This window comes from Bacillus sp. LR--39, assembly GCF_053613335.1.
Genome location: NZ_JBSIOT010000004.1, coordinates 57,672 through 173,014, shown reverse-complemented (window position 1 = coordinate 173,014; position 115,343 = coordinate 57,672). Strand labels below are relative to the sequence as shown.

The 115,343-nt window shown below is 47.8% G+C and carries 104 protein-coding genes and 1 pseudogene (2 of these 105 cut by a window edge); 31 read left to right on the top strand and 74 right to left on the bottom strand.

Translation table 11 applies throughout. The features are described from left to right. The 4 genes from ACWHAR_RS17775 to treP form a co-directional block, all read right to left on the bottom strand. Positions 1-635: the 5' portion of an NAD(P)H-dependent oxidoreductase gene (locus tag ACWHAR_RS17775; protein WP_029974056.1), read on the bottom strand. Its footprint begins 31 nt before the window's first position; the window shows 635 of its 666 coding nt (coding positions 1-635); its start codon is at positions 633-635; the stop codon falls past the left edge of the window. Positions 636-768: 133 nt separating this feature from the next. After that, positions 769-1,485: a trehalose operon repressor gene (gene treR / locus ACWHAR_RS17770; RefSeq protein WP_032872305.1), complete on the bottom strand. Its 717-nt coding sequence runs from the start codon at positions 1,483-1,485 to the stop codon at positions 769-771. A gap of 21 nt (positions 1,486-1,506) precedes the next feature. Then, positions 1,507-3,192 carry an alpha,alpha-phosphotrehalase gene (treC, locus tag ACWHAR_RS17765; protein ID WP_032872303.1) on the bottom strand — a complete coding sequence of 562 codons (1,686 nt, stop codon included), beginning with the start codon at positions 3,190-3,192 and terminating at the stop codon, positions 1,507-1,509. Between the two features lie 75 nt (positions 3,193-3,267). Beyond that, complete coding sequence (gene treP, locus ACWHAR_RS17760) at positions 3,268-4,683, bottom strand: PTS system trehalose-specific EIIBC component (protein ID WP_032872301.1); 1,416 nt, start codon at positions 4,681-4,683, stop codon at positions 3,268-3,270. A 270-nt stretch (positions 4,684-4,953) separates the two neighbouring features. Between treP and ACWHAR_RS17755 the strand changes: the two genes are divergently transcribed. Genes ACWHAR_RS17755 through ACWHAR_RS17745 form a run of 3 tightly spaced genes read left to right on the top strand, consistent with a single transcriptional unit; the run spans position 4,954 to position 5,918 of the window. Further along, positions 4,954-5,214 carry a spore germination protein gene (locus ACWHAR_RS17755; RefSeq protein ID WP_032872298.1) on the top strand — a complete coding sequence of 87 codons (261 nt, stop codon included), beginning with the start codon at positions 4,954-4,956 and terminating at the stop codon, positions 5,212-5,214. A gap of 14 nt (positions 5,215-5,228) precedes the next feature. Continuing rightward, positions 5,229-5,471, top strand: a complete 243-nt coding sequence (locus tag ACWHAR_RS17750; RefSeq protein WP_013351373.1) for a spore germination protein — start codon at positions 5,229-5,231, stop codon at positions 5,469-5,471. Between the two features lie 15 nt (positions 5,472-5,486). Continuing rightward, on the top strand, positions 5,487-5,918 hold the full coding sequence (locus ACWHAR_RS17745; protein WP_032872295.1) for an Hsp20/alpha crystallin family protein: 432 nt from the start codon (positions 5,487-5,489) through the stop codon (positions 5,916-5,918). A 9-nt stretch (positions 5,919-5,927) separates the two neighbouring features. Here the strand turns inward: ACWHAR_RS17745 and ACWHAR_RS17740 are convergent, their stop codons facing one another. Beyond that, positions 5,928-6,305 carry a DnaJ family domain-containing protein gene (locus ACWHAR_RS17740; protein ID WP_007610033.1) on the bottom strand — a complete coding sequence of 126 codons (378 nt, stop codon included), beginning with the start codon at positions 6,303-6,305 and terminating at the stop codon, positions 5,928-5,930. 246 nt (positions 6,306-6,551) lie between these two features. Between ACWHAR_RS17740 and ACWHAR_RS17735 the strand changes: the two genes are divergently transcribed. Next, positions 6,552-8,489, top strand: a complete 1,938-nt coding sequence (locus ACWHAR_RS17735) for an LTA synthase family protein (protein ID WP_032872293.1) — start codon at positions 6,552-6,554, stop codon at positions 8,487-8,489. 40 nt (positions 8,490-8,529) lie between these two features. Here the strand turns inward: ACWHAR_RS17735 and ACWHAR_RS17730 are convergent, their stop codons facing one another. Then, on the bottom strand, positions 8,530-8,973 hold the full coding sequence (locus ACWHAR_RS17730) for a YfmQ family protein (protein ID WP_032870670.1): 444 nt from the start codon (positions 8,971-8,973) through the stop codon (positions 8,530-8,532). Between the two features lie 127 nt (positions 8,974-9,100). Next, positions 9,101-10,483 carry an N-acetylglucosamine-specific PTS transporter subunit IIBC gene (nagE, locus tag ACWHAR_RS17725; RefSeq protein WP_032872290.1) on the bottom strand — a complete coding sequence of 461 codons (1,383 nt, stop codon included), beginning with the start codon at positions 10,481-10,483 and terminating at the stop codon, positions 9,101-9,103. Between the two features lie 164 nt (positions 10,484-10,647). Between nagE and map the strand changes: the two genes are divergently transcribed. The 4 genes from map to ACWHAR_RS17705 all read left to right on the top strand — a co-directional run bounded on the left by map (position 10,648) and on the right by ACWHAR_RS17705 (position 12,316). Then, complete coding sequence (map, locus tag ACWHAR_RS17720; protein ID WP_014417181.1) at positions 10,648-11,397, top strand: type I methionyl aminopeptidase; 750 nt, start codon at positions 10,648-10,650, stop codon at positions 11,395-11,397. Between the two features lie 56 nt (positions 11,398-11,453). Next, the gene (locus ACWHAR_RS17715; RefSeq protein ID WP_003155607.1) at positions 11,454-11,765 is read left to right on the top strand and encodes a DUF3243 domain-containing protein; all 312 of its coding nucleotides are present in this window, start codon (positions 11,454-11,456) and stop codon (positions 11,763-11,765) included. An 82-nt stretch (positions 11,766-11,847) separates the two neighbouring features. After that, positions 11,848-12,003: a hypothetical protein gene (locus ACWHAR_RS17710; RefSeq protein ID WP_007610027.1), complete on the top strand. Its 156-nt coding sequence runs from the start codon at positions 11,848-11,850 to the stop codon at positions 12,001-12,003. Between the two features lie 178 nt (positions 12,004-12,181). Continuing rightward, positions 12,182-12,316, top strand: coding sequence for a YflJ family protein (locus tag ACWHAR_RS17705; RefSeq protein ID WP_003155609.1), 135 nt, complete (start codon positions 12,182-12,184; stop codon positions 12,314-12,316). A 39-nt stretch (positions 12,317-12,355) separates the two neighbouring features. Here the strand turns inward: ACWHAR_RS17705 and ACWHAR_RS17700 are convergent, their stop codons facing one another. Further along, positions 12,356-13,015: an MOSC domain-containing protein gene (locus tag ACWHAR_RS17700; RefSeq protein ID WP_032872288.1), complete on the bottom strand. Its 660-nt coding sequence runs from the start codon at positions 13,013-13,015 to the stop codon at positions 12,356-12,358. A gap of 67 nt (positions 13,016-13,082) precedes the next feature. Here ACWHAR_RS17700 and ACWHAR_RS17695 point away from each other — a divergent pair, with 67 nt between their 5' ends. Further along, complete coding sequence (locus tag ACWHAR_RS17695; RefSeq protein ID WP_032872286.1) at positions 13,083-13,355, top strand: acylphosphatase; 273 nt, start codon at positions 13,083-13,085, stop codon at positions 13,353-13,355. Here ACWHAR_RS17695 and nosA read toward each other — a convergent pair. The 12 genes from nosA to ACWHAR_RS17635 form a co-directional block, all read right to left on the bottom strand. Beyond that, a complete protein-coding gene (gene nosA / locus ACWHAR_RS17690) occupies positions 13,349-14,440 on the bottom strand; it encodes a nitric oxide synthase (RefSeq protein WP_032872284.1) in 1,092 nt (363 codons plus the stop codon). The two genes, ACWHAR_RS17695 and nosA, sit on opposite strands and share 7 nt — an antisense overlap. Before the next feature lie 123 nt (positions 14,441-14,563). Continuing rightward, on the bottom strand, positions 14,564-15,358 hold the full coding sequence (locus ACWHAR_RS17685; protein ID WP_014417176.1) for an MBL fold metallo-hydrolase: 795 nt from the start codon (positions 15,356-15,358) through the stop codon (positions 14,564-14,566). A 51-nt stretch (positions 15,359-15,409) separates the two neighbouring features. Next, the gene (locus tag ACWHAR_RS17680) at positions 15,410-16,708 is read right to left on the bottom strand and encodes a citrate:proton symporter (RefSeq protein ID WP_032872282.1); all 1,299 of its coding nucleotides are present in this window, start codon (positions 16,706-16,708) and stop codon (positions 15,410-15,412) included. A 193-nt stretch (positions 16,709-16,901) separates the two neighbouring features. After that, the gene (locus ACWHAR_RS17675) at positions 16,902-17,864 is read right to left on the bottom strand and encodes a tripartite tricarboxylate transporter substrate binding protein (RefSeq protein WP_032872280.1); all 963 of its coding nucleotides are present in this window, start codon (positions 17,862-17,864) and stop codon (positions 16,902-16,904) included. Positions 17,865-17,876: 12 nt separating this feature from the next. Continuing rightward, positions 17,877-18,557 (bottom strand): response regulator, encoded by a 681-nt coding sequence (locus ACWHAR_RS17670; protein WP_007610021.1) that lies wholly within the window; start codon positions 18,555-18,557, stop codon positions 17,877-17,879. Next, positions 18,554-20,158, bottom strand: coding sequence for a sensor histidine kinase (locus ACWHAR_RS17665; protein ID WP_032872278.1), 1,605 nt, complete (start codon positions 20,156-20,158; stop codon positions 18,554-18,556). Before ACWHAR_RS17665 ends, ACWHAR_RS17670 begins: the two co-directional genes overlap by 4 nt. 183 nt (positions 20,159-20,341) lie before the next feature. After that, positions 20,342-22,819 carry an exosporium glycoprotein BclB-related protein gene (locus ACWHAR_RS17660; protein WP_074534357.1) on the bottom strand — a complete coding sequence of 826 codons (2,478 nt, stop codon included), beginning with the start codon at positions 22,817-22,819 and terminating at the stop codon, positions 20,342-20,344. 182 nt (positions 22,820-23,001) lie between these two features. After that, on the bottom strand, positions 23,002-28,161 hold the full coding sequence (locus ACWHAR_RS17655; protein ID WP_452087569.1) for an NTTRR-F1 domain: 5,160 nt from the start codon (positions 28,159-28,161) through the stop codon (positions 23,002-23,004). Between the two features lie 114 nt (positions 28,162-28,275). Further along, a complete protein-coding gene (locus ACWHAR_RS17650) occupies positions 28,276-28,974 on the bottom strand; it encodes a hypothetical protein (RefSeq protein ID WP_032872439.1) in 699 nt (232 codons plus the stop codon). A 105-nt stretch (positions 28,975-29,079) separates the two neighbouring features. Further along, positions 29,080-30,516 carry an anion permease gene (locus tag ACWHAR_RS17645; protein WP_007408966.1) on the bottom strand — a complete coding sequence of 479 codons (1,437 nt, stop codon included), beginning with the start codon at positions 30,514-30,516 and terminating at the stop codon, positions 29,080-29,082. Positions 30,517-30,640: 124 nt separating this feature from the next. Continuing rightward, positions 30,641-31,906: a pectate lyase family protein gene (locus ACWHAR_RS17640; RefSeq protein WP_032872442.1), complete on the bottom strand. Its 1,266-nt coding sequence runs from the start codon at positions 31,904-31,906 to the stop codon at positions 30,641-30,643. A 163-nt stretch (positions 31,907-32,069) separates the two neighbouring features. Then, a complete protein-coding gene (locus ACWHAR_RS17635) occupies positions 32,070-32,417 on the bottom strand; it encodes a general stress protein (protein ID WP_003155650.1) in 348 nt (115 codons plus the stop codon). A gap of 191 nt (positions 32,418-32,608) precedes the next feature. Here ACWHAR_RS17635 and ACWHAR_RS17630 point away from each other — a divergent pair, with 191 nt between their 5' ends. Together ACWHAR_RS17630 and ACWHAR_RS17625 are read left to right on the top strand one after the other, a co-directional pair. After that, complete coding sequence (locus ACWHAR_RS17630; protein WP_007610002.1) at positions 32,609-32,959, top strand: DUF3212 family protein; 351 nt, start codon at positions 32,609-32,611, stop codon at positions 32,957-32,959. 127 nt (positions 32,960-33,086) lie between these two features. Then, entirely contained in the window at positions 33,087-34,106 is a 1,020-nt protein-coding gene (locus ACWHAR_RS17625) for an NADP-dependent oxidoreductase (RefSeq protein ID WP_032872444.1), read from the top strand. 53 nt (positions 34,107-34,159) lie between these two features. Here the strand turns inward: ACWHAR_RS17625 and ACWHAR_RS17620 are convergent, their stop codons facing one another. After that, entirely contained in the window at positions 34,160-34,606 is a 447-nt protein-coding gene (locus tag ACWHAR_RS17620; RefSeq protein WP_032872447.1) for a GNAT family N-acetyltransferase, read from the bottom strand. 72 nt (positions 34,607-34,678) lie between these two features. Further along, entirely contained in the window at positions 34,679-35,809 is a 1,131-nt protein-coding gene (locus ACWHAR_RS17615; protein WP_032872449.1) for a DEAD/DEAH box helicase, read from the bottom strand. 171 nt (positions 35,810-35,980) lie between these two features. Between ACWHAR_RS17615 and ACWHAR_RS17610 the strand changes: the two genes are divergently transcribed. Beyond that, a complete protein-coding gene (locus tag ACWHAR_RS17610; protein ID WP_012117051.1) occupies positions 35,981-37,537 on the top strand; it encodes an ABC-F family ATP-binding cassette domain-containing protein in 1,557 nt (518 codons plus the stop codon). A 43-nt stretch (positions 37,538-37,580) separates the two neighbouring features. Here the strand turns inward: ACWHAR_RS17610 and ACWHAR_RS17605 are convergent, their stop codons facing one another. The 3 genes from ACWHAR_RS17605 to ACWHAR_RS17595 all read right to left on the bottom strand — a co-directional run bounded on the left by ACWHAR_RS17605 (position 37,581) and on the right by ACWHAR_RS17595 (position 41,331). Next, positions 37,581-38,765 (bottom strand): MFS transporter, encoded by a 1,185-nt coding sequence (locus tag ACWHAR_RS17605; protein ID WP_032872451.1) that lies wholly within the window; start codon positions 38,763-38,765, stop codon positions 37,581-37,583. 63 nt (positions 38,766-38,828) lie between these two features. Then, positions 38,829-39,251, bottom strand: a complete 423-nt coding sequence (locus ACWHAR_RS17600; RefSeq protein WP_032872453.1) for a MerR family transcriptional regulator — start codon at positions 39,249-39,251, stop codon at positions 38,829-38,831. A gap of 190 nt (positions 39,252-39,441) precedes the next feature. Further along, the gene (locus tag ACWHAR_RS17595; RefSeq protein WP_032872455.1) at positions 39,442-41,331 is read right to left on the bottom strand and encodes an ABC-F family ATP-binding cassette domain-containing protein; all 1,890 of its coding nucleotides are present in this window, start codon (positions 41,329-41,331) and stop codon (positions 39,442-39,444) included. A 158-nt stretch (positions 41,332-41,489) separates the two neighbouring features. Here ACWHAR_RS17595 and ACWHAR_RS17590 point away from each other — a divergent pair, with 158 nt between their 5' ends. Further along, positions 41,490-42,557, top strand: coding sequence for a glycosyltransferase (locus ACWHAR_RS17590; protein ID WP_007609987.1), 1,068 nt, complete (start codon positions 41,490-41,492; stop codon positions 42,555-42,557). 47 nt (positions 42,558-42,604) lie between these two features. Here ACWHAR_RS17590 and ACWHAR_RS17585 read toward each other — a convergent pair whose 3' ends face one another. The 3 genes from ACWHAR_RS17585 to ACWHAR_RS17575 all read right to left on the bottom strand — a co-directional run bounded on the left by ACWHAR_RS17585 (position 42,605) and on the right by ACWHAR_RS17575 (position 45,960). After that, on the bottom strand, positions 42,605-43,504 hold the full coding sequence (locus tag ACWHAR_RS17585; RefSeq protein WP_032872457.1) for an SDR family oxidoreductase: 900 nt from the start codon (positions 43,502-43,504) through the stop codon (positions 42,605-42,607). 128 nt (positions 43,505-43,632) lie between these two features. Next, positions 43,633-44,037: a methyl-accepting chemotaxis protein gene (locus tag ACWHAR_RS17580; protein WP_370466150.1), complete on the bottom strand. Its 405-nt coding sequence runs from the start codon at positions 44,035-44,037 to the stop codon at positions 43,633-43,635. Between the two features lie 465 nt (positions 44,038-44,502). Next, entirely contained in the window at positions 44,503-45,960 is a 1,458-nt protein-coding gene (locus ACWHAR_RS17575; RefSeq protein ID WP_032872459.1) for an aldehyde dehydrogenase family protein, read from the bottom strand. Between the two features lie 244 nt (positions 45,961-46,204). On the opposite strand from ACWHAR_RS17575, the gene ACWHAR_RS17570 reads away from it, so the two are divergent. Then, the gene (locus ACWHAR_RS17570) at positions 46,205-47,590 is read left to right on the top strand and encodes an amino acid permease (protein ID WP_032872461.1); all 1,386 of its coding nucleotides are present in this window, start codon (positions 46,205-46,207) and stop codon (positions 47,588-47,590) included. A 117-nt stretch (positions 47,591-47,707) separates the two neighbouring features. Then, complete coding sequence (locus ACWHAR_RS17565) at positions 47,708-48,937, top strand: MFS transporter (protein WP_032872463.1); 1,230 nt, start codon at positions 47,708-47,710, stop codon at positions 48,935-48,937. Positions 48,938-48,966: 29 nt separating this feature from the next. On the opposite strand, the gene ACWHAR_RS17560 is transcribed toward ACWHAR_RS17565, so the two are convergent. From ACWHAR_RS17560 to ACWHAR_RS17530, 7 genes are all read right to left on the bottom strand, one after another. Then, positions 48,967-49,905 carry a putative nucleotide-diphospho-sugar transferase gene (locus ACWHAR_RS17560; protein WP_032872465.1) on the bottom strand — a complete coding sequence of 313 codons (939 nt, stop codon included), beginning with the start codon at positions 49,903-49,905 and terminating at the stop codon, positions 48,967-48,969. Positions 49,906-49,920: 15 nt separating this feature from the next. Then, the gene (locus ACWHAR_RS17555) at positions 49,921-51,081 is read right to left on the bottom strand and encodes a glycosyltransferase family 2 protein (RefSeq protein WP_032872467.1); all 1,161 of its coding nucleotides are present in this window, start codon (positions 51,079-51,081) and stop codon (positions 49,921-49,923) included. Between the two features lie 28 nt (positions 51,082-51,109). Beyond that, on the bottom strand, positions 51,110-52,021 hold the full coding sequence (locus tag ACWHAR_RS17550) for a putative nucleotide-diphospho-sugar transferase (RefSeq protein WP_032872469.1): 912 nt from the start codon (positions 52,019-52,021) through the stop codon (positions 51,110-51,112). A gap of 24 nt (positions 52,022-52,045) precedes the next feature. Further along, positions 52,046-53,014 carry a GDP-mannose 4,6-dehydratase gene (locus ACWHAR_RS17545; protein ID WP_032872471.1) on the bottom strand — a complete coding sequence of 323 codons (969 nt, stop codon included), beginning with the start codon at positions 53,012-53,014 and terminating at the stop codon, positions 52,046-52,048. Positions 53,015-53,020: 6 nt separating this feature from the next. Next, positions 53,021-53,785 carry a glucose-1-phosphate cytidylyltransferase gene (gene rfbF / locus ACWHAR_RS17540; protein WP_032872473.1) on the bottom strand — a complete coding sequence of 255 codons (765 nt, stop codon included), beginning with the start codon at positions 53,783-53,785 and terminating at the stop codon, positions 53,021-53,023. Positions 53,786-53,999: 214 nt separating this feature from the next. After that, positions 54,000-55,928, bottom strand: coding sequence for an LTA synthase family protein (locus ACWHAR_RS17535; protein ID WP_032872475.1), 1,929 nt, complete (start codon positions 55,926-55,928; stop codon positions 54,000-54,002). Positions 55,929-56,354: 426 nt separating this feature from the next. Beyond that, positions 56,355-59,537, bottom strand: a complete 3,183-nt coding sequence (locus ACWHAR_RS17530; protein ID WP_032872477.1) for a bifunctional cytochrome P450/NADPH--P450 reductase — start codon at positions 59,535-59,537, stop codon at positions 56,355-56,357. Positions 59,538-59,701: 164 nt separating this feature from the next. Between ACWHAR_RS17530 and ACWHAR_RS17525 the strand changes: the two genes are divergently transcribed. Further along, a complete protein-coding gene (locus ACWHAR_RS17525) occupies positions 59,702-60,772 on the top strand; it encodes a DUF3900 domain-containing protein (protein ID WP_032872479.1) in 1,071 nt (356 codons plus the stop codon). Positions 60,773-60,808: 36 nt separating this feature from the next. Here the strand turns inward: ACWHAR_RS17525 and ACWHAR_RS17520 are convergent, their stop codons facing one another. Beyond that, positions 60,809-61,930, bottom strand: a complete 1,122-nt coding sequence (locus ACWHAR_RS17520; RefSeq protein WP_023356765.1) for an FAD-dependent oxidoreductase — start codon at positions 61,928-61,930, stop codon at positions 60,809-60,811. Between the two features lie 154 nt (positions 61,931-62,084). On the opposite strand from ACWHAR_RS17520, the gene ACWHAR_RS17515 reads away from it, so the two are divergent. Beyond that, positions 62,085-62,597, top strand: a complete 513-nt coding sequence (locus ACWHAR_RS17515; protein ID WP_032872481.1) for a MarR family winged helix-turn-helix transcriptional regulator — start codon at positions 62,085-62,087, stop codon at positions 62,595-62,597. A 38-nt stretch (positions 62,598-62,635) separates the two neighbouring features. Here ACWHAR_RS17515 and ACWHAR_RS17510 read toward each other — a convergent pair whose 3' ends face one another. The 4 genes from ACWHAR_RS17510 to ACWHAR_RS17495 all read right to left on the bottom strand — a co-directional run bounded on the left by ACWHAR_RS17510 (position 62,636) and on the right by ACWHAR_RS17495 (position 65,053). Next, complete coding sequence (locus ACWHAR_RS17510; protein WP_032872484.1) at positions 62,636-63,280, bottom strand: Bax inhibitor-1/YccA family protein; 645 nt, start codon at positions 63,278-63,280, stop codon at positions 62,636-62,638. A 90-nt stretch (positions 63,281-63,370) separates the two neighbouring features. Beyond that, positions 63,371-63,673 (bottom strand): hypothetical protein, encoded by a 303-nt coding sequence (locus tag ACWHAR_RS17505; RefSeq protein ID WP_007408940.1) that lies wholly within the window; start codon positions 63,671-63,673, stop codon positions 63,371-63,373. 29 nt (positions 63,674-63,702) lie between these two features. After that, entirely contained in the window at positions 63,703-63,876 is a 174-nt protein-coding gene (locus ACWHAR_RS17500) for a YezD family protein (protein ID WP_003155693.1), read from the bottom strand. Between the two features lie 310 nt (positions 63,877-64,186). After that, positions 64,187-65,053 carry an STAS domain-containing protein gene (locus ACWHAR_RS17495; RefSeq protein WP_032872488.1) on the bottom strand — a complete coding sequence of 289 codons (867 nt, stop codon included), beginning with the start codon at positions 65,051-65,053 and terminating at the stop codon, positions 64,187-64,189. Between the two features lie 160 nt (positions 65,054-65,213). Between ACWHAR_RS17495 and ACWHAR_RS17490 the strand changes: the two genes are divergently transcribed. Both ACWHAR_RS17490 and hmoA read left to right on the top strand, forming a co-directional pair. Further along, a complete protein-coding gene (locus ACWHAR_RS17490; protein ID WP_032872490.1) occupies positions 65,214-65,576 on the top strand; it encodes a VOC family protein in 363 nt (120 codons plus the stop codon). 84 nt (positions 65,577-65,660) lie between these two features. Continuing rightward, positions 65,661-65,987, top strand: a complete 327-nt coding sequence (hmoA, locus tag ACWHAR_RS17485; protein WP_003155696.1) for a heme-degrading oxygenase HmoA — start codon at positions 65,661-65,663, stop codon at positions 65,985-65,987. A 32-nt stretch (positions 65,988-66,019) separates the two neighbouring features. On the opposite strand, the gene ACWHAR_RS17480 is transcribed toward hmoA, so the two are convergent. From ACWHAR_RS17480 to ACWHAR_RS17440, 9 genes are all read right to left on the bottom strand, one after another. Next, positions 66,020-66,709 (bottom strand): YetF domain-containing protein, encoded by a 690-nt coding sequence (locus ACWHAR_RS17480; RefSeq protein ID WP_012117024.1) that lies wholly within the window; start codon positions 66,707-66,709, stop codon positions 66,020-66,022. A 113-nt stretch (positions 66,710-66,822) separates the two neighbouring features. After that, entirely contained in the window at positions 66,823-67,101 is a 279-nt protein-coding gene (locus ACWHAR_RS17475) for a YesK-like family protein (RefSeq protein ID WP_012117023.1), read from the bottom strand. A gap of 28 nt (positions 67,102-67,129) precedes the next feature. Next, a complete protein-coding gene (locus tag ACWHAR_RS17470; RefSeq protein WP_032872492.1) occupies positions 67,130-67,663 on the bottom strand; it encodes a GNAT family N-acetyltransferase in 534 nt (177 codons plus the stop codon). Between the two features lie 88 nt (positions 67,664-67,751). Beyond that, positions 67,752-68,321, bottom strand: coding sequence for a spore coat protein CotJC (gene cotJC / locus ACWHAR_RS17465; protein ID WP_003155700.1), 570 nt, complete (start codon positions 68,319-68,321; stop codon positions 67,752-67,754). Positions 68,322-68,335: 14 nt separating this feature from the next. Continuing rightward, the gene (gene cotJB, locus ACWHAR_RS17460; RefSeq protein ID WP_007408934.1) at positions 68,336-68,599 is read right to left on the bottom strand and encodes a spore coat protein CotJB; all 264 of its coding nucleotides are present in this window, start codon (positions 68,597-68,599) and stop codon (positions 68,336-68,338) included. After that, complete coding sequence (cotJA, locus tag ACWHAR_RS17455; protein WP_003155704.1) at positions 68,583-68,831, bottom strand: spore coat-associated protein CotJA; 249 nt, start codon at positions 68,829-68,831, stop codon at positions 68,583-68,585. The genes cotJB and cotJA overlap by 17 nt, the downstream gene beginning before the upstream one ends. A gap of 151 nt (positions 68,832-68,982) precedes the next feature. Continuing rightward, on the bottom strand, positions 68,983-69,834 hold the full coding sequence (gene ant(6) / locus ACWHAR_RS17450) for an aminoglycoside 6-adenylyltransferase (RefSeq protein WP_032872494.1): 852 nt from the start codon (positions 69,832-69,834) through the stop codon (positions 68,983-68,985). Positions 69,835-69,977: 143 nt separating this feature from the next. Next, the gene (locus ACWHAR_RS17445) at positions 69,978-70,238 is read right to left on the bottom strand and encodes a hypothetical protein (protein ID WP_032872496.1); all 261 of its coding nucleotides are present in this window, start codon (positions 70,236-70,238) and stop codon (positions 69,978-69,980) included. A 179-nt stretch (positions 70,239-70,417) separates the two neighbouring features. Next, complete coding sequence (locus ACWHAR_RS17440) at positions 70,418-71,137, bottom strand: YebC/PmpR family DNA-binding transcriptional regulator (protein WP_003155709.1); 720 nt, start codon at positions 71,135-71,137, stop codon at positions 70,418-70,420. Positions 71,138-71,435: 298 nt separating this feature from the next. Between ACWHAR_RS17440 and ACWHAR_RS17435 the strand changes: the two genes are divergently transcribed. The 7 genes and pseudogenes from ACWHAR_RS17435 to ACWHAR_RS17405 all read left to right on the top strand — a co-directional run. Then, entirely contained in the window at positions 71,436-73,442 is a 2,007-nt protein-coding gene (locus ACWHAR_RS17435; protein WP_032872602.1) for a T7SS effector LXG polymorphic toxin, read from the top strand. A gap of 1 nt (position 73,443) precedes the next feature. Beyond that, the gene (locus tag ACWHAR_RS17430; protein WP_032872498.1) at positions 73,444-73,920 is read left to right on the top strand and encodes an antitoxin YezG family protein; all 477 of its coding nucleotides are present in this window, start codon (positions 73,444-73,446) and stop codon (positions 73,918-73,920) included. An 83-nt stretch (positions 73,921-74,003) separates the two neighbouring features. After that, entirely contained in the window at positions 74,004-74,492 is a 489-nt protein-coding gene (locus tag ACWHAR_RS17425; RefSeq protein ID WP_032872500.1) for an immunity protein YezG family protein, read from the top strand. Positions 74,493-74,518: 26 nt separating this feature from the next. After that, a complete protein-coding gene (locus ACWHAR_RS17420; RefSeq protein WP_032872502.1) occupies positions 74,519-74,980 on the top strand; it encodes an antitoxin YezG family protein in 462 nt (153 codons plus the stop codon). 33 nt (positions 74,981-75,013) lie between these two features. Next, entirely contained in the window at positions 75,014-75,484 is a 471-nt protein-coding gene (locus ACWHAR_RS17415; RefSeq protein WP_032872504.1) for an immunity protein YezG family protein, read from the top strand. A gap of 44 nt (positions 75,485-75,528) precedes the next feature. Beyond that, positions 75,529-75,999 carry an antitoxin YezG family protein gene (locus tag ACWHAR_RS17410; protein ID WP_032872506.1) on the top strand — a complete coding sequence of 157 codons (471 nt, stop codon included), beginning with the start codon at positions 75,529-75,531 and terminating at the stop codon, positions 75,997-75,999. 91 nt (positions 76,000-76,090) lie between these two features. Continuing rightward, positions 76,091-76,350: pseudogene (locus ACWHAR_RS17405) on the top strand (TIGR01741 family protein); the annotation flags it as partial. A 67-nt stretch (positions 76,351-76,417) separates the two neighbouring features. On the opposite strand, the gene ACWHAR_RS17400 reads toward ACWHAR_RS17405, so the two are convergent. The 6 genes from ACWHAR_RS17400 to ACWHAR_RS17375 all read right to left on the bottom strand — a co-directional run bounded on the left by ACWHAR_RS17400 (position 76,418) and on the right by ACWHAR_RS17375 (position 86,544). Beyond that, positions 76,418-77,293, bottom strand: coding sequence for an ABC transporter permease (locus tag ACWHAR_RS17400; protein ID WP_007609910.1), 876 nt, complete (start codon positions 77,291-77,293; stop codon positions 76,418-76,420). Beyond that, positions 77,294-78,247 carry an ABC transporter ATP-binding protein gene (locus ACWHAR_RS17395; protein WP_003155721.1) on the bottom strand — a complete coding sequence of 318 codons (954 nt, stop codon included), beginning with the start codon at positions 78,245-78,247 and terminating at the stop codon, positions 77,294-77,296. A gap of 419 nt (positions 78,248-78,666) precedes the next feature. Continuing rightward, complete coding sequence (locus ACWHAR_RS17390; RefSeq protein WP_032872508.1) at positions 78,667-80,619, bottom strand: DUF2075 domain-containing protein; 1,953 nt, start codon at positions 80,617-80,619, stop codon at positions 78,667-78,669. Between the two features lie 193 nt (positions 80,620-80,812). After that, positions 80,813-82,189: a 23S rRNA (uracil(1939)-C(5))-methyltransferase RlmD gene (rlmD, locus tag ACWHAR_RS17385; RefSeq protein ID WP_032872511.1), complete on the bottom strand. Its 1,377-nt coding sequence runs from the start codon at positions 82,187-82,189 to the stop codon at positions 80,813-80,815. Positions 82,190-82,336: 147 nt separating this feature from the next. Beyond that, entirely contained in the window at positions 82,337-83,248 is a 912-nt protein-coding gene (locus tag ACWHAR_RS17380) for a diacylglycerol kinase (RefSeq protein ID WP_032872513.1), read from the bottom strand. 152 nt (positions 83,249-83,400) lie between these two features. Beyond that, positions 83,401-86,544 (bottom strand): efflux RND transporter permease subunit, encoded by a 3,144-nt coding sequence (locus ACWHAR_RS17375; protein ID WP_032872515.1) that lies wholly within the window; start codon positions 86,542-86,544, stop codon positions 83,401-83,403. Between the two features lie 128 nt (positions 86,545-86,672). On the opposite strand from ACWHAR_RS17375, the gene ACWHAR_RS17370 reads away from it, so the two are divergent. Continuing rightward, positions 86,673-87,521, top strand: coding sequence for a TetR/AcrR family transcriptional regulator (locus ACWHAR_RS17370; RefSeq protein WP_032872517.1), 849 nt, complete (start codon positions 86,673-86,675; stop codon positions 87,519-87,521). A gap of 64 nt (positions 87,522-87,585) precedes the next feature. Here the strand turns inward: ACWHAR_RS17370 and gatB are convergent, their stop codons facing one another. Genes gatB through gatC form a run of 3 tightly spaced genes read right to left on the bottom strand, consistent with a single transcriptional unit; the run spans position 87,586 to position 90,792 of the window. Next, on the bottom strand, positions 87,586-89,016 hold the full coding sequence (gatB, locus tag ACWHAR_RS17365) for an Asp-tRNA(Asn)/Glu-tRNA(Gln) amidotransferase subunit GatB (protein WP_003155730.1): 1,431 nt from the start codon (positions 89,014-89,016) through the stop codon (positions 87,586-87,588). Between the two features lie 13 nt (positions 89,017-89,029). Beyond that, positions 89,030-90,487 (bottom strand): Asp-tRNA(Asn)/Glu-tRNA(Gln) amidotransferase subunit GatA, encoded by a 1,458-nt coding sequence (gatA, locus tag ACWHAR_RS17360; RefSeq protein ID WP_007609878.1) that lies wholly within the window; start codon positions 90,485-90,487, stop codon positions 89,030-89,032. A gap of 14 nt (positions 90,488-90,501) precedes the next feature. Further along, entirely contained in the window at positions 90,502-90,792 is a 291-nt protein-coding gene (gatC, locus tag ACWHAR_RS17355; RefSeq protein WP_003155732.1) for an Asp-tRNA(Asn)/Glu-tRNA(Gln) amidotransferase subunit GatC, read from the bottom strand. Between the two features lie 421 nt (positions 90,793-91,213). Between gatC and putP the strand changes: the two genes are divergently transcribed. Together putP and ACWHAR_RS17345 are read left to right on the top strand one after the other, a co-directional pair. After that, positions 91,214-92,692, top strand: coding sequence for a sodium/proline symporter PutP (putP, locus tag ACWHAR_RS17350; protein ID WP_032872519.1), 1,479 nt, complete (start codon positions 91,214-91,216; stop codon positions 92,690-92,692). A gap of 120 nt (positions 92,693-92,812) precedes the next feature. Further along, positions 92,813-93,505 (top strand): MgtC/SapB family protein, encoded by a 693-nt coding sequence (locus tag ACWHAR_RS17345; RefSeq protein ID WP_007609875.1) that lies wholly within the window; start codon positions 92,813-92,815, stop codon positions 93,503-93,505. Positions 93,506-93,542: 37 nt separating this feature from the next. Here the strand turns inward: ACWHAR_RS17345 and ACWHAR_RS17340 are convergent, their stop codons facing one another. From ACWHAR_RS17340 to ACWHAR_RS17320, 5 genes are all read right to left on the bottom strand, one after another. Beyond that, positions 93,543-94,538 carry a phosphotransferase enzyme family protein gene (locus tag ACWHAR_RS17340; protein WP_032872521.1) on the bottom strand — a complete coding sequence of 332 codons (996 nt, stop codon included), beginning with the start codon at positions 94,536-94,538 and terminating at the stop codon, positions 93,543-93,545. 237 nt (positions 94,539-94,775) lie between these two features. Next, the gene (locus ACWHAR_RS17335) at positions 94,776-95,972 is read right to left on the bottom strand and encodes a CamS family sex pheromone protein (protein WP_007609871.1); all 1,197 of its coding nucleotides are present in this window, start codon (positions 95,970-95,972) and stop codon (positions 94,776-94,778) included. 15 nt (positions 95,973-95,987) lie between these two features. Further along, a complete protein-coding gene (gene ligA / locus ACWHAR_RS17330; RefSeq protein WP_032872523.1) occupies positions 95,988-97,994 on the bottom strand; it encodes an NAD-dependent DNA ligase LigA in 2,007 nt (668 codons plus the stop codon). A 24-nt stretch (positions 97,995-98,018) separates the two neighbouring features. Continuing rightward, a complete protein-coding gene (gene pcrA, locus ACWHAR_RS17325) occupies positions 98,019-100,238 on the bottom strand; it encodes a DNA helicase PcrA (protein ID WP_032872525.1) in 2,220 nt (739 codons plus the stop codon). Positions 100,239-100,295: 57 nt separating this feature from the next. Then, the gene (locus ACWHAR_RS17320) at positions 100,296-100,985 is read right to left on the bottom strand and encodes a heptaprenylglyceryl phosphate synthase (RefSeq protein WP_003155740.1); all 690 of its coding nucleotides are present in this window, start codon (positions 100,983-100,985) and stop codon (positions 100,296-100,298) included. Between the two features lie 195 nt (positions 100,986-101,180). On the opposite strand from ACWHAR_RS17320, the gene ACWHAR_RS17315 reads away from it, so the two are divergent. Then, positions 101,181-102,755: an FMN-binding glutamate synthase family protein gene (locus ACWHAR_RS17315; RefSeq protein ID WP_032872529.1), complete on the top strand. Its 1,575-nt coding sequence runs from the start codon at positions 101,181-101,183 to the stop codon at positions 102,753-102,755. Positions 102,756-102,790: 35 nt separating this feature from the next. On the opposite strand, the gene ACWHAR_RS17310 is transcribed toward ACWHAR_RS17315, so the two are convergent. From ACWHAR_RS17310 to ACWHAR_RS17300, 3 genes are read right to left on the bottom strand one after another with little or no spacing between them, the layout of a single operon-like run. Beyond that, a complete protein-coding gene (locus ACWHAR_RS17310) occupies positions 102,791-103,102 on the bottom strand; it encodes a YerC/YecD family TrpR-related protein (protein ID WP_003155745.1) in 312 nt (103 codons plus the stop codon). A 2-nt stretch (positions 103,103-103,104) separates the two neighbouring features. Then, complete coding sequence (locus ACWHAR_RS17305) at positions 103,105-104,100, bottom strand: DUF3048 domain-containing protein (RefSeq protein WP_032872531.1); 996 nt, start codon at positions 104,098-104,100, stop codon at positions 103,105-103,107. A 24-nt stretch (positions 104,101-104,124) separates the two neighbouring features. After that, entirely contained in the window at positions 104,125-105,867 is a 1,743-nt protein-coding gene (locus ACWHAR_RS17300; protein WP_032872533.1) for an adenine deaminase, read from the bottom strand. A 121-nt stretch (positions 105,868-105,988) separates the two neighbouring features. On the opposite strand from ACWHAR_RS17300, the gene ACWHAR_RS17295 reads away from it, so the two are divergent. Beyond that, entirely contained in the window at positions 105,989-106,219 is a 231-nt protein-coding gene (locus tag ACWHAR_RS17295; protein WP_032872536.1) for a YgaP family membrane protein, read from the top strand. A 169-nt stretch (positions 106,220-106,388) separates the two neighbouring features. Here the strand turns inward: ACWHAR_RS17295 and purD are convergent, their stop codons facing one another. The 8 genes from purD to purS form a co-directional block, all read right to left on the bottom strand. Further along, positions 106,389-107,657 (bottom strand): phosphoribosylamine--glycine ligase, encoded by a 1,269-nt coding sequence (purD, locus tag ACWHAR_RS17290; protein ID WP_032871756.1) that lies wholly within the window; start codon positions 107,655-107,657, stop codon positions 106,389-106,391. Positions 107,658-107,672: 15 nt separating this feature from the next. Continuing rightward, positions 107,673-109,211, bottom strand: coding sequence for a bifunctional phosphoribosylaminoimidazolecarboxamide formyltransferase/IMP cyclohydrolase (purH, locus tag ACWHAR_RS17285; protein WP_032872538.1), 1,539 nt, complete (start codon positions 109,209-109,211; stop codon positions 107,673-107,675). Then, positions 109,208-109,795 (bottom strand): phosphoribosylglycinamide formyltransferase, encoded by a 588-nt coding sequence (purN, locus tag ACWHAR_RS17280; protein ID WP_003155752.1) that lies wholly within the window; start codon positions 109,793-109,795, stop codon positions 109,208-109,210. Before purN ends, purH begins: the two co-directional genes overlap by 4 nt. Further along, positions 109,792-110,832: a phosphoribosylformylglycinamidine cyclo-ligase gene (gene purM / locus ACWHAR_RS17275; protein WP_003155753.1), complete on the bottom strand. Its 1,041-nt coding sequence runs from the start codon at positions 110,830-110,832 to the stop codon at positions 109,792-109,794. The genes purN and purM overlap by 4 nt, the downstream gene beginning before the upstream one ends. Before the next feature lie 91 nt (positions 110,833-110,923). Then, on the bottom strand, positions 110,924-112,354 hold the full coding sequence (purF, locus tag ACWHAR_RS17270; RefSeq protein ID WP_032872540.1) for an amidophosphoribosyltransferase: 1,431 nt from the start codon (positions 112,352-112,354) through the stop codon (positions 110,924-110,926). Further along, positions 112,330-114,558, bottom strand: a complete 2,229-nt coding sequence (purL, locus tag ACWHAR_RS17265; RefSeq protein WP_032872542.1) for a phosphoribosylformylglycinamidine synthase subunit PurL — start codon at positions 114,556-114,558, stop codon at positions 112,330-112,332. The genes purF and purL overlap by 25 nt, the downstream gene beginning before the upstream one ends. Continuing rightward, entirely contained in the window at positions 114,542-115,225 is a 684-nt protein-coding gene (gene purQ, locus ACWHAR_RS17260) for a phosphoribosylformylglycinamidine synthase subunit PurQ (RefSeq protein ID WP_015388591.1), read from the bottom strand. Before purQ ends, purL begins: the two co-directional genes overlap by 17 nt. Further along, positions 115,222-115,343: the 3' end of a phosphoribosylformylglycinamidine synthase subunit PurS gene (gene purS / locus ACWHAR_RS17255; RefSeq protein ID WP_003155758.1), read on the bottom strand. The gene runs 133 nt beyond the window's last position; 122 of the gene's 255 nt are visible here — the last part of the coding sequence; the start codon falls outside the window, past its right edge — the gene reads right to left on this strand; it ends in the stop codon at positions 115,222-115,224. The genes purQ and purS overlap by 4 nt, the downstream gene beginning before the upstream one ends.

Sequence of the window (115,343 nt, the reverse complement as noted above, 5' to 3'; positions counted from 1 at the left end):
GATCTTGTTTTCGGGCGCGGGTCTCTGACACGGTAGCCGAATGCGGCCATAACAGAGATGTCGAAACTTCCGTTTTCCAGAAGTCCTTCTTCTTCAAGAATCCGGTGAATTTCTTTGTAGTTGAAGCCTTCTACAGGGCAGGAGTCGATTCCGATCTGCGCAGCGGCTGTCATCATATTGCCGAGGGCGATGTAAGTCTGTTTGGATGCCCAGTCAAACAGCGCGCGATCTGATTCAAGCAGATTGAAATCATTTTTCTGGAAGTCTTCCGTTTTGCTGATATAGCCTTCATACATATCTTCCGGCATTTTTTTGACTTCCCGCAAGTGATTTTTGACATAGTCGGCGTCAAAACGGATATCCTTTGCCGTCCGGGCAAGCAGAAGTACGAAATGGCTTGCGGTCGGCAGCTGCTTTTGCGCGCCCCATGTGAACTCGCGGAGTTTTTCACGAAGCTCCGGATTTTGAACGACGACAAATTTCCAAGGCTCCAAACCGAGCGAGCTTGGCGATAATCTTCCCGTTTCTAAAATGAATTCAAAATCGCTTTCTGAAATTTTTTTCTCAGGATCAAATTCCTTTGTGGCGTGTCTGAATTGATACGCTTCGATGATCTGCTGTTTTTTATCTGACATTGGTGATCTCTCCTTTTCAATCGTTATGTACTATTGTAGCCATTATTTTTGAAAGTACCAGTACGCACATTTTTGTTGGATAGTATTCATTTTGATACTGACAAAAAAAATGGGCTGCCGCGGCAGTCCGTTTTTATTTTTCTCTTCTCGCAAAGTCGACGAAACGGAATTTATCGAGCCTGTGCCGGCTTTCCGTGTACTGAAAGAGGCTGGTATCCTCCAAAAAGACGCTGTTTTTCACGACCGCCATATGGCTGAATCCGCCAAGATCCAAATACTTCCGGTCCTCTTCCCCCGCCGGCTCCACGACAATTTCCTTTTGCGCGTAGCTGATGGACAAGCCGAGCTCTCCTTCGAGATACTCATAGATCGAATCTTCACAAATCGCCTTTGTCAATAGAGGCACGTGTTTTTTCACAAAGTAATCCTTGTCCAAAATAATATGTTCTCCGTCAATCCGTCTTGATCTGACGACTTCCCACACCTTTTCATCCGCTTCTGTACCAAGCTCTTTTGCGGCTTCTGAGGGAGGCAGGATCAGCCCGAGACGGTGAACCGTCGTTCTCGTCTCTTTTCCGAGCGTTTCCGAAAGCTCTTTGAAGCTGATCAGGCCTGAGACGGGAAAACGCATTTTTTCTCTGTCTAATATGACGGAGCCTTTGCCTTTGATTTTCTGGATGTAGCCGTTTTGCGCCAGCATATTGAGCGCTTTGCGGACGGTTTCTCGTGATGTGCCGTATTGATCGCACAAATCATTTTCAGACGGAAGAACGTCTTCAGCCTTCCGCTGGCCGCTTTCGATCTGCCGCACCATATCTTTATAGATTGTGATGTATTTATTCACTTTCATTTGACCACCCAGATTAGTGTATCACGCTTTTGTCAGATGATAAACGATCGATTCATACGGACGGAGCGTCAATCGTTCCGGCCGCCCTTCCCTCGGTTCATCATTCGTCAGCAGCACCGTAAACCGCCAGCCGTCCGTGTCTTTAAGCGGAACCGTAAAGTCCGCTTCTTTCCCGTAGAAATTGTTGATGCACAGCAGTTTTTCATCCTTGCCGTGTCTGACGTACGCCAGAACTGCCGGATCGTCTTCAGCAAGCAGCTCAAACGTTCCTTCAGTCACGATGTCATATTCCTTTCTGAGCTTGATGAGCTTCTGATAATGGTAGAAAATTGAATCCGGGTCCCGCAAAGCCGCTTCCGCGTTAATGTCCCGATAATCATCCGCCGCCGGAATCCAAGGCGTGCCCGTCGTGAAACCGCCGTGCGGCCCGCTGTTCCACTGAATGGGGGTTCTTGCATTGTCTCTTGATTTCTCTTTTAAAATGGCGATAATGTCTTTTTCGGGCACGCCTTCTTCCTTCATCTTTTTGTAAATGTTCAGTGATTCGACATCGCGGTATGAGCCGATGTCATCGAACTTCGGATTGCCCATGCCGATCTCCTCACCTTGATAAATGTAAGGCGTGCCCTGCATCATATGAATGGCCGCCGCCAGCATTTTGGCTGATTTCGTCCGGTATACGCCGTCGTCTCCGTATCTGGATACGGCCCGCGGCTGGTCATGGTTGCACCAGAATAATGCGTTCCAGCCTCCGCCTTTTTGCATCTCCGTCTGCCAAAACGCTAAAATCCGTTTCAGCTTCAGAAAATCAAACGGAGCGAGCGCCCATTTTTCACCATTCGGATAATCCACTTTTAAATGATGAAAGTTAAAGGTCATATCGAGTTCTTTATTCTCAGGGTTTGTGTACCGGATGCAGTGGTCAGCCGTTGTCGAGGACATTTCCCCGACCGTCATACTGTCATATTTCGAAAACACTTCCCGGTTCATCTCATGAAGAAATTCGTGCGCGCGCGGCCCGTCCGTATAATAAGGGCGCCCGTCACGCCCATCCTCGGCATCAGGAAACGATTGGTCTTTAGAAATGAGGTTGATCACATCCAGCCGGAAGCCGTCGATCCCTTTCCGGAACCAAAAATGCATCATGTCGTAGACCTTTTTTCTCATCTCTTCATTTTCCCAGTTCAAATCGGCCTGCGACACATCAAATAAATGCAGATAGTGCTGGCCTGACGCCGGGTCGAGCTCCCAAGCGGAACCGCCGAATTTTGATTCCCAGTTGTTCGGCGCCCGGCCGTCTTCCTTTCCGTCTTTCCAAATGTAAAAATCCCGATACGGACTGTCGGGTGACGAGACCGCTTCTTTGAACCACCGATGCTCGACTGATGTATGGTTTACGACAAGATCCATGACGACCTTGATTCCTCTTTTGTGCGCTTCAGCGAGAAGGCGTTCAAAATCCTCCATCGTTCCGTATTCTTCATAAATGGTGCAGTAATCGCGAATGTCATAACCGTTGTCATTCTGCGGCGAATCGTAAATCGGCGTAAGCCAAATGACATCAATCAAAAGCTTCTGCAAATAATCAAGCTTCTCGATAATGCCGTTCAGATCACCGATCCCGTTTCCCGTCGTATCATTAAAGCTCTTCGGATAAATTTGATATACCACTGCCTTTTTCCACCATGGTGTGCTGTCTTTTTTCATTTTTCTTCACCGCCTGTATTGTTTTGAATTGAAAGGGAAAAGGGACAGCCTGATAGAAGGCGCCCCGCAGGTTTTCTATTTTTGCCGTTTCAGCCGCGCATACCCGTATGTTCCCGCAAACGGGAGAATCAGCACGATCAGCATTCCGATCGCAAACGGACCCCAGTACCGACTCATAATGGAGAAGATCCCCGGCACGCCGCCAACTCCGACTGAGCTTGCGAGAACGCCTTTGACGGAGATGAACATCCCCGCGATTCCCGAACTGATCATGGCGATCACAAACGGAAATTTGTAACGCAGATTCACGCCGAAAATCGCCGGTTCGGTAATGCCCAAATATGCGGAAATGCCGGCCGTCAGTGAAAGCCCCCGCTGTTTTTTATCTTTTGTGATCAGCATCATGGCCAAAGCCGCCGATCCTTGAGCGATATTTGACAATGCGAGCATCGGCCATAAAAATGTGCCGCCGAGCTTTGATCCGATTAATTGAAGATCGACCGCGAGAAACGTATGGTGCATCCCCGTGATCACAAGCGCCGAATACAGCCCTCCGTACAGCAGGCCTCCGATGGCGGAGAATTGGCCGAAAACGGCAATCAATCCCGCCGTCAGCGCGTTACCGATCGCAAAGGTAATCGGACCGATGATGACAAAGGATAGAAAACCGATGACCAAAAGCGTCACCGGCGCGACGACCAACAGCTGAATACCCTCCGGCGTCCGTTTCGTCAAAAAGAGCTCAAGCCTGGCAAGTAAATAAGACGCCAGCAGAATCGGGAGCACCTGACCTTGATACCCGACTTTCTGCACCTCAAGGCCGAACAGGTTCCACACCGGAATATCGCCGCTCTGCTCGGCAGCCCCGTAGCCCCATGCGTTTAACAGATCAGGATGCACCAGCATCAGCCCGAGCACGATGCCCAAAAGCGGGCTTCCTCCGAACCGCTTCACTGCCGACCAGCCGATTAAAGCCGGCAGAAAAGCGAAAGCCGTCCCCGCGATCAGATTAATCATATTGGCGAGATCCGCCCATTGCGGATACACTTGGACAATCGATTTGGCGCTGTAGAAAATGCCTTCCGCCGTTAAGATATTGTTCAGACCCATTAAAAGTCCAGCCGTGACGATCGCCGGCAAGATCGGAATAAAGATGTCTGCAAGCGTTTTCACAGCACGCTGTAAAGGATTCATGTTTTGCGCTGCCGCTTTCTTCACGTCATCCTTGGACGCTTCACCCATCCCCGTTTCCTTCACTAATTCCGCATATACTTTGTTGACCGTCCCCTGCCCGATCACGACTTGAAACTGCCCGTTTACCGCAAAAGATCCTTTGACAATGTCTATTGCATCAAGCATTTTTTGGTTTACTTTGGTTTCATCTATTAATGCAAACCGCAAACGCGTCACACAATGAGTCGCCGCCTCAATATTTTCGATTCCGCCGACAGCTTCAGCGATCTGCCGCGCAGCCCGGTTAAACTCACCCATGCCAACCCCTCCGTAACCGTTTTCATTTTGTCTCGCAAACTTGTATATACATGTTTATGACTCTATTGTAATGATGTATATACATGTCGTCAATCTATTTTTATAGCGCTTTCATCACAAATATACTGCGAAAGACCCTGAAACAAAAAAAGCCCCGCCGGAACCGGGCCTTGACTTCTTGTTTTATCGGGAACATGTCCGGGCGGAATTCACAACAGGAGCACAAAAAGCATACAGTACTGTACAACTAAGTTAAAGAGGTGTGAAGAGATGCCATCCACTGTTATCAACCTGTACTATTTGAAGATTAACAGTATTTCTGGCAACGGATCTATTACGATTGGGGAAGCGGCATACAACAGTCCCACCACAAATAACAAATCACAAGGACTGAACTCTTCATTCGGCGATACGTCACCTATAGAATCGATGATGGAGAACTTGTTAAATGATCCTGATGTCAACGACCAGACAGAAATCGGAAACGCAGATACCGCAAATGTTATGCCGATACCGCCCACTATAGATTAAAGGGGTTTTTATGAATGCCTTACCAAATTAACGTCGTCAATATAAAAGTAAACGGAGCAACGCAAAACGGAAACGTCGATATCGGTCAGACCGTACAAAACAGCCACACCGCCAACAGCAAACTTGTCGGCGCGAACTTTTCTTTAGGGGATTTTTCGCCGGCCGCCGGATGTTTGAATTCGGGCCATCTTGACCCTGACGTGAGCGACCAGGATCAGATCGCCAACCCGTCAATGCCGATCGCAAATCAAATATAGGGAGGTTCTGCCGAAGTGGATATCGAAAAAATGAGAAAGTGGCTTGAGATTACGAACGAGCACAAGCCCAGCGACTTTTGGACCAATGTCCTGAAACGGAAATCTCCCGAAGATTTTTTCTCCTTACAAAAAAACACCCTGACTTATGATATTTATCAGGATGAACAGCACACATTTGTCATTGTGGAAATGCCCGGCGTTTACGAAGAAGAATTGACATTGGGGCTGCTGTCAAGAACACGGCTGCATATAAGAGGAAACATCACACCCCTTTTTCCAAAGAACATGGGCGTCTGCCAAAACCGGTATTACGGGGAAATCGATGAGACGATTGAGCTTCCTGAACCGGCTGAGCCCCGCCTGTTACAGGCGCAGTGCGTAAACGGCCTGCTCCACATTTCCTACCCGCGCCTTATGGAGCACATTCCTTTTCAGAAAAAAATCTAAAGAGCCGGCTTACGGGCGGCCCAGCCGTCTGTACACTTTCTCCTTATAATGAGAAGATGCGGGTTTTGAGAACATGGCTTTCTCCTCCGTCAGTTTGTCGAGTCTGACTTGTTTTTCCGTCCGTTTGTTCCGCAGGTGATCCCGCTCCTGTTCATTGCGGCACTTGGCGATCAAATAATCGAGCGTCATCAGCTCTTTCTTCAGCGCGCCTTCATCCTCGGCGATCCCGGCGTTTTTTAATATGCGGTAGCCCATTCTGAGCGATTCTGGAAGATGTGCGGCATCGTCTTTCGGCAGGGGCTTTCCCATTCCTTTGATGCCGGCGAACTCTCCATCCTTAATGGCGCGCTTGATTTTATCTTCAGCCACGATATGGGCAATATCCATTACTGTTCACCTCTTTTTTCAATAGAAACCGGGTGTGATCATACGGAAACATAGGTCCCAGTTTGTTCCATTTATATGTTTTAAAGCTGTCATTCAACAGATCAACCGCCGTTGCGACAGCGTTTTTCGCCCTTTTTCCGATGAGCCTTTTCCACCTTTTCTATTTGCTGGTTTCATGGTATATTGATTACGTTCGTTTTTTCTATCGTTCCGTGTAAACCGTGATCGGAAAAAAGGAGTGTAACAATGAAAACATTTATAAAAGAAAGAGGACTTGCCTTCTTCTTGATAGCGGTCGTGTTATTGTGGGTGAAAACATATGTCGCTTATATTTTAAACTTTAACCTCGGCATAGACAACACGATCCAGAAAATATTGCTTTTTGTGAATCCGCTGAGCTCCAGCTTGTTCTTTCTTGGACTTGGGCTTCTTTTCAAGAAAAAATTACAGCAGACAGCCATTATTGTGATTCATTTTTTATTGTCTTTTTTGCTTTTTGCAAACATCGTCTATTATAGATTCTTTAATGATTTCATTACCATCCCGGTCATGATGCAGGCAAAGACAAACGGCGGCCAGCTCGGAGACAGCGCGTTCTCGTTAATGAGATGGACAGACGCCTTCTACTTCCTGGATACCGTCATTTTGATTATTTTGGCCCTTAAGATGAAAAAACCGGCTGAAAAACCGGCGAAGAAATCATTCAGAATCGTTTTGGCTTCCGCCGTGCTTATGTTCCTGATCAACCTCGCCGTCGCGGAATCCGACCGTCCTGAGCTTTTGACACGCTCATTTGACCGAAACTATCTGGTGAAATACTTGGGCACGTACAACTTTACGATTTACGATGCCGTGCAGAATGTGAAATCAAACAGCCAGCGCGCGCTTGCCGATTCAAGCGATGTAACGGATGTGGAAAACTATATGAAGGCCAACTATGACGTGCCGAACAACGTCTACTTCGGAAAAGCCGAAGGAAAAAACGTCATCTACGTCTCATTAGAGTCTCTGCAATCCTTTATCATTGACTATAAAATTAACGGCAAGGAAGTGACGCCGTTTTTAAACAAACTGGCGCACGATAATCAAACATTCTACTTTGATAACTTTTTCCACCAAACGGGACAAGGTAAAACATCTGATGCGGAATTTATGATGGAGAACTCTCTGTACCCGCTGTCGCAAGGTTCGGTTTTCGTCAATAAAGCGCAAAACACGCTGCAGTCCGTTCCTGCGATCCTAAAAGGCAAAAAGTACACGTCTGCCGCTTTCCACGGAAATACGCAGACTTTCTGGAACCGTAACGAAATGTACAAAGCGGAAGGCATCGATAAGTTTTTTGATTCCGCTTATTATGACATGAGCGAAGAAAACACGAAAAACTACGGCATGAAAGACAAACCGTATTTCAAAGAATCCATGCCGCTCTTAAAGAGCCTGCCGCAGCCGTTCTATACGAAGTTCATTACGCTGTCAAACCACTTCCCGTTCGGGATGGATAAAGAAGACACGGACTTCCCGGCGGGAGACTTTGGCGATTCAGTCGTCAATAATTACTTCCAGTCCGCGAACTATCTGGATGAATCAATCGAACAGTTCTTTCATGACCTGAAAAAAGACGGCCTGTACGATAAGTCGATTATCGTGATGTACGGAGACCACTACGGCATCTCCGAAAACCATAATAAAGCGATGGCGAAAGTGCTCGGCAAAGATGAGATCAATGAATACGACAATGCCCAGCTTCAGCGGGTGCCGCTCTTTATCCACGCTCCCGGCGTGAAAGGCGGCCGCAATCATAAATTTGCCGGTGAAGTCGATGTCGCGCCGACCGTTCTTCATCTGCTCGGCGTCGATACGAAAGATTATCTCATGTCAGGTTCAGATATCTTATCGAAAGAGCACAGAGAAGTCATTCCGTTCCGTAACGGAGACTTCATCTCGCCGAACTATACGAAAGTGTCCGGCAAGTATTACGATACGAAAACCGGAAGACTTTTAGATGATTCAGAAGTCGACAAAAAAGAAGACTCTCTCGTCAAGACTGAGCTTGAAATGTCTGATAAGATCATCAACGGCGATCTGCTTCGTTTCTATCAGCCGAAAGGCTTTAAGAAAGTGGACCCTTCACAATTCGATTATACGAAGCGTGAAGATTCCTCAGCAGATGATCAAAAAGAATAAACAAAAGCCAGATCATATCAATGATCTGGCTTTTTTATGTTCAGCTCCCGGCGGCGGCCATAGAGCGCTTTTGCAGGCTGTCGGAAAGAACTGAATAAGCGACGACTTTCTTTTTCTGCTGTTTGACGACATCTACATGGTCTTCGTAGCTGTATACAAACACCGTCATATCTTTTTTTCCTTTTCTCGTCTTAATGACAAGCGGATCGGCTCCGTTTTGCGGATGAAGATAACGCTCTTCATCCCCTGGGTATATATAATGCCGTTCGATAAACACGGCTTCGTTAAAATCATCAATCACCCGGCGTTTGTCTTCGCCTTCCAGACGTTTTCCGCCGAGGGAAACGGCAGCGGACGCGTCACTGAGCTTCGAATGGGTTTCAAACTTGCGGAGAATCCATTCCACCGCTCCGGTAGGAAGGCATGTCAGCACAATCTTAATCAGGCTTATGACAACAATTGAAACAACTGCAATCCATGTCACCTTACATCATCTCCATACTTGTTCTACATGAATCTTAACATAGAAGAAAACGTTGTTTTTTGTACATTATGTGAAACTTGATATATGTTCAAAAAAAAATCCGGATCACCTAGGTGATCCGGATTTTTCAAGTCTGCTTCTGGTCGTCACGGCGGACGGCTTCCCTCAGCTCTTCCGCGACAAATTCGACGTTCGGCCCGATAATGACCTGCGCAGTTTTATTCCCCGTTTTGATAACCCCTTTTGCTCCCGCTTTTTTAAGCGCCGCCTCATTAATGAGAGACGTATCCTGCATGGTCAGCCTGAGGCGGGTCGCACAGTGATCAATCGTTTCGAGGTTTTGCCTGCCGCCGAGCCCCTTGAGCATGGCATGTTCTTCGACGGAACCGGCCGTATCTTCACTAAGCACTTCTTCCTCTTCCTCATCATCTTCCCGTCCCGGCGTTTTCAAGTTTAACGTTTTGATGAGCATATAGAAGACGACAAAATAGATCACCGCATAACAAAGCCCGACAACGAGCAGCAAAAGCGGTTTTTCGGCAATGCCGTAGCTGAGGAGATAATCGATCGCCCCCGCCGAGAATGAAAAACCTGACCTGATTCCGAGAACATTCACGATAAATAAAGAGAACCCGGTTAATATAGCATGAACCCCGTACAAAAGCGGTGATAAAAACATAAATGCAAATTCAATCGGCTCTGTAATTCCGGTAATAAATGCCGTCAGCGCGAGACCGATCATCATTCCGGCCGTCGCTTTGCGCTTACTTGGCTTAGCCGCGGCAATCATTGCCAGACATGCGGCCGGAAGCCCGAACATCATAATCGGGAAAAATCCCGTCATATAAGTTCCCGCCGTCGGATCCTTCGCAAAGAAGCGGGCCAGATCTCCCGTTTTTCCGTGAAAATCGCCAAATTGGAACCAAAAAATATTATTCAGCACATGATGAAGACCGAACGGAATCAAAAGCCGGTTAAAAATCCCGTAAATCCCCGCGCCGATTCCGCCAAGCCCGATCATCCATTCCCCGAAAGACGTAATCACCGACTGAATCGGCGGCCACACAAATCCGAAGATCCCCGCCAAAATAATGGTAATCAGCGCCGTTACAATCGGAACGAGCCTGCGCCCGCTGAAAAACCCGAGATATTCGGGCAGCTTCGTATCCTTAAAGCGATTATACGTGTATCCCGCAATTAACCCCGCGATAATCCCTCCGAAAACGGCCATATTATTTGTCGAATTGATTGATTTTACAGCCGCGTCCAGCATGATATAAGAAATTGCTCCCGACAGAGCGGCGGCCCCGTTGCTGTCTTTGGAAATCCCGATCGCGATTCCGATCGCGAAAATCAGCGGCAGATGATCAAATACCGCGGTCCCCGCCGCGTAAATGAACGGAATATTTAATAAGTCCTCTCTGCCGATGGCCAAAATAATACCAACGGCGGGCAGAACGGCAATCGGAAGCATAAATGATTTTCCTAGTTTTTGCAAAAATTGAAGCATTTTACCCATCCCCCTTCTTTTTTCTTAAATATACCACATAAGTTATCTAGTGATCTATACCAATTTTCCTTCATTTATTCACATAAGGCTTGTTGGTTTTCTATTTATAAACCAGTTGTGGTAAGCTTGAATCAGATGATTAAAAATAGAAAGCGGGAATGACAATGATTGTAACGAACGATCAAGAATTAGAAGGCCTTAAAAAAATCGGCAGAATTGTCGCGCTGGCGCGTGAAGAAATGAAGAAAAAAGCCGAGCCCGGCATGAGCACGAAAGATCTTGACCTGATCGGAAAGGCGGTGCTTGACGAGCACGGAGCCGCTTCCGCTCCGGAGAAGGAATACGATTTCCCGGGCGTGACATGTATCAGCGTAAATGACGAAGTCGCTCACGGCATTCCGAGCGCCTCTAAAATCTTAAAAGCCGGAGATCTTGTCAATATCGATATTTCGGCGGAGTTCGGCGGTTTTTATTCCGATACGGGAATTTCATTTGTACTCGGAGAAGGCGATGAACGTCTGCAAAAGCTTTGTAACTGCGCAGCATCCGCATTTCAGAAAGGATTGGATCAGGCAAAAGCCGGCAAACGCCAAAACCAGATCGGCAGAGCCGTCTACCATGAAGCCCGCTCCAACGGATTTACCGTCATTAAAACGCTGACGGGCCACGGAATCGGCAGAAACCTCCATGAAGCGCCGAACCACATCATGAATTACTACGATCCGTTTGATAACGCGCTTCTTAAAAACGGAACCGTGATCGCGCTTGAGCCGTTTATTTCCACGAAAGCGGAAACGATTGTTGAAACGGGAGACGGCTGGACGTATAAAACGCCGGATAAAAGCCTTGTCGCCCAAGTGGAACACACCATCGTGATCACAAAAGACAAACCGATTATTTTAACTGCATTGTAATGTTTCATCTCCCTTCCAAACAGGTATACAACAACTAACCCGAAGGAGGGAGACGCATGAAAAAAGATAAAGAAAAAATCAAAATCGAAAACGAAATACACGCCATGCACGGCGTAACGAAACAGCAGATTTTAGAGGATTTCGAGGAATTTAAGGCGTACCTTCATCAGAAAATTTCCGCCGGAAAAAAACTGGGTCTGGATGACAGCAAAATCATCAAAAGCGCCGCCATCCTCGGGGACTATCTCGCCAAACACGAGGAGCCCCGCAATGCGGAAGAAAAACTCTTACAAGAACTGTGGGACATTGCGGATGACAATGAAAAACAGCATTTGGCCCAGCTTCTCGTCAAACTTGCCGGACACTGATACAGTGCCCGGCTTTTTTATGCTCCGTTATAAGAGTTGTGCTACACTGGACATATGTCTGTGAAAGGAGCCATTTTTCAACATGTGGTTTATTATCTTCGGGTTTATTTTCTTTATTGAAAGCATCATTCTCACCGTTTACGGAGTGAAGAAAAAGAAGGGGATGCTGGTTTATTTCGGCGTCGTTTTCGGAATCATGACACTCGGAACGGTGCTGTTAAAATTAACCGGCCATTAAGCATGAAAAGACCGCCCTTTACATATATATGTAAGAAAGCTTTACATCTCTGAATCGAAAGTCTCAGTTTTTGCGTTATCCCTTTTCATCGTCTTTTTATAGATGTTACAATGCCAAAAGTTTGGCAAAAACTGAAGAAACCTCCCCAGCGGGAGAGCGGAGAAAGGAGTTTTCTGACATGCATTATGGCAGTAAAGGCTGGTATGTAGAAGAGTTAAAGAAAAAAGGAATTACCCACTATGAAGGAAGAAAGCTTCAAAGCTTCAAAAAGTACTTCCTTGCCAATCTGCTGGAAACAAAAAAACAAGCATAACGTAAATCAGCCGTGCTGGCAGTGCAGCACGGCTTTTTTCTATACATTAGTGAGCCTGTCTCTTTTTTTAAGGAAGGACTCCCTCCAGCTTTCTGACAGCGCTTCTTCCCGCAGTATTTCTTCAATCGCTGACAGATTGCCGGAATCACGATATTTCACTTCATTCGCATACCAGACGGAAATGCTTTCTTTGCCTCTCGACAGACGCTTGAGGACGGGACGCGGATCGACATATCCTTCTTCAAGCACCCTGAAATAAAAGCCGGTAAATCCCGTCTGCTGTACACGGAGCACCATATCTTTGATGCCATATTTGAGCGCGAGTTTGACGCAGGGCTGGCGCGGCTGGCTTACTTGAACGACGGCTTCCCCCAGCTGAAAGACGTCTCCGATCCACACGTCTTGTTCGGCCAGTCCTTTGACCGTTACATTCTCCCCGAACGCGGCGGCGGGAAGTTTTCTCGCGAGCGTTGTTTCCCAATATGAATAATGCACGGCGGGATACACGCACACCGCTTTATCGGGGCCTCCGTGATGCTTCAAGTCGGCTTGCCCGTCCCCGTCAAAATGGGTTTTATACAGCATGACGGGAGAATCTGCGGGCAGCTTTATGATGCCGGAATTGATTTGTCTGCCGGCAAATTCATGAATTGCGGGCTTTCCGAGATTGATAGATAAGACAGAATAGTCTTCCGTCACCTCGTTCACATCCTTTGCGAAATCTCATATCTTTCCTTTATCATAGTAAGAAAAAGGTGGTTTTTCCATGCTTCAATATCATATGATTGCAGACGGTCGGGTTCAGGGCGTAGGTTTTCGCTACTTCGTCCAGATGGAAGCCGACAGACATAAGATAGCCGGCTGGGTAAAAAACCGTGATGACGGCCGGGTGGAAATCCTTGCCGAAGGTCCTGAAGAGTCGTTAAAACAATTTGCCGAAGCAGTCAGAAAAGGCAGCCCCTTCTCAAATGTCACAGGCGTAACCATCGAAGAATCACACCGTCTGAAAGGGTACCGCACCTTTTCCATCAGTTACTGATAAGGCTTGTCCTGATAATAATAATTCGGCTTCACAATCGTATTGTCATATGATTTATGGAAAATGTGGGTGGAAGCCGGCGAGATCGGCGGAATCAGCCAGGTCCAGTCGCCCGTCAGCTTTCTGCCCGCGTCTTGTTCCTGTTCTTCGAAGCGTTTAAATTGATTCGCCGCCGTATGGTGATCGACAATGCTGACACCGTGTTTTTTGTATGAATAGAGCACTGCCTTATTCAGTTCCACCAGCACCTGATCTTTCCATAGGTCGGTATTCAGGCTGGCGGAAATCCCCATGACCGAAGCGGCTTTTTTGAGCATATCATACCGTTTTTCGTCAGCAAGGTTCCTTGCGCCGATTTCGGTTCCCATATACCATCCGTTAAAAGGCGCCGCGTTGTACGACAGCCCGCCGATTTCAAGCCTCATATCGGCGATAATCGGAACCCCGTACCATCTGAGATTTAAATCGGCAAACTCTTCAATATCCGGATGGGTGATCGGCACTTCTTTCACGAGCGTCTGAGGCAGGTCATACCAGACCGGCTGCCCGTCCCCTTTCATCCGGAAAAGCAGCGGCAGAATATCAAAATCGGTCCGCTTCCCGCGCCAGCCGAGTTTTTCGCAGACAGCCGTCAGTTCATATGATGCCGGATCACCGACTCTTCCTTTTTCAGTCTCATATCCCGCATAGCGGATGAGCTGGTGATTCCAGATTTCCACTTGTTTCTCGCCATTCTGCTCAGGAGGGAAAATCGTAATCGTCGGTTTAATTTTTCCGCCGTTCGTGGCGATTTCAATATGTTCAAATAATGCGTCGCGCACCTCTTCTTTCGTGTTCACACCGCGCCGGTCAATGACGTTCAGCGATTGCCAGAACAGACGCCCGATACAGCGGTTGCTGTTGCGCCACGCCATTTTCGCCCCGTGTTCAAGCTCTTCCGCCGTATGGACGTAACTTCCCGTCCGATCTATCTCATCTTTTATCGCGTGAAGACGCGCGTTGATTTGCGATTCCATTCCGAGTTCCTGATAGCAGACATCAATAAAATCCTTCGCCTCATCCCAAAGTATTTCCGTATGTTTCAAAAAACTCTCTCCTTCAATTTACATCTGTTTCCCATTGTATCGTTTTTAGGAGTGAACACAATGGTTTTTTTGTATCATACTGGAAACTGCATAGAAAAAACACCTGTGATTTTCGCAGGTGTTTTACAAAACGGAATGCAGTTTTTCAGCCAGTGTAAGCAAATCTTCACGGTAGTTTTTTCCCGTCATCGGAATTCCGTGACCCGTCAAAAGCGCTTCCGGCTCCAGTTCGGCCAGTTTCTGAACGGACGCGGCCGCCGTCTGCGTATCCGCTGTAAAATAGGCGGGCGGCCCGTGAAGCTCTTGCTTTTGAATGACAACGTCCGCAAGCGATTCCTGTTCAACAGTGATCACGGCATCACCGGCAAGCAGAACGCGGTCTTTATCCCGGAATAATGAAATATGGCCGGGTGTGTGGCCGGGCGTATGCACCCATTTCCATTCTTCAAGAAACGGAACGGTACCGTCTGAAGGCAGTGCCTGAACGGACGGAATGCGGATCGTATGGCGCGGAAACAGCGGTGACAGCTTTGCGACAAGCCCTTTTTTCGCATCGGGCCTGGCAGGCGGATAATCTGCTTTCCCCGTGACGTACGGGAGCTCCTTTTCATGAATGTAAACCGGCACATTCCAAAGCTCAAGCAGTTCTTCAATCGCACCGACATGATCAAAATGGCCGTGTGTCAAAATGACCGCCTTCAGCTGATACCCCTCTTTGAATCGGCGTTTCATTTCTTCTGTTATCATCTCCGCCGATTGAGGCATTCCCGCGTCAACCAGAATGATTTCCCGCGGAGCTGAGGGATTTTCGATAAAGTAAACATTCGCAATCTGCACGGTCAATCCGTAAACGCCGTCCGCCGCTTTAAAACCGGCGCCGCTTCTCACTGAAAAAAGCGGCATAAACGGATCACTCATCATGGCACCTCCTCTGATGCCTTTAGTGTGCGACGAACCGGGTGTTTTATGTTAAAAAATCGTGATTGCGCCGATGATGAGCGCAAAGGCCGTCATGACGATAACAGCAAGAACCGCCCATTTCATCGCAAACTTCTGGTGCTCATCAATCGTGACCCCGGCAAGCCCGACTAATAAATGTGTCGACGGCACGAGCGGGCTTAACATATGAATCGGCTGGCCGATGATCGAAGCGCGGGCGATTTCCACCTTATCTACACCGTACGCCACGGCGGTCTCGGATAAAATGGGCAGCACGCCGTAAAAATAGGCGTCATTGGGCATCAGAAACGTAAAGATACCGCTCGTTAAGGCAACAATCGCCGGAATAAACCCCCCCATCTGTTCCGGAATAAGCGATACGAGGGAAATGGCCATCTCATCAACCATCTTCGTCCCTGTTAAAATTCCGGTAAACACGCCTGCGGCAAAAATCATCGAACCGATCGCAAGCACATTGCTCGAATGGGCTGAAATACGCTCCCTTTGATCGTTAAGCTTCGGATAGTTGACAATCAGCGCGATACAAAACGCAATGATGAACAGCACGGTTAAATTCACTTTTCCTGACACTAAAAATCCCACTAAAGAAAGCGTTAACAGTAAATTGAACCACCATAGTTTCGGCCGCCTCCATTCATCTTCCGCAGCCGCAGCCGTTTCATTTGTATGGGACGGCTGCTTTAATTCGATCACCCCGAGCCGTTTCCTTTCCATCCTTCCGAGTACATAAGCGACCACAATCATACACACCATTCCGCTGGCAATGACAGGCAGCATCGGCCCCGTCAGATCTGCCGGGTCAACGCCGAGCGCACTCGCCGCACGCGGCGTCGCGCCGCCCCATGGGATCGTATTCATGATACCCATGCCGACACCGGCGATTCCCGCTAAAATAATCGGACGGATTCCGAGCATGATATACAAAGGCAGCATTGCGCTTGTCGTAATCATATACGTCGTCGAGCCGTCTCCGTCCAGTGCGACAAGCATGGTCAAAACGGCTGTTCCGACTACAATTTTGAGCGGGTCGCCTTTAACCAGCTTTAAAATACGCGACACCATCGGATCAAATAAACCGGTATCAATCATAATGCCGAAATAAAGAATCGCAAACATAATCATAACTGCGATCGGCGCCACCTGTTCAATACCGGAGATCATCATCTCGCCGACCCGGTTAAAAGAAAACCCGGCAATCAGCGCAAACACGATCGGTGTTAATACGAGCGCCGTTAACACGGAAAGCCGTTTTGTCATAATCAGCACCATAAAAACAAGCATCATAAGAAAGCCTAAGATTGCTAACACAGTATGTCCCCCTTATTATGAATACGCTTACATTTTAAAGGCCCGATCCCCTTTATCCGCCTTTTTGCTATCTTATGAGAATTGGATATTGAAGTAAATATTTTGGATTTTAAAGATTTTTAATTTTTTATAACCTTTTCGTTCATTTTGTTCATTTATAAATAAAAAGCCTCCCCGCAAATATGCGGAAGGCTTATTTTTCGCTGCTCATCATCTCTTTATAGAACTCGGTCTGCTCTTCTAAAAAGCGTTTTGCGCCGCTGCTGTTTTTGTAAAAGCTCTCCCAATCCCGTTTTTTCAACATTTGCTTCCACTCCGCGGATGAGGTAATCTGTTTCAAAGCCTGATCCCAATAGGCGATCTCGCCTTCGGTCATGTCTTTCGGCCCCATGATGCCTCTCCAGTGCGCAAAGACAAACGGCACCCCCTGCTCTTTCCATGTCGGCACATCGCTGAAGCCGGAGAGCCTTTTGTCCGACGTAACGGCCGCCAATGTGATTTTCCCTTTCCGATAGGCGTCTCTCGCTTCTGAAATGGTCATTGAGGCGGCGTCTATCTCGTGGCTGATAAGAGCTTCAATGACTTCATTGCTGCTCCCGTATTGAAAAAAGCGGATATCAAACGGAGAAATTCCGGCCATTTCCGCCGCTCTCGCAAAGGAGAGCTGGTCATCATTTCCGAGGCCGGGCGCAAATCCGATTTTTATGCCGCCCGGATGTGCTTTAATATCGCCGAGCAGCCGCTTTCCGCTTTTTATCTTTGAATCCTTCGGAAGAGCGACGGTCTGCCACTCTTTTGCGATAATGGCCAAAGGCGTAAAATCAGCTGCCTTCAGCCGGCTTTGTCCCAAAATTTCATTGCTTAACAGCAGGCTTGAATTCATACTGATGACATCCGTTTTTCGTTCGTTTACATATTTCCAGCCGCTGTCTCCGCCTCCGCCGGGTTTATAGACGATCTTTACGGGCCGGCCTAATATTTGCTTCCGCTCTATTACCGATTGCAACGCTTTTGCCGTTACGTCCCAGCCCCCTTGAGGCGCCGCCGGGACGACAATTTCAACCGGCCCTTCGGCTGAACGGATGCCCGCCATCTGCCGTCCGTCAAAAGAAACCAGCGCCGCCAGCATGACAAGAAACACTCCCAACCGCTTCATTTCTCCCATCCCTTATTCATGTGCTAAATAATATTTCCGTTCCGGCCTGCCGATAATGCCGTACTCTAATTCAGCGAGCGCTTCTTCCCGAGAAACGAGAAACTCGGCGTAGCGCCGCGCCGTTGTTCTGGAGGCGCCCATTTTTTCGCCCAGTTCTTCAGCCGTCATCCCTTTTTGGGCTGCCCTGAGCGCGTTTTTGATTTTTTGAAGTGTAATCGAATTAATCCCGGTCGGCAGATCATTGAGCTGTTTTTGTTCTTTCTGACCGCTTCCGAAAAACATGTCGATAACGGACTGGCTCAGCTCCGGCTGTGAGTGCAGCCATTCTCTTTTTTCCCGGTACTGCAAAAGCACTTCTGTAAATTTATGTGCCGACACCGGCTTTATGACATAGTGGGAAACGCCTGATCTGAGCGCTTCCTGCAGCAGTCTTGTTTCGGCAGAAGCCGTAATAATGATGATATCAACGGAAGGAAAACGGCCGCGGATGAGGGGAAGCAGATCTGTCCCCAGCTCATCCGGCATATAAATATCCAAAAGCAGCAGATCAGGCTGCCGTTTCTCAAGCAGCGATATGGTGTCTTTGGCATTGATTGCTTTGCCGATGACATTGAATCCATCAAGATGTTCGATAAATTTTTCGTGAATTTGCGCTATTCGAAAGTCGTCCTCTGCAATCGCGATGTTAATCACACCGATTCCCCCTTTGGCCTTTCTTTCGGTATAAACACCGTAAATACGGCACCGCCGCTCTTTTGCTGCGAAATCTCTATCGATCCCTGCAATTCACTGACGGCTTCTTTCAGATTGGCTAAGCCGTATCCTCTCCTCGTCCCCTTTGAAGAGTAGCCCTTTTCAAATATCGTTTCTGTTTTTTCCTGAGGCACGCCGTCTCCTGAATCCGCCACTTCGATGACGATATCCCTGCCGATATCGGTCATAAAAAAGGCGACCTCTTTTTTCTCTTTTTCGGCGACGGCTTCGAAAGCGTTATCAATAAGATTTCCGATGATCGTAATGAGCTGGGATGAACCCACATGCTCCGGCAGCGATTCTAAAAAGCTGTTTTCATCTATTGAAAGCTTTACTTTCTTCTCAGACGCCTTTCCCATTTTTCCTAATAGTATGGCCTGAACCCGCTGTGAATGAATGTTTTGAAAGAGGATTTCGTGCTGTTCATTCTGGATGGCGTACTCTTCTTTTATCAGTTCAATGGCTTCATTATATTCTCCCAGCTCTAACAGACCGAGGATCGCGTAAAGCTTATTCGAGAATTCATGCGTTTGCGCCCGGAGATCCTCCGAGTATTTTTTCATTTCAGTCAGCTTGTTAATCAGTTTCTTGAGCTCCGTTTTTTCGCGGAAGCTGATCACCGCTCCGTATACTTGCCCGGTCTGCTTCATTTCTTTCACGTTTAAGATAAATACTTTATCTCCGGCACGCACCTCCACGTTCGGCGGTAATTCTCCCCCTGCCAACACCGGCATGAAATTTGCGCCCGGCATGATTTCTTTTATATGCCTTCCGATCATCGGTTCCGGCAGATTCAGCATATCAGCCGCAGACAAATTCATCATGGTTACCGCGCCTGCTTTGTTTACGGCGATAATCCCTTCTTTCATCGCAAGGAGCATCGCATTGCGCTCTCTGTACAGCGCTGCAATTTCATGCGGTTCAAGGCCGAGTGTATCTTTACGGATGCTTTTTGCGAGCGCCGCCGCTCCCCCGATGCCGATAAGAAACACCAAACATGCAAAATAGCCTAAATGCCGCAGATGCGCTTTCATATCTTTTTCTATCTCATCTTGTAGAAACTCGACTGTCACCGTTCCGACGACTTCGTTATGATTTTTTTCCTCCAGAATAACCGGGGCGCTTCCCCGGACGGCCTTCATTCCGTCGGAAACCGGAGACCCGCCGAACATGACGGTTTTGTTTTGCAGATTTTGATTTTCTTTCGGAATACTGCTTCGGGCCGAATGAAATGCAACATGCCCTTTTTGATCAGTGATGTAGACGGCGTGCGCGCCTGCCTGTTCTTTCATTTGTTCAATGACGTCTAACTTTGTAAAAGCCTCTTGATCCGCAAGCCGGAACGCCTCTTTTACGGGAGGCATATATGAAATGGTTTTTGCGGTTTGCACCGCCAGCTGTTCAGCCTGCTTCTGCCCTTCCTTTAATTGCTGAAAGGCAAATATAACCGTGAGCGTTCCGATAACAAGTATTAATAAAGCCGTAATTAATCCGGCGATTTTCATTTGCAGAGAGACATAAAACCGCTTCGCTTCCAACACAGCACCAGCCGTCCTTTCCTCCTAAAATCATACCATTTTTCAAATCTTTATTTCTCATTTTTGAGAATTTTCGTGATCTTTTTCTCTTGCGGCTTACCAAAAAGGTGATGATAGGTATATATTTACTTTTACACAATTGATATAACACATAAAAAAGACTGACCGAAGTCAGTCTGCAATCTATCAGGAAATTGTAACTCCCGCGCTTGCATATCCCGCCACTGTATTAATAAGCGAAAGGCCTGTCGCAGTGGCGGAGAATACCATTAACAGCCGGGTTTGAGGAGTTACCGCAATGTTCAGCCCTGTCGTGATTCCGTTGCTGATGCTGCCGATTGACAATACGCCGGTGAGGGGAGGAGCTAAAGTGACGGATGCTCCGGGGATCGGGGTGAACGTATTGTTCGGCACAGTAGAACTGTATAGTTGTGCGGTTATCGTAACAGTCGAGCCGACAAGCGACAGTGCTGCGGTTGTACTGAAATAGGCGGCAATTGATGTAATGGTTCCGCTTCTCGGAGCAGAAAAAGCAAAGTTCAGCAGAGTTCCTCCAGCCCCGGTAAGATCAATTGCGCCTCCCCCTCCGACATTGACGCCCGTCACAGAATTGCCGAACCCGACAAGGCTCACCGTTCCGATTAATCCGCCGGCAATGGTCGTCACGGCAGTGGGAAGACCTGAAGCATAAGGAATGATCGCGCCTGCTCCGGTGATTCCAGTGGCTCCGGTGATCCCAGTTGCGCCTGTTACTCCGGTGGCGCCTGTTACTCCGGTTACTCCGGTTACCCCGGTTGCACCTGTTACTCCGGTTAATCCGGTAGCGCCTGTTACCCCGGTGGCTCCCGTTATCCCAGTTGCTCCGGTTGCGCCTGTTACTCCGGTGGCTCCCGTTATCCCAGTTGCTCCGGTGGCTCCCGTTACTCCGGTAGATCCCGTTATCCCAGTTGCTCCGGTAGCGCCTGTTCCCCCGGTTGCTCCCGTTATCCCAGTTGCTCCGGTTGCTCCCGTTACTCCGGTAGATCCAGTATCTCCGGTGGCTCCGGTCAAGCCTGTTACTCCAGTAGCTCCGGTGGCTCCGGTGAGCCCGGTAGATCCCGTTACTCCTGTTGCACCAGTACTTCCTGTTGCGCCTGTTACTCCGGTTGTTCCCGTTCCCCCAGTTGCACCGGTGGCTCCCGTTATTCCGGTCGCTCCTGTTACTCCCGTTACCCCGGTTGCTCCTGTTGATCCCGTTACTCCAGTGACTCCGGTTGCGCCTGTTATTCCTGTCGCTCCGGTATCCCCGGTGACTCCCGTTATCCCTGTTGCTCCTGTAACTCCGGTTGCGCCTGTTACTCCGGTTGCGCCTGTTACTCCAGTGTCCCCGGTGGCGCCGGTAATCCCGGTGGCGCCGGTTGCGCCGGTTACCCCGGTGGCTCCCGTTATTCCTGTCGTTCCTGTTACTCCCGTTACCCCGGTTGCTCCTGTTATTCCTGTCGCTCCAGTATCCCCGGTTGCTCCTGTTACTCCGGTGGCTCCCGTTATCCCAGTTGCTCCCGTTACTCCCGTGGCGCCGATTTCTCCCGTCGCTCCGGTTACTCCAGTGGCGCCGGTGAGCCCGGTGGCTCCCGTTATCCCAGTTGCTCCCGTTATTCCGGTCGATCCGGTTACTCCAGTGGCGCCGGTGAGCCCGGTGGCTCCCGTTATCCCAGTGGCGCCGGTTGCTCCGGTTACTCCAGTAGCTCCCGTTATTCCGGTCGCTCCAGTATCCCCGGTTACTCCAGTTACTCCGGTCGATCCGGTTACTCCAGTATCTCCGGTTACACCGGTTGCTCCGGTTGCTCCTGTTACCCCAGTTGCCCCCGTTACTCCGGTTGCCCCGGTTACTCCAGTGGCTCCCGTTACTCCGGTTACTCCCGTTGCTCCCGTTACCCCGGTTGCTCCAGTTACTCCTGTTGCACCAGTACTTCCCGTTGCGCCGGTTACTCCGGTTGTTCCCGTTACCCCAGTTTCACCTGTTACTCCGGTCGCTCCGGTTACTCCAGTTTCACCGGTGAGCCCGGTTGCTCCCGTTATCCCAGTTGCGCCTGTTACTCCGGTTGCTCCCGTTACTCCGGTTGCTCCCGTTACTCCGGTGGCACCTGTTACTCCAGTAGCGCCGGGATCTCCGGTGGCTCCAGTCGTGCCCGTTATTCCAGTCACTCCCGTTACCCCGGTGGCGCCGGTTGCTCCGGTCGAGCCTGTTGCTCCCGTTACTCCCGTGGCGCCGGTGGCTCCAGTCGCGCCGGGATCTCCAGTGACGCCGGTTACCCCAGTCGCTCCGGTATTCCCAGTCGAGCCCGTAGCTCCGGTGAATCCCGTTGCTCCGGTAAACCCCGTTGCTCCAGTGAATCCCGTTGCTCCAGTCAGCCCTGTTGCTCCAGTCAGCCCCGTTGCTCCGGTAAACCCCGTTGCTCCGGTGAATCCTCTTACATGAAAATGATTTGGATGACAGCATGGACACCATCTTTCATGGCAGCAAGAGTTTTCGCAACAGAATCCTTCACAGCAATGTGCCCGATTTTGATAACTGCGCCTTTGATATCTTCTTTTATGTTGAAAATGACAGCAACAATCATTGCAATTCCGGCAGTCGCAATCCCAAGAGTCGTATCTGTTATACCAAGTATCTCCTTTTCTCATTACACCACCTCTATTTTCATAATATTTCCACGAAGAAAAAAGGTGTGGCAAAACCCCACTTCTATTGGGCGATTTTTTAAATGTTCGTTAAGACTGCATCATGCACAGCATTTTACAGAAAAAAGACCTAACTGTGCATAAGTCAGGTCTTTCACCTTTAAAATATCAGTCTGCTATTGTCATTAGGTTGTCGGGAAACGAATGCTGTTAAAATCGATATTGAGAGCTGACGCTGCTGTTATATTATTTGCAGTTGTGAAAACAACTCTCAACTGGTACGTATTTGTTCCTGCGGTCGGCGCTGTATCCACTGTTGTATCAGCAATCGAAAAACTATCCGTAGCTGCGGTAGTATTAGTTCGCGACAGAGTTCTTGTATGAATTTGCACTGCTCCCCTATATAATCTCACTTCAAAAACAAAGTTTGAATTCGCTGCAGTTGTTAGCGCGACACTGAGTGCATAATCAAGCTTTACATTCTGCAAAGCGTTAACCGGGATTGCCAGCGTAGCAATGGGAACCTCTGTATTTAACGGCGGATAAACAGTGAGCGGCCCGTTAGTTCTTGTGAAGAGCAAGGTTGGTGTACTGCCTGTGGCGCCCGTTACTCCAGTTACTCCAGTTACTCCAGTTGCTCCAGTTGCTCCAGTTGCTCCAGTCACACCCGTTGGACCGGTTGGGCCTGTTACTCCCGTTGCTCCAGTTAGTCCTGTTACACCAGTTATTCCCGTTACACCAGTTGGACCAGTTGCTCCGGTTGAACCTGTTACCCCTGTTGCGCCAGTCGCTCCGGTTATCCCCGTTGCCCCAGTCACTCCAGTTGCACCTGTTGATCCCGTTACTCCGGTTGCGCCGGTTGAACCTGTTGCTCCCGTTACTCCTGTGGCTCCTGGTTCTCCCGTTGCTCCAGTTGGTCCTGTTACACCAGTTATTCCCGTTACACCAGTTGGACCAGTTGCTCCGGTTGAACCTGTTACCCCTGTTGCGCCAGTCGCTCCGGTTATCCCCGTTGCCCCAGTCACTCCAGTTGCACCTGTTGATCCCGTTACTCCGGTTGCGCCGGTTGAACCTGTTGCTCCCGTTACTCCTGTGGCTCCTGGTTCTCCCGTTGCTCCAGTTGGTCCTGTTACACCAGTTATTCCCGTTACACCAGTTGGACCAGTTGCTCCGGTTGAACCTGTTACTCCGGTTGCGCCGGTTTCTCCTGTTGCTCCTGTTGGACCCGTGATTCCGGTTGGGCCAGTTTCTCCAGTCGCCCCAGTTACTCCGGTTGGTCCCGTTTCTCCGGTTGCGCCGATTTCTCCGGTTGAACCTGTTACCCCTGTTGATCCCGTTACACCAGTTGGACCCGTTTCTCCGGTTGCTCCTGTTTCTCCTGTTGGACCCGTGATTCCTGTTGGGCCTGTTATTCCTGTTGCTCCGATTTCTCCTGTTAACCCTGTTACTCCTGTTGGGCCAGTTTCTCCAGTTACACCGGTTGCGCCTGTTTCTCCCGTTGAACCGGTTACACCAGTCGAGCCGGTTGTTCCTGTTACTCCAGTCATTCCGGTTGGACCGGCTTCTCCAGTTACCCCCGTTGCGCCGGTTGAACCGATTTCTCCTGTTGGACCAGTCTCCCCAGTTGACCCGGTTTCTCCTGTCGCCCCAGTTACTCCCGTTGCACCAGTTACACCAGTTGAGCCTGTTACTCCCATTGCCCCGGTTACACCAGTCGAGCCGGTTGAGCCCGTGGTTCCGGTTTCTCCTGTTAGCCCTGTTGCGCCGGTTGGGCCTGTCGAGCCTGTTGCCCCAGTCACTCCAGTCGACCCTGTTGCACCGGTTGAGCCAGTTTCTCCCGTTGTTCCTGTTGAACCGGTTTCTCCTGTCGACCCCGTTGCGCCGGTTATTCCTGTTACACCGGTCTCTCCTATTGCGCCGGTTGGGCCTGTTGCTCCTGCTGGGCCGGTTTCTCCGGTTAAACCGGTTGTGCCTGTCGATCCCGTTGGACCGGTTGTGCCTGTTGCACCAGTCACTCCGGTCGACCCTGTTGATCCTGTTAAGCCCGTTACTCCGGTTGAGCCAGTTGAACCGGTTTCTCCTGTCGCTCCAGTTATTCCAGTTGGACCGGTTACTCCTATTGGCCCTGTTGATCCTGTTGCTCCGGTTGAACCGGTTTCTCCCGTTGCACCGGTTACTCCGGTTGGACCGATTTCTCCAGTTACCCCTGTTGCCCCGGTTGACCCAGTTCCTCCTGTTGGGCCGGTTACACCAGTTGGACCAGTCTCCCCAGTTGAACCGGTTGACCCCGTTTCTCCAGTTGTTCCAGTTGTTCCAGTTGCTCCAGTTGCTCCAGTGGCGCCCGTTGCGCCGGTTGTTCCTGTTGACCCGGTTGCTCCTGTTGGGCCGGTTGAGCCCGTGGTTCCGGTTATTCCTGTTGCTCCTGTTATCCCCGTTGCTCCAGTCACTCCGGTATCCCCGGTTGAGCCTGTCGATCCCGTTGCTCCGGTTATTCCTGTCGACCCGGTTTCTCCGGTTGGACCCGTTACTCCCGTTGCACCAGTTTCTCCTGTTGCTCCTGTTTCTCCTGTTGCTCCTGTTTCTCCTGTTGCTCCTGTTGATCCAGTGGATCCAGTGGATCCGGTTACACCAGTTGGACCAGTCTCCCCAGTTGACCCGGTTGACCCCGTTTCTCCTGTCGATCCGGCTACTCCTGTTGGCCCGGTTTCTCCAGTTGAACCGGTCGCTCCTGTTTCTCCCGTTGGGCCGGTTTCTCCGGTGAACCCCGTTGGTCCAGTCACTCCGGTTGAACCTGTTATTCCGGTCGCTCCTGTTGGACCGATCGGGCCAGTAACCCCTGTGGCTCCCGTTATCCCCGTTGACCCAGTCACTCCAGTTTCTCCTGTTGGGCCGGTTGAGCCCGTAGTTCCGGTTATTCCTGTTGCTCCTGTTATCCCCGTTGCTCCAGTCACTCCGGTATCCCCGGTCGAGCCAGTTTCTCCGGTTGCGCCAGTTACACCAGTTGAGCCCGTGACCCCAGTCGGGCCAGTAACTCCTGTTGCCCCTGTTACTCCGGTCGCTCCTGTTTCTCCTGTTTCTCCTGTTGCACCGGTTTCTCCAGTTAATCCCGTCGCACCAGTTGAGCCGGTCTCTCCTATTGCGCCGATTGGGCCGGTTACACCCGTCGATCCCGTTGCTCCTGTTACTCCTGTTGGGCCTGTCGCTCCTGTTACTCCTGTTACCCCAGTTGCTCCTGTTATTCCAGTTGAACCAGTCACTCCCGATGAACCGGTTACTCCGGTTGCACCAGTTATCCCAGTAGCTCCTGTTACTCCCGTTGAGCCGGTTGCTCCGGTTGGGCCGATTTCTCCTGTTGACCCGGTTGACCCAGATCCTCCTGTTGGGCCGATTGCACCCGTTGCTCCGGTTGCGCCTGTTGGTCCTGCTGGGCCGATTGCCCCAGTCACTCCAGTTGACCCCGTTGCTCCTGTTGATCCTGTTGCCCCAGTTACTCCAGTTGCACCGGTTGATCCTGTTACCCCAGTTGGGCCTGTTGATCCCGTTGCACCAGTTGAGCCGGTTTCTCCTGTCGAGCCGGTTGCACCCGTTGGACCAGTTACACCAGTCGCTCCTGTATCCCCGGTTGGACCGGTTTCTCCTGTTGGACCGTTTTCTCCCGTTGGGCCGGTTGAGCCAGTTACTCCGGTCGCACCAGTTGATCCCGTTTCTCCTGTCGATCCGGTTACTCCGGTTGGGCCGATCGGGCCAGTAACCCCTGTGGCTCCCGTTATCCCCGTTGCCCCAGTCACTCCAGTTGCTCCGGTTACACCAGTTGGACCCGTTACTCCAGTTGGACCGGTCGAGCCGGTTGGACCGGTTGCTCCTGTTGGACCCGTTTCTCCGGTTAAACCGGTTGTGCCTGTCGATCCCGTTGCACCCGTTTCTCCGGTTTCTCCTGTTGGACCGTTTTCTCCCGTTGGGCCGGTTGAGCCAGTTACTCCGGTTGCGCCGGTCGCTCCGATTTCTCCTGTTGATCCAGTTACTCCGGTCGCACCAGTTGATCCCGTTTCTCCTGTCGATCCGGTTACACCAGTTGGACCCGTTTCTCCCGTTGAGCCCGTTTCTCCTGTCGATCCGGCTACTCCTGTTGGGCCGGTTGGACCGGTTACACCTGTTGTTCCAGTCACTCCCGTTGCTCCGGTTGTTCCTGTAATTCCACTGGGGCCCGTTACACCAGTTGGACCGATCTCTCCCATTGGCCCGGTTTCTCCTGTTGAACCAGTTGAACCAGTTGCTCCGGTTGATCCCGTTACACCAGTCGGGCCTGTTACTCCTGTTATTCCGATTGGACCGGTTACACCAGTTGGACCCGTTACTCCGGTTAAACCGATTGTGCCTGTTACTCCCGTCGACCCGGTTACTCCAGTTGTCCCCGTTACACCAGTTGCTCCTGTTACTCCTGTTGCGCCTGTTATTCCTGTTGACCCGCTTACTCCGGTTGGACCGGTCAAGCCGGTTGGGCCGGTTACTCCCGTTGATCCAGTCGACCCGATTGAGCCGGTTATTCCAGTTGGTCCTGTGGCGCCAGTTGGACCGGATGCACCCGTTGATCCTGTGACTCCTGTCGCTCCTGTTATACCAGTTGAGCCGGTTGTACCTGTGGCTCCGGTTGAACCAGTTCCTCCTGTTGGCCCGGTTGCACCCGTTGGACCTGTTGCTCCAGTTGAACCGATTGCTCCTGTCGATCCCGTTGCTCCGGTCGCTCCCGTTATTCCGGTTACCCCAGTCACTCCAGTTGCACCCGTTGGACCTGTGGCGCCAGTTGAACCAGTTGATCCCGTTACACCAGTTGCTCCGGTCGCTCCTCTTGCTCCGGTTACTCCTGTGGGACCTGTAATTCCTGTTACGCCAGGTTCACCCCCGGTTTGCGCCAATGAAACATCGTCTATTAAAACCGTGCCGGTAGAAACTTTACTTAATACAATGACGGCAGAGGCCGCGCCAGAAGGCACACTGCTTGTTTTATAGATTTCAGACCATGTGTGGAAGAGCACGTTCGGCAAATTTCCGGGTGTAATATTTTCTTGAATGGAACTGATTTGTTCACCTGCTGCGCTGACATAGATGATCTGGAGAGTTACTTGGGGACTTGGCTCATTTCCGAGCGTTGCGAGTGATACGAATAGAGTCACTGACTTGGCTGAAATGGGAACGATTTGACTGAGGTAAGCATATGGCTGAGCTCCAATAAATTGCGCAGAATATCTCCCTGAATGTGCAAACAAACTGTTAATCTGGGTATTTGCCGAACTCCACCCCGCTAATGTACCGGTTTCAAAGCTTCCGTTTATAATCGGATTATTCATTCAATCTTTTTCCCTCTCCTTCCCGTTGTTGACCGTCTTACTTATTAAGACAGCATATTAATACGGGCTGTGTTTTGACAACCTAAATAAAAAAGGTGATTTCTTTTCATCACCTTAATCCGATCCTTGAATGGGGAATCCCGTCGCAATGAGGGAGCGGTTTGCCGCTGCGACTTGTGTTACGTAATTCGAAGAAAGGACGGATAAATAGAGCTGGTACGCGGCTGTTTCATCCGCCTTCATTTCGTCAATGTACGTAAAAGGAATTCCTATGATTTGTCCGCCTGAAGAAAAGAGGTTCCGCTCTTGTCTCTGTGTTTGTATAGATACGCCATTTCTTTGCAGATCGACAGCTAAGACCAATGAGAAATGAGACGCGAGCGGATCTAATTCCACGTTTACTTGTATGACGGCATCCGTTTTCACAAATTGATCTGTCGGCGCGGCTATCACTGCGCTTAACACGTTTATCGGTGTTCCTTCTAACGGAATCATCATCTGGTCTGCTGTATTTTGAAAAGCTACCGCAGGAACCGCTCCCGGCGGACCCTCAGGCCCCGGGGGACCGGGCGGACCCGCCTCCCCTTGCGGACCGCGAGAGCCGGCGGGTCCTCTTTTGCCTTCGGGACCTCGCAGCCCGGGTACGCACAAGGCAGATCGATTTTCATCTGAAGACGGAAACCGTTTTTCCGTCCCTGTTTCCGGTCTTTCATGTTCACATGGTAATTGTTCATACCGGCGTTTCATATGTCTGCTCATATATTTGTAAGGTTTCTGTTTCAATATCATGTATTGATTACGGCCGCTGCTCATATTATCACCCCGGCCATATTCTATTCGCACTGGAGTCATCATGTGTAGGCCCTTCCCCTTCCTTACAGAAATAAAAAAAGGCAGACCTGAGTCTGCCTTTTTCTTCTACCATAATCCTAATACTTTCCACCATAATCCGCCGATCACAAGCCATGTCACAATATGGACGATTGACAGGATAAAGCCGATGGACCACCATTTGCTTTGCGATATATAGCCCGCTCCGAAAAAGACCGGAGCCGCTCCTGAGCCGTAATGCGTCGTTGAACCGAAAAGGTTGCTGAAAAACGCCAAGCTGAGCGCCGCCAACAGAGGCGGAGCGCCTGCCGCCACGATGACGGCGAGAAATGCCGCATACATGGCGCTGATATGCGCGGTTGCGCTCGCAAAGAAGTAATGCGTGTAATAATACACGACAATCAGAATCATAAATGCCACAATCCATGAAAAACCGGAAACAGAAGATTTCATCATATTGCTGAACCAAGACACCATACCGAGCTCATTCAGGAAATTCGCCAGCATCACAAGCGCCGCGAACCAAGTCAGCGTATCCCATGCACCTTGTTCCTTTTTGATGTCCTCCCATGTTAATACCTGTGACAAAAGCAAAACGGATAATCCGATCAGGGCCGTCGTCGTTGCGTCAATATTTAAGCTTCCTCCGAAAATCCACAGCGCAAGCACCAATAAAAAGACGATGACCATGGAGAGTTCGGATTTTTTAAACGGACCCATTTCTTTCAATTTTTCCGTTGCGATTTTAGCCGCATCCGGTGTTTCTTTAATTTCCGGCGGATACAGCTTATAAATGACGAGCGGCGTAATGATTAAGCTCGCCAATCCCGGTACAATGGCCGCGATTGCCCAGCTTGTCCATGTGATGTCCACCCCTGCGACATCGTGGGCCAGCTTGGCGATCAGCGGGTTCGCCGCCATTGCCGTCAAAAACATCGCAGACGTAATCAAGTTTCCTTGAAAACCGGTTTTTAATAAGAAAGCGCCGATTTTCCGCTCTGTTCCGTCTGCCGGCGTTGATCCGAAAGTTTCGGATAATGATCTGATAATAGGAAAAATAATGCCGCCCGCCCGTGCCGTGTTGCTCGGAATGGCAGGTGATAAAATTAAATCACTGAAAAGCAGTGAATAAGAAAGGCCGAGTGTTTTCTTCCCGAACCGTTGTACGAATACGTAAGAAATCCTGGCGCCGAGCCCGGTTTTGATAAATCCCCGGGAAATAAAAAAGGCGATGACAATCAGCCAGATTGTCTTGTTTCCAAATCCGCTTAACGTATTTTCAATAGATAGCGTTCCCGTTAACGCGGTGACTGCCAATGCAAAAATTGCAATTGCGCCCATTGGCAAGGGCTTGGAGATAAAGCCGATAATTGTTGCGACAAAAATAGCGAACAAATGCCATGCTTTAGGTTCAAGTCCGGACGGCGCGGGAATAAACCAAATGATTAATCCCACAGCAACGGTAATAAGCAAAGGAATAATTTTTACCGCCTGCTGTTTTTTTGCGTCTTTTTCTGAAGCCATTACAGGTCTCCTCCTATTTTGTTGTCTTCCATCCCCTATCCCATTTTACTACTTAACTAAGTTAATAAACGTTTTTGTTAATTAAAAAACACAAAGGAATATTTTCCTTTGTGCTTCTTGTTTATTATTTTAATATGCCCGACCCGGCTTTAGATATAACATCTGATTTTACATTTGATGATGAGCCGATGGAACCGTGCAATGACGGTGTCCAGCCGACGGACTGACTTAATCCGTTGGCGGCTGACGCGTTAATGGCGGCGCCGTTTAAAAGAGTGCCGTCTTCATGAAGCGCTTTTCCGCCGCTGAAGACGCTGATGACTTTATCAGCAGCCAGTCCCGGCACTTCAAAAACATTATTCTGGGCATATATTTTCGACGCGTGGCCCGCGCCCCACGCATAGCTGAACGGGTATGCGGCGCTTTTAGAGCCTGCGTAAAAATTATTATAAATATGAACCTGCCCGTACCGGACCCGCGGCGCGCGCTGGACGATGTTCTGGTAATAGTTATGGTGAAGGGTCACCTTCAGTTTTCCCTCATCCGACGTCTTGCTGTCGCTGTTTCCGATGACGGAGCCTTTGTCATGGTCATGATATTTATTATAGGACAATGTAATATAATTCGCCCCGTTGGCTATATCCGTCTGGCCGTCATGGTGCTGATATTTTCTCCCGTAATAGTAGGGAAAACCGCTGTCGGGATTCGATCCGTCATTAAAGGTGCAATGATCGATCCAGATGTGCGTCGCGCCGTTAATGGTGATATTGTCATATTCCGAGTTCCAGTTGCCGCTGCTGCCGTCCGTCGGGTCCCATTGCGGAAAATAGTCGTAAGCGTCTTGAAATTCAATGTTGCGGATGATGACATTGTCGACGCCGTTCTTTATATTAAAACTTCCTCCTGTCACTTTGGCATTTGAACCCGAGCCGATGATCGTCGTATTTGAAGGAATGTCAACCACGACCCGTGCCTTCTGGTTTTTTTGCGATCGCTGTCTGGCGTCTTCCTGGGTGCCTGACGGCGCTTTTTTCCCCCATTTGTCCGGGTCGTACGCCTTTAGATAAGCATTGAGATCATATGCCGGATCTTTATAATCATTAAAGCCGAGTGTTTTATTGCGGTCGTCCGTATTCATATTGATTGTGCCTTGTATGTAAATAATCTTCGGCGTGCTGTTGGCGCTTCCCCCTAATGCGGAAACGAGCTGCTGTCTGTTTGATACGGTGTATACATTCGATGAAGAGGCTTTCGCGCCGCCGGTTGTCCCGCCGGAAGCGGCTCCCCAGCCGTCATTTGTTCCTAACGTCTGCCGCCCCAGATCAGCGGCATAGACGTCCGCAGGGATCATACATAAACAAACCGCCAGCATAAATAACATTTTTTTCATGAATTGTGCTCCTCCTGATTCTTTGTTCCAATTTATTACAATCGAATTGTATCAAATCAGTTGAGAAACAGCACCGAAAATGTACAGAATGTGCCTTTCGGTTTTATTGCGGAAACCGCAAAAAAATCCCAAGGGACCGAAAACCCCTTGGGATCTGTTCAGCTTACGCCCATGATTTCACTTTTTCATTATCCGTGACAAACAGAAGAACTTTTCCTTCATCTAAGCGCTTTTCAAATTGTGACGCTTCCTCTTCTGAAAAGCCGATTTCGTGAATTTTGTTGCGGAGCTCGTCGCCTTTTTTATTAAACATATTGCCGACCGCGTGTTTAATGCCCGTTTCTTTCGCTCCGATGGTATTGACATCAGTATTATCGGCCAGGCGGTCCGTTCTGTCGTCATCATGTGAAAGCACATACACGTCCTCTTTTGCAACACCCAGCTGCTGAAGCTCTTTTACGTCCTGCATCAGTTTTTGATCATTTGTATATTCTCTTACTACCGGTTTCATTGATAAGTCCTCCCTTTTGTTTTTGTATATTTGATGTTTACCCGCTCAATCAAGGATCAAACAAAAGAAAGAGAGTTCCGTGAAAAAACGGGCAGGTTGTCGGTGGATATTTTCTTGCGGGACATGTTACAGTAGAGGAAGCTACATTTATCAGAAAAATAAAAATCTTCATGAGCCGATTAAGCAGGGAGGTGGTTCCTATTCATTACTTTTCACCGGAACAGCGATTTAACGCTTGGGTTGTCAGTGATTTAGTGAAGCAGGTATTCCGCCGGCATACCCGCTGCCCGGATGGAATAAAAGAGCTTACGGCCTTTGCTGAAGATACTTTTCATATTAATATCGATTTCGTTTTCTCTATCATTATCAATATCGGTGATATCGAATCCGTTCTGCCGAAAGAAATTGAAAATAGGCTGGGTTCTTATCTGACCGCGCTTCAGCCCGTTGTTACCGCTGACATGCTTCATTCTTCAAAAACGAATGCCTATGAATATTTGGAACATGAGAAAAACACCGATGTGTACCGGTTATTCTATTAAATATGCATATAAGGAAAGAAGGGCCCTGGGCCCTTCTTTTTTATGGCCGCTGACGGTTTGATTTTGTAATCGGGAAATGGTTCGTGTTACATTTGGAACAACCACTTATCTTGAAGGAGGATTCAGTATGCCGAATAATCAGCAGCAAATTCAATTGGCAAGACGCCCCAAAGGCGTTCCCGCCCATGACGATTTCCGCTTTGAAACGATTGCCGTTCCCGAACCGAAAGACGGCGAAGTGCTTGTGAAAACGAGTTATGTGTCCGTTGATCCGTACATGCGCGGACGGATGCAGGATACAAAATCATATGTAGAGCCGTTCGCTTTAGATGAAGCCATAACAGGCGGAGTGATTGCCGAGGTTCTCACAGACGGCAATAAGCTGAAAAAAGGCGATATTGTGATCGGGAATCTCGCATGGCAGGAATACTCAGCAGTGAATGAGTCCGCCCTCCGCAAGTTGGATACGGATATCGCACCCGCCCAGGCGTATCTCGGCATTTTAGGGATGACCGGACTGACCGCTTACTTCGGGCTGCTCGATATCGGCCGTCCGAAAAAAGGCGAAACCGTCGTCGTTTCAGGCGCGGCGGGCGCCGTCGGCTCAACAGTCGGACAGATTGCCAAAATCAAAGGCGCACGGGTTGTCGGCATCGCCGGATCTGATGAAAAAATCGCGTATTTGAAAGAGGAGCTTCAATTTGATGAAGCCATTAATTACAAAACGGCGGATGATATTCAAAAAGCGCTGGAACAGGCATGTCCTGACGGCGTCGATGTCTATTTTGACAATGTCGGCGGACCGATTTCAGATGCGGTGATAAACCTGCTGAATGAATTCGCCCGCATTCCGGTATGCGGAGCGATCTCATCGTACAATACCGAACGTGAAGAAGAAGACATGGGCCCCCGCGTCCAGCCGAAGCTGATCAAAACAAAAGCGCTGATGCAGGGATTCATCGTCAGTGATTATGCTGACCGCTTTTCCGAAGGCGCGAAACAATTGGCCGAATGGCTCAAAGACGAAAAGCTCCACTATGAAGAAACGATTACGGAAGGATTCAACAATATTCCTGACGCGTTCCTCGGCCTGTTTAAAGGAGAAAACAAAGGCAAACAGATCATCAAAGTCAGTGATCTAAGTTAACAAGATGATAAAAAAAAGGAGGGCTTTGTCCCCTCCTTTTCTGCTTTTTCGCATCAGCCGCGAAGAATCAAAGTAAGAAAGCCGTCTTCATCAGGCTCCGTATCTTCCAAAGCGAAGCCCGCTGCTTGAAAGCAGGCTAAACTGATTTGATTGTCTTTTTCGATGCTTGCCGCCCATTCCCGCACGCTGGTAAACCCAGGATCAGTCAGCAGTTTTTGCAAGATCTGTTTTCCGTACCCTTGAAGCTGGTACAAAGGATTGACGATCAATCCGATATACGCCCGCTCCTCCACAAACTCTATAGAGACCATGCCTGTCGGAAGCTGCCCGTCATATGCCATAATGACAGTATCGTCTTCATCTTTACTCAATCGTGCATACCACGCATCTAATGGCAGCATCGCATCCATTCTCCGTCTGATGTTATCGTTCTTAAACCAGTGTTCAAGGATTTTCAGCTCACGCACCTTCAATATTTGAAATCTGTCTATTAAACCCATCTTCCCACTTCCCCGCCTGAACCTTTTCCGTTATTTTACAATAAAAAAGAAGGGCTTCCCGCCCTCCGTTTCTTATTTCTCAGATAATTTTCCGCCTGAATAAACGGCCTCTTTCAGCTCAATTCCGAGTGATTTGGCCATTTTTTTCAGTTTGGATTCTTCCATCGGCGTGACAAGGCTGAGTACGGTTCCTTCTTTACCGGCCCGCCCCGTCCGGCCGGATCTGTGGATATATCCGTCTTCATTCGGGATGTCCGCGTGAATGACGTACGGAAGATCGTCGATATCGAGTCCGCGCGCCGCAATGTCAGTCGCCAGAAGCAGCGGAAATTCTCCCCGTTCAAACGCTGATAATATCTTTGCCCGCTCCATTTTTTTCGCTTCTCCGTGCAGGATGCCGAGGTCCACATGATGATAGGCAAGTTTTTCCGCATAGACGCTTAAATTTCCGATATCTCTGACGAACACGAGCGCCTGCATGCCGTTCAGCCGTGACAGTTTTTGCAATAGCTTCACTTTATCCCGCTGATCGCAGACGAGATATTGATGTGTGACGCGCGCTTTTTCCGCCGTATTCCGCTCCACTTTCAAAACGGCCGGTTCGTGCGCGATGGTATTCAGCACCTGTTCTGTTTCCGGCTGCAGCGTAGCGGAAAAGCTTAAAAGCTGTCGGTCTTTCAGCGTCGTTTTAATGATTTTTTTCATCGTTTCGCGGTGTTCCTTTGTCACGAGCTGATCCGCTTCATCAAGAACGATCGTCTTGACTTCATGCATTTTCAGCTTTTTCGCCTGAATCAATTCGAGCACCCTGCCCGGTGTGCCGGCAATGATATGCGGTTTATTTTTGAGCTTCTCCACCTGCTTTTTCACGTTTGCCCCGCCGATCAAAGACAAAGCGCGAAGATCGGAGCCTTTTTTCCAATCCTGAATCACTTGAAAAATCTGCATCACAAGCTCGCGGGACGGCGCTAAAATGATCACTTGCGGATGTTTCTGTTCCGGGTTGATCCGCTCCAGAACCGGAAGCGTGTACGCCAATGTTTTTCCCGTTCCCGTCGGGGATTCGGCAATGACGTCTTTCCCTTCCATGATCACCTGAGCGGCTTTTTCCTGAATGACGGTCGGCTCCTGAAAACCTGAGGCCTCCCAGTTTTCGGCGATAAATGGTTGTGTATGCTGTAAAAATGGCCATGTTTGGGTCATGTCGTTCTCCTCAATTCTTAAAATCTACTCCATAGTATCTCAAATGCACGCGCCAAACGCAATTTTCTTTTTCCTTCCAAGCCTTTTAACAAACGGTCTCCTCCTTTATAATCATAAATGAGAAAGACACATGATAAATAAAACGTGTCTGATAACGATAGAGGTGTAATGATGAGTATTTTATCCGTAAAAGATTTAAGCCACGGCTTCGGTGACCGTGCGCTTTTTAACAATGTATCGTTCCGTCTTTTAAAAGGGGAACACGTCGGCTTAATCGGAGCAAACGGCGAAGGTAAATCAACGTTTATGAATATTATTACCGGAAAACTTGAGCCTGATGAGGGTAAGGTTGAATGGGCGAAAAACGTGCGTGTCGGCTACCTCGATCAGCATACCGTGCTTGAAAAAGGAAAAACGATCCGCGACGTGCTGAAGGATGCGTTCCATTACTTATTTGCAATGGAAGAGGAAATGAATGAGATTTACAACAAAATGGGCGAAGCGGACCCTGATGAGCTTGAGCAGCTGCTTGAAGATGTCGGTGTCATTCAAGACGCCCTGACAAACAATGATTTCTACGTGATTGACAGCAAAGTTGAAGAAATCGCCCGCGGCCTCGGCCTGCAGGATGTCGGACTTGACCGCGACGTCACAGATTTAAGCGGCGGACAGCGGACGAAAGTGCTGCTCGCCAAACTGCTTTTGGAAAAACCGGAAATCCTTCTGTTGGACGAACCGACCAACTACCTTGATGAACAGCATATTGAATGGCTAAAACGCTATTTGCAGGAATATGAAAATGCGTTCATCTTAATTTCTCACGACATTCCGTTTTTAAACAGCGTGATCAATTTGATTTATCATGTGGAAAACCAGGAGCTGACGCGTTATGTCGGCGACTACCATCAGTTTATGGAAGTATACGAAGTGAAAAAACAGCAGCTCGAAGCCGCCTATAAAAAACAGCAGCAGGAAGTGGCTGAGCTGAAAGATTTCGTCGCCCGCAACAAAGCGCGGGTCAGCACGAGAAATATGGCGATGTCCCGCCAGAAAAAGCTTGATAAGATGGATATGATCGAACTGGCGGCCGAAAAACCGAAACCGGAATTCCATTTCAAGCCTGCGAGAACGTCAGGCAAGCTCATTTTTGAAACGAAGGACTTAGTCATCGGCTACGATACTCCGCTGTCACGCCCGCTCAATCTCAGAATGGAGCGCGGGCAGAAAGTCGCCCTGTACGGCGCAAACGGCATCGGGAAAACGACGCTGTTAAAAAGCCTGCTCGGTGAAATCCAGCCGCTGGAAGGCACGGTGGAACGGGGCGAGCATCAATACACGGGCTATTTCGAGCAGGAAGTGAAAGAAACCAATAACAATACGTGCATCGAAGAAGTGTGGAGCGAATTTCCTTCCTTTACCCAGTACGAAATCCGCGCCGCCCTCGCCAAATGCGGCCTGACGACCAAACACATTGAAAGCCGCGTCTCCGTTCTCAGCGGAGGAGAAAAAGCGAAGGTCAGATTGTGCAAGCTGATCAATTCAGAAACAAACCTGCTCGTGCTTGACGAACCGACAAACCACCTGGATGTCGATGCGAAAGAAGAGCTGAAACGCGCGCTGAAAGAATACAAAGGCTCCATTCTGCTGATTTCCCACGAACCCGAGTTCTACATGGATATCGCAACGGAAACATGGAATTGTGAATCTTGGACGACGAAAGTGCTGTAAACACAAAAAGGAACTCCCGCCCATGCGGAAGTTCCTTTTTTTCTTAATGTCCGGCTTTTATTCCGGCGAGATGTTTGCGTCCCATGAGAAGGACAAGCATGCCGACAAAAACGACGATCCCGCCTACTGTATATGGAGTGCTTGCGGTGAAGTGTTCTGACAGCATTCCCGCAATCCACGGAGCGAGCGCACCGCCGATAAAACGGACTGAGCTGTAGGCTGAAGACGCGATTGAACGTTCAACCGGCGCAGAACCCATCACAGCGGTTGTCATGATCGTATTCACCATACCGAGAACAGCACCGGCGACAACGATACACGTAATGATCAACGTCTGATGGTCAGTCCAGATCCCCATGACGATGAGAATGACCGCAAAGGCGATAAAGAGAACGACGAGCGAACGCACTGTTCCCAGCGCTTTGTGCAAGAGCGGCGCCGTAAAGACTGACGTAATTGCCAGCAATAACCCCCAGCCGAAGAAGACGTATCCAAGGCCGTGTTCATCTAAATCCAGCACGAACGGAGAATAAGCAAGCAAAATAAAAAATCCAAAGTTGTATAAGAATGCAGATACTGCCATTGTCAAAAGGCCTTTATATTTGAGCGCCTTCATCGCATCAAACACACCGACGCGTTTCGCCGGTTTCGGCAGCTTCGGCAGCATGAGTGAAATCGCGCAAAGCGCTATGAACATGAGGACAGATACTCCGAAGAACGGAGCGCGCCATGAGATGCTGCCAAGCTCTCCGCCGGCAAGCGGCCCCACGGAAATCCCCAAGCCGAGCGCGGCCTCATACAGAATAATGGCTTTGGCGCTGCCGCCGACAGATACCCCGACAATGACGGCAAGCGCGGTTGAAATAAAGAGAGCATTCCCAAGCCCCCAGCCGCCGCGATAGCCGACAAGCTGAGCGATTGAACTTGAGCTTCCGCCAAGGGCGGCAAACACGATGATAAAAATAAGTCCGAGAAGCAGCGTCCATTTTGCACCGATCCGGCTTGAAATCGCGCCGGAGAAAAACATCATAAAACCGGTAACGAGCAAATAACTTGTAAATAGCAGAGATACTTCACTAGGTGAAGCATGTAATTGTGCGGCGATCGCCGGAAGAATCGGATCGACAAGACCGATTCCCATAAAGGAAATCACACAGGCAAACGCAACCGCCCAAACGGCTTTCGGCTGGCTGAATAAGCCTGTTTTCTGTTGTGATGATGTATCCATTTGACCAGACCTCCTATTTGATCCATTAAAAGAAACGCTATATCCATAGCGTTTACAGCAAAATCATTCGATTGATTGAATGGCGCGTTCAGCTTTTTCTTTCATTCCGTTAAGGCGCGTTTTAAAATGCTGAAATGTGCTGATCTTCTCATCAATCATCTCAAGCTGGTGGTTCAAAGCGTGCTGAATCTCTTCCAGCTTTTCTTTCCGTTCCTTCGGATCCAGTGACAACAAGTACCCCTCTTTGTTTAATTCCAGCTGACGGCTCATCTCCATAAACTGCTGAAGCTCCTGAAGGGAAAAACCGAGCACTTCTTTTGTGCTGGTTACTTTTTCGAGCTCCTCCATATCATCTTCAGAGTAAAGCCGGACGCCGCCTTCTGTCCGTTTAGGAGCAGGAATCAAACCAATCTCCTCGTAAAAACGAATGGTTCGTTTTGTCAATCCGCTTCGCTTGGCAACTTGATCAATCTTCATCCATTCCAAGGTGAATCCCCCTCTTGTCGTATCTGTTTCTATTATACACCATTTGAACCTTAACGTAAACGTAAACTTTTTATGCCTGATAAACTTGGTTTGGACAAAACGTTTGTCTTTAAAGCGCCGGGAAACATCTGTGTTAGATAAAAAAAACCGGTATGACCCGCCATCTTCTCGGGGGCCGTACCGGCTTTTCTTAATTCTCAAGTTCTTCAATCATCAGTGACAATTCGGTCCAGCGCTCCATCGCCGCTTCAAGCTCTTCAGCCGTTTTTGCCTGTTCGGCCATCAGTTCTTGAATCTTTCCGAAATCACTTCCCGCTTCAGCGATTTCCGCTTCCAGACGCTGATGCTTTTCTTCAAGGCCGGCGATTTTGTCTTCGATGCCGTCCCATTCGATCTGATCCTTATATGAAAGCTTTTTGCGCTTTTTCTTCGGCTCTTCTTCCGCCTTTTTCTCTTCGGCCGGCTGTTTTACCGCCGTCTTCTTCGCTTTTGCGTGTTCCATGTATTCACTGTACGAACCTTGGAAACGGGAAATGACACCTTGTCCTTCAAATACGATCAGGCGGTCAATGACGCGGTCAAGGAAATAGCGGTCATGGGATACGGTGATGACGACGCCTGGGAACTGTTCGATATAATCTTCGAGCACGCTTAATGTTTCCGTGTCCAGATCATTGGTCGGCTCATCTAAAAACAGCACATTCGGTTCCTGCATCAGTACATTCAGCAAGTACAGACGGCGCTTTTCCCCGCCCGACAGCTTTCTGATATACGTCTGCTGCATCGGACGCGGGAACAGAAAACGCTCAAGCATTTGTTCCGCGGTGATGACATCGCCTTCCGCCGTTTTGACGATTTCAGCCGTCTCTTTTATATATTCAATGACTTTCATATCGCCGTTCATTTCGCTGTGGTCCTGGGTGTAGTAGCCGATCCGGACCGTCTGCCCGATGGTGATATTGCCGCTGTCAGGCTGAATTCTGCCGGCGAGGCTGTTTAAAAGTGTCGTTTTTCCGATTCCGTTCGGCCCGATGATGCCGATTCGTTCCCCCGGGATGACAAGCTCATTAAACCGGCTGATCAGCGCTTGGCCGTTATAGGTAATGGTGACGTTATCGGCTTCGATCACCTGTTTTCCGAGACGGTGTGAGCCGATCGCGAAATCGAGTGATCCGGAGACTGCCGGCCCTTTTTGCTCCTTGAGCGCCTCCGCTCTGTCCACTCTCGCTTTTTGTTTCGTCGAGCGCGCTTTCGCCCCTCTTCTGAGCCACGCCAATTCGCGGCGCAGGAGGTTTTGACGTTTTGTTTCTTTCTGCTCCGCCAGCGCTTCCCGTTCGGCCCGTTTTTCCAAGAATACTTCATAGTTTCCTTTATACGTATAAAGGCTGCCTCTCTCAAGCTCGTAAATTCTGTTCGTCACCCTGTTCAGAAAATATCTGTCGTGCGTGACAAGCATAACGGCGCCCGGATATTGCGATAAGTAGCCTTCCAGCCATTCAATCGTTTCATTGTCCAAGTGGTTTGTCGGTTCATCCAAAATGAGCAGGTCAGCCGGCTGGATGACGTTTTTCGCAATCGCGACGCGCTTTCTCTGGCCGCCGGACAGCTCGCTGACATCCTTCATCAGATCGGTGACGCCAAGTTTGGTTAAAACCGTTTTGGCTAACGTATTCGCCTCCCACGCATCATTCACGTCCATTCGGGCCTGCGCATCAAGCAGCTGTTTCTGGCGCTGGTCATTTTCCGGTTCTTCATTCAGCGCCTGAAGCGCTTTTTCGTATTCTCTCATCGTTCTCATGACGGCTGATCCGCCGGAATAAATATGCTCAAGTACGGTTTGTCCGGCCGGAAGCTCAGGGTCCTGATGCAAAAACTCAATATGCACGCTTCCTGAAGCCGTAATCTCGCCTTCCTCCGTTGATTCAAGGCCGGCAATGGTTTTCAGAAGCGTAGACTTCCCCGTTCCGTTCGGGCCGATTAAACCGATTCTTTCATTCTCTTCAATATGAAAGGAGATATGGTCGAATAATGTCTTATCTCCGTATGTTTTATAAAGGTTTTCCGCTTTTATGATGCTCATGGTCCCTATCAATCCTCACGTAAGTTCATGTGTTCATTTTAAATCAGGCGCTGGAATAAAACTAGTAAAAGGACAGACAAATTTCTTGGAAGAGATCATTTTGTCCGAAGAATGTTTCCGCCTCTCCTTTTATACACTGGAGGTGAAGAGGTGATGACATGATCAGCGTCAGTTTGTGCGTTATCGTGAAAAATGAAGAGGAAGTGCTTGCGGGCTGTCTTGATTCCGTCAAAGACATTGCGGATGAGATTGTGATTGCTGATACGGGCTCGACCGACCGGACGAAAGAAATCGCGGCCCGTTATACGGATAAGATTTATGATTTTGAATGGATCGATCACTTTGCGGCCGCCCGTAATTTTGTGTTTTCGAAAGCGGAAATGGATTATATTCTGTGGCTGGACGCCGACGATATACTGACGGAAAAGGACCGTGAAAAGCTGATTGAACTGAAGGCGTCGCTTTCAAAAGAGGTGGACGCGGTATCCATGTATTATCACGTCGGCTTTGATGCTCGGGGAGAGGTCAGCTTCAGATACCGCCGCAACCGACTCGTCAAGCGTGAAAAAGGGTTCCGCTGGATCGGAGCCGTGCATGAGTATCTTGAAGTATACGGAAACATCATAGAAACCGATATTGCCGTCACACACCGGAAATCCGAGAAAAAGCACTCGCCTCCCTCAGACCGCAACTTGAAGATTTATGAGAAAATGGCGGAAAACAGTGAAACGATGACACCGCGCGATTTGTTTTACTTCGCGAATGAATTAAAGGATCACGGCCAGTATCAGCGCGCCATCACGTATTATCACCATTTTCTTTCCACAAAACAGTGCTGGATCGAAGACGAGATCAGAACGTGCCAATATCTATCCGATTGCTACAGGGCGGTCGGCCATGAAGAGGCCGCCATGACGTCTCTCTTAAAATCATTTCTGATCGATTGTCCGCGGCCGGAGTTCTGCTGCAGGCTCGGCGACTATTTTGCGGAGAAACGGCAATACCGGCAGGGCGTGTTTTGGTATGAGCTCGCCTTATCCGCCAAAAGCAGTGATGCAGGCTTTACCCAGCTCGAATATTCCACCTGGTATCCCCATCTGCAGCTCTGCGTCTGCCACTGGCAGCTCGGCGACAGAGAAAAAGCGAAGATTCATAACGACAAAGCCGCCTCCTATCATCCGTCACACCCGAGTGTCCTGTATAATCAAAACGTGCTCGGCACATAACATCAAAAAAAAGAGCTGCCCCCGTATGTAGGGCAGCTCCTTATTGATTACGCTGTCGGAATTCCTCCGCTTACACTGTAAATTTGGGATGTCACATAGCTCGATTCTTCTGAGGCCAAAAAGACATAAATCCCTGCAAGCTCCGCCGGCTGTCCGGCACGCTTTAATGGGACGGCCGGTGTTTCCTTGCCGAATTTCGGAATGTTTTCACCGGGCTGTCCTCCCGAAATCTGCAGCGGCGTCCAGATCGGCCCCGGCGCTACCGAGTTGACTCTGATTCCTTTATTCGCCAGCTGCTTTCCTAAGCCGACGGTAAAACCGATAATGGCATGTTTCGTCGCGGCATAATCCAACAGCATCGGGCTTGGATTATACCCTTCTACGGACGTTGTCGTGATAATAGACGCGCCTTCCGGCAGATACGGAAGCGCGGCTTTGACGAGCCAATACAGCGAGAATACGTTGACTTCAAATGTTTGATAGATTTGTTCTGTGGCAAGATTGCTGATGTCATCCACTGCCTGCTGTTTGCCGGCGACAAGAGCGAGCGTGTCAAGACCGCCAAGCTCTTGATACGCTTTTTCCGCCAATTCTCCGCAAAACGCTTCATCGCTTAAATCTCCCGGCAGCAGAACGGCTTTTCTTCCCTCTTTTTCAATTAACGCTTTCACTTCTTCGGCATCCGGCTGTTCCTCAGGCAGATAGTTAATCGCCACATCCGCCCCTTCCCGGGCATAAGCAATCGCGGCGGCCCGGCCGATACCTGAATCGCCGCCGGTGACGAGGGCTTTTCTTCCCTTCAGCTTGCCGGCTCCTTTATAGCTTGTTTCACCGCAGTCCGGCACAGGCTTCATCTCTTTTTGCAAACCGGGCGGTTCTTGATATTGTTTTGGAAATTCATCATGATCATATTTCGTCAGCGGGTTGTGCAGATTTGCATCAGACATACAAGACTCTCCTTTATCATTGGTGATGTATTCGTATGTGTACCCCTGAGCATGACGGATCAAACGTGTAAGTGCAGTTTCCGATTGATAAAGGGAAAACAAAAAAGGAGCCCGTAAGCTCCCTTTTTTTATGATTCTCCGAGTACGTTTTCAGCCATTTTCGCTAAATGCTGGGCGCTTCCCGAAATTTCCTGCATCGTTGCAGAAATTTGTTCAACCGCCGCCGCTTGGCCGTTTGTGTTCTGGTTGATGGATTCAATAGAGTCCTCCAGCCCTTTCAGCAGGCTGTGGATTTTTTTCGTAATCTGGTCAATTTGGCCGACGTTGTCTTTTGAATGAGTGGCAAGCTTGCGGATCTCATCCGCCACCACGGAAAAGCCCTTGCCGGATTCTCCTGCTCTCGCGGCTTCAATGGCCGCATTCAAACCGAGCAGATTGCTTTGATCCGAGATGCCCTTGACAGTGACGGAAATGTCGGCGATTTCTCCCGCGCTTTCACTGACTTGTTTCGCCTGAGTGGAAATCCCGGTCATCTGTGCTGAGAAACCGCTGATGGATTCTGAGATATCCGCGATGGCCGAAGCGGTCTGTTCCACGACGGCGGACAGGCTTTCAGCGACATCGTGAAGCTTGGCTGATTTTTCAAGGCTGGTGCCGAGACCGACGCCGCCGATGACTTTTCCGTTTTCATCGTGAAGCGGAATCGCTCTGGCGATCAGCGGAAATCCGAACAGCTCTTTCGGCACCATGCTTGTCTTCTTCTGATTCATGCGGATCGCGTCTGTAATGATGTCCCCTTTTTGCAGCGGGTCTCCCGGCTTTACATTAAGAGAAAACGTTTTAGCCGGAATATTCACGATTAATTTTTCTGTATCATAAATTCCGATGGTGATGTCATCTTGGATCAGGCTGTTTAAAAAAGGCGCAACTTTGACAAAAGCGTCAAGCAGGCTGTGCGTTTGCTGCTCCGTCTGTATACTCATTTCTTTCACTCCTTCTTAATATGGGAATTGCCGTTTTTCATGCTGAACCGAAATCCATTTCAGCGTGGTGAATTCTTCAAGGCTCCATTCGCCGTTCAGCCTGCCGAGACCTGATTGTTTCTCGCCGCCGAACGCGACGTTCGGTTCATCATTAATGGTCGTATCGTTGACGTGAATCATGCCGGTTTCGATCCGCTTAGCAAACTCAACGCCGCGCTCAACGTTTGCCGTATGCACGGCTCCGCTTAAACCGAACGGTGTCGCGTTTGCGATGCTTACCGCTTCATCCTCCGTTTCAAACGGCATGATGCAGACGGCCGGTCCGAACAGCTCCTCCTTCGCGATGCTCATCTCAGGTTTCACATCTTTTAAAATGACGGGCTCAGCGACCGTTCCGCTGAATCGGCCGGACAGCACCGGAACCGCTCCCTCTTCTATCGCTTTTACGACAGACCGTCTCAGACCTTCCGCCTGCCTCTCATTGATTAAAGGACCGATAACCGTATCAGGGTCCATCGGATCGCCGACTTTCAGCGATGACACTTTCGCTTCGTAAAGCTCTGTAAATTTGTCATATACAGATGTGTGAACGAGCACGCGGTTCGCCGACATACAGATCTGGCCTTGATGCGTAAACCGGCTGAATACGGCCGCATTGACGGCGTATTCAAGATCAGCATCCTCAAGCACGATCAGCGCGCTGTTTCCGCCAAGCTCCAACAGCGGTTTTTTAAAGTGTTTGACTGCAAGCTGTCCGATATAGCTGCCCACTCCGGTTGAGCCTGTAAATGAGATAATCCGCGGCACGGGATGCTCAACAAAGCTGTCGCCGATCTCCCCGATATCTGTCACGATAACATTGAGCAGCCCGTCCGGTACGCCGGCCGCTTCAAAAATTTTCGCGATAAGCGTTCCGCCGCAGATCGGTGTTTCTTCATGAGGCTTCAGCACGACGCCGTTCCCCGCGCCGAGTGCCGGCGCAACAGATTTCATCGAAAGGAAAAACGGGAAATTAAACGGGCTGATCACCCCCACGACTCCGGCGGGTATTCTGTACAGTCTGTTTTCTTTTCCGTCAATCGTGGACGGGAGAATTTTCCCTTCCATCCGCACCGGAAATGTTGCGGCTTCTTTTATCATATTTTTGACAAGTCCGATTTCAAACTCAGCCTTCAGCCGTGTTCCGCCAAGCTCCTCCATGATTAAGTAAATAATCGCTTCTTCGTGCTCTTCAATGAAAGAAACGGCGTTTTCCAAAATGGCCCGCTTTTTAAAAGGGTTTACTTTGTCCCATTCTTGTTTCGCAAGAGCCGCGGCGCGATATGCCGCATCCACATCATCAGACGTCGCTTTTTGGAATGAGGTGATGACTTTTTGAGTATAAGGATTTCTGTTTTCCAATACGTTCCGGCTGCTTCCATCCCTCCATCGGCCGCCGATAAACTGCTTATTTAGTTCTTCATATTGAAACATGTAAACATCTCCCTTTCACCGAAACTTGAAATTAGTTGATGAGTCATCTTTTGTATCGGTCTTAAGGTGAGAAAATTGAACTATTTCACAATAAAATTCCCGTTCCTTCCGCGCATCGACGCTTTTTAGCTTTGTCCTTTTAAAGTGGAAAATTCTTTAATTGACTGCGAGAAATTTCGACAATATAATACAAACGTCAGTGTATATAATGATAAGAATATTATGAATTTTCAGGAGGACCCATATGTCTTTACTATTTCGGAAAAAGCCGCTGGCCGACTTAAAGGCCCAGAGCAAACAGACCAGCCTGTCCCGCTCGTTAAGCGCTTTTGACTTGGTTTTGCTCGGAATCGGCTGTGTTGTCGGCACGGGGATTTTTGTGATTACCGGGACTGTGGCCGCGACAGGCGCAGGACCGGCTTTGATTCTGTCGTTTGTGCTCGCGGGCCTTGCCTGCGCGCTCGCCGCGTTTTGTTATGCGGAATTTTCTTCATCCATTCCGATTTCAGGCAGCGTATATACGTATTCATATGTCACTCTCGGGGAGTGTCTCGCGTTTTTAATCGGATGGGACTTAATGCTTGAATATGTCATCGCGCTCGCCGCCGTCGCAACCGGCTGGTCATCCTATTTCCAGTCGCTTCTTGCAGGCTTCGGGCTGCATCTTCCGGAGGCGCTGACCGCCGCACCCGGCAGCAAAACGGGTGCCGTGTTCAACCTGCCGGCCGTTATCATTATTTTGGTCATTACCGCGATTGTTTCAAGGGGCGTGAAAGAAAGCACCCGCTTTAACAATGTCATTGTATTGATGAAAATTGCGATCATTCTGCTGTTTATCATCGTCGGTTTCGGCTACGTGAAACCGGAAAACTGGTCGCCGTTTATGCCGTTCGGAATGAAAGGCGTCATCACGAGCGCCGCGACCGTTTTCTTCGCGTATCTCGGATTTGATGCCGTGTCAAACGCGTCGGAAGAAGTGAAAAACCCGCAGAAATCAATGCCGGTCGGAATCATCGGCGCGCTCGCCATCTGCACCATCCTTTACATTACGGTATCGCTCGTCCTGACGGGAATGCTTTCGTACACCAAGCTGAATGTCGGAGATCCGGTATCTTTCGCACTCCAATTTGTCGGCCAGAACAAGATAGCAGGCATTATTTCCGTCGGCGCGATTATCGGGATTACAACGGTGATGCTCGCTCTGCTTTACGCTCAGGTGCGCCTTACATTTGCGATGAGCAGAGACGGCCTTTTGCCACGCATGTTTTCCAAGGTTCACCCGCGTTTTAAAACACCGTTTCAAAACACATGGGTGACGGGGATCGCTGCTGCCGGGATCGCGGGTTTTATTGATCTGGGAACCTTGGCGCATCTCGTCAATATGGGAACCTTGGCGGCCTTTACGGTCATTGCGATCGCCGTCATCGTTTTAAGAAAGAAACATCCGGAGATCAAATCTTCCTTCCGTGTTCCTTTCGTGCCTTTTGTGCCGATCATCAGCGCATGCTTATGCCTGTATCTCGCAAGCAGCCTGCCGGGCGTGACATGGCTCGCCTTTGTCATCTGGATCGCCGCCGGGATCGTCGTTTATATGATGTATTCGAGAAAACACAGTTTGTTAAATAAATAAAAAGGGAGGCTCTTTTTTCTGTTTGAGAAAGAAGAGCCTTTTTTGCACTTGATAATTCATTCACCTTATGAATAATATGGTGTATGCTTCGTTTACATAAAAAGGAGGAGAATCACTTTGGCAATTGCCGCCCCGCTTAAAGAAAAACCTGTCCATCGTCCCGAGACAACCATGTATTCTATTTTGTTCATTATCGGGATCTGTCATCTGCTGAACGATTCACTGCAAGCGGTGATTCCGGCGATGTTTCCGATTTTGGAACGTTCCATGAATCTTACATTTACGCAGCTCGGAATGATCGCCTTTACGCTGAATATGGTGTCTTCCGTGATGCAGCCCGTCATCGGCTGGTATACAGATAAACGCCCGATGCCGTATGCTTTGCCGCTCGGACTCACCGCAAGCATGCTCGGCATTTTAGGTCTCGCGTTCGCCCCGTCTTTTCTGACGATTTTATGCTGTGTCTTTTTTATCGGCCTTGGCTCCGCCGTCTTTCATCCTGAAGGATCGCGTGTCGCCTACATGGCCGCTGGCGAAAAGCGCGGCTTGGCGCAATCGATTTACCAAGTCGGAGGGAATACCGGCCAGGCGATGGCACCCTTGATTACCGCGCTGATTCTCGTTCCGCTCGGTCAATTCGGCTCTGTCTGGTTTACGCTTGTCGCCGCAGTCGCTGTGCTGTTTCTCATTTATATCGCCAAATGGTATAAAGGCCGCCTGATTCATTTGCGCGCCGTAAGTAAAAAATCACCGGCCTCCGCTGTGCAGACCGTGATTACAAAACCGATTATTCTCGCCCTTATCATGATTATCTTCTTAATTTTCGCGCGCTCCTGGTATGTGAGCGCGATCGGCAACTTTTATACGTTCTATGCGATGAATGCCTATCATGTCAGCATTCAGCAGGCACAGAGCTACATCTTCGTCTTTTTATTTTTCGGAGCTGTCGGAACGTTTCTCGGCGGGCCGCTTGCAGATCGTTTCGGAAAGCGGAACGTCATCATCGTTTCGATGATAGCATCGGCTCCATTGACGATTTTTCTTCCGTTTGCGGGGCCTGTCATCGCCTATGGCGTACTGGCGCTGATCGGTGTTGTTCTGATGTCCAGCTTCTCCGTGACGGTTGTCTACGCGCAGGAGCTTGTTCCCGGCAAAATCGGAACAATGTCAGGGCTTACGGTCGGGCTCGCCTTCGGAATGGGCGCGATCGGAGCCGTTGCGCTCGGAGCTCTTATTGATTCAGCAGGATTGACGCCGACCATGACAGCCGTCGCCTTTCTGCCCGTTTTAGGTCTGCTCGCCTTTGTCCTGCCGAGCGACAAAACATTAAAAGAATGGCATTCATAAAAATAATCCCTGCCTTTTCGGCAGGGATTTTATGTTTCAACCGTATAAAAATGAGTGTCAGGAACCGCATATTTCGGAATAAACCCGTCTCTGAAATCAGGAAACGCTTTTTGAATTTCATCAATCCATTTTTTTACGTTTTTGATGTACGGCACGTAAATCATATTGACTGTCGCCTCGTCATCAATGTGATAGTACCAGCACAGATTGAATTCGTTCTCCGTGACGAGCGTAAAGCCTGAAAAATGATAAAACATCAGCGGGGTGTCATTGACATATACAGCCCCGTCGCGCAGGCTGACGTCATATTGCTCAATATTCCACAGCGCCGCATTCGCGCCGATCGACTCCGTGACATGAACGTCTTCAAACTGCGCGGGCCACTTTTCAACATACCTTTGGTCACCGTATGTCTTTTTTTCTTCATTCATCTCCACCGTACAATAGGAGATGCAATCCTGTCTCCACTGCCAGACCGCCCGATACGCTTCCCCGGTATTCCGCGCGCCGACAAACCCGGTGTTGTACTGCCCCGTCAGCTTGTAATAAGACGCAAACCGTTCTGAATTGCGGTGATCCGTCAGAAAAAGGGAAGCATCCGGCTTTTCCGCAAACAGCTCGCCCGCATCTGAGAAGAAAAAGAGATCGGTGTCCAAGTGGGCAAAATATTCGGCTTCATCATACTCTGTCATCACATGGAACAGAAATGCCGGCTTCAGCGTCCAGCAATATTCATGAAACGTCCGGCCGCCCTTTGCTTCAAGCAGCTCCGGGTCCTCCATTTCATGGAGCTGAACCGCCGTGACATGTTCCCACGGCACCTGCTGAAGCAGTTCGTACGCTTTCTGATCGACACACAGCACATACAGATGAAAATCCCGGCAATGCTCATGGAGAGAATGAATCATCGGCATCAGTTTAAAGATATGCGTTCTGGAAACAATGGTTGAAAAATGATATTTACTCACCATATCACATCCAATTTATTTAAGATCCACATGCAGTAAATCAGCAGCCAGCGCTTTGAACGCCCTTGCAAAGTGCGTGACGCCCAGCTTTTTTTCCGCTTTTGCCAAAAGCTTTCCGACCTCCGGCAGATTGAAGCTGTTCGCCGTGATACGCGGGCTTTTCGTCTTCCAGTCCGGGTCGAGGTTGCGGTCTTTAACCGCGTGCAGCAGCTCGAGAAAAATGTGCAGCAGGCTTTCATATTTCTCATAATCAAGCAGCACTTCGATGTCTGCCATCATGCTGTTGGTTAACTCCGCGTCAAACGGGCCGTTAAACGCGAGGTGCACGTCAAGCGAATGAATGTCATTGTACTTGTCGCACATGTACGCGATATTCGCCCTGATGTCATCAACGGAAGCGCAGTTGCTCGGATGCTCCTGATGGACGCTCATGATATCGCGCCGCAGCTGAAATCTCATTCCCGACTGATGAAGCCTGATGCCGAGATCATAATCTTCAAAACCGTATCTGACGATGCCCTCATCAAACAGGCCGAGATCTGCCACGTGCTTTCTCTTGACTGACGAATTGTTCGTAATGAAAAAACGCCACGGCAGACGGTAGCCGTTCAAATCATCTCCGTATTTTTCCAAAATGCTTTTCAGCACACGGATAAAGTCGGTATCTAAATCAAAGCATTGGTCAAGAAAACTTCCGTCTCTGATGTCACTTTCATCAAGGAGCGGCTCTTTATCGCCCGGCAGCTCTTCATACAGTTCGGCGAGTTTTTCCTTATGCTCTTTTTCAAAACGGTCATAATAAAAGCTGTAAATCCGCTTCCAGAACATACCGCATACGACAAGATCGTCCCGGTTCTCATGAGCCTTGATATGCTTCGCCACCAAATCTTTTTCAGCAAGCATATCGCTGTCATGGAAGATCAAAATATCGCCTCTGGCATTGCGGACCGCCTGATTCCGGCCGTAAGCGATTCCTCTGTTTTCTTTAATTCTCACAAAAATCAGCGGAAAATTCGCGCTGAATGATTCCAGCATGGATAAGGTTCCGTCTTCCGAACCGTTGTCAGCCACAATCACTTCGAACGGCTCTGTGCATTCCTGTTCATTCAGGGACAGCAGGCTGTTATAAAGCCTCTCCTTGGAATTATATGCGGGAACAATGACGCTTGCCTTCACTTTTCGTTCACTTCCTGTATATGATCATTTATTTGTTATCATCCTCAGATGCAAAGCCGCTGAACTCCGGGCAGACGGCGCTGACCGTCCCGATCACCCGCTTCAGAATGTCCTGATAAAGCTGATGGACAAACGGCAGATCGGTCCGGTCCGTCTCATGAATCTGCCGAATGTCGCCGGCTGTAATGATCCGGTATCCGCTGAAATGATAGAAAATCAGCGGACTTCCGTCTTCAAGCACAAGACGTCCGTCCTTCCATGAAAATGTGTGGCGGCCGTAATTCCAATGTCCGATATTCACGCCGGGCGTGGTGATGTCACACACATTCGGGAACAGGCCGGACATGTAATCCAAGTAGCCTTGATCTCCGAATTTTCCTTCGCCCGGCGCATTTTTGCATTCTTCAAGGCAGCGTTCTTTCCACCATCTGAGACAATCTGTGCCGGCACTGTCGGTTTTGAAGCTGAGAAAACCGGAATTATACCGGCCTAAAAGACGCTGCAGCATGTCGATTTCCTGTTTTTCAAATGAGGGAATGACGATATCACCCCGTGACAGAAGCACCGAACAATCCGGCTGATTGTCAAAAATCGCGCGCGGATCAGCGAAGAAAAACAAATCGGCATCAATGTAAGTGACACGCTCTAATACCGGATGTCCGTCCAGCACGAATTCGAGAAATACCGGCTTCACCGTCCAGCAGTATTCGCTTTGATCCCTCGTCCGCTTCAGTTCAAGGAGCTCCTCATTTTCCAGTGCGGACACCTGAATCAAGGTGACATTATCCGGCCGCATTGCCTGAAGCACGTCATAGGTGTCTTGATCCATACACAAAGTAAAAATGGGGGCGTCCGCCTGAACCGCTTTCAATGAGCCGAACAAAGCGATAGCCTGATACAGCCTTCCTTTTGATAAAACTGTGCAATATGCGCTTGTCACGTCTTTCTCTCACCTCTGTTTCTGTTACTTTTGAAAAAAGGCTTTATACCATTCGATCGTTTTTTCCAATCCTTCATCAATGGTATGCGCGGGTGTCCAATTCAGAAGCTTCCTCGCCTTTTCCGCCGATAAATATTGGTGCTTGATTTCATGGCTTCCCTGGTTGAGCACTTTCGGCTTAAGGTCACTGTCCATGGCCTTAAGAATTTTTTCTACAAGCTCCAGCACCGTCAGCTGAATCTCATTGCTGAAGTTGAACGCTTCCCCCGCAAGATTGAGCTCCTCCATCTTTTCCGCCAGCAAAAGGTATGCCTCGACCGCATCCTCGATGTAAAAATAATCACGGATAAATGTGCCGTCGCTGCGGATTTCCGGCGCTTCACCGTTCAGCACGAGCTGAATCGTCTGCGGAATAATCCGATTGAAGTTCAAATCTCCGCCGCCGTACAAGTTGCCGCAGCGCGTAATACAGACCGGAAGTCCGTACGTATTAAAATATGTGTGGCTTAACAAATCGGCACAGCTTTTTGATACGTCATACGGATGTTTGCCCTGAAGAGGCATGTTTTCATCGTACGGCAGTGCCGGCTGGTCGCCGTACGCTTTATCACTGGACGCGACGATCACCCGCTTGATGAGCGGATGCCTGCGGCACGCTTCAAGGATGTTCCATGTGCCGAGAATATTGGCTTCAAATGTGGAAATCGGATTGCGGTTTGCGACGCCGACGATCGCCTGAGCGGCTAAATGAAAGACCGTGTCAATTTCATATTCGCCCAGCGCCCGCTCAATCACATCCAGATCCTCAAGCGCGCCCTGCACGATATTCATTTGCTTCACTTGTTCTCCCTGATACAGGTTCGACTTGGGCACAGTGTCACGGACAAGTCCCGTCACATTGGCCCCCTGATCGATCAGTTCCTTCACCAAGCAGCTTCCTAAAAGACCTGTACATCCCGTCACAAACACATTTTTATTTTTCCAGAAACTCAAACTTGATCACCATACCTTCCATACATGTTGTCCCCGGTCCCACATGTTGTTGATTTCCAGCAGATTTTTATACGTATCGATCGCCGTCCAGAAACCGTAATGCCGGTATACCGCCAATTCGCCGTCTTTCGCCAGCTCCTTCAGCGGTTCTTCTTCAAACATGACGTCTCTGTCTTTCGGCAGATAATCAAATACCTTCGGGCTGAGCACGAAAAATCCGCCGTTGATGATGCCGTCACTTGAGGTTTTTTCAGAAAAGCTTTTCGCCATACCGTCTTCAACCGTCAGCGTTCCGAATTGCGAGGTCTTTTCTATACCGGTGACGGTTGCCGCAGCCCCTTTTGATTGATGATAGCTGATCAGATGAAACAGGTTGATGTTCGCCAGTCCGTCCCCGTACGTCATAAGAAAGGTTTCATCACCGATGATGTCCTTCGCCTGTAAAAGCCGCCCCGCTGTCTGCGTGTGTTCCCCCGTGTCTAAAAAAGTGATTTTCCACGGCTCGGATTTTCCCAATATCCGCACTTCTCCGGTAGAGCTGTCCAGCGTCATGCTGTGATTCTTCCAGTCATAATCTAAGAAATATTCCTTAATCATCTCTCCTTTGAAACCAAGAAGCAGGATAAATTCGTTCACGCCATAGTATTGATAGAGTTTCATAATATGCCATAGAATCGGTTTGCCGCCTATCATGGCGAGCGGTTTGGGACGTTCATTGGTGATTTCGCTCATTCTCGTTCCTTTTCCGCCGCAGAGAATGACTGCTTTCATCTCTACCCCTCTTCTCTGTGAATATTGGATTCGAAACCGCCCGTATAAGAGAAACCAACCCGATAATTTGTCCGATTCTCTATCACCGGTTTCAAAATCTACTGTAAGATATGAGAGATTGGCGCCCTTTGTGACCAAAAGCTCTCTCTTTTTTCAGATTGGTGAAGATACACACAAAAAAGAGCCTCACGGAAATTCCGTAAGGCTCTTTCTATTATTTATTATCCTGATTCAGCTTTTCTTTGCCGTAATGATATTTAGACGGATCAACCGGCGTAAAGTCGCTCAATTTGTGGAATCTGAGCAAGTCTTTGTACATCACGCTGTCAGACAGCTTCAGCTGCTCTGTGACTCTGGCTTTCAGGTTTTTCGTTTCCTGATTGCCTTTCAGTTCTTTTCCTGTCTTCGTATCGTATACGACATTGGAGATGGAAGTATATTTCGGCGTGACGTAATCTCCGTTACGGAACGTCACCGTATCATCATGGTCTTTCGAGAAGAGATCGGTGCCGAAATTAATATATTTCTTAGAATCGATGCCTTCCAAGTGAAGGATCGTCGGCACAACGTCCATTTCACCGCCGTACGTATGGTTCACCCCGCCTTTTTTGCCGGGGATGCGAAGCATAAGCGGCACACGCTGATTCTGTGCGTTTTGATAAGGCGTAATTTCTTTGCCGAGAATTTCTTTCATCGCGCGGTTATGGTTTTCAGAGATTCCGTAGTGGTCTCCGTAAAGCATAATCACCGAGTTGTCATATAAACCGGATGCCTTCAGATCTTTAAAGAACTGTTCAAGCGCTTCGTCGAGATAACGCGCCGTCTGGAAATAGTCATCCACAGTCGCGTCGCCCGTTTTCGCTTTTTCGATCGTTGCGTCTTTTTCATCAAGCGTAAACGGATAATGGTTCGTCAGCGTGAGCAAATGCGCGTAGAACGGCTGTTTCAGCGATTGAAGCTTCGGTACGGATTCTTTGAAGAATGGTTTATCCTTCAGACCCATATTGACAAGGTTGTCATCAGACATATCGTATGTGCTGGCGTCAAAGAATTTATCGTAGCCGATATGTTTGTAAATCTGGTCACGGTTCCAGAATGATTTGTAGTCACCGTGTAAAACGGCGCTTGTATAGCCCTCACTTTGGTCAAGGATGGCAGGAAGCGATTGATACGTGTTTTCCCCTTTTGTCACGAAGGCTGACCCTTCAGGCAGTCCGAACAGGCTGTTATCCATCATCAGCTCGGCGTCAGATGTTTTACCTTGGCCCGTTTGGTGGAAAAAGTTATCAAAGTACGTCATGTCCTCTCCGCCGCGTGCGAGTTTATTCAGGAACGGCGTGACTTCTTTTCCGTCAAGTTTGTAGTTGATCAAAAACGATTGGAAACTTTCCAAGTGAATCTTAATAATGTTTTTGCCTTTGGCCTTGCCGAAATACTCGGCGTTCGGCTTCGCGTAATGCGACGATGTGTAGTTTTCAACGCTCGTCAGGTCATCGCTGCTGGCATATGCCCGCTGTGATTCCGTCTGCGCCGTCTGTACGCCGTCATAAATCGTGTAATTATAAAGGCCTAAGTATTTTACAATGTAATTGCGGTCAAACGTTCTTGTCAGCAGCTCCGGGCGGTCCTCTTCGGCAATCGCCAGGTTCACGAAGAACAAAACAATACCCGTCACGATAATTAATGACGTATACCGTTTTTTCAGCTTGAATTCCTTCAGCTCACGTCTCCACACCAGAAGCGCGATTAAAATAATAATATCAACAAAGTATAAAATATCATGGCCGGACATAATGCTGAAGATGCCGTCTCCCATATTTCCGACATTACCGGATTGCTTTAAGTTAGGGAATGTCAAGAAATCATCGAAGAATCGATAGAATAGGATATTTGCATACAAAATAAACGTCATGATGAAATCAATAATCACCATGATAATCGCTGATTTGCGGCCTTTCGCAAACAATGCCAGTCCTAAAAAGAAAATGGCGCTTGAGAACGGATTGATCACAAGCAGAAACTGCTGCGTCGGACCCTTCACCCCAAGGTTGAATTCAGCATGATAGGCTAAATACGTTTTGGCCCAAAACAAAATAATAGCCAGTACAAAAAAACTAAGTCTGTAAGAAAATAATTTCTTCATGGCAACCTCTACTTTCCTAAACACTTTAAATCTGTATTCTTACTTTTTGCTTCAATTCCTGCTTTCCGAGCAAAACGAAAGCATCACACAGCCCCATAAACACACCATTTAAAAAAACGATATATTTATCATTCGTGTCATGCCCATTGAACATCTTATCCCGCCAGCCATTAGACGCAGGATATCCGTTCTTCGTTTCACATTTTTTTCTGGCATTAAAAGGTACCGTATCAGACCCGGTCTGAAAATAGGAGATACCAAATATAAGAATAACACAAACTTCTAAAAACGAAAAATGAATATCAAAGACAGCCGCCCAACAGGCGGGCTGAAGTTATTGTATGCAAAGGGGCTGAAAAACTTGAAGGTTTTTTTGGCTGATGTAAAAAAAGGACTGGAGTCATCCAGTCCTTTTCATCAAATCGGTCAAATCCCCGCCCAAACATCTTTTGCGTAAATGCCTTTTGTCTGGAGGTCCAAAAGCCATTCTTGCGCTTGCCGTTCGTCTGTTTCGTGGACCGACTGATACGCTTTTTGCAGCGTTGCCTCTACATCGGGCGCCATTTTGCTGCCGTCGCCGCAAACGTAGAGGTGCCCTCCCCGGCTGAGGATGGAAATTAAAGCGCCGGCGTCTTTCGCCATTAAGTGCTGCACATACGTTTTCGGTACGCCTTCTTTGCGGGAGAAAGCCGTATGAAGCGTCACGATTCCGTCTTTTTCATAAGCTTCAAGCTCGTCACGGTAAATAAAATCATGATCGTTTCTGCATCCGAAATACAGATGAGCCTCCCCCAGCTCTTTTCCTTCTTTTTTTAACGCCGCGCGGGCCTGCAGAAATCCGCGGAACGGGGCGACTCCTGTGCCGGGACCGACCATAATAATCGGTTTTTCCGGATCTTCCGGCAGCCGGAATCGTGTTTCCGGAGTGCGGACAAACATCACGATACCATCCTCAGGGCCGCGGTCCGCTAAATAATTCGAAGCGACTCCGCGATACTCACCCAAACCGCTCCGGGCGGGGCCGCGAACGACGCCGACGGTAATTGAAGCCTGACCGGGATTTTTCCGAGGCGAACTTGAAATCGAATAATACCGCGGCTTCAGCGGACGCAAAAGCTCCAGAAATCGCTCAAACGGAAGTTCACACGCTTCATATTTTTCAAGGAGATCGAGCATCGAGACGCGCAATGTTAAGATTTGCTCCTGATAGACGCCCTCCTCAAGAAAATCTTCCAATTCCCGTTTGTGCGGCGGACAGACCGTATAAGCGGCCATTTCCCGGATTTGAGCTCTTGATGCCGCTTCCTGCAATTCGACACAGCTGCTCAGAAGATCATGCAGCCTGACCGGCCGATCAAGCGGGAGATGAGCCGCGCTCTGCCCGCTGGCCGTCAGCAGCACTTGATCATTCCCGTTCAGATTGAACCGGCGGAGAACACGGCTGACCTGCTCTTTGCTGTTTACCGGCAGCACGCCGAGATGATCCCCCTCATGATAGGCAGCCTCTTTCGGCAGAGTGATTTCGATATGCCTTGTGCTCCGGCCGCTTTCCGGCGCCTGAAGTTCCCTGTTTTCCGCAACGGATGCGTAAACCGCTTCATACGTCTGTGCCAAAGGAGACCCGCCAAGCCCGCTGACAAATTGAAGGCCCAGCGCACTTCGCTCTTTTTCGGCATTTTCATTCAGCTTGAGACCGAATGCCTTCATGGCGTCCGTCCACATGCTTTTTTTCCATTCATCAAGCTTTCCTTCAAAATCGCCGCTGACGTCCCCTTCGCCTCGGGAGGAAAATCGTTCCGCCCCTTTTTCGGCAAGCTTCTCATCAATAAGCCTCGGCACAGCCTGATATGTCGCCGCCCAGTTATGATCACCGCAGCCGAAGACGGCATATCGGACGCCTTCCAGTTCCCCGGGTTTGACTTCTTCAAGCCATTGAACGAATTGTCCCGCGTTGCTCGGAGGCTTTCCGTTATAAGAGGACGTAATGATCAAGAGAGCTCCTTCTTTCGGCAGTTTTCCGATCCGGTCATTTAAAGGCGCCGTTTCAGTCCGGACGCCATGCATCCCGGCAGTATCGGCAAGCTCCCGCGCCACGCCTTCTGCGGTTTCCGTATCTGAGCCGTACAGAATCAGAAGCGGTCGGTTATCAAGCCCGATAATGGATGCGCCTTTTGTTTCCCGTTTTTCTTTTTCGACGTCTTCCGCCGCTTTTTCAGCCGCCGGGAGAGCAGCCGCAACGGCTTCTTTGTTTCTCGGCCGCACCCGGATATGAAAGTCGCCGGGCTTGATCGTTAGTGTCTGTTTAATATCGAGCTCATAATCGGTGTGATCGATAAAGGTAAAATGCTGCAGAATCATCCCCAGAACAAGGGTTGCTTCATGCAGGGCGAACTGCATACCGATACACGCCCTCTGACCGTTTCCAAACGGCTTATACGCATGGTGAGGCACTTGATCAGGATGTTCAAACCGCTCCGGATAAAATTCCTCCGCATTGTCTCCCCATGCGTCTTTATCACGGTGAAGCTGGGGAATTAAAACGGAAATTCTGTCTTTCGGCGTGATCGGATATTTCCCGCCGATCACCGTATCCTCTTTCGCATAAAGGCTGAACGCAGGCGCGGTCGGCCATAAGCGCAATGACTCCTGCAAAATCATTCGGATATAACTAAGCTCCAGCACTTGTTTATAAGAAGGAACGGGATCGGTCAAAACCCGATCGGCTTCTTCATAGGCTTTTTCCAAAACACGGGGATGTTTCAGCAGAAAGTAGATGGCAAAGGAAAGCAGGCCGCTGGTCGTTTCGTGGCCGGCAATTAAAAACGTGATGATTTGAAACCGGATATTTTCATCATCAAGTTTTTCGCCCGTTTCCGGGTCTTCCACATTCAGCATTCTGGCCAGCAGATCCTTTTCATCCCGGCCGCCTGACCGGCGCTCTGCGATAATACTGTCAACTAACGAAAACATCGCCTGAATGTCATGATGAAATTGGCGCTTCGTCCTGATCATAAGCTTATCCTGAACATCAAGGCGCTGCATTTGGTGCATCGCTTCATCAAGGGCGCGCACCATGCTGTTGATAAACGGATGAGGCGTTTCCCTGTAATAACTGTTAAACCGATAGTTAAAGCCGCAAAGCCCGATCGTATCGAGCGTCAGGCGGGTCATATCAGCAGGCACATCAACGGCCTCATCCGGGTTCAGCCTAGCCCATTTTTGAATCAGCTGCACCGCGATATCAGTCATCATCGAATGATAATCTTTCATCGCGCGCTGGCTGAAGGTCGGCATCAGAATATTATGCGCCTTTCGCCAGTTAGGCTCATGCGTCCAGCTTGTAAACAGCCCGTCACCGGAAAACGCCCGGACTTTCTCCAAAGCCCCTTCAATGCTTTTATCGAACCGCTCTTCATCACAAACCTCTTTCACCAGTTCATGGCCGGACACGACGATAATGGCGCCCGCCGGCGTATGCAGCTGAAAAATAGGCCCCTGCTCGTTTGCCAGTTTGATAAGCGACATTGTAGGCTTGTCTTTATCAAGCAAAGGAAGATTGCCGAGCGGGCCGAATGTCTTCGGCTGCGGAATCGGACCTGTTTCCTTCATGAATAACACCCTTTCTAACACGTTGATGCGTTCCTTCCAACTACATTGCCCTTTTCACCGGCCGATTATCCGCCGTCACGGATCAATCATCGGATTGACGATCGATAACGGTTTTTTCTATACTGGAGAGGCTTGTTAAATACAGAAATAAGGTGAGTTCACATATGGATTTTGAAATCAAGTTTTTATCGTTTTACGTCATTCAAGTGGAAGGAAAAGACGAACAGGCAAACAAACAGTTCAAACATTTCCAGACCCTTGACACGGAAGAATTTGAAGAAAGCGAGCTGAAGGATTTTCTTGACGGGGAATTGAAGAAAATCGTCAAACGGAAAGCCGAACGGCATCCGCAATCCGAGCAGGTCCCCACAAAAATCGGCCATTTTATCACGGAGCCGAGCCATGAGCTTGATTCAAATCCGAATTACAACCTTTTCAACCGCGCCAGACTTGCGGATACGAAGGAAGCATTTATCGAGGCAAGCGAGCAGTTCGTCCGCACTTACCTTGATACAAGCGCCGTGCGCGGCGGTGTCTTTATCGTGGCATCGGCCGTTCCGCGCAAGTATTTTGAAGACAAATTCGTCTTTATGATGAAATGCGATTTCGAGCCGAAGGTCGCCCGCATCTCAGACGCCTCTTCTCTCATTAAAAAGGTCGAAATGGCCATCACGACAAAAAACATGAAAAGCATTCAATATCCGTATATGCCGGAAGAAGGCATGACGGAAGAGCATGAGCTGAAAATCCACCAGGCCTCGCACGCCCGTTATTTCGAGGATTTTCTCAAATTTGTCGAATACGGCGAATCGATGCCGGAAATCATGAAAAGCCAAGTCATGAACATGGTGCAGGAACACGTGTATGAAACGTTTGAAGAAAACAGCGAAGAGCTTCAGCAGTTTGAGCACGACATTGAAATTTGGGAAGCGAGTGAAAAGCGGGAAATTCAGGAGCGCCTCGACACCCATCAAGTCATCGAGGCATCCGCGCAGATCATTGAACACACGCCGGAAGCCGAGCTGAAAATGAAAGTCGGAGAAACAGAGATTAAAGGATTACTGGCTGATTTCGGCGAATCCATCCATCTCGCAAAAGTGAACGGGCGCTATGTCGCGCTCATTGAGGCGGAGACGATCTCGTTTGAAAAAGGCAGTTCGCCGGTGGAGTTTCATAAGCCTGAGGGGCTGCATGAGGTGATTGAGCGGATACGGAATAAATCTGAACAAGACTGACAAAAGTCCAGACGCCATGTTCTGGACTTTCTTTATTTAATAAGGCTCTTTGAGCAATCGATAGCATTCACTTATGATGTCTTGGACGCCGGGCGTTCCCTTTATCTCGCGGCGGACGATTTCAGATGAGAGATTCTGCACCTGTAATGCCCGCTCCGCCCGTCTTTCGAAGTATGCTTGACATGCAGTTTCATGGTTTTCGTGCTTTTGCAGTTCTTCACTAAGCACAATCGCGTCTTCAATCGCCATCGCCGCTCCCTGCGCCAATGTCGGCGCTCCTGCATGGACGGCATCCCCGCCCAGAACGACGCGGCCTCTGTGCCACGGTTCTTTGACCGCCATCTGCTCAATCTTATGAAACAAAACGGGATATTCCTTTGACATATTCTCTGTCACAAACTTCACTCCCGGAATTCCGCGCAGCAAGTCTTTCACCCGTTCAAAACGCGTGTCCTCGTCATCCCTGAAGTCAGCGTCATACGGCCGGATGATAAATACGTATCCTGTTTTTTCAGAGAGCGGCACGACTCCGACCTGCGTCTGCCCTTTTTTATACATCAGTGTCGAATCATGAAATATCGGCTCGGGAAAAGAAATGTAAAATCTGTGCGCTCCCATGCCGAGATACTCCGTTTTCACTTCTCTTTGCAGCATTTGATCGCGGACAGCGGAGCGGATGCCGTCAAAGCCGGCGAGAATGTCAGCCGTCATCGCGGTTCCGTCTGCACAATGCACCGTTATGTCATCTGCCGTTTCTTCGTAAGACACGACTTTTTTACCGAGCAGAATCGTGACCCCCGCCGCTTCAGCATGCTTTTTGAGGATATCGTTTAACGTTTGCCGCAATATATTATTCCGCCCCGGCAATGAATCATCTAAAAACGCCTCACTCACTTTAAACTGCAGCGTTCCGTTTTCATCATGCTGCTTCAGCCATTCCGTTTGAAAGCCGTGTTGACAGCATTCATCATACACACCGATTTCCCGCAGCACCCGCAGCGCATTTTGAGGCTGGAGAATGCCCGCTCCGCTTTTTCGCATGTCGGACGCCGCCTCGCAAAGGGTCACTTCAAAACCCGCTCTGCCGAGAGAAATCGCTGCGGACAGGCCGCCGATCCCTCCGCCCGCTATGATGATCTTTTTCACTTCATGGTTCATCACGATACCGCCTTCTCTATTTATTTATTATTCATTAACTATTAGCCACCTTACTATATAGCTAGGCTGAAAAACTGTCAATCTTTATAGGTTGCCTTTTGAATCCGGCAAGCTTATACTTTGAATCACTAAAATGGTACGGAGGCTTACAAAAATGGAGTTGAGACATTTGCCGGATTACTCGCAGATTGCCGGACGCGCTGGGATTTACGCCGATATGGATGCTGAATCATTGAAAACATTTTTGACGTTATTTGATATGTCTAAAAAAATGAATCAGGTCATGGAGCATTATTTCTCAAGTCACGGATTGTCCGAAGGGAAATTCAAAATTTTAATGTTTCTGTTTGACGCACCCGGCCACAGCCTGAGTCCGACGGAGCTGGCGAAAAAATCCAATGTCACCAAAGCGACCATCACCGGATTGATCGACGGACTCGCACGGGACGGCTTTGTAAACCGCAGCCGGCATACCGGCGACAGACGAAAAATCAGCATCGAACTCACAAAGGAAGGAAAAGAAAAGCTGATGCTGTTTCTTCCCGGCCACTTCTCCAATATTTCAGGAGTCATGGAAAGCTTCACCGCTGAACAAAAAGCGGAATTGACAAAAATGCTTGAAGTATTATTTGATAAGCTTCTGCTGTTTTCCGGCGGCAGAACATAAAAAGGCGCCCCTCTCAGCAGGGCGCCTTTTTCGCGCGGTTAATCATCACTGTTTAAAATTCCGAAAAACCGCAGCAGGTTGATAAACAGGTTAATAAAGTCGATATAAAGCGTCAATGCCATCAAAGGAATCAAATCAGCCGTGATGTCCCGGTGCTTGATCTGGTTCAGATCGTATAAGATGTACATTGAAAACACAATCGTCCCGATGACGGAATACGCCATCATGGCGGCGGAATTCAGCGGGCTGAAAATATTAAAGATTCCCACTGCGAGAAGCGCGATAACAGCGACAAGCAAGAAGGACCATAAAAACGACAAGTCCTTTTTCGTCTTAGCGCCAATCGTGCCGAGCACCGCAAAAATCACAAACGATGAACCGAATGCCTCCAATACGACATAGGCCCCCGCTGCGGACGCATAATGGCTGATAATCGGAAACAGCGTCATTCCGGAAATGAAAGCGAATGAAAACACAAACACATATCCGACGGCTTTTTTTCGGCGCAGCCAAAATGCGGCGATGATCATGGCGACCTCTAAGACCGACAGCGGCAGCATGAATGCCGGCGGAATGAACTGGCCCGTATACAGGCCGATTGTCGCAACTAACAGTGTAAACACAAATACCGTTATAATGCGCTGCATAATAGATTGTTTGCTCTCATAAGCAGCAGTTTGCATGTCAAAAGTCCTCCCAAAAAATGATCGTGATAGGTCTATTATAAATAAAATGGGAGAAATTTGTATGATTTTAAGAAGATTTTAAGGATGTCAGGCCTGACGTTTTGCTGCGCACTCCTGCATATCCATGAAATCATGCAGTTTTTTCGTCAATCCGCCGTGCCCGAATCGGATATTCCCCTTCTGCCCCGGCGTTTTCGCGAAATCGAGAAATGCCAGCACATAAAGACGCCTGACGGGAATCGGAATGACGCCCGCATCATAAAACCAGCCGTCAATTGTATTGAGCACGCCTTTGTTAATGCCGTATTGCTTCGTGCACCAATGCAGAAAGCGCACTTCGGGCAGGTGCAGATACCGGCTCTCCCGGAAAGGAACAGTTGAATGCTTCATATGTACCGCCTCCTGTCATTGGCTGTTTTTTAAGATTGTTTTACTTCTTTGCTCTTCAGGGAAAATCGATATTTCTCCACCTTATCAATTTGTGTCACTTGGGAATTATGAACCGTAATCTGAACAGTCCCGAAATCGAGCGTTTCCAGCGCACTGATAATCTTTTCGATCACATGCGGATCTACGTTTCCTTTGGACGTCATCATGCTCCCCCTTTATGTCTGGCCGTTCGTCTTTTGACAATGAGTGTTTTAATTCATACTATTCTGATAAGAAATATATAATTATACTATTATGTTTTCATTCAGAAATCAATAACATTTACACAATTTTTGGATATGTTTTCTTTGCGAAAACTTTCACTTCCTTCGCTTTGATATAAACCGTGTCGCCGCCCCCGCCCCCAAGGCGTCATATTGCTCTTTTTAAGAACGCAATCTTCCGTTCCGACATATTTAAATTGTTTTCCGCTGACAAAAAAAGCGCCCCGCCTCTGGACGGAGCACCTTTTTTCTATGCTTTTGCTTCCTCGATCACACATGTGACACCCATGCTGGCGAGCGCTTGCTCCAGAGATCCGTAAGTTTGATACTCTGAAAAATCAAGCCCCAATTGGATAGAAGTCTGTGCCACATCAGGCCGAATGCCGGAAAACACGGTTCTGATGCCGAGGAGAAATAACGTTTTCGACAGCATATACAATTGCTGCGCCACCATCGTATCGACAATGGGCACACCGGACAGATCAATCACAAGGTTTGTGATCCGTTTGGCGACACAGTTTTCCGGCACCGACTCCAAAATCACGCGCGCCCGTCTCGTATCAATCGAGCCGATGAGCGGCAGAGTGCCGATCGTATCCGCGATCAAAATAACCGGACAGCTCAATTCGGAAATAAGCTCCTGCTGAGATGACAGCCTCGCGATCATTAATTTCTGAAACTGTTCAGTAAAATCCGTCATCAGCTGATCAAACGAGCCGTTGACAAGGTGATTCCAGCGGCGGGCATCCTCGTTTGTTACGGTGTCCTGATGCTCATCCATAAAACGGGTGACCGCCTCCCAAAAGACGGTTCTTGAATTGCCGATCGCCTCAACGACCTCATGAACTTCCGCGTCTTGCTCCACTCTGCTTTTCGCTACCTGTGCGGCCCATTTTTCTTTGTTATGCTGAAAAACGGCCGGATCTTCCAAAAAAGCGCTTGCGATGACCGTGTTTGTAAAGGTATGCTGCTCGATCAGCAGCCGTTTCATTTCCTCACTTAATTGATCCGCAGAATAAAAACGCCCTCTCAGCTTCCGTCTCAGCTTGAGCCATTTTTCCGTCAGCTCTGCCGAATGTGTAATAATATAATCATGAAGTAATTGGTCTTTGTTCACTGCCGTCTCCTCTTTCAAGAATATGTACTTTTGTCTAAATTATAAATCGGAATCGCCGATCGCACTAGAGAAATTAAAAAAACCTGCACATTAAAGCTTTTGATTGCTTTTTTCGGCAGGAGGATACACTATAAAAGAAATGAAACAGGAGGTCAGTATGATGATCAAAAAAATCGCGACAGTCGCCGTATACACTGATGATCAGCAAAAAGCGAAAACATTCTGGACGGAAAAAGCGGGGTTTGAAACCGTCGCCGAGCATCCGATGGGCCCGGGCGCCTTCTGGCTTGAGGTAGCGCCCAAAGGAGCCGCCACTCATTTGGTTATTTATCCGAAATCGATGATGAAAGGGGCCGAGCATATGAAGGCTTCTATCGTATTTGAGTGTGAAGATGTCTTTGCCGCATACGAACAGATGAAAAAGAACGGCATCACCTTTTTAGATGAACCGAAACAAATGGACTGGGGCAGCTTCGTGCAATTTAAAGATGAGGATGGTCATGTCTTTCTCCTGAAATCGTAATCCGTCAGGCACCCCAATTGACTTTGAGAATCATTTTCATTTAAAATGTTGGATAAAGCGTGAAAAGGATTGGAGAGCTGCCAGATGTTTGTGCAAATCAGAAAAATGACCGTAAAAGAAGGACATGCCGACAAAGTAATCGAACGCTTCAGTTCAGAAGGCGTGATTGAAAAGCAGGAAGGTTTGATAGACGTAACAGTCCTGGAAAAAAAAGTCCGCCGCGGTGATGAAGAAGTCGTCGTATTAATCCGCTGGGAGTCAGAAGATCATTGGAAACAATGGGAAAAAAGCGAAGACCACATCGCGGCCCACAAAGCAAACCAAGGCAAGCCGAAACCTGATTATATGCTTGGGACGGATGTCGGTATGTATCATGTCAGAGCCGTTAAAACAGGCGTACACGAAAAATAATAAAGAGCATTTGCCCCAGGGCAATGCTCTTTTTATTTTTTCTCCTCATACGGCAGGACAAACAGCGGTTTATCAGGCTTCCATTCCGCATACAGCACGTCCTCCGTTTTTTTGATGTTCAGCTTTTTCAGCTCCTGATTCAGCTGCTTTTCTTCCAGCCCGGCTTCTTTCAGATTTTCATACAGCACTTCGCCGTCAATAATCAACGTGACCGGCAAAGAGACCTGCTTCGGCTTTATTTGCATGTCGCCGTTTTTCGTCGTGTCATATTGAAATTTCGGCAGGACGCTGACCATCCCGTTTGTTTCTAAAATCGCGTACTCCGCTTCCTGTATGGAAAAGCAATTCGCCTGTCTGAGAAGGCTTTGCAATTGATTAATGTCCAGCTTATTCTTTTTCAGCACATCATATTTCAGTTTTCCTTTATGTATGATAATACTCGGCTCGCCTTCCAACAGCTTTCTGGAGCTTTTTACTTTCTGCGTAATCAGTTCGATGAGATAAATTAAAATCCCCCATAACAGAGAGGCAAAAATGATTTCAAAGATCCTGACGCCTTTATCATACACCGCATTTCCGACCAGTTCGCCGAGGATGAGCGCGGAAATAAAATCAAACGGCGTAATTTGCGAGAATTGAGTTTTTCCAAGCAATTTTAAAATCACAAATAAAATACCCAAACCGCATACTAACTCCCAAGCCACTGTAAGTAAATGTCCCATATTCGCACCTTCTTCTTAAAAGTCATTACCATTATGGACATTCGCCTGTTTTCTATACAGCGGCCGGCAACACACAAAAAAACGCAGCCGAGGCCGCGTTTTTTCACTTCTGCTTACTGTTTTCGATTCGATCTGACGACCCGTAAGCACACCTCAGCGGCATAACCGGCGGCCGCTCCGGAACCCGCAAACATCGCGGCAAGCCCCAAGCCCATTCCTTCCCAGCCGCCGACACCGAAAATGCTGTAAACAACCGTACCGAAAGCAGTCAGGCCCAGCACCGCCAAAAGGCACTCAGGCCACATCTTTTTCGGCCATTTCTTGCGGAGCACAGCCGATACGGCAAAGTTAAGACAAAATGCGGCCAGACAGATCAGATAAAAAAACCCCATGTCTTTTACCTCCGTCATGAGAAGCTTTTTATTTACTCACCTTTTTTTCAAACAAATGATAACCCGGCGCGAGTCCTTTTGATTCGTACCCCATTCCGCTGTAAAACGACTGAAGCGCCTTGTTTTCGGACACGCAATCGAGCCGGATTTTCGTTTTTCCCGGACAAGACACACCCGTCTCCGCCCAAGTCATGATTGTCCGGCCGAGCCCCGCCCCTGCAAACCGCCTGTTAATCGCCAGTCGATGGAGATATACGGACTCCTCATGTCCTTCCTCGCCCCATAGACGTCTGTCCCACCCGCTTGCTTCGGGAAGCAGCATGACGACGCCGGCCAGCTCTTCATTCTGCCTGAATAAAAAAACATACCCTTGGGCGATCGCCTCCCGCATATTGTGGGTATCTTCCCCTTCTAGAAGGCCGCTCCACTGGTTCGACCCTTTATCGCGAAGCCATTCTGCCGCTTGCACGAGCAGATCCATGACCTCTTCTTCATCATCCTTCCGGGCGGAGGTGACCCGGAATGCCCCCGCCTTCTCCTCCGTAATCGTAAATGGTGTCATAAAATCCTCCTGTAATCAGAATATTCGACACCTTTATTATAGACCAAACGCAGAAAGGAAAAAAACAGCCGTCGGGTTTGAGGGCCGTTTAAAAAATTTTCTTCTTATCACGTTCTTCTTTTAAAATCTCAACCGCTTCCCTGAAACGCATAGAGTGGACGATTTCACGCTCACGCAGAAAACGGAGTGAATCATTCAGGTCAGGATCATCGGAAATATCAATAATCCATTGATACGTCGCTCTCGCCTTTTCTTCAGCCGCAATATCCTCATATAAATCAGCGATCGGATCTCCCTTCGCCTGTATGTAAGACGCTGTGAACGGAACTCCGGCCGCATTGTGATAAAACAGCGCGCTGTCATGGTTGACGTAATGATCACTGAGCCCTGCATCACGCAGCTGCTCCGGGGTCGCATCTTTTGTCAGCTTATAAATCATCGTCGCAATCATTTCTAAATGCGCAAACTCCTCCGTGCCGATATCCGTCAGCAGGCCAATCACCTTGTCAGGAATCGTGTAGCGCTGGTTTAAGTACCGGAGCGCTGCGGCCAATTCGCCGTCCGCCCCGCCGTATTGTTCAATGAGAAACTTAGCCAGCATCGGGTTGCATGTACTGACTTTAACCGGATACTGCAGCTTTTTTTCATATACCCACATTTACAGATCCCTCCTTATACTTGCCATGGCCAAGGACCGCGGCCCCAGTCCCATTGAGCGCCGACCTGACTCACGCCGAATTGCAGAAGCGGTCCGTACTCAGGCTCAAACCGCTTTCTCAGCTGTCTTGAGTACCGGGAATATTCATGAAACTGCTGAAGCGCGAGACGGTCATGGGGATGCGTATCCAGATAAAGCGTCAGCTCCACCAAGACAAAGTCCGCCGCCTGAATTTGCTCCAGCAGCCGATAGTATTCATCATCAATCTTTTTCGCCATATTCGATTCCCCCCCGATAAGGATTATCATAGAAATCGTAAAGATCCTTCCAAAGGGTCCCTTTTCTCAATGCCTCCATCGGAGAAAACTGCTCCAAGTGATACGGCTGAAACCGCATATAAAGATGCGGCGGCGTTCTGTAGTATTTTCTCCCGATCGGCGGGCAGGGATCAAACCGGCTGTGGAAGGGTTTATAGGATTTGACCGGTGTAAACGGCTGATTTTCTTTCATTACGATCCTCCTTTCCTAAACACATGACCTTAATAGGTATGAATCCGTACCGGCATTTATGCCCTGTAAGAAAATAAAAAAGCCCGTTAGAAACGGACTCAATGCAACTCATCTGGAATTTTAAGTAAATAAATCATAATGAAAAATCTGCTTAAAAACGCTGATAATGTTTCAATGTATATTCCGTAATTTGTTGATCATATTCAGGATATTCATATCTCAATAAATCAGCCACTGACTTTGAATATGCTCTAAAGAGACCCTGGCAGTCAAACAATGCCTTCCACACGCTTTCATAAGTATTGCCGACATAAGTATTCAGCAGGATTTCCCAATCTTTCGCATTCATGTAATGTTGAATATACTTATAATTCTTCCCTACACTTAATGAAAACTGATTCTCTATCCCGATATTCCACGCAATCATACGCAAAACATTAGGCCTTAAAATGTCATTCATATGATCCAGCGCAAACAGTATTTCTTTACGCATTAATCCTTTAATCACATAGGTTGAAACCATCCAAAATTCATTGCAGCAATCATCAAACTCTCTGGGAGTCGGTTTCTTTATATGATATTGTTCATCACTCGCAATAATCTTACTATTGATTCGGTCATCCTTGTCTAATACTATTTCCGCCAAACCATCACTCTGTGTAAAATAATCCTCTGTTTGACTCAGAGGGATCAAAGTTAAGTCGATTTTATGATGATCTTTAAATAGCATTAGATAGGAGAACCAGTCTCCGAGCTCCGGAGGGAAAAGTTCCATATCTTCAGGTTTTTGCATCATCAATCTTTCGCCAAACTGATCCAGCCAGCTTTCGTCAGATGTGAAAGAGTCCATATCGGTCACAAAATAAGAAATATCATAGTCTTGAAATTTGTCTCTCGGTACATTTTTATTGGTTCTTGATCCCTCTAAAGTGACAAGACGGATTCTCTCGTCCTTCATCGCAATATCAAGAATCAATTTCATCATTTCGTCTTCACTTCTCACATGTAAAACCCCCCGATAAAGAGATTTTTACAGATCTGCTTTAAAAGTCCTATGTACTTGATGATTTTGCTCCAATCGTAACACAGCTGCAATAACATGAGAAGAGCACTCTTGCTGTTCCAAGAGTGCTTTTTCCCGAATGATCAGATATATTGGCTGTCCCGATGATGATGATGGAACGGGTAGCCGCCGTAGCCTCCGAAACCGTACCCCGGATATCCCCCGAAGCCTCCGTAGCCGCCGTAGCCGCCAAAACCGCCGTAACCGCCAAAACCGTATCCCGGGTACCCGTAGCCTCCGCCGAAACCGTGTCCCGGATATCCTCCGAAGCCTCCGTAGCCGCCAAAACCGTACCCCGGGTAGCCTCCGAAGCCTCCGCCGTAAATCGGTCTTCTTTCATTCATGATTTATCGCTCCTTCACATAGGTTACAGTCCAGTTTATGATATCCGGAAGGAAACGTATGGGCATCCGCCCAGTTTTGGCGAAATAATCAATAATTGCTTACGGAGAAATACGATACAGGCCGACCGCATAAGCAAAATAAAAAGGCCGGAACTTGTGCCGCCCCGGCCTTTTTGTCTTTATTCGCCTAAATCTACATTGTGATAAACCTGCTGTACGTCTTCGAGGTCTTCCAACACATCGATCAGCTTTTCAAATTGAGCTTTCGCATCTTCCGGAAGCTCGACTTCATTTTGCGCAAGCATCGTCAGCTCCGCAACCGTGAACTCTTCAACGCCGGCATTTTTGAATGCCTCCTGTACCGCATGGAATTGATCAGGCTCGGCATATACGATAACACTGTCATCCTCTTCTAAAATATCGCGCACGTCCACATCAGCTTCCATCAGCAATTCCAGCGCTTCATCCGCCGTCTTGCCTTCAACACCGATAACGGCAGTCGCATCGAACATGTAAGCGACAGACCCGCTCACACCCATATTTCCGCCGTTTTTCCCGAATGCGGCACGCACTTCAGGCGCCGTGCGGTTTACATTATTCGTTAACGCATCAACGATGATCATTGAACCGTTCGGCCCGAAACCTTCGTAACGCAGCTCGTCAAAGTTCTCTTCCGCGCCGCCTTTCGCCTTTTCAATCGCACGCTCAATAATATTTTTCGGCACACTGTACGTCTTCGCGCGCTCAAGCACCACTTTTAATGCCTGGTTCGATTCCGGATCTGGCTCGCCTTGTTTTGCCGCCACATAAATCTCACGGCCGAACTTCGCGTAAATCCGGCTCGTATTTGCGTCCTTTGATGCTTTCTTTTCTTTAATGTTGTTCCACTTACGGCCCATTTTGTTCCACTCTCTTTCACGAATTGAATCTGTATGATAAATACTCTGCTTCTATTATACCTCAGCGGTTGGGTTGTTTCGAGTGTAAGACATTAGAAAAAACAGGCACGCTTAAAATCACCGGAGCGCAGTAAGCCGAATTTGAGGGTTATTGTACAAAACATAAAAAGCCTCCCTTCATACAGGAAGGAAGTCGCAAGCCAAAAGATTCATTTTATTCTTATTACCTATTTCCTACACTGTATATCATGACTCACGTGGTAAAATTTTGATATCGAACAAAAGAAAGGATATGGTCATGAAAGTTTTCGAAGCAACCACCCTCCTCGCCGCCGCCAAACAGCGCGCGGGTGAATACAAAAAACTGCGCGGTCAGATGGTCAATCTAAAAAAAGCGTTTCAAGGCATGGCTGATCTTGGTGACAATGATTTCTCAGGCCGGGGTGCAAATAACATCAAAGCTTTTTTCAAGGACCACGCCGGCGTCACAGACAGCTGGCTTGATCTGATTGACATGAAAATCGCATTTCTCACAAGCCTTCCCGGTAAGGTCGAAGATGCCGGACTTTCCAATTCGCATGTGGAGGAATCATTTCTGGAGCATGAGCTCACCCACGCCCTCAGTAAATCAAAGGCGATTATGGAAGAGCAAAAAAAGGACATGCGCTCCATCCTCGGAGAGATCGAAGACATCATCTCGCTCGAATTATTTTCAACCGAAAGCACAGATCAGAAGCTTTCTTCAGCTGACAAAAAAAGAAGCGAAACGATACATAAGCTCGGCAAGCTTGATCACGATCTAACGAAGGAATACGCAGAAACCGAAGCAAACGAACAGTTCATCCAAGCCGACTTTCAACAGCTCCAAAACGCCACAGGCAAAGGAAAAAGCGCCACGCCGCTTCACTACAATGCCAAGGCGTACCGTGAAAGCGACATCCATAAGAAGAAAGGCGAGATTGCAAGACATTCGGATGCTTATTTGACGATTAAAAAGGAAGAAGCGAAAGAGCGGGAGATTGAAAAACTGAAAGAAAGACTGAAAAACTACGATTATGCGAATGCCGATGAATTCTATGAAATGGCCAAAACAATCGGCTATAAAAACCTGACAAAAAAACAGCAGCGCTACTTCACTCAAATTGAAAACACGCGTGAACTTACAGACGGTTTCAAAGGCGTTGCCGTCGGCCTTTATGATTCCGGAAAAGACGCGGTCACAGGCCTGTGGGATATGGTCACAGATCCGGGCGGAACGGTTGAAGCCATTACAGGAGCGGTGGCTCACCCGATCAAAACGTATGAAGCCATTTCAGCGGCAATCGAAGAATCGTACCAAAAAGACATGGTGAATGGCGACACCTACTCCAGAGCAAGATGGGTGTCATATGCAGTGGGCACCGTTGTGACATCAGTTGTCGGCACAAAAGGCGTCGGCGCCGTCTCAAAAACAGGCACAGCCGCCAAAGTGACAACCAAAGTCAAAACAGCAGCAAGCAAATCCGCCGCAGCACAAAAAGCGATAACGGTCTCAAAACAAACCGTTGATCACATCAAACAAAAAGTAAACACAGGCATGGAAGTATCAAAAAAACGCGTCAAAACCAAGTTAAATCAAATGGGAGATCTCACCCTGGCTGATATTCTCCCGTATCATCCGCGTCACGACTTAGTGCCGGCGGGCATTCCTTACAACGCAGTCAACGGGGTCACACTTAAAGAAGGACTTCAGAAATTCGCCAAGGTCATCCTGCCGAAACCGTACGGAACCTCCGCAAGCGGCAGACGGACACCGGCACCGCATGTACCGCCGGTAACGGTCAAATACGGCGAGCATTTTGCGAAATGGACCAGAAAGAAAGTATTGAAGCCGAATGTCATCTACAAAACAAAAGAAGGCTACACGTACACCACTGACAACTATGGTAGAATTACAAGTGTCAAAGCAGACTTGCAGCTGGGAGAAGCAAAACGCAACCAATATGCACAGTCAAAAGCAGGTAAACCAGACCGTCTGACAGATGACGACGGAGGCCACCTAATCGCCACCCAATTCAAAGGCTCAGGCCAATTCGACAACATCGTGCCGATGAATTCTCAGATTAATAGGAGCGGCGGGAAATGGTATAAAATGGAGCAGGATTGGGCAGCGGCTTTACAAGCAGACCCTCCTCAAAAAGTATCAGTTGAAATCAACGCATTGTATAAAGGAGATTCATTAAGACCCACTGCTTTTAGGGTGAAATATAAAATTGGTGATCAAGAACCTAAACTTATGAGAATTAAAAACCAGGTCGGAGGTTAATATGGAGACAAAAAAAATGGGTGATCTATATCAACAGATAGCAGAAGGCATTAACGAAATCATTCCTTCTGAATGGAAAAAAGTTATTCTTTATGCTGAAATTCTCGACGATTCATCTGAGGTTTTCTTTTATTTCAATACTCCACATAGTGAAGATTTTATCTATTCTCATAACATTCCTGAGCATTTCCATGTCAGTGAGGAGATTTATGAGGGGCTGTTATTTGACTTGCATGACTTATTCGAGGAATTACGAGATGAATTTAAAGAAAACAATCAAGATATATGGACTAATTTAACACTTAATCTGGCGATAAGCGGAGAATTCTCGATAGATTATAATTATGAAGACGTTATTCAATCTCCATATACCATCTCTCAAAGACAAACAATCTGGACTTATAAAAATGTAGGAATTTATCCTAAGAGTAAACCTTTAAAATCCTTTTTAGAACAGTATCTAAATTCTCAAAATTAAAAACCCTCTCCTTTATTGGGGGGATTTTTTGATACAAATGATCCTTACAAATTACCAATTATAATGCTGGAGGCTAATCCTTATTGGAAAATGAATTAAATGCAATATATAGAAACATAGCTGAAACCGTTAACGAAATGATACCAGAACCATGGGAGAAATTTTTGTTCTATGCTCAGATTTCAGAGACAGGCGGAGGCACTTACTTTTTTTACAATTCTCAACATGAACCTAATCATTTTAAGTACAGTCTTGAAATTCCGTTTGAATTTGATATTGACGAAAATGAATTCGATCAGTATGAGATGGAATTATTTAAACTAAGCGAAAAAATGAGAGATGTTTTCAAAGATCATGATCAAGAATTATTTTATTCTTTCACTCTTATCTTGGAAATATCAGGAAAATTAACTGTCAACTTTGATTATACAGATTGGTTTAAGACAGATTATAGTTTCAGTGATCAGCTTATCATCTGGAAATTCAAATATTTAAGGGAAGAACCTAGGGATCTATCATTACAAAAATTAATAAAAAAATATTTAGATAAATATCCTGAAAATCCAATTTAATAAAGTTGAATAAAGTTGGGATAATGATGTTAGAAAAAGCTTATCTAAAAATAACTGATGCCATAGGAAAAATAATTCCTTCCGAATGGAGCAAAGTTGTTCTTTATGCAGAAATATTAGACGGCTCCAGAGAAGTGTATTTTTTCTTTCAAACACCAGAAAACGATGAATATATATACTCTCATGACATTCCAGAACAATTTCAAGTTAGTAAAAAAATTTATACCGAACTATTAATAGATCTTCAAGAGTTATTTAAACAGTTACACAATGAGTTTAAAGAAAATAATCCTGAAGCATGGACAAATTTGACACTGAATCTTGAAAGCGATGGAACGTTCTCAATTGATTATGATTATGAAGATGTTATTGAATCTGATTTGGACGAATACGAAAGACAAATGATTTGGGAGTTCAATAACTTGGGTATTTTCCCCGAAGATGAAGAGGATAAAGAATTTGTTAAGGATTATCTAAATATTAAATAATGCCATCAACAATTCAAAGGCAGAGGATCATCAATGGAAACTGAAAAAATGGAACAACTATATCAAAAGATTGCTGAACATCTAAATGAAATGATTCCATCTCAATGGGAAAAGATCGTTTTATATGCTGAAATACTTGATGACTCAGCGGATATATACTTTTATTTTACAACACCAAGTAACAGTGGTTATTTATTTTCTCATTATATACCTGAACATTTTGATGTGAGCGAAGAGATTTACGATCAACTGCTGATTGAACTTCAAGAGCTATTTGAAGAACTAAAAGAAGAATTTAAACTAGGCAATCAAGATATTTGGACAAATCTCACTTTAAAATTAGAAAACACCGGAAAGTTTTCAATTAATTATAATTATGATGATGTTTTATCCTCTGAACTCGATGACCTTCAAAGACGCGATGTTTGGAAATATCAAAATCTCGGCATACTGCCAGCTGATGAGGAAGATAGAAAATTCATAGAAGAGTATCTAAACATATAATAAGCTTTCAAACGGCTAAAAAAATTAAAAAGGATTCTGATATTGTGGAAACTGAAAAAATGGGCGAACTATATCAAAAAATCGCTGAGCAAATAAATGAAATTATCCCCTCTGAGTGGGAAAAGGTTGCTCTTTATGCCGAAATTTTAGATGATTCTTCAGAAGTTTACTTCTTCTTTACTACTCCACAAAATCAGGAATATATATATTCACACGATATTCCTGAACATTTTAATGTTGATGAAGATATATATGACGAACTTCTATATGAATTGCATGATTACTTTGAAGAGTTACGGGATGAATTTAAAACAAACAATGAAGACTTATGGACAAACCTCACTTTACATCTCGAACGAAGCGGCAAATTCTCAATTGACTACGATTACACCGATGTCATCGCCTCAGACTTAAACGGAACACAACGGCAAGTGGTATGGGAATATCAAAACTTGGGGATTTTGCCTGAAGATGAGGACGACAAAGAATTTGTAATAAACTACTTCGGTCTATAAATCAATAATGGCCCAGCCCTTCTTTTCTGGGCTATTTTTTATAACTAGGATTTCTCGACAATTGAAGGCAAAAAGGTTGGAAACTAAAAAAATGCAAGATTTGTACCAGCTTATTAGTAAGAAATTAAATGACATCATACCTTGTGAATGGGCAAAAATGTATCTTTATGCAGAAATATTAGATGACTCTACCATGGTTCTCTATCACTTCAAGACACCAAACGTCAACTGATTCATTCGCAAGATATACCAGCCCGATACAGTGTAAATAAAGATATCTTCAACACTTTTTTAAGAGAAATCCGAGAACTCTTTGAGGAATTAAGAATTGAGCACAAAAAGAATAATGATAAACAAAACAGGCAGCATCCAGTAAACGGATGCTGCCTGTTACATCGTTATGTATCGTCTGAAGAGGTCATTTATTTTGTTTTTTAAATATGAAAATAGATATGACGGTAAATATGATGGCTGTAATAACAATGATCCACAAGCTTGCTGCCGTACTGATAAAATGGCCGTTTAACTTGTAGACGATCCCGTAATGCTTTTCATATTCCTGTATTTGGTCCGCAGAGGCATGTTTAAATACTTTATCAACTGAGTCTGTCATAAACGCTTTTCTGAACAGAACGGCGGTGTGGCTGATAGGGAAGTACATAATAATCTTCTGCACAAACACCGGTACGCCGCCGATCGGCACATATACTCCGCATAAAAAACCGATGGCTGTTCCGACAATCGTACTTAACGTCGAAAATGCATTTTGTGTGTGAATAAACAGCGTTAAAAATAAATTTATGGAACTTGACAGTGCAACTGAAAGAATAATGATCCCCAATACTTCAAGTATATCTGTTCCGCTTAAAAGCTTGCTGCCTGTTGAAACGAGAAAAATTTCACAGCCTAAAAAGGCGATGAAAGAAAAGATCAAGCCGATGACAAATGAATGAATGACATAGCTCAATTGGATGGTCGCCCTTGATAAAGGAGCTGTTAAAAAGTCATACGTTCTCTTGCTTTCTTTATCTTTCACCATAATTCCGAAAGCGCCTAAAGTCGTTGTCACAGCTGTAATGGACAGCAATCCCGCCACCATCCATTCGTTCACCATTGCTTTGGAATCATCTGTCGAACCGACCAAGGCCTTAATGGCGTCCAGCTGTGTCTGCTGTAAGAACACGGCATATAACAGAATGACGATAAATACTGACAGCAAAGAAAGAAGCAAAAGCGTTCGATCACGGAAGTATATTTTTATATTTCTGCTGATTAAACTGGATAAAGACTTCATTTATGCAATGCTCCCCTTTACTGGCAAACTGCTTCCTTGTTCTTCGATAATATGGATAAACACATCATCCATATTCCCTTTAATCACCTCGAAAGATTCAATTTTTCCTTCAAGACCTTTCAAAATGTCAAACGCTTGGAGAGTGGACTCTACACGAAGGGAATAAATAGAGTTTTTAACCGTAAAATCCAGTTGTTTATTTTCAAACCATGCAGTCGGATCAACGCCTTGCTTAAACATCATATGCAGACTGTCAAACGCATATTGATCTTTCAGCTGACTCGGTGTACCCTCTGCGATCAGACGTCCTTCTTTGATGACCACAACGTTATCAGCCACAGCGGCCTCCTCCATGTAATGGGTCGTTAAAAAGATCGTCATGTTTGTTTCTTCCTGCAGCCTTTTAATCGCATTCCAAACAAAAACTCTCGTTTGCGGATCAAGACCTGTAGTAGGCTCATCTAAAAATAATATAGTCGGTTTATGGATGATGGCACGTGCAATATCCGCTCTTCTTCTTTGTCCGCCTGACAAATCGCTGTATTTTTTCTCCTTAATATCATCCAATTTTAAATAGTCTGTTACAAACTGATAGTTCTCTTGCACTTGTGCCTTGCTTAAATGATAATATTGTCCGCGGTTCATGATATTTTCATAAACGGTCAATCGTTCATCCAAAATGCTCTCTTGGAAAACGACTCCGATCTTTTTGCGGATATGATTATTCTCTTTCCCCTCACCAAGTGTATAACCGTCTATTACCACTTTTCCGGATGTCTTTTTAATCAGCGTACAGAGAATATCGATAGTGGTCGATTTCCCTGCACCGTTCGTTCCCAGAAATGCAAACAGCTCGCCGCGTTTGACAGAAAAGGATACCCCTTTCACTGCTTCAAATGATCCATATTTTTTGCGCAGATCCGTTACTGTAATAATGTCTTGTTCTTCTCCCATTCTGTTCACCTCGAAAAGTAAGATACTATACCGTTGTTCACTAACTTTATATCGTCATTCCCGCCAGGATTTTCCTCATTTTTATCCAACTTTATTATCTTTTTATAAATAATTATCTTTATTATGAAGATATACGCACATAAAAAGGCTTCTTAAAAGAAGCCTTTTATCGTTTTACGTTAATATTATGCTTTCATTCCCCAAGTCATTAACAATCGCCACTTTATTAAGGAGCTTTGTAAGGATCTCCTACACAAATAGATTTTTCTTTTCCTGCAAAAACGGTAGAAATTTAGTCGCATTTCGTTAAAAAGCCTTTAACAGTTATCACAAAATCTTGCCTCCCTGCTTTTTAAATGTGCAAGATCATAGCGTGATGTTTTTCCCAATTCCGTTTTAATAAATAATTAAAAAAGGTTTCATTTGTGCTTATATGTGGCTTTTTCTTCAGCAACTGATGAAGACTTAAAGAACTCATTCTCTTTGTAATTCATTTGCATATGTTTCAGCCTTTTAAAAAAGTAATTTTCTAATTGTTTGTCTATACAATAAATAAAACAGCCTTTTTGTCCCCGGGTCATCAAAGTTCTGTATGTGTTGCGAATAATTTCGTCTGCAAGCTTCTCAGCTTCTTCTGAATTTTGCTTTAGCATTTTCTTCAAACCACGTAAGGAGGTATCTGTTTTCGCCCGCTTTGAATGATCAGTCAATACTACTCCATCCCTGCACACTAGATCATTTCCTATAATTACACCTACATAATCAAATTCCAAACCTTGGCATGTGTGTATACAACCTATTTCATTAATAGAATCTTCGTCAATTGCCCACGTGTCTGAGTTATTTAAATTCCAACTCATTCCGAATTGATATTCAGGAATCTCGATATCATGAAATTCTGTTTTAGCTTTTCCTTCCTTCACCCAATCCCAACAGTAACCAGCAACTATTCGAGCTTTATTATTAACTCTATTCAGATCTTCTATCTGTTTACGCAATTCATTTGGATTTCTATATATACGAAAATCGTAGTTCATTCCAATATAATTAGAATTCGCAGTTTCCCGAATTTGAAGAACATCATCTAACCAGCTTATATAACCATCTGAACCATTGCAACGAAACTGTGAATCCAGTTTCATATTTGTAACCTGAGCATCTAATTCTTTTGAGAATTTAAGGATTGTATCAGTGCTACCAATATCTTTTAACGTTACTCTTTGATGTTCATCTATGAAAAAAACAGAAAGTTTGGAAGCATTTATTATTTCCTTAATTTGATTTTCCCCAAGGTTATTAAATAAACCGGATTTCTCATTTAATCGATGCGCCTCATCAACAATTAAAACGTCAAATTCACCTGATGGAGCATTGACATAACTGCCCGATCCTTTAAATAAATTATCAATGTGCCCTTTCCGAAAGTTTTGTTTTAACTTAGTAGCATATATATTTCTGGGAGCAGCATTTTTTGTTACATATTGTGCAACGAGACTTCGGTTTGTTGCTTCTACTAATAAATTTACAGCAAGAACAGATTTTCCTGTACCTGGCCCGCCTTCTACAACTAAAACTTGTTTAGTGTTTGTACGTAATGCCTCATTCGCCAAATGTAAAGCCGTCTCATACACGACTTTTTGATTATCAATCATCATAAACTCTCGATTACCTTGAAGCATACTGTTTAACGAATCTTGAAGAGACTTTGAAGGCCGTATTCTTCCTTTATCTATTGTATATAGGATTTCTTTGTTGTCTCCATATTTAATATACTTTTTAATGAAATCACGAAGCTTACCTGAATCACCTTTGATAAAAACAGGAGCTTCTTTTATATAATATTCATATATTGAATCAGTTAATGGATCGTCTGTACCCTGATTCAAGTAGTTATGTAAGTATGTACAAGGATATAGCTTGATATCTTCTTTTTGCGCATTTTCATTGTAATCCTTTATTAACGAAGCGTATGACCAGGCTTGATAAGATGGATGGGTTGTTTCGCGAATTCCTTTATTTATAAACGTTTTAACGATGGCCTCTTTACTATCAATTTTCTCTACTTTCTCCCATTGTTTAAGTTCCACAATCACAATAGATGAACGATCATCCTTATCTGATCCAGATATAAGAAAATCAATACGCTTTGAAGTATGGGGTATTTTGAACTCAATAGCAATTCCTGCGTCCTTAGGAATTTCTCTATCACTTAATACCCTATACATATACTGCATAGAGTTATCCCAAGATCTAACCTCTCTCTCATTGATTTTGCCAATCTTATCATTATAGTTTTTACAGATATTCATCACCAACTTATCGTCAAACACATCACTTAAAAACTCTTCTTTTGTAGCTTCATAAACTATCATTGTTTCACCTTTTCATTAACTTTTTGCGTTATCTCTATAAATTCGCCGCTCAAAATAACTAAATTGAGCTATATTGAGAATACCATTTTTCTTCAAATTAATCTGTTTTAATATAACCTTTGTAATTAATAATTAAAAAGGATTCTTCACATATTAATATAAAAAGCAGCGTTCTCAAAAAGAGAACACTGCTTTATTTCAATACGAGCTTTGCCACACACTCCACATGATTCGTATGCGGGAACATATCCACCGGCTGCACTTCGAGCGTCTCATACCCGCCATCCTCAAGCACCCGCAAGTCTCTCGCAAGCGTGCCTGGGTTACACGACACATACACCACCCGCTTCGGTTTCATCTCCACAATCGTCCGCAGGAGGGCTTCGTCGCAGCCTTTTCTTGGCGGGTCGACAACGAGGGTGTCGGCCGTGATGCCTTCTTCATACCATTTCGGAATGACTGTTTCCGCTTCTCCGACTGCGAATTCCGCGTTTGTGATGCCGTTCAGCTCAGCGTTGCGTTTTGCATCCTCGATGGCTTCCGGCACGATTTCGACGCCGTATACTTTCTTCGCCTGCTTCGCTAAGAAGAGAGAAATCGTTCCGATGCCGCAGTAGGCGTCGATGACGGTTTCTTCCCCTTGCAGCTCCGCGTACTCAAGCGCTTTGTCGTAGAGCACTTTTGTCTGTTCCGGGTTGACCTGATAGAACGATCTGGCGGAGATGGCGAATTTGACGTCTCCGATGAGGTCGTAGATGTATTCTTCGCCCCAGATGACGTTTGTTTCGTTCCCAAAGATCACGTTTGTTTTGTTTGGGTTGATGTTTTGCACGATGGATTTGACGTGCGGGAATTGCGCCGTAATGTCTTCGATGATCTTCGCTTTGTGCGGGAAATCGCTTGTTCTTGTGATGAAGACGATCATCATTTCGCCCGTGACGACGCCGTATCTGACCATGATATGGCGGAGCCAGCCTTTGTGGCGTTCTTCGTTGTAGGCTTTAACGCCGTATGCTGCGCAAATGTCTTTGACAGCTTGGACGGCTTCGTCGTTTTTGGATTGCTGGATCAGACAGGCGCTCATGTCGATGATGTCATGGCTTCTTTGCTGATAGAATCCGGCGACGAGTCCGCCTTCTCTTTCACCGACAGGCACCTGTGCTTTGTTTCTGTAGTTCCACGGGTCTTCCATGCCGAGCGTCGGGTGCACGGTGACATTGGACAGATCCAGCTTGCCGATCCGTTCTAAGACGTCTTTGACTTGTTTCTGTTTAAACAAGAGCTGGCCTTCATAGGTCATGTGCTGAAGCTGGCAGCCGCCGCATTGCTTGTAGATCGGACACGGGGCATCCGTTCTGTGCGGGCTTTCTTCTTTCAGTTCAATCAAGCGGCCGAAAGCGAAGCCTTTTTTGACGCGTGTCACTTTGATTTGCGCTTTTTCCTCAGGCAGGGCGTTCGGCACGAAGATCGGGAAGCCCTGAACCTTTGCGACGCCCGCTCCTTCGTGCGTCAAATCCTCAAATGTCACATCATAGTATTCATTTTTTTCTATCGGGGGTTTCATTTTCATCTATAATCACCTCTAGTTTTACCAATAGCCTTGTTTCAGCGTGCTGGCAAACCTTCAAATTCAATGTCAGCCTTCAAAGGTTTCCGATCACGCTGAAAAGATGACAAAATCCTAAAACGAATACTGTTTTAGGATTTTGTCCGCGTATTAATCATCCAGCTGTTCCGCTTTCTCTTTCGGCATGATGACGTGAATATGCCGGTACAGATTCACGAATTCACCCGGCAGCATGCCGCCGTATTCGCCGTCCAGGTTCAGCTGCATCTTTTCTGATACATTGACTTTCACACGGTTCGCTTTTGTGTAAATAATGTGCTGATCGTTAATATGATCGCCTCTGAGCGCCATGCTCGCGACTCTGATAAACTCCGCGAGATTGGCTTTTTTCAAAATAATCAAATCAAACATGCCGTCATTCAGGCTGGAATCAGGGGCCAGCTTCTCGAATCCGCCGACCGAGTTGGTCAGCGTCACTAAAAACAGCATAATTTCGCCTTGAAACAGCTTGCCGTCATATTCAATCTCGACTTCTGTCGGTCGAAGTGAAGGCAGCATTTCCATTCCCTTTAAATAATAAGCAAGCTGGCCAAGCATCGTTTTCAGTTTACTCGGCACATCATACGTCAGCTCCGTCAGACGGCCTCCGCCGGCGATGTTGATAAAGTACTGACCGTTCACCTGGCCGATGTCGATCGGGCGGGCTATGCCGTTAATGACGGTATCAGCGGCATTCAGTATATTCTCTCTCGGAATGCCCAGCGCTCTGGCGAAGTCATTTGTCGTGCCGACCGGAATGATGCCGAGTGTCGGGCGTTTGTCTAACGGCGCAAGGCCGTTGACGACTTCATTAATCGTTCCGTCTCCGCCGGCAGCGATAATCAGGTCAAACTCCCGCAAAGCGGCTTCTGTTGCGGCGTGGGTGGCATCCCCCGCGCATGTGGTGGCATGGGTGGAGGTTTCATAACCGGCTTGTTCAAATTTTTGCAGGACCTGGGCAAGATTTTTCTTAAAAAGCTCCCGTCCTGAAGTCGGATTGTATATTATGCGTGCACGTTTCATTATCTCATCATCCTACTTAAGAGTATCCGATCCATTATTAACACTAACAACCTTTAATTATACTATGACTTGAGAAAATCGCAACAATATGTACAGGAATTGCCAGAAGAAAAAAGGCCTTAGCTCCGTTTAAGGAGCCAAGGCCCGCTGTCTTACTCTTCTTCCATTCCAGGTTTTTTCTTACGGAATTTCGCTAATACTTCATATACGATCGGCACAATCAGAAGGGTAAGCAGAGTCGAACTGATTAAACCGCCGATAACGGTGACACCGAGTCCTTTAGAAATGACCTGGCTGCCGCCTTCGAAGCCCAATGCCAATGGAAGCAGGGCGCCGATTGTCGCGATCGCCGTCATCAGAATCGGACGCAATCTCGTAGAACCCGCCTCTAGGAGCGCTTCTCTCGTCGATAAGCCTTCCGCTTCTTTATGGATGACGCGGTCAATTAAGACAATCGCGTTTGTGACGACGATTCCGATCAGCATCAGCATACCGATCATGGCATTCAGACTGATCGTCTCTCCGGATACATACAGGCCGGCTAATGCGCCGATGACTGTAAACGGAAGCGAGAACAGAATCGCAAACGGCGCTAATGCTCCGCCGAACGTGATCACAAGAACGAGGTATACGATGGCGATTGCGGCAAGCATCGCTAACCCAAGTTTCGTAAAGGAATCAGCAATATCCGCTGATACACCGCCGGTATCAATGGATACATTGTCCGGCTTATCCAGTTTGTCAACTTTCTTTTGAACTGCTGATGACACCTTCGTGACGTTGTCAGAAGTGACGGTTGCCGTTACGTCAGCGTACACTTTGCCGTCGCGTTTGGAAATGGTATCGGATGTCGTGCCGTTTTTCACTTTCGCCACATCGCCGATTTTAACTTCTTGGCCTGCAGGCGATGTGATGGTTTTATCCTCTAATTCTTTTACACTCTTATACTGGTCTTTTTCTGTTTTGATGTTGACGTCAAGCTCTTTGCCGTCCTTTTTCACCGTTGTCAAAGGAGACTGTGACGTTTGGGACATCAGGGCTTGGGAGATTTGCGAAGCCGTCAGGCCCTGCTTGCTGAGTTTCTCCTGGTCAGCGGTGAACGTGTACTCATCATATGTGCTGGAAAGGCCTGAGTTGATGTCTTTCAGATCCTTCTGCTTTTTCATGATGCCTTCGATGTCTTTGACCGTGCCTTTAATATCAGACTCTGAATCTCCGTACACATAGTACGTTAATTCGTTGTTGTTGCCTGACGAGCTGAAATTTTGTGATTTCCATTCGCCGCGGCTGGATGTTTTTTTGATTTCTTTTAAGACATTGTCTTTTTCTTTGTCAAAATCAGGCGTGTCATCCTCGTATTTCACGTAGAACAATGCGCCGTTTGAGCTTCCGCCGAGCGGACTTTGCGAACCTAAAGAATACTGAACGGTATCGACATGTTTGCGTTTAAGCAGCATGTCTTCCGCTTTTTGCGCAGCTTTTTCAGCTTCGCTTTTCGTTTCGCCCGGTTCAGGCGTATATGTGAGCTGCATCGTTTTGTCCGCTTGCGCAGGCAGGTAGCTCGCTCCGATCAGAGGTACGAGGAACAAACTGCCGACAAGCATCAGAACCGCGATGATAGATGTAATCCATTTATGTCTTAATGACCAATTCAGCACTTTTTTATAGAAATTGGCCAATCTGCCCGGCTTATGCTCTTTCGCTTTAACAGGCGCGCCTGTGAGCGATTTTTTGAATAAGCTGTGCGCAAGCATCGGCACCAGTGTGATCGAAATCAACAGCGATGCGGCAAGCGCGAAGACGATTGTTAATGCAAACGGCATAAACAGTTCGCCGATCTGTCCGCCGACCATGGCAAGCGGCAGGAATACGGCAATGGTTACGATCGTTGATGACATGATCGGTTTAAACATTTCTTTCGTCGCTTCACGCACCAATTGCTTCCCGCGTAAAGGTTCATCTTTCAGCCTCATGCGGCGGTAAATGTTTTCGATCACGACAATCGAGTCGTCGACTACCCGTCCGATGGCGACCGTCATCGCACCGAGCGTCATTATGTTCAATGTGACATCAAGCTGATTCAGCACAAGAAGCGCAATCAGCAGTGACAGCGGGATGGAAATGATAGAAATCATCGTTGATTTAATATCTCTTAAGAATAAGAGAATGATCACGACCGCAAAAATCGCGCCGAAAATCGCTTTGCTTAACATCGTATCCACCGACTCTGTAATCGGCTCTGCCATATCAAGAGTCGAGCTGTACTTGAACCCTTTATGGTCTTTTTTGTATTGATTCAGTTCATCTTTAATCGCATCGGCCACTTCTACCGTGTTGGCGTCATTGGCTTTTACGATATTAATTCCGATGCTGTCCTTTCCGTTCGTGCGGGAAATGGATTCAGCTTTTTTCACATCTTTAATGTCGGCAATGTCAGAAAGCTTGACTGTCGGCACTCCTGCTGCCGCGCTTTGCTGTGCCTGCTGCATAGCCTGAGCGTCCGCCGCAGATGCCGCACCGGCTCCGCCCGCTTGACCTTGAGCGGCAGAAGAAGATGTGACTGGAATTCTCATATCTTTCAGATCTTTAATTGACGTAATATTTCCGTTAACAACAACTGATTTTTCTTTGTTGCCGAATGTGTACAATCCAAGCGGCGTATTGACGTCAGAGCCTTGGATCACTTTCTTGACGGTATCTTCATCAAGTCCGTACTCTTTCATTTTTTTGTCTTTGAAAGAGAATTCCACCTGCTCTTCCTGCTGTCCGGAAACTTGTACGGACGCAACGCCCTGAATGCCTTCAAGCTTAGGAACGAGAGTGTTTTCCACATTTTTGGTCAGGTCTTCAAGCGAGCTTTTGCCGCTTGTCACACTGAGCGTCAAAATCGGGAAAGAGTTGAGGCTGTAACGGGAAATGTCAGGTTTTTTCGCGTCGTCAGGAAGGCTGACACTGTCCAGCGCTTCAGCGACTTCGGTTTTCGCCTTGTCCATATCCTTGCTGTAATCATATTCAATCATAACCGATGAGACGTTTTCAGAGGATGTGGACGTTACGACGCTCACTCCTTCTAAATTCTGGACCGCCTGCTCGATCGGTTTTGTCACGTCATCCGCAACTTGACTCGGAGCAGCTCCGGGATAAGTCGTATTTACTGAAAGGTAAGGCATGTTGACGTCCGGTATGGATTCCTGCTTCATATTCATACCGGCATACAGCCCTGCTACAGTAACGATAATCGTCATCAGCCAAACTGCGAATTTGTTCTTCAGTACAAAGTTAATAATGTGGTTCATCATGTCCTCCGTTAATTTTTATTGACTGACTGGTCATTCTATATAATACTAAACGGTATAACTCAACATCGTCAACTAATAAGGCAGTAAATTTTTCTAAATTTTTCAGGATTAAGGGGAAGCACGTCATGAACGAAAAAAAAGAGAAAATCATAAAAACAGGCATCCATTTATTTGCCAAAAAAGGGTTTTCTTCAACAACCATTCAGGAAATCGCCGGTGAATGCGGAATTTCAAAAGGAGCCTTCTATCTCCATTTCAAATCAAAAGAAGACCTTTTGCTGTCAGCATGTGAGTATTACATCGGCATGTCTATGGAAGAAATAAAGAAAATCAAAACAGAACACCAGCATAAACCGCCTAAGGACGTATTCCGAAAACAAATCGCTTATCAATTCCAGGAATTTATGGAGCACAAGGACTTTATCATTCTCTTGCTGAGCGAAAAGGTCATTCCTGAAAATCAAAAGGTCAAACAGTATTTTCATGAGGCCAATATTCAATTTAACATGCTGTATCGGGATGCGTTGCTCTCCGTTTACGGAGATGCCGTCACACCGTTTTTAGCGGATGCGTCCGTTATGGCGCAAGGAATTGTGAGCTCCTATATTCATTTCTTGATTTTTAATGAACATACGGCATTCCGGACGGAAAACGTGGCGGCCTTTCTGATTGCCAGAATCGATGACCTGATTACGGGACTGATAAAAGACAACCCCGATCCGCTGCTGCCTGAGGATATCTTCACTCAGCCCGCGGCGGACAGAGAAAGACTGCTTGCGGATATTCAAAAGATAAAAGCACAGCAGGGGCTGCCTGAGGACGTCCTCGTATCGCTTGAAGTCATTGAAGAGGAATGCGCAAAGGAAGAGCCGCGAAAACCGATTATTAAAGGAATGCTGTCCAACTTGGCAGGCAGCGGAACTGAACAGATTGAAACGCTGCGGGCTTCCATTGAAACCTATTTCAGCTTATAAAAAAAAGAGACCGGCGCTTACCGGTCTCCGTGTCAGCAGCGCCCTTAGAGGCGGCTGCTTTTTTTTATCGTTTTTTGATTTCTTCAAGTAAGATCTTGTTGACCATCGGCGGGTTGGCCTGTCCTTTTGAGGCTTTCATAATCTGCCCGACAAGGAAGCCGATCGCGCGGTCTTTTCCGTTTTTGAAGTCTTCAATTGACTGCGGGTTGCTGTCAAGCGCATCTGTTACCAGCTTCAGAAGCACGCTTTCGTCAGAAATCTGCACGAGGCCTTTTTCTTTGACGATTTTTTCTGCGTCGCCGCCTTTTTCAATTAATTCTTTAAAGACTTTCTTCGCGATTTTAGACGAGATGGTTCCTTTTTCAATCAGCTTAATCATGCCGGCAAGGCCTTCAGGAGTCAGGGCGACATCCTCAAGCTCTTTTTGTTCGGCGTTCAGGTAAGCTGAGACTTCACCCATCAGCCAGTTTGATGCCTGCTTGGCTTCTGCGCCTTTATTGACCGTTTCTTCGAAGAAATCAGCCATTTCTTTCGTCAGCGTCAGAACCATTGCGTCATAAGCAGGCAGACCGAGCTCTTCGATATAACGCTTGCGGCGCTCGTCCGGAAGCTCAGGAATGGTTGCTCTTACGCGTTCTTTCCATTCGTCATCAATGTAGAGCTCGACAAGGTCAGGCTCAGGGAAATAACGATAGTCGTCAGAACCTTCTTTGACACGCATCAAAATGGTTTTTTTCGTCGCTTCATCATAGCGGCGCGTCTCCTGCTGAATGACTCCGCCTGACAGAAGCACCTGCTCTTGGCGTTTTTCTTCATGCTCAAGTCCTTTTTGCACAAACGCGAAGGAGTTCAGGTTTTTCAGCTCCGTTTTTGTGCCGAATTTCTCCTGGCCGATCGGACGGAGGGAAATGTTGGCGTCACAGCGCAGTGAACCTTCTTCCATTTTACAGTCGGAAACGCCTGTGTATTGGATAATTGATTTCAGCTTTTCGAGATATGCGTAAGCTTCCTCCGGTGTGCGGATATCCGGCTCAGATACAATCTCGACAAGCGGCGTGCCCTGGCGGTTGAAGTCAACGAGGGAATAGCCGTCGCCCGTATGCGTCAGTTTTCCCGCATCTTCTTCAAGGTGAAGACGGGTAATGCCGATTTTTTTCGTTTTTCCGCCGACTTCGATTTCGATCCAGCCGTTTTCGCCGATCGGCTTGTCAAATTGAGAAATTTGATATGCCTTCGGGTTGTCCGGGTAGAAATAGTTTTTCCGGTCAAACTTCGTATCCGTTGCGATTTCGCAGTTCAAAGCCATTGCGGCTTTCATCGCGAATTCGACCGCTTCTTTGTTCAAAACGGGCAGCACGCCGGGATAGCCGAGGTCGATGACGCTCGTTTGGGTATTCGCTTCCGCGCCGAATGGCGTCGGTGAGCTTGAGAAAATTTTAGATTTTGTTTTTAATTCCACATGGACTTCAAGTCCGATTACCGTTTCAAAGTTCACTTCATTTCACCCCTTACAGTTCAGGTTTCGCTTTATGATGATCTGTTGCCTGCTCAAAAGCATGAGCGACGCGGTATACAGTGCCTTCATCGAAGTGTTTTCCGATGATTTGCAGTCCGAGCGGCAGTCCGTCCGCAAATCCGCACGGCACGCTGATTCCCGGCACACCCGCGAGGTTGACAGGAATCGTTAAAATATCGTTGGCGTACATTGTGAGCGGATCGCTGGTTTTTTCGCCGATTTTGAATGCCGGTGTCGGCGTTGTCGGTCCGACGATGACATCGTATTTCTCAAATACGTCTTCAAAATCTTTCTTAATAAGCGTGCGCACTTTTTGCGCTTTTTTGTAATACGCGTCATAGTAGCCGGAGCTGAGTGCGAAGGTGCCGAGCATGATGCGGCGCTTCACTTCATTGCCGAATCCTTCAGAGCGTGTCTGTTTATAAAGGTCGATCAGGTTGTCCGCATTGTCTGAGCGGTAGCCGTAGCGGATGCCGTCAAAGCGCGCAAGGTTTGCAGACGCTTCGGAAGAAGACAGCAGATAATACGTCGCAAGCGCGTATTTGCTGTGCGGCAGAGATACTTCTTCCCATGTCGCTCCGAGGTCTTCAAGCACTTTTAAAGCGGCTAAAACCGATTCTTTCGCTTCTTTGCCGACGCCTTCTCCGAGATATTCTTTCGGTACGGCGATTTTTAAGCCTTTAATATCGCCAGTTAATGAAGAAAGAAAGTCCGGCACTTCGACATTGGCGCTCGTAGAGTCCATTTTGTCCGGGCCTGAAATCGCCTGAAGCAGGAATGCGTTATCTTCTACGTTTCTTGTGATCGGTCCGATCTGGTCTAATGAAGACGCAAAAGCGACCAAACCGTAACGTGACACGCGTCCGTATGTAGGCTTTAATCCGACGACGCCGCAGAAAGAAGCCGGCTGGCGGATGGAGCCGCCCGTATCAGATCCGAGTGAAAACGGCACTTCGCCCGCGGCAACCGCAGCTGCGGAACCGCCGCTTGATCCGCCGGGAACCGTATCGAGATTCCAAGGGTTTTTCGTCGCTTTGTACGCGGAGTTTTCAGTAGAAGAACCCATCGCGAACTCATCCATATTCAGCTTTCCGATCGTGACGGCTTCAGCAGCTTGAAGGCGCTCCACGACCGTCGCATCGTAAATCGGATCGAAGTTTTCGAGGATTTTGCTTGAGCATGTTGTGCGAAGCCCTTTGGTCACGATGTTGTCTTTGACGCCGATCGGCATTCCGAAGAGAAGACCGTGTTCAGACCGTCCGTCAACCGCTTCGTCAAGTTCTTTCGCGTAAGCGCGGGCTCTTTCTTCATCAAGCTGCAAAAACGCCTGCACCTTATCATCCACGGATGCGATCCGTTTGTAAGATTCATCAACAAGATCGGAAATCTTGATTTCTTTTTTATGTATCATTTGTTTCAGTTCTGTGATTTTGTGATCAAATAATGACATACTGTCTCCCTCCTTTAATCCAGAATAGATGGCACACGGACATAGCCGTCTTTATGATCGGGAGCATTTTTCATGACATCCTCGACCGGAAGGCCTTTACCCGCTTCATCTTCTCTCATTACGTTTTTCATTTTCAGCACGTGTGTTGTCGGTTCCACGTTATCCGTGTCCACTTCATTAAGCTCCTCGGCAAACGAGATAATGCTGTCAAGCTGTTCTGTGAACATTTCAGCTTCTTCATCCGTAATGGCGAGTCTCGCCAAATGAGCGACATGCTTTACTTCTTCTATAGAAATTCGTGACATAAGATCCACCTCCGCATAATTCTCCGTTTCGTCATATAATACTGATCATATCAAAAACGAGCCCTCTAAAGCAACAAAACGCCGCCTTCTGAGGCATGATGAAACCCTCTCTATTTTATCCTAAATCGGGGAGAAAGAGAAACGAATTATATGTCAGAAAATTTTTACTTTTATAATCTATTGGTAGCGCTTTCATCTCTAAGCTGTTCTATGTTGGCGGGGATTTTTTCCTTGAGCGGGCCAGGTTTCGAGAGTTGATTGATCGGGGATACTTTGTTAGGTTTAGTAACCATAGCCAGCACTAAATCATGCGATCCGCATGGAATGATGACTAAAGGCTGGATCGCCGGCGCATATTCCGGCACTACTAATCTACAGAGGTGATGCAACATTTACATGAAAGAAGAGAGGGACCAAAAACGTGAGTATTGAACTAATTATATCTCTTGGCATTTACTTTGCTGCCATGCTGTTAATCGGCTGGTACGCATTCAGGAAGACAACGAATATTAATGATTACATGCTGGGCGGAAGAGGACTCGGCCCGTTCGTAACGGCGCTGTCCGCAGGTGCGGCCGATATGAGCGCATGGATGCTGATGGGAGTTCCCGGCGCAATGTTCGCAACGGGGTTATCGACCTTATGGCTGGCGCTCGGTTTGACGATCGGCGCGTATTCAAATTATCTGCTGCTTGCTCCGAGGCTGCGCGCTTACACGGAAGTTGCGGATGATGCGATTACGATTCCCGATTTTTTCGATAAACGGTTCCGCCACTCGTCATCATTGCTGAAAATTGTTTCCGCCGTGATTATTATGATCTTTTTCACACTGTACACATCGTCCGGGATGGTATCCGGAGGCAGGTTATTTGAATCGGCATTCGGCGCCGACTACAAATTCGGTTTGTTTTTAACGGCCGGTGTTGTTGTGCTTTACACGCTGTTTGGCGGTTTCCTCGCTGTCAGTCTGACTGACTTTGTGCAGGGAGCGATCATGTTTGCGGCATTAGTGCTTGTGCCGATCGTTGCTTTTACCCAGCTCGGGAGCGTTTCAACGACGATTGATTCGATCAACGCCGTTAACCCGAAACTATTGGATATCTTTAAAGGCGCGAGCGTCATTAGCATTATTTCTTATTTGGCATGGGGACTCGGCTATTACGGCCAGCCTCATATCATCGTACGATTTATGGCGATTAAAGAAGTGAAAGATTTAAAACCCGCCCGCAGAATCGGGATGAGCTGGATGGTTATTTCAGTTATCGGTTCATTGCTGACCGGGATTATCGGAGTTGCGTATTCTCATCACTTCGGAGTCTCCGTAAAAGATCCGGAAACGATTTTCATTATTTTTTCTAAAATCTTGTTCCATCCGCTGATTACGGGCTTCTTGCTGTCCGCGATTTTAGCGGCGATCATGAGTTCCATTTCCTCACAGCTTCTCGTAACGGCAAGCGCCATTACGGAAGATTTATACCGCGCCTTTTTCAGACGGGAAGCGAGCGATAAAGAATTGGTCATGACCGGACGCCTGTCGGTATTGATCGTAGCCGTTATCGCCATCCTGCTTTCCATGAATCCGAACAGCACCATTCTTGACCTGGTCGGATATGCGTGGGCAGGCTTCGGTTCGGCTATCGGACCGGCGCTCTTGCTCAGTCTGTACTGGAAACGGATGAATGAATGGGGAGCGCTTGCGGCGATGATTACCGGGGCCGCGGCCGTTTTAATCTGGATCACCACAGGGCTTGCCGCTTCAACCGGCGTATACGAAATCATTCCGGGGTTCTTCCTCAGTCTGATTGCCGGTATTGCCGTCAGCCTGCTGACCAAAAAACCGGCCGATGCTTCTTATCAGCTGTTCAGCCGGATGGAAACTCTTTTGAAAAACAAGAAATAGACAAAAAGCCGTCAGATTTTATCCCTGACGGCTTTTTTCTTCCGCACTTGTCCTGCTATAAATACTGTGAGAAAATCATATCAATTTATTATAAGAAAAATTGCGGAGGTGCTGTGCAAATTGAGCTGGCCTATCGAACCAGACATTTTATTAAAGCTGGGCATTGCCACGCTGATCGGCATGATCATCGGTCTTGAACGCGAGCTGAAAAACAAACCGCTCGGACTGAAAACCTGTATCGTCATCGCCGTCAGCTCCTGTATGCTGACGATCGTCAGCATTAATGCGGCATATCATTTCCCAAAATATTACCGTATCATGATGGATCCGCTCCGCCTCCCCGCCCAAATCATTTCCGGCGTCGGTTTTATCGGCGCGGGCGTGATCCTGCGTAAAAGCAATGACGTCATATCCGGCCTGACGACATCGGCCATCATCTGGGGCGCAGCCGGGCTCGGTCTGGCTACAGGCGCCGGCTTTTATAAAGAGGCGTTCGCAAGCCTCTTGTTTATCCTGATCAGTGTCGAATTTCTTCCGTGGCTGATCAGAAAAATCGGTCCCAACCGCTTGAAGGAGAAGGATATCCGCGTGAGAATGTCTCTTTCCGATAAAGACAAAATGACCGAGATTCTAAAAGAAATGAAAAGCAAACGGCTCCGCATTCACTCCGTCCGGATTGATGATCTGCGCGAAAAAGAATTTCCGATTATGGAAGTGAAAGTCAGTGTTCACAAAAACCGCTACACCACTGATGTCTATTATGATATTAAAGAAATTCAAGGTGTCGTCGGAGTGAAGTGTGATACGTTATAAAAAAACGCCGGGCTGGATTCAGCCGGCGTTTTTCTATTTATACGAATGCAGAAAAGTTATACTCCGTAATCGGCGTTTCGTTTTCGATATCGCGCCTGAAGGCTTTCAGCATCTCACGTTCCTCGTCCCCGAGTGAATTGAGGTCAAACGCCTGATGCAATAATCCGTAGATCAGCATATGGCGCAGCCGGAGAAAATCCGGGATGTGTTCAAGCCAGGCGGGGTCAAGGTCATTTTCTTCCCTGTAGCCTTTCATAAAGTGTGTCATGAACTCACCCGTAAACGCGGCCTTGTCTTCATACGGGATGACCGGATACCACAACATGTTGTACAGCAGAATACTGATATCATTCACAAACCAATTGTAGCCGATATCATCAAAATCAAATGCCGTGATTTTCCCATTGTCCCAGTTGAAATTACCGTGGTGCAGATCGGCGTGCACAAGGCCGTAGTTTTCAGGATTCTTCGGCAAACGGCGCAGTTTTTCCATTAGAGCATCCGCCCGCTCAAATACGAGATGCTGATCTGCGGGCACGTATTTTCTCAGCTTCAGCTGCTCCTCTTCATCCCATTCCTGCCTTTTATATGCCGGATCGCTCAGACGGTAGCTTTTTGTCAGCCGGTGCATGTTCCCCGTGTACTTTCCAAGCTCATAAAACAGAGTTCCGTTCCAGTCTGATTCCTCCACTTTGCGTCCGGGCGCTTTTTCATAGACTCTTACTAAAAACGCTCCGCCTTTTCCATCCGGCACTTCTTCGACATCTCTGCCATTTAATGAAGGAATCGGTTTTGCTGCTGAAAGCCCTCCCTTTGCCAGATGATGAAGCCATTCCATTTCTCCGAGAATATATTCCGGTGTTCTTCTGATCGTATGCGTAATTTTTAAGATATACGGTTCGTTATCTTTCACAATTTCGTATACGTAGTTCTCTGCGTCCGCAATAAATTGAAACTTGGTAAAGCCGTATATTTCACCGGCCTCAGCCAGTACCTTATCTTCCTCAAAAATCGCTTTAATATCTTTATGCATGCTGATTCACCCTTTTCATAACGTTTGTAGGCGGTGTGTGTACTCAGCAAATGTCATTCATCAACATTCCTGCCCTTCTTTTTTCACAGCAGATTAGTAACATCCGCTTAGAAATAATATGTGTTTTCCTGTTAATTCCTAATTATACAAATATCTTAACATACCTCATCCCTCTCTCCAACGATATTCACAATAAAAAAACCCTTGCTCATACAGAAATGAACAAGGGCATCTTGGTTAATCGTAAATATGGACGGTCGGTTCTTTGTCACCCGCATTGCGGACGATCAGCGCTTCCTGGCCGTCAGACGAGGTAATGTTAATTTCGACATCAACTGAGCCTTTTGAATAATAATCCATCAGCTCACCTGTTAAGTATTGGGTAAAGGCGATAACTTCGCTTTTCCCGTAAAATTGCATCGGGATTTCAATCTTCATTTTTCTCATTTCATCGTTTTCGTACATTGCCGTTCCGACGACTCCGGTGTAATTCGGGAAGTAGCTGTCGATGGCGTTTTTGAAGCGTTTAAACACTTCGGAATCATCAGGGTATTTCTTTGCCGTGTCTGTATCCGCCGGATAGAAGACGTACTTTTCTTTGACATCATCCCAGTTTGAAATGGTGGATGAGCCGGCCTTGACTTCTGTTTTCGCAATGTAATTCCCCGGTACGATTGATGTTTTCGGCGCTTGTTTATAAAGGGCGACGGTGATCGGCACATTTTTCAGGTTATCCATTTTCCGAAGGCGGTTAACGACTTCCTGGGCGATTTCTTCACCGTGGCTGCGGATCGTTTTGTCGCTGAGCTCCACTTCCTGCTGCGGATCACCTGTGTTTTCGCGGTAATAGTATACAGAGTTGAGAGCGAGACCGATCATGACACCTCCAAGCTGGATGGAATTTTTATCTTTTCTTACTAAGTAATCCTGCTCAAGCATGGACGCTAAGTAAATCGGGCTGTTTTCATTTTTCTCTTTTGCCGATCCCGAGCTTGGCAGCACGGGGTTTAAGCCGAGATTCTGAAAATTGGCGTCTGCCTTTTTCGCCTTTTTCAGATCACTGCCCTCTTTTTTGCGGTCAAGCCAGCTGAGTACCGTGTCCTCATCTAAATACTGGCCTTCCTGATACAAATAGTCATCCGTCGGGAACGTGTCTTGAGCGAGCCGCATCAGACCCGTCTCGAATTCATCGATGTCCAGCCTCGTGTTCAGCCGGTCCGCGGTCAGGCCGCGCGCTTTTCCGGCCTTAAACGGAAGCACCATTTTATAGTAGGAATCAGAGATATTATATTTCGGTATGATCGCTTTTTCAGAAGACTTTGCCGTTTTCTGCGTGATCTCTTCCTCTTTGTTCCCCCCGAAACTCGGCGAACAGGCCGACAACATGAGTACTGCCGCCGTTGCCGTCGCCGCCAATGCCAACATCTTTTTCAATAGAAAACACTCCTCTTATTTCTTTAGCTCTCCCAATAGCTGTGCTTCATTCCATACTTCAATGTTTAATTCCTGCGCTTTTGTCAGCTTGCTTCCGGCCGCTTCTCCGGCAATCAGCAAGTCTGTTTTTTTGCTGACAGATCCCGTCAGCTTTCCGCCGAGCGCTTCAATCTGCGCCTTGGCTTCATTTCTGGACAGCTCTTCAAGCTTTCCGGTTAACACGATGGTTTTGCCGGCAAAATAAGAGTCGCTGTCCGCCGCTTTTACTTTTTTCGGGCCTTTGTAGAGTGTGTTCACACCGAGTTCCTCAAGTTCATTCAAAAGCTCAAGCATTTCTTCTTTGCGGAAATAGGTGACAACGGCATCGGCCATCTTTTCGCCGATTTCATCTACCGCAAGCAGCTCTTCTTCCGTGGCTTGTTTCAGATTTTCCAGGCTTTCAAAATGCATGGCGAGTGTTTTGGCCGCTTTTGAGCCGATAAAACGGATGCCGAGACCGAACAGCAGGCGTTCCAGCGAATTCTCTTTTGACTTTTGGATGGAGCTGATCAGATTGTCAGTTGATTTTTCCCCCATCCGCTCAAGCCGGATAACCTGTTCTTTTGTCAGCTTATACAAATCAGCGACATTACGGACGAGATGTTCACGGAAAAGCTGTGTGATGACACGTTCTCCGAGTCCGTCAATATTCATCGCGTTGCGTGAGACAAAGTGAATCAGGCCTTCTCTGATCTGCGCCGGACATTCCGGATTGATGCAGCGCAGCGCGACTTCCCCTTCAATGCGGACAAGTTCGCTTTCGCACTCAGGGCAGCTGGTCGGCATATTGAATTCTTTTTCTTCCCCGGTCCGCTGTTCGATTAAGACATTGACGACCTCAGGGATGATGTCGCCCGCTTTTTTGACGACCACTTTATCGAGAATGCGGATATCCTTCTCTTTAATTAAATCTTCGTTATGAAGGGAGGCTCTTGAGACCGTCGTCCCCGCGACTTTTACCGGTTCCAGAACGGCGGTCGGCGTAATCACGCCCGTTCTTCCGACATTCAGTTCGATATCGAGAAGTTTTGTCACGACCTCTTCCGCCGGAAATTTATAAGCAATCGCCCAGCGCGGGCTCTTTGCCGTATACCCGAGCTCTTCCTGCTGGTCGAGCGAATCGACTTTGATGACGATTCCGTCAATTTCATACGGGAGATCGGCCCGCTTCGCCTGCAGCTCTTCGATCATTTCAATGACTTCATCTATCGTGGCGCATTTTTTCCGTTCCTGGTTTGTTTTAAAACCGAGCTCATCCAGAAAATCCAGGCCCTGACTCTGTGTTTCCACACCCATCTCGTCAAGCTCCGCTATACTGTAGACGAAGATGTCAAGATTTCGTTTCGCTGCAATTTTCGGATCAAGCTGTCTGAGTGAGCCCGCAGCCGCGTTCCGGGGATTGGCGAACGGCTCCTCTTCATGTTTCAGCCTTTCTTCATTGAGGGCTTCAAATGACTGTTTCGGCATGTACGCCTCTCCGCGCACTTCTATGGAAAGATTCCGTTTCATTTTCAGCGGAATGTTGCGGATCGTTTTTAAGTTTTCCGTGATATCTTCGCCCGTCGTTCCGTCTCCTCTTGTCGCGCCTCTGACAAAATAGCCGTCTTCATAACGGAGAGAAACAGCAAGACCGTCTATTTTCAGCTCCACATTATAAGCGACGCCGTCACCGACAGCCTGACGGACGCGGCGGTCAAAATCGCGGAGATCATCATCGTTAAATGCGTTGCCGAGACTGAGCATCGGCGTGCCGTGCTGCACCTTTTGAAACGATTCAAGCACCGCTCCCCCGACCCGCTGTGTGGGCGAATCAGGCGTTCTGAGCTCCGGGTGCTCTTCCTCTATGGCAATCAGCTCCTGCATCAGTCTGTCGTACTCGGAATCCGGCACGCTCGGTTCATCTAAGGTGTAATATTCATAACTGTACTGATCGATGGTGCGGCGCAATTCTTCTGCCCGGTGTTTCGCTGTTTCTTTGTCCATCATGTTCTTCCTTTCCTCTTCAGGTTACTGCTTTTCAATCGGCGCAAAAGCGGCAAGCAGACGCTTCACGCCGACTGGGCTCGGGAATGCGATATCAAGCTCGGTGCTTTCGCCTTCTCCTTTTACGCTGACAACCGTTCCGGTGCCCCATTTTTTATGGCCCGCTTTATCGCCGACCGCCCAGCTGAGCGAGTCGCCGCCTGTTTTGTTCGCATATGAAACGGGACGGGATACGGGCCCGCGTTTCGGCTGCACTTTTCTTCCCGGCTGCATGCGAGGTGTTTTCTTCTCATTTAGGTTCTCCAATAAATCGCCAGGTATTTCCCTGATAAAGCGGGATTCCGGATTCATATTGGTGCGGCCGAATAAGGTGCGCATTTTGGCATTCGTTAAATACAGTTCTTCTTCCGCCCTCGTAATGCCTACATATGCGAGCCTGCGTTCTTCTTCCATCTCGGCTTCTTCCATCAGGGAGCGGCTGTGCGGGAACACGCCTTCTTCCATGCCCATTAAGAACACGACAGGAAATTCAAGCCCCTTAGCGGCGTGCAGTGTCATTAAAGTGACGGCATCCTTTCCGCCTGATTCCTCTTCCTTCTGGTCGAGCTGGTCAATATCCGCAATCAGCGCCAAATCAGTCAGAAACGCGACGAGAGACTTGTCTTCGCTTTTTTGTTCGAAGTTTTTCGTCACGGAAAGAAACTCGTCGATATTTTCAAGGCGGCTTTGGGCTTCGATTGATTTTTCGGCCTTCAGCATTTCTCTGTATTCCGTTTTTTCGAGAATTTCTTCCGTGAGTTCCGTAATGGACAGGTAATCCTGCATATTCGTCAGATTTTCAATCATCGCGCCAAAGCCGTCAAGCGCGTTTGCCGCTTTCGCGCTGACGCCGATGAAATCAACCTGTTTGACCGCCTGGAACATTGACATTCCGTTCATCGCCGCATATGAAGCGATTTTTTCTAGCGAAGTTGCGCCGACGCCCCGCTTCGGCACATTGACGATCCGCGTAAAACTGATGTCGTCGTCCGGGTTTGACACAAGGCGCAGGTATGCGAGAATGTCTTTAATTTCTTTCCTGTCGTAGAACTTGGTTCCGCCGACGATATTGTAGTTCAGTCCGGATTTTAAAAGGGTTTCTTCAATGACGCGCGACTGGGCGTTTGTCCGGTATAAAATCGCGATATCGGAAAGCTTCCGCCGGCCCGAGCTGTGCAGCTCATAAATTTTGCCCGCGACGAATTGGCCTTCGCCGAATTCATTGTCGCCGCTGTAATAAGAAAGCTTGATGCCTTCGTCATTTTCCGTCCACAGGTTTTTCGGCTTGCGGTTTGAGTTGTTTTTGATCACTTCGTTAGCCGCCTGCAGAATACGCTTTGTTGAGCGGTAATTTTGCTCGAGCAGAATCACGTTTGCGCTCGGATAATCTTTTTCAAAGGAAAGGATATTCGCGATATCCGCCCCGCGCCATCTGTAAATGGACTGGTCGGAGTCACCGACGACGCAGATATTTTCAAGACGGGCAGCAAGCTGCTTCACAAGCAGGTATTGCGCCCTGTTCGTATCCTGATACTCGTCTACGTGAATGTACTGGAATTTGCGCTGATAAAACTCAAGCACTTCCGGCACACGCTCGAAAAGCTTAATTGTCGTCATGATTAAATCATCAAAATCGAGCGATTGGTTTTTCAGCAGTTTTTTCTGATAATCGGTATACACGTCACTCGTGACCTGATCATAGTAGCCGCCGGCCGTTTTTGCGAATTCCTCAGGTTCGATCAGCTCGTTTTTTGCGCTGCTGATGGAGCCTAAAATACTTCTCGGATCAAACTTTTTTGGATCGATATTCCGCTCTTTCAGAATCCCTTTAATAACGGAAAGCTGATCAGCCGTATCAAGAATGGAGAAATTTCGGTTGATGCCGATTCTGTCAATATCCCTGCGCAGAATCCGCACGCACATGCTGTGGAAGGTGGAAATCCAGATTTCATCCGCGCCGGGTCCGAGAATGCTCTCCACCCGCTCCTTCATTTCTCTGGCTGCTTTATTTGTAAATGTAATCGCCAGAATGTTCCATGGCGCCACGTGTTTTTCCGCCATTAAGTATGCGATTCTGTGCGTCAGCACACGTGTTTTTCCGCTTCCCGCGCCCGCCATCAGAAGCAGCGGACCGTCCGTCGTCTTGACCGCTTCCTGCTGAACGGGATTTAATCCGCTTAATAATTGATTGCTAATGTAATTCATATCCGTTCACCGCCTATCAAACATATGTTCTATCATAAATCAATTTCGTCCGCTTGGCTACTTTGTCTTTACAGCCGCCACCGTTTTAAGCGCCTGATCAAAATCTTCATATACGGCATTTCCGACAACGATAACATCGGCATGACGGCCGAACCGTTCCGCCGTTTCCGCGTCTTTAATGCCGCCTCCGTAAAACAGGACGGACTTGTCCAGCACAGCTTTCGTTTTCTCCACCGTTTCTATGTCCGCCAGCATCCCGCTGTATTCCAGATAAAAAATCGGGAGATGAAGCAAATGTTCCGCGACCCGCGCATAGGCGAGAATATCTTCTGTTTCTATATGTGTATCCGCCTCCGTCAAAGCGGCCGCCTTACAATCAGGGTTGACGATGCAGTAGCCCTCCGTCACGATTTCCTCCATTGACATGAGCTCTCCGTATTCTTTCATCGCCTGATGATGCATGCCGACAATCCAGTCCGCCTTTTTGCTGTTGAGCACACTCGGAATGAAATAAAGATCAAACCCGGGCACAATGGAATCAATCGTCGACACCTCAAGTACGCACGGCACTAAAAACCGCCGCACCTTTGACATCAGTCTGAGCACATTGTCCTCGGTGATATTGTCGCTTCCTCCGATCACAATGGCGTCAGTCCCTGATTCACAAAGCCGTTCCAGCTGTTCATCCGGTAAATCTTTATTCGGATCGAGTTTAAAAACATGCTTCCACTCGTTAACATCGTACATGCGTTTTCGTTCCTCCATTCGTTTCTTGCCATTTAAACATTATAACAAATTCGTTTGGCCCGGAAAAACGGAAAAAGACGTCATTCACCTGATTCACAAAAAAAGATTGCGCTCCGCCGGACGGGACATGGCTATGTTTGAAAACAGACAATATGTGGAATGTCAAAGAGAAAAAAGACAAGGAGTCTGATCTGAATGGAACAAGCCATTATCGTACTGATTTGTATATTGATTTTTATTATTTTAGTTCCCGCCGTATTGTTTCTCTGGATATACATAAGAGACGAAAAGCAGGAAGAACATTCAGTGCTGCGCAATTATCCCGTAGCGGGAAAACTGCGCTATATATTTGAAAAAATCGGACCTGAGCTGCGGCAGTATTTATTCAGCAATGATAACGAAGAACAGCCGTTTTCCCGGAGAGAATATGAACAGACGGTCATGTCGGGAAAGTATAAAAGCAGAATGATGGGCTTCGGCTCAGAACGGGATTTCGATCAGCCGGGCTATTATATCCGTAACGCCCTTTTCCCGAAACAAAGGGAGGAGCTGCGCACAGATCAGACGCCGAAGATCGACACGATGGTATACAAGATTGACAAAGACAACCTGCTGAAACGCAGCGAACACCGCGAAAAAGCAAAAGCGGACCCTTATTACCTGCATCCGGACGATGTGCAAGTGATCGGCCGCGATACATGCAAGAAGCCGTTTTATGTGAAAGGGTTAATCGGACAATCAGCGATGAGCTACGGCTCACTTGGCGACCGGGCAATCACCGCCCTGTCAAAAGGGCTGCACCAGGCCGGCGGCACATGGATGAATACAGGCGAAGGCGGCCTGTCTGAGTATCACCTGAAAGGCGGCGCGGATATTATCTGCCAAATCGGCCCCGGGCTGTTCGGCGTGCGCACTGAAGATGGAGAATTTTCATGGGAAGAATTTAAGAAAAAAAGCCGCCTCGAGCAGATTAAAGCCTTTGAATTAAAGCTTGCGCAAGGGGCGAAAGCAAGAGGCGGGCATATTGACGGTTCAAAGGTGACCGAAGAAATTGCCGCCATCAGAAATGTGCAGCCCGGACAATCCATTGACAGCCCAAACCGCTTCAACGAGTTCTCAAATGTTCCGGACATGCTTGATTTCATTGAGAAATTAAGGACTGTCGGTGAAAAACCGGTCGGCATCAAAATTGTCCCGGGAAGCCGCAAAGACCTTGAAGACCTTATTTCCTGTATGAGTTCATCAGGCAAACTTCCCGACTTTATTACGATTGACGGCAGTGAAGGGGGAACGGGAGCTTCTTTCCATGAGCTGGCGGATTCCGTCGGCCTGCCGATTCTGACCGGCCTCCCCCTTGTTGACGGCCTTTTGAAGACATACGGGATAAGAGATAAGCTGAAAATTTTCGCATCCGGAAAGCTGCTCACTCCGGATAAGATTGCCGTTGCCCTCGCGTTAGGCGCGGATTTTGTCAATATTGCCCGGGGAATGATGTTTTCAGTCGGCTGTATCCGCGCTCAAGTATGCCACACCAATCATTGTCCTGTCGGAGTGGCGACAACCGACCCAAAACTTCAGCGCGCGCTCAGTATCGAGGATAAACAGCACCGCGTCTGCAACTACGTGCTCTCGTTGCGTGAAGGGCTGTTTCACCTCGCCGCGGCGGCGGGCATCAGCTCGCCGATTCATTTCTCAGCTGAACACATCGTATACCGGGAGGAAGACGGAAGCCTGAGGGAACTTCCCGGCCTTTTGAATCAGCACGTATAAAAAAAACCGCCTGCCGTCATCGGCAGAGCGGTTTTTTACGTAGCTGAGGAGGATTCTCCTTTGTTTACGCGGTCAAGCGCCATTTCATAGGCGTCGTTACCGTAATTTAAGCATCTCTTCACCCGGGAAATCGTCGCTGTGGAAGCACCCGTTTCGCTTTCAATTTTGTGATACGTATTTCCTTCGCGGAGCATTCTTGCCACTTCCAAACGCTGCGCCAGCGATTGGATTTCATTAATCGTACAAAGATCATCAAAGAAACGATAGCATTCCTCCAGATCTTTCAGCGATAAAATAGATAAAAATAACTGGTCCAGTTCTTTTCCGCGTAATTTATCGATTTGCATCGTCAAACACCTTCTCCTTTACTAATGGAAGCTGCATCGAGATCAGGCACGATATTAATCCATGTCTTTCCTGGCACAAACGGAAGAATCTCACCGCCTTTTACGGGCAGAATACGGCCGTCTTTATATTCCCAGTCTGACTCCATAACATCGCCGTGCTGAAGCAGGAGGCCCTTCCCCCCTGTCTGAATATCGATGGCCCGCCTTCCATCTTTGTCTGTCATGCGATGGCCGGCTTCAACAATAAAAATATTGTGCATGGCTAAAGGCTTTCCGGTCTCCCGGTCTGTCGCTTTCACACCATCAGAGCTTCTTGTATAAGCATCAGCTTTTTTATCATAATCGTATTCGACAAGATTTGTAACGTTTTGTGTTCCATAATCTATCCGAATATTGTAGGTTTCGTTTCCGGGTTTTGCATCTGATGTCTGAAATGGGAGCGGTTCTGTTTTTCCGTTCAGCTTGTATCCTTTTTGTTCCGCCGCCTTCCTGATATTGTCATAGGACGTGTAGGAATTGTGGGGCGGCTTGCTGAAATCAGCTCTCCAAAACAGGCTTCCGTCAAAATCCAAACCGTTTATATAATCGTAAGCTCCGGACTCCAGCTGCTTTTTTGCGCCGGGACTCCAGCCATGATGGACAAATATGCTGTTAAACCCGCTGCTGAGCGTGACAAAATATTCTCTCGCGCTCCGCACAGGCCCGACCGTTTCCGGCATCTCACTTTGAAAAATCGCGAGAAACCGCGTAATCTGGCCCTCCGCGAGCGCTTCGATGACAACATCCGCCTTTGACAGCCCGGATTGGGGCCTCGCCTTCGGATGATTGTTCACTGCGACTGCAATCGGACGGCGTTCTGCAAGCTTCTGCTCAGTTTTCAGCCCCGTTAAAGGAGCTTCCGCTTCTTTCGGCTGCACCTGATCGGCATTGTTCTGCCGGCAGGCGGCAAGCAGCAAAAACGCAAAACAAAGCATACAAACGGTTTTCCATCTTTTCATATGTCGGCTCCCTGCTTTTATATTTTAACGCATTATCGATGGAAAGAGTACAGTTTTTTTCATCACGTCGAATATTCCTCTCGGCGTAATGCGGATATAAGGCAGGTGTGTGCTCTGCAAAAAGAGCAGCGTATAGATCGGATCGCAGAATCGGTAGCCCCGCTCCTCCAGCAGCGTCCTCAGTTTTTGCTCTTTCTCAAGCACTTCTTCATACTTCTCCGCAGATGCAGAACCGTTTAAGGCGAGGGGAATCTCATGAAGAATCTTCCCGTTTTCGGCAAGCACGATTCCGCCCCCGATTTCTTTCATCCGTGAGAAAGCGAGCAGGATATCTTCCTTATTTTTTCCGACAGCGATAATATCTCCGGTTGTCGTGTAGGAACTGACAAAGCCCTGCACCCGATCGGCAAAACCTTTCAGCATTGTATTGACCCGCCATTTTCCATGCTTATCGAGAAGCGTGAGATAGCATTCATCATGATCAAAAGAAAGCTGGTCAACAGAATTATCAATCGCAATCATATACGGCTCCATAATGACCGCGTTGCGCATGGTCACACCCATCGGCATTGAAAACTGTAAATCATCCATCGTCATATCATATGAAAGCTCGAGAGGGACAAGACCGCCCTTTTTCCAATCCGTTTCTGTAAACGCATTCATATTTCGGCCGTCTTCCCTCAGCAGGATGCCTTTGGAGATTACCGTGACCGGGTCCGGATTCATCGGGTCATCGAGAATGTTCAATGAAGCAAGCCGGCCCGGACCGATCACACCGAGAAAGTCGTCCATCTGATAATACTTCGCGATATTAAAGGACGCCATATTGTAGGCATCGATCGCCGGAACTCCTTCCTCCAAAGCGATTTTGATTAATTCATTCGTCATGCCGCCTTTATAAAAATGCGGCGTCGCTCCATCCGTCGTGTAGAAGAAATGATCATAATGCCGGAAGCCTTTTTGATGGAGATCCTGCAAAATCGTTCTTAAATCAGGGCGGATGGATGAATGTCTGAGCGAAACATAGTAGCCCAATTCAAGCCGTCTCATCACCTCGCCGCCATTCATCGCCTCGTGGTCGGAATCCGCTCCGAACAGTTTCATCTTCGTCAGTGTTTTTTCAGAGGCTCCGGGAAAATGCCCTTCTATCCGCTTGCGCAGTTTCTTTGTCGCCTGCATGCAATGAAGCATCAAGTCATCGCCGTCCATGAGGCGCGGCCATCCGGTCAATTCTCCGCCTTGAATGACATCCGGGTGCTCCATCCATTGCTTGCGGACATCAAAAGAAAGAAGCTGATCCTCATTCAGCACTTCAGTCTGCAGATCATATCTGGACCACCAGAAATATTGCACCGGCTGTTTTTTCAGTTCCTCTAATATAGTAAGCGCTTTCTTTTTACCGCTGTGCAAAAGAAAAAACAAGTTATCATTAACAAACGTCGTTGTTCCGAATTGAGACACATATTCGGCGAGCGTTTGGGGATTATATATTTGAAAAGGATGTGTATGCGGTTCAATGTAACCTGGCACAATGTATTTTCCTTCACAATTTATGGTATGAATGTGCTCTGCTGCATCAGGAAGCTCATGACCAACATATACAATTCGGTCTCCATAAATCCAGACATTCTTTTTCAGCCATTGTTTTAAAAAAGGATTTAATACGAGAGCATCCCGTAAAAGTAGCGTTGGAAGCAGCTTTGAGTCTACAACATCCGCCTGTGATCTGATGTCTTTATTTTTCCAGTTAAAGGTACGTTCGGACATTCACATACTCTCCTTCGCTTATATTAGACCCATCGTATCACATCCGCACAATTATCGCACGGCTAAAACGTTACAAATTATTGAAGATGAATGAAAAACTTTTTCTAAGGGAGCTGAAATGATGAAACCGAATATCAGTTTATTAAATGCCGTTATGCGCATCACTTGCGGCCTCACCATTTTGTCTGCTGCGTCAGCGAAATACACGAGAAAACCTTGGTGCAAGATGCATCTCTTCTGTATGATAATGGGCGCGATGAAAGCGGCGTCCGGCATCCTCCGCTTCTGTCCGGTGACATATATGTTCCAAACCGGAATGAATCAGGATGACAGCCATCAGCAAGAAAAATAACAAGCCGTTTCGGCTTGTTATTTAATTTCTCCTGTCCCGCGAGTCTGAGAAGAATCCGTCTATACGCCGGAAGACTTCATCGATGACTGAGTGTCACACGGCAAACCGACAGTCTTAGTCGTCTTTTCAGAAGAAAACCCGCATCTTATATGACACGGGGTTTTCCTCTTTATCGCTGCGATGCTTTCAGCGCACGGGCGCCGATGTCGCTTCTGTAAAACAGTCCGGGTTTTGTCAGCCCTGAAACGGCGCTGTACACTTTATCTCTCGCCGCTTCAAATGTCTCCGCAAATGCCGTGACATTGGCGACCCGGCCGCCGTTTGTAACAAATTGTCCGCCGTCTTTTTTCGTTCCGGCATGAAAAACGGCGATCCCGTCTTCAGCGGACGTCAAACTGCCGATCGGCGTCCCTTTTGCATAGCCTTCCGGATAGCCCTCGGAAGCCAGCACAACGCTGACGGCGGCCGTATCCTTCCACCTTAGGTCAACATCCTTCTCATGCAGCAGATCCAAAAGCACCTGGATGAGGTCAGATTCCATTCTCGGCACGACAACCTGTGTTTCCGGATCTCCGAAGCGCGCGTTGAATTCAATGACTTTTGATCCGTTTTCCGTTAGAATCAGCCCCGCGTACAGCACGCCCGTGAAGGAACGTCCCTCTTTGACCATTGCTTTTGCCGCCGGCTTCACAATCGTTTCGACTGCGCTTCTGACGATATCATCGGAAATGTGCGGCACCGGTGAGTAGGCGCCCATTCCGCCCGTATTCGGCCCTTTGTCTCCATCGAAGGCGCGTTTATGATCTTGAGCGATTACCATCGGATAGACGGTCTCCCCTTTTACAAACGCCATTAAGGAAAATTCTTCGCCGGCGAGGAACTCTTCAATGACAACGGATGCGCTCGCCTCGCCGAATTTCTCATCCTCAAGAAAATCGTGCAGGCATTCAATCGCCTCTTCTTCCGTCATCGCGACCGTGACACCTTTTCCGGCGGCAAGTCCGTCCGCTTTAATGACAATCGGCGCACCTTTTTGCTGCACATATGCTTTCGCCTCTTCAAATGAAGTAAACGTCTCATACTCCGCCGTCGGAATGCCGTATTTTTTCATTAAATCCTTGGCAAACTGTTTGCTCCCTTCAATGATTGCCGCTTTTTCAGACGGTCCGAAAACAAGCAGTCCGGCTTTTTCAAACTCGTCGGCTATCCCTTCAATCAGAGGAACTTCGGGGCCGATAATCGTCAGCCCGACATGATGTTCTTTCGCAAACGCAATGAGTGCGGCATGATCGCTTTCTTCAATGTTGACCAGCGTCGCGCAGTCTGCCATACCGTCATTTCCGGGCGCGGCGTACACCGTGTCAACAAGCGGGCTTTGCGCCGCTTTCCAAGCCAATGTATGCTCTCTGCCGCCTTTTCCGATAATCAATACATTCACGCTTCGTTCCCCCTCTTAATGTTTGAAATGTCTGATGCCGGTGAATACCATGGCGATCCCGTATTCATCCGCTTTTTTAATCGAATCTTCATCGCGGACCGATCCGCCTGGCTGGATAATCGCCGTGACACCGGCTTTTGCGGCTTCTTCGACTGTATCCGGCATCGGGAAAAACGCGTCTGATCCGAGCGCGCTGCCTTTTGCTTTTTCTCCGGCCTGCTCAATGGCGATTTTAGCTGAACCGACGCGATTCATCTGCCCCGCTCCCACACCGACCGTCATATGGTCTTTTGCAAGAACGATCGCGTTGGATTTCACATGTTTGACGACTTTCCAGGCCAGCTTCAAATCTTCCCATTCCTGCTCGCTCGGCTCTCTTTTTGTCGGGATGCTGATGTCGGCGTCATCAAATCCATGGACGTCTAAATCTTGAATCAAAAGACCGCCCTGTACGGATGTCAGCTGTTTTTCTTTCTTCCCTGATGCGGTCACGTCAAGAGTGAGCAGACGAAGGTTTTTCTTCGCCGTCAGTACGTTCAGCGCTTCTTCACTGAAAGAAGGGGCGATAATGATTTCTAAAAAGATGCCGTGAAGGGCTTCAGCCGTTGCCTGATCAACTTCACGGTTCAGCGCGATGATGCCGCCGAAAATGGAGGTTTTATCAGCTTCATACGCTTTATTGAATGCTTCCTCAATTGAAGCTCCCGTACCGACTCCGCACGGGTTCATATGTTTAACGGCAACAGCTGCGGGTTCTGTAAATTCCCGGACGATTTGAACGGCCGCATCTGCGTCCTTAATATTGTTGTAAGAAAGCTCTTTGCCGTGAAGCTGTTTTGCCGCCGCGATGGAACCGGAGACGGGAAGTGCGCTTTGGTAGAAAACCGCCTCTTGGTGAGGGTTTTCACCGTAGCGGAGCGATTGTTTTTTCTCAAATGTAACGGTGAATTGCTCAGGGTCTTTCTCATCGGCCTCGCGTGTTAAGTAATCAGCGATTAATGCGTCGTATGCCGCGGTATGGCGGAATACTTTGGCCGCAAGCTCGCGTTTTCTTTTAAGAGAAACGCCGCCGTGTTCTTTAATCTCATTGAGCACGGAACTGTAATCGGCCGGATCTGTGATGACCGTCACATCCTGATGGTTTTTCGAGGCGGCGCGCAGCATGCCGGGACCGCCGATATCAATGTTTTCTATCGCTTCATCGTATGTTACGTCTTCTTTTGAAATCGTTTCTTTAAACGGGTAAAGGTTGACGACCACAAGGTCAATGGGGGCAATGCCGTGCTCATTGATCTGCGCCATATGCTCTTCATTGTCTCTTACGGCAAGCAGTCCGCCGTGAATATTAGGATGGAGCGTTTTTAACCGTCCGTCCATAATTTCAGGAAATCCGGTCACTTCTGAAATGCCGATGACATCCACACCGTTTTCCTGAAGAAGTTTTTTTGTTCCTCCGGTCGAAATGACTTCGACGCCGAGCTCTGTCAGTTCCCTTACGAAGGGTACGAGATTTGTTTTATCAGAAACACTGATTAGTGCGCGTTTGATTGTCATGCCTTTTCACCTCTGTTATTTAGTCCCAGCAGCCGCTTCACAACGCTCGGATACCATTTGTGCTCAAGCTCGTGTATTGTATGCTCTATGTCTTCAAGCGTATCGTTTTCCTGTATTTCGAATGCTTTTTGCGCGATAATCGGTCCGGTGTCCATGCCTTCGTCGACGTAATGAACGGTAATGCCGGCCACTTTCACACCGGCCCGATACGCCTGTCCGACAGCGTCAATCCCAGGGAATGCCGGAAGAAGCGAGGGATGTATATTAATAATGCGGCCCCCGTATGCTTCAAGCAGCGTATCTCCAATCAGTCTCATATAGCCGGCGAGAACGATTAATTCCGCCCCGTGCAGGCGCAGCTGTTCAATAATGGCCCGTTCAAAGGCCGCTTTGTTTTCAAAAGATGACGGTTCAAAGGCGAATGACGGGATATGTAAAGCCTCCGCCCTTTCCGCCGCCTTTGCCTGAGGCTTATCCGTCACGAGAAGCGAGAGCTCCGCATCCCACTTCTCTTCTCTCATGCGTTTGGCAATGGCCTCGAAGTTCGATCCGTTTCCTGAAGCAAATACCGCAAACTTTTTCATGAAAGAGCCGCACCGCCGAAAGAAATGCCTTCGCCCCGCTTGACCCGGCCGATCAGATAAGCCTTCTCGCCCTGAGCTTCAAGCGTGCCGATGACGTCTGTCAGGTTTTCTTCTTTAACGGCAAGGACAAAACCGATGCCCATATTAAAAACATTGAACATTTCTTCTTCTTTCAGCTTGCCGTGCTCCTGCAGAAACGGAAAAATCGGCGGGATCGGCCATGATCCGTGATCAATTTCCGCGCTCAATCCGTCCGGCAGCATCCGCGGGATGTTCTCGATGAATCCTCCGCCTGTCACATGCGCCATGCCGTCCACCTTACCGCTTTTCACCGCCTTGAGCACCGGCTTCACATATATTCTCGTCGGTTCCAGCAATTCTTCTCCGAGAGGACGCGCAAACGGTTCATAGACAGTATCCAAATCAAGTCCGCCGTCATCAAGAAGCACTTTTCTCACAAGGGAGAATCCGTTGCTGTGAAGGCCGCTTGAAGTAAGTCCGATTAAGAGATGCCCCTCTTCGATATGTTCACCGGTGACGATTTCGTCTTTTTCCGCGACGCCGACTGAAAAGCCCGCAATATCGTATTCATCAGACGTATACAGCCCCGGCATTTCCGCCGTCTCACCGCCGATAAGCGCTGATCCTGACTGCTCGCATCCGTCCGCCACACCCTGAACGATCTGCTCAATTTTCACAGGATCGGCCTTGCCGACCGCCAAATAATCAAGGAAAAACAGCGGCTCCGCTCCCTGGGCAAGCACATCGTTTACACACATCGCGACCGCATCGACGCCGATCGTGTCATGCTTATCCATTGAAAATGCGAGTTTCAGCTTGGTGCCGACACCGTCTGTTCCGGAAATTAAAACAGGCTTTTGATACGGAAGCTCTGACAGATCAAACATTCCGCCAAAACCGCCCAGGCTTCCCATAACGCCGAGCCTTTTCGTGCGCTCCACGTGTTTTTTCATTCGTTTGACGGCTTCGTATCCGGCTTCGATGTCAACTCCGGCATTTTTATAAGCATCAGACATCCCTATCACTCCTTGTCAATTCGTTTCTCCTTAAAAGGCAGAAAGAGAAAGGCAGCCTGAATTCCCGCTGCCTTTATGTCATTTTCACATTTTATTTTGTCAGCACCGCTTCTTTTACGTGAGGAAGCACTGTATCCTGATAAATTTCCGTCGGATATTTGCCCGTAAAACAAGCGAGGCATTGTCCGCAGTTGGTGTCTTCAAATTTTCGGCCGACTCCTTTTAACAATCCGTCTACACTTAAGAAAGAAAGCGTGTCAGCACCGATGATCTGGCGGATTTCTTCCACCGAATGAGAAGAAGCGATCAGCTCCTCATGGGTTGATGTGTCGATGCCGTAGAAGCACGGATGAGCGATCGGCGGTGAACTGATCTTGACGTGCACCTCTGTCGCTCCCGCTTCTCTGAGCATTGTGACAATCCGGCGGCTTGTCGTCCCGCGCACGATGGAATCATCAACCATGACGACCCGTTTTCCTTCAACAACACCGCGGACGGCGGACAGCTTCATTCTGACGCCTTGCTCGCGCAGAGCCTGGGACGGCTGAATAAACGTTCTGCCGACATAACGGTTTTTAATGAGACCGAGTTCGTACGGAATGCCCGTTGCTTCGGCATAGCCGATGGCCGCAGAAATACTGGAATCAGGCACGCCTGTGACGACATCCGCTTCAACCGCGGACTCCCGGGCAAGCATTTTCCCGAGGTTTTTCCGGGCGCTGTGCACGTTAATGCCGTCGATATTGCTGTCAGGTCTTGAGAAATAAATGTACTCCATGCTGCAGATGGAACGGTTGATATTCATGGAAAAGCGCTCTGATTTCATGCCTTCATCGTTGATGATCAGCATTTCGCCCGGCTCTACCTCGCGAAGGTACGTTGCGCCGACGACGTCAAATGCGCACGTTTCTGAAGCGACCACATAAGCATCGCCCATGATGCCGATTGACAGCGGTCTGAGTCCGTTCGGGTCAAGCGCTACGATCATTTCTGTTTCAGTCATGATTAAAAAGGCATAAGCGCCTTTCAGCATAGACAGCGAATTTTTGATCTGATCCTTCAGCGAAAAGTGTCCGCTGCGTTTAATCAGATGAGCCAGCACTTCCGTATCGGAGGAAGTCTGAAAGATGCTCCCTTGGTTTTCAAGCTGCTGCTTCAACTGTGTGGCGTTGACCAAGTTGCCGTTATGGGCAAGCGCGAGGCTGCCGTTGTTTTGCGAACGGAACAGGAGCGGCTGGACATTTTCATATCCGCCTCCGCCTGCCGTCGCATAACGGACGTGCCCGATCGCGCCTTTTCCCTTCACTTTGCTCAGTTCGCCGTTTTGAAAAACCTCGGTAATAAGCCCCTGTCCTTTATGCGCAGTCAGTTTTTCACCGTCAGTCGCCACGATGCCGGCGCCTTCCTGTCCTCTGTGCTGGAGGCTGTGCAGGCCGTAATACGTGATCTGCGGGGCTTCTTCATGTCCCCAGATGCCAAACACACCGCATTCTTCATTCAGGCCTTTGATTTCAGCAAGCATGGAATAGCTCCTTTCCACGCGCGCTCAAGTTCTTTCGTTTGCGCGTGAACCAATTGTTGTCCGTCCTGATTTTGAATCGCCAGAAGTCCGTCAGCCGTTACCTCACCGATATGAACCGCATCAGCCGCAGCTGCTTCAAAGGCCGCTTGGTGTTCTTTTTTGACCGAAACGACGAAGCGGGATTGAGATTCAGAGAATAATAACGCCGCTTCCCCTGCAACAGTCACGTTGGCGCCAAGGTTTTCCGTCGTCATGACGCTTTCTGCGATCGCTACGCCTAAGCCGCCTTCTGATACGTCATGCGCGGATTGAACGAAGCCTTTTTTAATCGCGTCAAGCAATGCTTTTTGGCGTGACAGCTCTATATCAAGATCGATTTGCGGCGCTTTGCCGTAAATGCGGCCTTCTGTCATTTTTTGCAGTTCGCTTCCGGCAAACTCAGGTTTTGTTTCGCCGATCACGTATACAAGATCCCCCGCTTGTTTGAAATGCTGTGTCGTAATATGAGCGGTATCTTCAATTAAGCCGACCATGCCGATAACAGGCGTCGGGTAGATGGCCGTTCCGTTCGATTCATTATAAAGTGATACGTTACCGCCGATGACGGGTGTGCTGAGAACATTGCACGCCTCGCTGATGCCGTCGGCCGCTTTTTCGATCTGCCAGAAAATTTCAGGTTTTTCCGGGTTTCCGAAATTCAGATTATCCGTGACCGCAAGCGGTTCGGCGCCGGAGCATACGATGTTGCGCGCCGCTTCGGCAACGGCGATTTTTCCGCCTTCTTCTGGATCAAGATATAAATAACGGGCGTTGCAATCCGTCGTCATCGCCAGCGCTTTTTTCGTGCCGCGGATTCTGAGCACTCCCGCGTCAGAGCCGGGAGCGACCACCGTATTTGTGCGCACCATGTAGTCATATTGATCATACACCCACTCTTTGCTGGCGATTGTCGGCTGCTGCAGCAGGTCAAAAAGCGTCTCTGTCGCATCTTTCACTTCAGGCGCGGCAACTTCCGTTTCCTGAAACTCGCGGTAGTACGCGGGTTCCGCTGACGGTTTGTGGTATACAGGCGCCTCTTCCGCCAGTGCATCGACCGGAAGTTCGCAAACAACCTCTCCGTTATGGCGGAGGCGGAGCATTTTATCATCCGTAACATGACCTACGGAAACCGCTTCAAGATCATATTTATCAAAAATATCGACAATTTCCTGTTCACGTCCGCGTTCAATGACGAGAAGCATGCGTTCCTGAGACTCGGAAAGCATCATTTCGTAAGCGGTCATACCCGTTTCCCGCTGCGGAATGAGATCAAGGTTCATTTCAATGCCGGAGCCGGCTTTGCTTGCCATTTCAGCACTCGAACTTGTCAGACCGGCCGCCCCCATATCCTGAATGCCGACTAAGGCGTCGCATTGGATGACTTCAAGGCATGCTTCCAGGAGAAGTTTTTCCATGAAAGGATCGCCGACCTGCACCGCAGAACGTTTTTCTTCAGATGAATCTGACATTTCTTCTGATGCGAAAGTAGCGCCGTGTATGCCGTCGCGGCCCGTTTTAGCGCCGACGTACATGACCGTGTTGCCGACACCTTTCGCCTGGCCTTTTTTAATATCTTTATGATCAATCAAGCCGACGCACATTGCATTGACAAGCGGATTGCCTTCATAGCTAGCGTCAAACTGCACTTCTCCGCCGACCGTCGGGATGCCGATACAGTTTCCGTATCCCGCGATTCCCGCCACTACTTCTTCAAACAAGTACTTCACACGAGGTGAAGTGAGCTCACCAAATCGAAGAGAGTTTAATACAGCTATCGGACGGGCGCCCATTGAGAAAACGTCACGGATGATACCGCCCACTCCGGTCGCAGCACCCTGGTATGGCTCAAGCGCTGACGGATGGTTATGCGATTCAATTTTGAACACGACCGCCTGATTGTCACCGATGTCAACGATTCCCGCGCCTTCTCCGGGACCCTGCAGCACGCGTTCGCCGCTAGTCGGGAATTTGCGTAAAACCGGTTTTGAGTTTTTATAGCTGCAGTGCTCTGACCACATCACGGAAAAAATCCCGATTTCCGTGTAGTTCGGCAATCTTCCGATAATAGATTCAATGAGTGCGAACTCGTCATCACTGACACCCATTTGCTGATAGAGTTTCTCTTCTTTTATTTGTTCTTTACTTGGTTCAAGCAGTAGCGACATGAGTTTCCCTCCAATTTTTCACGATAGACCGGAACAATGTAAGACCGTCTGCGCTGCCGAGCAGTTCATCGACTGCGCGCTCAGGGTGAGGCATCATGCCTAATACGTTGCCTTTCTCATTCACGACGCCGGCAATGCCGCTGACGCTTCCGTTAATATCGCCGCCGTATGTGAAGGCGATTTGATTGTTTTCTTTTAATCTTTCAAGCGTTTCGTCATCACAGTAGAAATTGCCTTCGCCGTGGGCAACCGGAATCGTAATCGATTGTCCTTTTTCATAGGAAGATGTGAATAACGTATCGCCGTTCTGTACGATTAATTCAACCGGGCGGCAGATGAACTTTAAATCTTTGTTGCGTCTCATGGCGCCGGGCAGAAGTCCGAGCTCCTGCAGAATCTGGAATCCGTTGCAGACGCCGAGAACCGGTTTTCCTTCGGCAGCCGCTTTTTTCACGGCCGGCATGATGTTTGCGAATCTGGCAATGGCGCCGCATCTCAAGTAGTCGCCGTATGAAAACCCGCCGGGGATGAGCACGCCGTCAAATCCGTCAAGGCTTGTTTCCTCGTGCCAGACATACTCGACTTCTTCGCCGAGTTCGTCCTTTACGGCGTGAAACATATCAATATCACAGTTGGAGCCGGGTAACACAATCACCGCAAATTTCACTGTGCGACAACCTCCTCAACTTCATATCGGTAGTCTTCAATGACTGTATTGGCAAGGAGCTTTTCACACATTTCTTTCACGAGCGCGTCAAGATCGCGGTCAGATTTTTCGATCGTCA

What these genes read in the sequence shown, in the direction of transcription:
- treR (WP_032872305.1), bottom strand. Translation starts at nt 1,485, where the DNA reads ATGAAAGTGAATAAATACATCACAATCTATAAAGATATGGTGCGGCAG.
- treC (WP_032872303.1), bottom strand. Translation starts at nt 3,192, where the DNA reads ATGAAAAAAGACAGCACACCATGGTGGAAAAAGGCAGTGGTATATCAA.
- treP (WP_032872301.1), bottom strand. Translation starts at nt 4,683, where the DNA reads ATGGGTGAGTTTAACCGGGCTGCGCGGCAGATCGCTGAAGCTGTCGGC.
- ACWHAR_RS17755 (WP_032872298.1), top strand. Translation starts at nt 4,954, where the DNA reads ATGCCATCCACTGTTATCAACCTGTACTATTTGAAGATTAACAGTATT.
- ACWHAR_RS17750 (WP_013351373.1), top strand. Translation starts at nt 5,229, where the DNA reads ATGCCTTACCAAATTAACGTCGTCAATATAAAAGTAAACGGAGCAACG.
- ACWHAR_RS17740 (WP_007610033.1), bottom strand. Translation starts at nt 6,305, where the DNA reads ATGGATATTGCCCATATCGTGGCTGAAGATAAAATCAAGCGCGCCATT.
- ACWHAR_RS17735 (WP_032872293.1), top strand. Translation starts at nt 6,552, where the DNA reads ATGAAAACATTTATAAAAGAAAGAGGACTTGCCTTCTTCTTGATAGCG.
- nagE (WP_032872290.1), bottom strand. Translation starts at nt 10,483, where the DNA reads ATGCTTCAATTTTTGCAAAAACTAGGAAAATCATTTATGCTTCCGATT.
- map (WP_014417181.1), top strand. Translation starts at nt 10,648, where the DNA reads ATGATTGTAACGAACGATCAAGAATTAGAAGGCCTTAAAAAAATCGGC.
- ACWHAR_RS17715 (WP_003155607.1), top strand. Translation starts at nt 11,454, where the DNA reads ATGAAAAAAGATAAAGAAAAAATCAAAATCGAAAACGAAATACACGCC.
- ACWHAR_RS17710 (WP_007610027.1), top strand. Translation starts at nt 11,848, where the DNA reads ATGTGGTTTATTATCTTCGGGTTTATTTTCTTTATTGAAAGCATCATT.
- ACWHAR_RS17705 (WP_003155609.1), top strand. Translation starts at nt 12,182, where the DNA reads ATGCATTATGGCAGTAAAGGCTGGTATGTAGAAGAGTTAAAGAAAAAA.
- ACWHAR_RS17695 (WP_032872286.1), top strand. Translation starts at nt 13,083, where the DNA reads ATGCTTCAATATCATATGATTGCAGACGGTCGGGTTCAGGGCGTAGGT.
- ACWHAR_RS17685 (WP_014417176.1), bottom strand. Translation starts at nt 15,358, where the DNA reads ATGAGTGATCCGTTTATGCCGCTTTTTTCAGTGAGAAGCGGCGCCGGT.
- ACWHAR_RS17675 (WP_032872280.1), bottom strand. Translation starts at nt 17,864, where the DNA reads ATGAAGCGGTTGGGAGTGTTTCTTGTCATGCTGGCGGCGCTGGTTTCT.
- ACWHAR_RS17660 (WP_074534357.1), bottom strand. Translation starts at nt 22,819, where the DNA reads ATGAGAAAAGGAGATACTTGGTATAACAGATACGACTCTTGGGATTGC.
- ACWHAR_RS17655 (WP_452087569.1), bottom strand. Translation starts at nt 28,161, where the DNA reads ATGAATAATCCGATTATAAACGGAAGCTTTGAAACCGGTACATTAGCG.
- ACWHAR_RS17650 (WP_032872439.1), bottom strand. Translation starts at nt 28,974, where the DNA reads ATGAGCAGCGGCCGTAATCAATACATGATATTGAAACAGAAACCTTAC.
- ACWHAR_RS17645 (WP_007408966.1), bottom strand. Translation starts at nt 30,516, where the DNA reads ATGGCTTCAGAAAAAGACGCAAAAAAACAGCAGGCGGTAAAAATTATT.
- ACWHAR_RS17640 (WP_032872442.1), bottom strand. Translation starts at nt 31,906, where the DNA reads ATGAAAAAAATGTTATTTATGCTGGCGGTTTGTTTATGTATGATCCCT.
- ACWHAR_RS17635 (WP_003155650.1), bottom strand. Translation starts at nt 32,417, where the DNA reads ATGAAACCGGTAGTAAGAGAATATACAAATGATCAAAAACTGATGCAG.
- ACWHAR_RS17625 (WP_032872444.1), top strand. Translation starts at nt 33,087, where the DNA reads ATGCCGAATAATCAGCAGCAAATTCAATTGGCAAGACGCCCCAAAGGC.
- ACWHAR_RS17620 (WP_032872447.1), bottom strand. Translation starts at nt 34,606, where the DNA reads ATGGGTTTAATAGACAGATTTCAAATATTGAAGGTGCGTGAGCTGAAA.
- ACWHAR_RS17615 (WP_032872449.1), bottom strand. Translation starts at nt 35,809, where the DNA reads ATGACCCAAACATGGCCATTTTTACAGCATACACAACCATTTATCGCC.
- ACWHAR_RS17610 (WP_012117051.1), top strand. Translation starts at nt 35,981, where the DNA reads ATGAGTATTTTATCCGTAAAAGATTTAAGCCACGGCTTCGGTGACCGT.
- ACWHAR_RS17605 (WP_032872451.1), bottom strand. Translation starts at nt 38,765, where the DNA reads ATGGATACATCATCACAACAGAAAACAGGCTTATTCAGCCAGCCGAAA.
- ACWHAR_RS17595 (WP_032872455.1), bottom strand. Translation starts at nt 41,331, where the DNA reads ATGAGCATCATAAAAGCGGAAAACCTTTATAAAACATACGGAGATAAG.
- ACWHAR_RS17590 (WP_007609987.1), top strand. Translation starts at nt 41,490, where the DNA reads ATGATCAGCGTCAGTTTGTGCGTTATCGTGAAAAATGAAGAGGAAGTG.
- ACWHAR_RS17585 (WP_032872457.1), bottom strand. Translation starts at nt 43,504, where the DNA reads ATGTCTGATGCAAATCTGCACAACCCGCTGACGAAATATGATCATGAT.
- ACWHAR_RS17580 (WP_370466150.1), bottom strand. Translation starts at nt 44,037, where the DNA reads ATGACCGGGATTTCCACTCAGGCGAAACAAGTCAGTGAAAGCGCGGGA.
- ACWHAR_RS17575 (WP_032872459.1), bottom strand. Translation starts at nt 45,960, where the DNA reads ATGTTTCAATATGAAGAACTAAATAAGCAGTTTATCGGCGGCCGATGG.
- ACWHAR_RS17570 (WP_032872461.1), top strand. Translation starts at nt 46,205, where the DNA reads ATGTCTTTACTATTTCGGAAAAAGCCGCTGGCCGACTTAAAGGCCCAG.
- rfbF (WP_032872473.1), bottom strand. Translation starts at nt 53,785, where the DNA reads ATGAAAGCAGTCATTCTCTGCGGCGGAAAAGGAACGAGAATGAGCGAA.
- ACWHAR_RS17535 (WP_032872475.1), bottom strand. Translation starts at nt 55,928, where the DNA reads ATGAAGAAATTATTTTCTTACAGACTTAGTTTTTTTGTACTGGCTATT.
- ACWHAR_RS17530 (WP_032872477.1), bottom strand. Translation starts at nt 59,537, where the DNA reads ATGAAGGAAACAGGTCCGATTCCGCAGCCGAAGACATTCGGCCCGCTC.
- ACWHAR_RS17525 (WP_032872479.1), top strand. Translation starts at nt 59,702, where the DNA reads ATGGATTTTGAAATCAAGTTTTTATCGTTTTACGTCATTCAAGTGGAA.
- ACWHAR_RS17520 (WP_023356765.1), bottom strand. Translation starts at nt 61,930, where the DNA reads ATGAACCATGAAGTGAAAAAGATCATCATAGCGGGCGGAGGGATCGGC.
- ACWHAR_RS17515 (WP_032872481.1), top strand. Translation starts at nt 62,085, where the DNA reads ATGGAGTTGAGACATTTGCCGGATTACTCGCAGATTGCCGGACGCGCT.
- ACWHAR_RS17510 (WP_032872484.1), bottom strand. Translation starts at nt 63,280, where the DNA reads ATGCAAACTGCTGCTTATGAGAGCAAACAATCTATTATGCAGCGCATT.
- ACWHAR_RS17505 (WP_007408940.1), bottom strand. Translation starts at nt 63,673, where the DNA reads ATGAAGCATTCAACTGTTCCTTTCCGGGAGAGCCGGTATCTGCACCTG.
- ACWHAR_RS17500 (WP_003155693.1), bottom strand. Translation starts at nt 63,876, where the DNA reads ATGACGTCCAAAGGAAACGTAGATCCGCATGTGATCGAAAAGATTATC.
- ACWHAR_RS17490 (WP_032872490.1), top strand. Translation starts at nt 65,214, where the DNA reads ATGATCAAAAAAATCGCGACAGTCGCCGTATACACTGATGATCAGCAA.
- hmoA (WP_003155696.1), top strand. Translation starts at nt 65,661, where the DNA reads ATGTTTGTGCAAATCAGAAAAATGACCGTAAAAGAAGGACATGCCGAC.
- ACWHAR_RS17480 (WP_012117024.1), bottom strand. Translation starts at nt 66,709, where the DNA reads ATGGGACATTTACTTACAGTGGCTTGGGAGTTAGTATGCGGTTTGGGT.
- ACWHAR_RS17475 (WP_012117023.1), bottom strand. Translation starts at nt 67,101, where the DNA reads ATGGGGTTTTTTTATCTGATCTGTCTGGCCGCATTTTGTCTTAACTTT.
- ACWHAR_RS17470 (WP_032872492.1), bottom strand. Translation starts at nt 67,663, where the DNA reads ATGACACCATTTACGATTACGGAGGAGAAGGCGGGGGCATTCCGGGTC.
- cotJC (WP_003155700.1), bottom strand. Translation starts at nt 68,321, where the DNA reads ATGTGGGTATATGAAAAAAAGCTGCAGTATCCGGTTAAAGTCAGTACA.
- cotJB (WP_007408934.1), bottom strand. Translation starts at nt 68,599, where the DNA reads ATGGCGAAAAAGATTGATGATGAATACTATCGGCTGCTGGAGCAAATT.
- cotJA (WP_003155704.1), bottom strand. Translation starts at nt 68,831, where the DNA reads ATGAAAGAAAATCAGCCGTTTACACCGGTCAAATCCTATAAACCCTTC.
- ACWHAR_RS17445 (WP_032872496.1), bottom strand. Translation starts at nt 70,238, where the DNA reads ATGAATGAAAGAAGACCGATTTACGGCGGAGGCTTCGGAGGCTACCCG.
- ACWHAR_RS17440 (WP_003155709.1), bottom strand. Translation starts at nt 71,137, where the DNA reads ATGGGCCGTAAGTGGAACAACATTAAAGAAAAGAAAGCATCAAAGGAC.
- ACWHAR_RS17435 (WP_032872602.1), top strand. Translation starts at nt 71,436, where the DNA reads ATGAAAGTTTTCGAAGCAACCACCCTCCTCGCCGCCGCCAAACAGCGC.
- ACWHAR_RS17430 (WP_032872498.1), top strand. Translation starts at nt 73,444, where the DNA reads ATGGAGACAAAAAAAATGGGTGATCTATATCAACAGATAGCAGAAGGC.
- ACWHAR_RS17420 (WP_032872502.1), top strand. Translation starts at nt 74,519, where the DNA reads ATGTTAGAAAAAGCTTATCTAAAAATAACTGATGCCATAGGAAAAATA.
- ACWHAR_RS17415 (WP_032872504.1), top strand. Translation starts at nt 75,014, where the DNA reads ATGGAAACTGAAAAAATGGAACAACTATATCAAAAGATTGCTGAACAT.
- ACWHAR_RS17400 (WP_007609910.1), bottom strand. Translation starts at nt 77,293, where the DNA reads ATGAAGTCTTTATCCAGTTTAATCAGCAGAAATATAAAAATATACTTC.
- ACWHAR_RS17395 (WP_003155721.1), bottom strand. Translation starts at nt 78,247, where the DNA reads ATGGGAGAAGAACAAGACATTATTACAGTAACGGATCTGCGCAAAAAA.
- ACWHAR_RS17390 (WP_032872508.1), bottom strand. Translation starts at nt 80,619, where the DNA reads ATGATAGTTTATGAAGCTACAAAAGAAGAGTTTTTAAGTGATGTGTTT.
- rlmD (WP_032872511.1), bottom strand. Translation starts at nt 82,189, where the DNA reads ATGAAAATGAAACCCCCGATAGAAAAAAATGAATACTATGATGTGACA.
- ACWHAR_RS17380 (WP_032872513.1), bottom strand. Translation starts at nt 83,248, where the DNA reads ATGAAACGTGCACGCATAATATACAATCCGACTTCAGGACGGGAGCTT.
- ACWHAR_RS17375 (WP_032872515.1), bottom strand. Translation starts at nt 86,544, where the DNA reads ATGAACCACATTATTAACTTTGTACTGAAGAACAAATTCGCAGTTTGG.
- ACWHAR_RS17370 (WP_032872517.1), top strand. Translation starts at nt 86,673, where the DNA reads ATGAACGAAAAAAAAGAGAAAATCATAAAAACAGGCATCCATTTATTT.
- gatA (WP_007609878.1), bottom strand. Translation starts at nt 90,487, where the DNA reads ATGTCATTATTTGATCACAAAATCACAGAACTGAAACAAATGATACAT.
- gatC (WP_003155732.1), bottom strand. Translation starts at nt 90,792, where the DNA reads ATGTCACGAATTTCTATAGAAGAAGTAAAGCATGTCGCTCATTTGGCG.
- ACWHAR_RS17340 (WP_032872521.1), bottom strand. Translation starts at nt 94,538, where the DNA reads ATGCATAAAGATATTAAAGCGATTTTTGAGGAAGATAAGGTACTGGCT.
- ligA (WP_032872523.1), bottom strand. Translation starts at nt 97,994, where the DNA reads ATGGACAAAGAAACAGCGAAACACCGGGCAGAAGAATTGCGCCGCACC.
- pcrA (WP_032872525.1), bottom strand. Translation starts at nt 100,238, where the DNA reads ATGAATTACATTAGCAATCAATTATTAAGCGGATTAAATCCCGTTCAG.
- ACWHAR_RS17320 (WP_003155740.1), bottom strand. Translation starts at nt 100,985, where the DNA reads ATGTACGATGTTAACGAGTGGAAGCATGTTTTTAAACTCGATCCGAAT.
- ACWHAR_RS17315 (WP_032872529.1), top strand. Translation starts at nt 101,181, where the DNA reads ATGGAACAAGCCATTATCGTACTGATTTGTATATTGATTTTTATTATT.
- ACWHAR_RS17310 (WP_003155745.1), bottom strand. Translation starts at nt 103,102, where the DNA reads ATGCAAATCGATAAATTACGCGGAAAAGAACTGGACCAGTTATTTTTA.
- ACWHAR_RS17305 (WP_032872531.1), bottom strand. Translation starts at nt 104,100, where the DNA reads ATGAAAAGATGGAAAACCGTTTGTATGCTTTGTTTTGCGTTTTTGCTG.
- ACWHAR_RS17300 (WP_032872533.1), bottom strand. Translation starts at nt 105,867, where the DNA reads ATGTCCGAACGTACCTTTAACTGGAAAAATAAAGACATCAGATCACAG.
- ACWHAR_RS17295 (WP_032872536.1), top strand. Translation starts at nt 105,989, where the DNA reads ATGAAACCGAATATCAGTTTATTAAATGCCGTTATGCGCATCACTTGC.
- purH (WP_032872538.1), bottom strand. Translation starts at nt 109,211, where the DNA reads ATGACAATCAAACGCGCACTAATCAGTGTTTCTGATAAAACAAATCTC.
- purN (WP_003155752.1), bottom strand. Translation starts at nt 109,795, where the DNA reads ATGAAAAAGTTTGCGGTATTTGCTTCAGGAAACGGATCGAACTTCGAG.
- purM (WP_003155753.1), bottom strand. Translation starts at nt 110,832, where the DNA reads ATGTCTGATGCTTATAAAAATGCCGGAGTTGACATCGAAGCCGGATAC.
- purF (WP_032872540.1), bottom strand. Translation starts at nt 112,354, where the DNA reads ATGCTTGCTGAAATCAAAGGCCTGAATGAAGAATGCGGTGTGTTTGGC.
- purL (WP_032872542.1), bottom strand. Translation starts at nt 114,558, where the DNA reads ATGTCGCTACTGCTTGAACCAAGTAAAGAACAAATAAAAGAAGAGAAA.